We start from the raw sequence: 115,343 nt of genomic DNA on the forward strand, positions 1-115,343 counted from the left end.
GTTGATAGGCCGGATCTGGAAGGCGGGTAACCGCTGGAGGTGACCGGTACTAATAGGCCGAGGGCTTGTCCTCAGTTGCTCGCGTCCACTGTGTTGGTTCTGAAACCACGAACAACCCCGTACAGGTCACGTACGGTGCGGTTGATGTGTTTCATAGTGTTTCGGTGGTCATAGCGTGAGGGAAACGCCCGGTTACATTCCGAACCCGGAAGCTAAGCCTTACAGCGCCGATGGTACTGCAGGGGGGACCCTGTGGGAGAGTAGGACGCCGCCGAACAAATATTGCGAAAACCCCTGTACCGGATTCCGGTGCGGGGGTTTTCTGCGTTTAGGGGGAGCTGAAACGGGGTCTGCTTTTCAAGCAGACCCCGTATTACAAACGTCCCGCAGCCTTGAGAGCCAGATATGCGTCCGCCAGTGCCGGTGCGAGGTCGTCCGGTGTTGCGTCGACGATGGTGACGCCATGTCGGCGGAGTTTTTCCGCAGTGCGGTCGCGTTCGGTCTGGGCACGTGCCGCGGCTGCCGCCTCGTACACGGCCTCTGTGTTTCCACGGGCCGTGGCCATGCGCGCGATGTGTGGATCTGCCACGGATGCCACCAGAACCGTGTGGCGCTGGGTGAGTTGGGAGAGGACGGGGAGCAGGCCCTCTTCGACCGGGGCCGCGTCGAGGCTGGTGAGCAGGACGATCAGGGAGCGGCGCGGTGCTGTGCGGATTGCCGTGGCGGCGAGGGCTCGGGCGTCTGTTTCGACGAGTTCCGGTTCGATGGTCGCCATCGCGTTGACCAGTGACGGGAGTACGTCGCGTGCGGTGCGGCCCTGGACGAGGGCGCGGACCCGGCGGTCGTAGGCGAGGAGGTCCACGCGGTCGCCTGCGCGGGATGCCAGGGCTGCCAGGAGCAGGGCGGCGTCCATGGAGGCGTCGAGGCGTGGGGCGTCGCCGACGCGGCCGGCCGAGGTGCGACCGGTGTCGAGGACCAAGAGGATGTGGCGGTCGCGTTCCGGGCGCCAGGTGCGTACGGCGACCGTCGTTTGGCGGGCGGTGGCGCGCCAGTCGATGGAGCGGGTGTCGTCGCCCGGGACGTATTCGCGCAGGCTGTCGAACTCTGTTCCTTCGCCGCGGGTCAGCACGCTGGTGCGGCCGTCGAGTTCGCGGAGACGGGCGAGTTTCGACGGGAGGTGCTTGCGGCTGGTGAAGGGGGGCAGGACGCGTACGGCCCAGGGGACGGCGTGGGTGCCCTGGCGGGTGAGGAGGCCGAGGGGGCCGTAGGAACGGATGGTCACTCGGTCCGCTTGGCGGTCGCCTCGGCGGGTGGGGCGTAGGCGGGTGGTGAGGCGGCGGCGTTCGCCGGGCGGGACCGTCAGGCGGTGGCGGGAGGCGGCGAATTCCGTGCCGGGGAGCCAGCTGCTGGGGGGCCAGGCGTCGCGGATGCGGGCTCGGAGCAGGCGGCGGGACGGGTTGGTGACGGTCAGGGTGACGTCGGCTGATTCGCCCAGGCGTACGGAGGTGTCGCCCGAGCGGGTGAGGCTCAGGCGGCGTACCGGGGCGGCCAGGGCGAAGTCGCAGGCGCAGGCCACCGCCAGGGGGACGTTGACGGCCAGGATGCCTGTCCAGCTGGGTTCCCAGATGCCTACGGGGACGGAGCCCAGGGCTGCGAGGAGGGCGGCGCGGCCGGTGAGGGCCATCAGCGGGGGACCGGGACGTGGGCGAGGATCGCGTTGATGACGGAGTCCGCCGTCACGCCCTCCATCTCGGCCTCGGGGCGCAGCTGTACGCGGTGGCGGAGGGTGGGGAGTGCCAGGGCCTTCACGTCGTCGGGGATGACGTAGTCGCGGCCGGTGAGCCAGGCCCATGCGCGCGAGGTGGCGAGGAGGGCGGTGGCGCCGCGCGGAGACACGCCGAGGGTGAGGGACGGCGATTCGCGGGTGGCGCGGCAGATGTCGACTACGTAGGCGGTGATTTCGGGGGAGATCGTTGTCTTGGCGACCGCCGCGCGGGCTGCTTCGAGGTCGGCCGCGTTCGCTACGGGGCGCAGGCCGGCGGCGTGCAGGTCGCGCGGGTTGAAGCCTTCGGCGTGGCGGGTGAGGACGTCGATCTCGTCCTGGCGGGAGGGGAGCGGGATCGTCAGCTTGAGGAGGAAGCGGTCGAGTTGGGCTTCGGGGAGGGGGTACGTGCCCTCGTACTCGACGGGGTTCTGCGTCGCGGCGACCAGGAAGGGGTCGGGGAGGGGGCGCGCGGTGCCGTCGACCGTGACCTGGCGTTCCTCCATCGCTTCGAGGAGGGACGACTGGGTCTTCGGCGGGGTGCGGTTGATCTCGTCCGCGAGGAGGAGGTTGGTGAAGACCGGGCCGGGCTGGAAGCGGAACTCGGCGGAGCGGGTGTCGTAGACCAGGGAGCCGGTGACGTCGCTGGGCATCAGGTCCGGGGTGAACTGGATGCGCTTGGTGTCGAGTTCGAGCGCGGATGCGAGCGCTCGGACGAGCAACGTTTTGGCGACTCCGGGGACTCCTTCCAGTAGAACGTGTCCGCGGCAGAGGAGGGCGACGACGAGGCCGGTCACGGCGGGGTCCTGGCCGACCACGGCTTTGGCGATCTCGGCGCGCAGGGATTCGAGGGAGGCTCGGGCGGCGCCCGGATTCCCCGCAGGCCCGGCGTTGTCAGTGGTCGGGTCCATCATGGACGGCGTACCTCTCTTTCGAGGGCGTCGAGTTGGTCGGCAAGTGCTATGAGGGCCGCGTCGTCGCTGGGCGGCGGGCCGAAGAGGAGGGAGTGCAGGGTCTGTCCGTCGCCGTGGAGGTGCGCGGACAGTGCGGGGAGCAGGGCTTCGGGCGCGTGCGCCTGGGAGACGGGGACGCCTGCGAGGGGGGCGAGGCGAGTGCGGGTGGTGGAGCGCAGAGCGGTGGCCGCGCGGTCGCGGGCGTTGGCTTTGCGGTAGAGGCGGGCGCGGCCTTCGACGGTTTCGGAGGCGCGGATCGCCACGGGGAGTTTTTCGGGCACGAGGGGGCCCAGTCGGCGTGCCCGCCAGAGGGCGGCCAGGGCTGCGGCGATGAACAGTTGCAGGGTGCCCCAGAGCCAGCCCGAGGGGAGCAGGTCGAGGAAGCTCTGGCTGCCGGAGTCGGTGGCCGTGGTGTCGGACAGCGAGGGGAGGTACCAGACCAGATGGGGACGCGAGCCGAGGAGTTGCAGGGCGAGCGAGGCGTTGCCCTGCTTGTCGAGACGCTTGTTGAGGAAGATGTCGGGCGCGCCGATGACCACGGTGTCGCCGCCCGCGGATGCGTCCGGGAGCCGGAGCAGGGTCGGTCGGCCGTCGCTGGGGTAGCACTCGTCGGCGTCGGTGGCCGTGGTCGTGTACCTGTAGTCACCGGTTTCCGCGTCGCCCGCGCGCCGGGCGGCGGGCATCGAGCAGTCGGGGGAGAGCGGCGAGTCGAAGCTGGGCCCGGCGTCCACGGTGACCCTGGGGGCGAGTCGGCTCAGGGACGGCGTGCTGGGCGCGACGAGGACCGTACGGCCGCCGGAGTTCGCGAACGACGCGTGCAGGGCGGACTGTTGACGCTTGGTCAGCAGGTCCGGGACGGCGACCAGGAGGGTGGTGTCCGGGCCGACCGCGGCGCGGGCCTGGGTCAGGGTCGAGACCACGCGCGTGGACACGCCCCGGTCGCCGAGGAGTTCGGCGACAGCGCGGCTGCCGTAGGGGTCGGCGGAGCGCGGGTCGAGGTCGCCGTGCCGGGCATCGGAGCGGATCGCGGCGATCCCCACGGCGGCTGCCAGGAGGACCACGAGCGCGAGGACGATGCCACGCGCGCGGGTCCACACCTGGCGGACGGTGGGCGAGGCCGAAGTGGCGGGAAGCGTCGCCTCCGTGGTCATTCGGCGGCCCCCTGGCTGGTGTGGTGGGCCGTGCTGTGGGCGCTGCTCGTGAGGACGGGCCTGGTCCGCTCCAGGCCGCGGTCGAGTTCGGCGATGCGGCGGTACGACTGCTCGCTCGCGCCGCGCCCGCCGTACGTCACGTCGTCGAAGTGTCCGGCGGCGGCGCGCAGTTCGTCCGTGTGCGACGGGAGTGCGCGGCCGGCTTCCGCGACCGCCTCGTCGGCCGTGCGGCCGGGGCGGACATCGAGCAGGGCGCGTTCCTCCAGAGAGCGGACGATGGCACGCATGCGTTCCTGCACGGCGGGGTTCCAGTGTCCTTGGGCGGCGTGTGCCTCGGCGGCCGAGCGGTGTTCGGCGGCGCTCCGGGGCCGGTCGTCGAACAGGGCGGCGGCGGAGGCGGGTTCGCGGCGGGGGGTGCCGAGGCGCCACCACAGGGCGGCCACGACCGCGAGGACGACCAGGATGACGACGACCAGGCCGAGCGTTCCGCCGGGTGTCGCCTCCGATGCCCTGCTGAACAGTTTGTCGACCCAGCGCGAGATGGCGTCCAGGGCTCGTTGCACCAGGCTGGGGTCGTTCTCGTGGTACATCTGCTTGGACAGTTCACGCCGGGCCGCCTCCCGCGCGGGGTCGCGCGGGATCGTCACCGGCGGCTCGTCCCCCGAGAGGGCCGACGACCGTACGACTGTGCCGTGGGCGCGCAGCAGCGCCCTCGTGGCCGATTCGACGGTGTGCGGCAGCGCCGCGGGCATTGCTGTGAGAACTCCCCCCGCCAGGCTCACCGCATCAGCTCCCCGGGGTGGGGCCGGGGGCGGCGGTGCCGTGGTCCTGGACTCCGGCGGCGCGGGCCAGGTCGAGGTCGAGGGCCTCGCGGCGGATGCGCTGGTCGATGTACAGGAGCACGGTGACGCCCGCCGTGATCGGGAACGAGATCATGCGGCCGATCACCGCGCCGATGCCGCTGATGACGAGGAACGTCCAGCCGACGTCGCCGGTGCCGTTGACGAGGCCACTGAGGCCGTCACCGCTCAGCAGCCCGGCGATGAAGGCGAACGGGATCACGAGGATGGACGACAGGATGCTCGCGATGATCTGGGCGAGCAGCTGGATGCCGAAGATCCGCCACCAGGAGCCGCGCACCAGCTTCGCGGAGCGGCTCATCGACTTCACGATGCCCTGCTTCTCCAGCATCAGTGCGGGCGAGGCCAGGGAGAAGCGGATCGCCAGCCAAAGGGTGACACCGCAGCCGATGAGGCCACCGATGACGGCGAGTGCGATGCCCCCGTCCACGGATCCCGTGACGCCCACGATGATGCCGGGCACGGTGGGGACGCCGATCAGGACGATGGCCATGAGGATCAGCAGGCAGATCAGGCCGAACAGCTTGAGCACCTGGGGGCGGGCGTCACGCCAGGCTTCCGTGGCGGTGACCGGCTTGCCGAGGACGGCGCGGCTGGTGACGGCCGTGAGCAGGGCGGTGGCGATCACCGTGCCGATGAGGGCGACCAGGTAGACGACGCCGGTGCTGAGCAAGGCCTCGCTCATGCCGCGGGTCACTTCGGAGGCGCTGGCGTTCGGGTCGTCGAGGGCGTTGGCGCTGGTGAGATCGCTGAAGGCGAAGCCCTGGACGAGGACGACGATGGTCTGCATGACGACCGCGACGCTGAGCGAGATACCCAGGACCGTGCGCCAGTAGGTGCGCATGGTGGATACGGCGCCGTCGAGGATCTCGCCGACGCCGAGCGGGCGGAGCGGGATCACACCGGGCTTGGCCGCGGGCGGGGGACCACCCCAGCCGGCTCCCCAGCCGGGAGCGCCGTAGCCGCCGGGCCCGCCATATCCCCCAGGGCCTCCGGGGCCTCCGGGGCCCGCCGGGCCGCCGGGGTGGCCGCCGCCCCAGCCGGGGCCGGGTGGTGGGGGCGGTGCCTGGCCCGGGCCCGGGGCGTCGGTGGGCGCGGACCACTGGGCGGGTGGCGGCTGCTCCTTGGACCACTGCGGGCCGGTGCCCGACGGGTCCGTGCCGGGCTGGTCCGCGGGCTGTGCGGGGCCGGAGCCGTCTCCGGGCCCGGCCGGACCGGACCCGCCGGGCTCGGGCCCGTCGGGCGGGGCGGATCCGGGCGAGGCCCAGCCCGGAGTGTCGTTCATCGTCGCTCCTTCACGGTGCCCGTCCGCGGGCGCGGCGGCAGGTTGGCAGCCATCGTGCCATGGGGTGGTCGACCGGTGACCGGCCGCGGTATGGGCTGCACACCTTCAATTGTCCGTCGGATACGGGGCAGACTGACCGCATGGCTGATCAGTACGCGCAATCCGGCGAGAACGGCCGGCCGACCGAGATACCCGCGATCCGCTGGGACGAACCCCCCGAGGGGCCTGTACTGGTCCTGCTCGACCAGACGAGGCTGCCCGCCGAGGAGGTCGAGCTGGTGTGCACGGACGCCTCCGCGCTGGTGGAGGCGATCCGTTCGCTGGCGGTGCGCGGGGCGCCGCTGCTCGGCATCGCGGGGGCGTACGGTGTCGCGCTCGCCGCCGCGCGGGGCTTCGACGTGGACGAGGCCGCGCTGGCGTTGGCCGGTGCCCGGCCGACCGCGGTGAACCTCTCCGTGGGCGTGCGCAGGGCGCAGGCCGCGCACCGTGACGCGGTGGCCAAGGGCGGCGATCCGGAGCAGGCGGCCGGGGCCGCGCTGGCGGCGGCGCGGCGGTTGCACCGGGAGGACACCGAGGCCAGCGCGCGGATGGCCGCGCACGGGCTGGCCCTGCTGGACGAGCTGCTGCCCGGCGGCGGGCACCGGATTCTGACGCACTGCAACACCGGAGCGCTGGTGTCGGGCGGTGAGGGCACGGCCTTCGCGGTGGCGCTCGCGGCGCACCGGGACGGGCGGCTGCGGCGGCTGTGGGTGGACGAAACGCGTCCATTGCTGCAAGGTGCTCGCCTGACGGCTTATGAGGCGGCGCGCAACGGTATGGCGTACACCTTGCTCACGGACAACGCGGCGGGCTCCTTGTTCGCGGCCGGGGAGGTGGATGCGGTGCTGATCGGGGCGGACCGGATCGCCGCCGACGGTTCGGTGGCGAACAAGGTGGGGAGCTATCCGCTCGCCGTGCTCGCCCGGTACCACCATGTGCCGTTCATCGTGGTGGCACCGGTGACGACGGTGGATCCGGACACGCCGGACGGGGCGTCCATCGAGGTGGAGCAGCGCCCCGGGTTCGAAGTGACGGAGATCACGTCACCCCAAGTGACGGTGTCGGGAGCGGGAGGCGGGATTCCGGTGGCACCCCTGGGGACCCAGGCCTACAACCCGGCGTTCGACGTGACGCCTCCCGAGCTGGTGACGGCGATCGTCACCGAAGAAGGCGCTGTTTCGCCCGTGACTGCGGGGGCGCTGGCAGAGCTGTGTGACAGGTCACGACAGGTAACGATTTAGTTAATGGGATGATGTCGTTTATGAAGGGACGAGTCCTTGTCGTCGATGACGACACCGCACTGGCCGAGATGCTCGGCATTGTGTTGCGTGGTGAAGGTTTTGAGCCGTCTTTCGTAGCCGACGGCGACAAGGCGCTGGCCGCTTTCCGTGAGAGCAAGCCCGACCTGGTGCTCCTGGACCTGATGCTGCCCGGACGGGACGGTATCGAGGTGTGCCGCCTGATCAGGGCGGAGTCCGGGGTACCGATCGTGATGCTCACGGCGAAGAGCGACACCGTCGATGTCGTGGTGGGCCTGGAGTCCGGCGCCGACGACTACATCGTGAAGCCGTTCAAGCCGAAGGAGCTGGTCGCCCGGATCCGGGCGCGGCTGCGGAGGTCCGAGGAGCCGGCGCCCGAGCAGCTCGCCATAGGCGATCTGGTCATCGACGTGGCCGGTCACTCCGTGAAGCGGGACGGGCAGTCGATCGCGCTGACGCCGCTGGAGTTCGATCTGCTGGTCGCGCTGGCCCGTAAACCGTGGCAGGTGTTCACGCGTGAGGTGCTCCTGGAGCAGGTCTGGGGCTACCGGCACGCGGCGGACACCCGTCTGGTCAACGTGCATGTCCAGCGGCTGCGTTCCAAGGTCGAGAAGGACCCGGAGCGGCCGGAGATCGTGGTGACCGTCCGCGGCGTCGGTTACAAGGCGGGACCGAGCTGACATGTCCAGGGACAGTGCCGCTTCGGCACCCGGGGGGACCGGGGCCCGCGCGGGGCGGCCTGTCGGCCGGACGGCGGCGGGCTCCCGCTGGGCACGCCTGCTGGAGGGCGGGCTGCTGCAGGGCGGAGTCCAGGGCAGCCCGGTCCTCCGCCTGTTCATGCGCTGGGTGCGCCGGCCGCTGCTGCCGGTCATGCGGCTGTGGCGGCGCAACATCCAGCTCAAGGTCGTCGTCACGACCCTGCTGATGTCGCTGGGCGTCGTCCTGCTGCTGGGATTCGTCGTCATCGGCCAGGTGCGCAACGGCCTGCTGGACGCCAAGGTGAAGGCCTCGCAGAGCCAGGCCACGGGTGGATTCGCCGTGGCCAAGCAGAGGGCCGACGAGGCGGCCAGCGGGACCGCCGACGACGGCTCCGCGACCGACGGCAACTCCTCGCAGAACGTCATCTCATGGATGAGCGACCTGGTGTCGTCGCTGTCCAGCGGCGGCCAGGGTGCCTTCGACGTGGTGACGCTGCCGGCTGGTGCCGACAGCGGTGGCGGACGCAGTCCGCGCGGTTCCGGGTACGTCGATCCGTCCGCGAGCGTGCCCGAGGACCTGCGCGCGCGGGTCAACGGCAGTACGGCGGCGGCCCAGAGCTACACCCGGATCATCTACAGCAACGGCAAGGAGTCCCAGCCCGCGCTCGTCGTCGGCAAGCAGGTCAACGACCCGAACAACAACCCGTACCAGCTGTACTACCTCTTCCCGCTCACCCAGGAGGAGAAGTCGCTCAGCCTGGTCAAGGGGACACTGGCGACGGCCGGGCTCTTCGTCGTCGTACTCCTCGGGGCCATCGCCTGGCTCGTGGTGCGGCAGGTCGTCACGCCGGTGCGGATGGCCGCGGGGATCGCCGAGCGGCTGTCCGCCGGGCGCCTGCAGGAGCGGATGAAGGTCACCGGCGAGGACGACATCGCGCGGCTCGGCGAGGCCTTCAACAAGATGGCGCAGAACCTCCAGTTGAAGATCCAGCAGCTGGAGGACCTCTCGCGGATGCAGCGCCGGTTCGTCTCCGACGTGTCGCACGAGCTGCGCACGCCGCTGACGACCGTACGCATGGCCGCCGATGTCATCCACGACGCGCGCGTGGACTTCGATCCGATGACCGCGCGGTCGGCCGAACTCCTCGCCGACCAGCTGGACCGCTTCGAGACGCTGCTCGCCGACCTGCTGGAGATCAGCCGCTTCGACGCGGGAGCGGCGGCCCTTGAGGCCGAGCCGATAGACCTCAGGGAAGTCGTACGGCGGGTCATCAGCGGGGCCGAGCCCCTCGCCGAGCGCAAGGGCACGCAGATACGCGTCGTCGGCGACCAGCAGCCCGTGGTCGCCGAGGCCGATGCCCGGCGGGTGGAGCGGGTGCTGCGCAATCTCGTCGTCAACGCCGTGGAGCACGGTGACGGCAAGGACGTCATAGTCAAGCTCGCCACCGCGGGCGGGGCGGTCGCCATCGCGGTGCGCGACTACGGGGTGGGGCTCAAGCCCGGTGAGGCGACCCGGGTGTTCAGCCGCTTCTGGCGGGCCGACCCGGCACGCGCGCGTACCACCGGTGGTACGGGTCTGGGGCTGTCCATCGCCCTGGAGGACGCACGGCTGCACGGCGGCTGGCTGCAGGCGTGGGGTGAGCCGGGCGGCGGTTCGCAGTTCCGGCTGACGCTGCCGAGGACCGCGGACGAACCGCTACGGGGCTCGCCGATACCCCTGGAGCCCAAGGACTCACGCCGTAATCGTGGACTCAACGACGCCGGCCTGCCGAGCGGGGGCGGGGACAAGCGGGCGACGGTCCCGGTGCAGCCGATGGGTGACCAGGGGGCGCCGATACCCGCGCGGACCCCGATCGCCCCGAGGCTGACCGCCACGACCGCGACAGCGGACCCTACGGCGCTGCCCGGCAACGGCGCACGCGTGGTGCCCCGGCCGACCGGCGGCACACGGCGCCAGGAGGACCGGCCGGCCGCGGACGCGCCTCGCAGTGACACCGCGCGCGGTGTCGACCCGGCCGCAGTGCCGGAGGAATCGAACAAGCAGGGGGAGGCATCTCGTGGGCGCTGACCGCGAGGAGGGCGCCCGGCGAAAGCCGGCACGCGCGGCGGCGTACATCGCGTGCGGCGTCGTAGTGCTGGCGGGATGTGCCTCGATGCCGGACAGCGGGGACCTCCGGGGTGTCGAGTCGACGCCGCGACAGGACACCCAGGTGCGGGTTTTCGCGATGCCTCCCCGGGAGGACGCGACGCAGGGGGAGATCGTGCAGGGCTTCCTGGAAGCACTGACCAGCGACGATCCGAACTACAAGACGGCGCGCCTGTACCTGACCGCCAAGGCGGCGCGGGGCTGGCAGCCGGAGGCGTCCACCACCGTGCTCGCCGACGGGCCGAGCACCGAGGCCGTTCATCCCCCCGGCGACCGGGAGGACGGCGACACTTTCGCGTACACACTGACCGGCGACCGGGTCGCCACGGTCGACTCGCAGCAGGCGTACTCGCCCGCGGACGGCCGGTACAGCCAGCGGGTGCACCTGGCGAAGGACACGAAGAGCGGACAGTGGCGCATCGACGGACTGCCGCAGGGCGTCGTCATGGGCAGCTCCGACTTCCAGCGCAACTACATGTCGGTCAACAAGTACTACTTCGCGTCGAACACGACGGCCGGGACGACCTCGCAGCCGATCGCCGTGGCGGACCCCGTGTTCGTACGGCGGCGGGTGGACCCCATGACGCAGATGGTGCGCTCGCTCCTCGACGGGCCCACCAGCTGGCTCGGGCCCGTGGTCAGGTCGAGCTTCCCCACGGGGACGGCGCTGCGCAAGGGAGTCACCTCGCTGACCCCCGACGACCAGAACAAGCTGACGGTCCCGTTGAACCAGAAGGCCTCACGGGTGGGGCTCACCCGGTGCAACGAGATGGCGACCCAGATCCTCTACACCCTCCACACCATGACGCCCACGGTGGACGAGGTCGAGCTGCAGGCCGCCAACGGCGCACAGTTGTGCGTGTACCGCGAGAACAGCGCGGAGTCGCTCGTGGCACGCGGCCCCGTGAACCACCCCGTGTACCTGTACTTCCTCGACGACAAGCACCGGTTGGTACGGATACCCGGCGGCAGCAGGGGCACGCACACCGAGGCGGTGCCGGGTGCCCTGGGCGAGGGAACCAAGCCGCTGGGATCGGTGGCGGTGTCGCGCGACGAGGAGAGCGGGGCCGGGGTCAGTCTCGACGGGAAGTCGCTCTACGTGGGGTCGATGGTGTCGGGCGCGTCGCTCGGGGACCCCGTGCTGACCAGCCAGGGCACAACGGCGGACGACCGGTTGACGGCTCCCAGCTGGGACGTGCAGGGCGACCTCTGGGTGGCCGACCGGAATCCGAAGAATCCCCGGCTGCTCCTGCTGCAGAAGGGCGCCGGCCAGCCGATCGCGGTCGACACCCTGGGGCTGGACGGCAGGATCGAGTCGGTCCGGGTGGCGGCCGACGGGGTGCGGATCGCGCTCGTCGTCGAGAAGAACGGCAAGCGGTCCCTCCAGATCGGGCGGATCCAGCGGAGCGGCGCGACCGGGGAGCAGCCGGTGGTCTCGGTCCTCGAACTGCGTTCCGCGACCCCGGACCTGGAGGAGATCACGGCCATGTCGTGGGCCGGGGACAGCCGGCTCGTGGTGGTCGGGCGCGCGCAGGGCGGTGTGCAGCAGATGCGGTACGTCCAGGTCGACGGCTCCACTCCGGAGGGTCCGGCGCCCACTGCCCTGACCGGCGTGAAGGAGATCGCCGCGTCCGAGGACGACAAGCTGCCGCTGGTGGCCTATTCGGAGGACGGGATCGTGCGGCTGCCCACCGGGGCGCAGTGGCAGAAGGTGGTCAAGACGGGGTCGGCGCCGGTTTACCCGGGGTGAGGCGATCGTCGGCCCAACTGGGTTGAGTTGCTTGCCCGTTGACCTGGGGTGAGGGAGTGCGAAGCGGCCGTCTTCGGTCGGGCTGAGGCCCGGCAGGAGGCGGCCGTTCGCGTGTTCCGGGGCGGGGCCGCACTCGTGTGGGGGACGGCTTCCGGCGGTTGCGCGGAGTTGTCCACAGGGAGGCGTCCGCCGGTTGTCCACAGGGGTGGCCGGTCGGCGAGAGCGTTGGCACAGTGGTGGGCATGCGGGGCTGGTGGCGGGACCTCACGGATCTGGTGCTGCCGACCGAGTGCGGAGGCTGCGGGATGCCTCGCACGGTGCTCTGCCCGGAGTGCCGTGCCGCCCTGAACGGGGCCGTACCGAGCCGGGTACGACCGGTGCCCGAGCCGTCCGGGCTGCCGGCGACGTATGCGGCGGCTCCCTACGCGGACGAGGTGCGCGCGATGCTCCTCGCCCACAAGGAACGAGGCTCACTGGCCCTCGCGGGGCCCCTGGGCGCGGCTCTCGCGGGCGCTGTGCGGGCGGGGCTCCGGGAGTGCCGGGCGCGGGGCCGAGGGGCTGTGACGGGGCAGGACGGGGGGTTGGCGGGGCCGAGCGGAGGTTCGGTGGGGTTGGACGGGGACCGGGTGCCGGGACTCGGTGAGCTGAGGGAGGAGGGGGATGAAGGCAGCGAGGGCGAGTGGGACGACTGGGCTGAGCGGGCGGCCGCGGGGGCGCGGCAGGCGCCCACGGGAGCACGGCGGGCACCTGCGGGGCGACACCGGCAGGAGGTAGGCGGCGCGCCGCTCCGGAGTGGTGTCGGGGTGCCGGTGTTGCTGGTCCCCGTGCCCTCCGCGCGTGGGGTGGTGCGGGCTCGTGGGCATGATCCGGCGCGGCGGATCGCTCTCGCGGCGGCGGGGGAGTTGCGGCGGAGCGGGACGCCGGCCCGGGTGGTGGCCGTGCTGCGGCAGCGGCGGTGGGTGGCCGACCAGTCGGGGCTCAACTCCCGGCAGCGGCTGGACAATCTGGCCGGTGCCCTGGAGGTGGTCGCGGGAGGCGCCCGGTTGCTGGTCGGCGGTCCGGTCGTGCTCGTCGACGACCTGATGACGACGGGGGCCTCGCTGCGGGAGGCGGCACGCGCCGTGCGTGAGGCGATCACCCGCGATGGACCAGGAGGAGCAGTTGGAGCAACCGCGGCCGTGTACGCGGGTGTGTCCCGGGAAGGCAGAGGGGAACAGATGCGGGCAGCAAAGGAGAAGGGGAGTCACATGGCACTCAGTGCACCGGGAATCGTGGGTGTGAACGGCCCTGGTGACCTGATCTGCGCGGCTGTGATCGCGGCATCGCCTGATTCCTTCGAAATAAACCGGAACTGACTGCAAACTTGCGTCGTTGCAGGTAATGACAGGGCCAATTCACCTGAACGGAGGTACGCGGCAGTAGAGGGTGACGACATCCGTCCGGGCGAGATATGTTCGGTTGTGAGAGAAAGGCGCAGGCCGCACCTCTCCTATCCGAATGCCGTGCCGCGGGTTTTCTGGAATCACCGCGGCCATGGGGTGGAGATCTTGCCCATGGGGGAGGAGGAGGTGGAAGTCACCGAGTCCGAGGTTCCGGGGTGACCGGAGCCTGGTGCAAAAGGGAGACGCTCCGCAGCGAAGCGGAGTGATCCGGGAACGGAGTTCTGCGTGGACATCGTCGTCAAGGGCCGCAAGACCGAGGTGCCCGAGCGGTTCCGCAAGCACGTGGCCGAGAAGCTGAAGCTGGAGAAGATCCAGAAGCTCGACGGCAAGGTGATCAGCCTCGACGTCGAGGTGTCCAAGGAGCCCAACCCCCGACAGGCCGACCGTTGCGACCGAGTGGAGATCACGCTCCGCTCCCGCGGTCCGGTGATCCGGGCGGAGGCATCGGCCAACGATCCGTACGCGGCGCTCGACCTCGCGGCGGAGAAGCTGGATGCCCGGCTGCGCAAGCAGCACGACAAGCGTCACACGCGCCGCGGTGCCCGTCGGCTCACGGCCGCCGAGGTCCCCGACCACGTCCCGGGTGCGGCGACGCTCAACGGCAACGGCCACGCCGTCCCCGACGAGCAGTCGGACGGTGTGCCCACCAAGAAGATCGGCTCGCTGGAAGTGAAGGGCGAAGGCCCCCTCATCGTCCGCGAGAAGACACACGTCGCCTCTCCGATGTCCCTCGACCAGGCCCTCTACGAGATGGAACTGGTCGGACACGACTTCTACCTGTTCGTCGACTCCGAGACCAAGGAACCGAGTGTCGTCTACCGGCGGCACGCCTACGACTACGGCGTCATCCACCTCAGCACCGACCCGATGGTCACCCGGGCGCAACCGCCCGCGGCGGGCGGCACGTTGGGCGGCTGACCCACCCGGCGGCAGCTGAGCCGGTGCCCCTGGAGCGCGTGTGCGCCCCCAGGGGCACCGGTGTGCGACCACTTCGCGCCCCGCTCCGTGACCGCACTGTCGTCCGGGCATGGAATCATGGCCGCACAGGGCCCAACCCGTGGGCCGCTGCCTTGGGTTGGCGATGGCGCAGGACCACAGGCCACAGCCTTCAGGGGGAGGAACGATGGCGGACAGCTTCGGACCGATGCATGTCGAGGATGCCGATGGCGTCGTCGCCATGGGCCCGGAAGCGGGCTCGACACGCAAGGAGCCGATCAGAGTCCTTGTCGTGGACGACCACGCCCTCTTCCGCCGAGGCCTGGAGATCGTGCTGGCGGCCGAGGAGGACATCCAGGTCGTCGGCGAGGCGGGCGACGGCGCCGAGGCCGTGGACAAGGCCGCCGACCTGCTGCCGGACATCGTGCTGATGGACGTACGGATGCCGAAGCGGGGCGGGATCGAGGCGTGTACCTCCATCAAGGAGGTGGCACCCAGCGCGAAGATCATCATGCTGACGATCAGCGACGAAGAGGCCGATCTCTACGACGCGATCAAGGCGGGCGCCACGGGATATCTCCTCAAGGAGATCTCGACCGACGAGGTGGCCACCGCCATTCGCGCGGTGGCCGACGGACAGTCGCAGATCAGCCCCTCCATGGCGTCGAAACTGCTCACCGAGTTCAAGTCGATGATCCAGCGCACCGACGAGCGCCGGTTGGTGCCCGCGCCCCGGCTCACCGACCGTGAGCTGGAGGTTCTCAAACTCGTCGCCACCGGTATGAACAACCGCGATATCGCCAAGCAGTTGTTCATCTCCGAGAACACCGTGAAGAACCATGTGCGCAACATCCTGGAGAAGCTGCAGCTGCACTCCAGGATGGAGGCCGTCGTCTACGCGATGCGGGAGAAGATCCTCGAAATCCGGTGACCCTCACGCCAGCAGGCGCAGGAGCTCTCCGGCGAGGGGCGCGCGCAGTTCGGGGGCGTCGACCCGCTCCACGCGTACGTCCGTGCAGTCCACCCAGCTCGCGGCCTCGACCAGGGCCTGCGCCACGGACGGGACGGCCTTCGCGCCGTCCAGGGTGACCTGCTTGGCGACCAGGGTGCGGCCCTCTCGCGCCGGGTCCACGCGGCCGACCAACTGGCCGCCGGCGAGTACCGGCATCGCGAAGTAGCCGTGGATCCGCTTTGGTTTGGGGACGTAGGCCTCCAGGCGGTGGGTGAAGCCGAAGATCCGCTCCGTGCGCGCCCGCTCCCAGATCAGGGAGTCGAACGGGGACAGGAGCGTGGTGCGATGCCGGCCGCGCGGGGAGGTCTCCAGGGCCGTCGGGTCGGCCCAGGCCGGCTTGCCCCAGCCCTCCACCGTGACCGGGACCAGGCCCGAGTCGGCGATCACCGCGTCGACCTGCTCGCCCTTGAGGCGGTGGTAGTCGGCGATGTCCGCGCGCGTGCCGACACCCAAGGACTGGCCCGCCAGCCGGACCAGGCGGCGGAGGCACTCCGTGTCATCCAGCTCGTCGTGCAGCAGCTGATCGGGGATCGCGCGCTCGGCGAGGTCGTACACCCGCTTCCAGCCGCGGCGCTCCACGCACACCACCTCGCCGTACATGAGCGCGCGCTCCACGGCGACCTTGGCGCCGGACCAGTCCCACCACTCGCTGGTGCGCTTGGCGCCGCCCAACTCCGTGGAGGTGAGGGGGCCTTCGGCGCGGAGCTGCTTGATGACCTGCTCGTAGGCGCCGTCCGGGAGGTCGTGGTTCCAGTGCGGCCGGCCGCGGTAGGCGCGGCGGCGGAAGGCGAAGTGGGGCCACTCCTCGACGGGGAGGATGCAGGCCGCGTGGGACCAGTACTCGAAGGCGTGTGTCTGGGTCCAGTACGCGTCCTCGACCGTCTTGCGGGGGACGGCGCCGAGGCGGGCGTACGGGATGAGTTCGTGGGAGCGGGCGAGGACCGAGATGGTGTCGAGCTGGACCGCGCCGAGATGGCGGAGCACACCGCGCACGCCCGCGCGGCGGTCGGGGGCACCGAGGAAACCCTGTGCGCGCAGGGCGATGCGGCGGGCGTCGGCTGCCGACAGGTCGGTCGTGGGGCGCGGGGCACTCGTCATGTCTCCGCACGATAGAGGGTGCCACTGACAATGTGCGCTGACCTGCGGATTCGTCTCGCTACGGCTGCGCGGGCAGGTACGGGGCGGTCGAGGGCAGGCCCAGGTCCGACGGGAGCAGGGAGGCGACCCAGCAGTCCCGTCGTACGCCCTTGTTGTTGATCGCGGAGCGGAGCGTGCCCTCGATGGTGAAACCGGCGTGCTCGGCGACCGCGCGGGATCCCTTGTTGCCGACCTCCGCGCGCCATTCCACGCGGTCGATCGACAGCCGGGTGAAGGCCCAGCGGGAGACGGCGACGGTGGCCTCGGTGATGTAGCCGTTGCCCCGGTACTCCTTCGTGGCCCAGAAGCCGACCTCACCCACGCCCAGGGAACGCATCGTGATGCCGAGCATGCCCACCAACTCCCCTTCGGGGAGAAAGACACCGAAGGTGAACATCGAACAGTTCGCCCAGCCCTCGGGGACCAGCTGCTCGGTGAAACTCCGCGCGTGCTCCGGGAGGTAGGGCGAGGGGATCGTCGTCCAGCGCTGGATCTCGGGGTCCTGGGCCGCGGAATACACGACATCGGTGTCCTGCGGGCCGACGCTGCGCAGGAGGAGACGGTCGGTAGTGAGCGTGACGGGTTCCATCGGCCGATTCTGCTCGGGAGCGCACGAGGACGCCATGCTTTTGCGCTGTGTGAGCGGGTGATCACATTTCGCGCAATTCCTCGGAACGACGCGGCACCATCGGCGACTCCCGGCCGTTGTCCCCTTTGAAGCGTTTTTGAAGTAGTGGACGGTCGGCGTCCCCGGCAGGCTCCCGGCGTGGCGGGGTCCTCGCATACGATGGCCGTTGCTCAGCCATGTCATTGGAAACCGACCGTCCCAGGCCCGACCGGCAAGGAGACCAACCCCCGTGTCCGTCCTCTCGAAGATCATGCGTGCAGGCGAAGGCAAGATCCTGCGCAAACTGCACCGCATCGCGGACCAGGTCAACTCCATCGAAGAGGACTTCGTCGACCTCTCCGACGCCGAGCTGAAGGCCCTCACCGAGGAGTACAAGCAGCGCTACATCGATGGTGAGACCCTGGACGACCTGCTGCCCGAGGCGTTCGCCACCGTACGCGAGGCCGCCAAGCGCGTCCTCGGCCAGCGGCACTACGACGTGCAGATGATGGGCGGCGCCGCCCTGCACCTCGGTTACGTCGCCGAGATGAAGACCGGCGAGGGCAAGACCCTGGTCGGCACCCTGCCCGCGTATCTGAACGCCCTCTCCGGAGACGGCGTCCACATCATCACGGTCAACGACTACCTGGCCGAGCGCGACTCCGAGATGATGGGCCGCATCCACAAGTTCCTGGGCCTTGAGGTCGGCTGCATCCTCGCCAACATGACGCCGACCCAGCGTCGCGAGCAGTACGCGTGCGACATCACCTACGGCACGAACAACGAGTTCGGCTTCGACTACCTGCGCGACAACATGGCGTGGTCGCAGGACGAACTGGTGCAGCGCGGCCACAACTTCGCGATCGTCGACGAGGTCGACTCCATCCTCATCGACGAGGCGCGTACGCCGCTGATCATCTCCGGCCCGGCCGACCAGGCGACCAAGTGGTACGGCGACTTCGCCAAGCTGGTCACCCGCCTGAAGAAGGGCGAGGCGGGCAACTCGCTCAAGGGCCTGGAGGAGACGGGTGACTACGACGTCGACGAGAAGAAGCGCACGGTAGCCATCCACGAGGGCGGTGTCAGCAAGGTCGAGGACTGGCTGGGCATCGACAACCTCTACGAGTCGGTGAACACCCCGCTCGTGGGCTACCTGAACAACGCCATCAAGGCCAAGGAACTCTTCAAGAAGGACAAGGACTACGTCGTCATCGACGGCGAGGTCATGATCGTCGACGAGCACACCGGCCGTATCCTCGCCGGCCGCCGCTACAACGAGGGCATGCACCAGGCGATCGAGGCGAAGGAAGGGGTGGACATCAAGGACGAGAACCAGACACTCGCCACGATCACCCTGCAGAACTTCTTCCGCCTCTACAGCAACCTCTCGGGCATGACCGGTACGGCGATGACCGAGGCCGCCGAGTTCCACCAGATCTACAAGCTCGGCGTCGTCCCGATCCCGACCAACCGGCCCATGGTCCGCAAGGACCAGTCCGACCTGATCTACCGCACCGAGGTCGCGAAGTTCGAGGCGGTCGTCGACGACATCGCCGAGAAGCACGAGAAGGGCCAGCCGATCCTCGTCGGTACGACGTCGGTCGAGAAGTCCGAGTACCTCTCGCAGCAGCTCGCCAAGCGCGGTATCCAGCACGAGGTGCTGAACGCGAAGCAGCACGACCGTGAGGCGCCGATCATCGCCCAGGCCGGCCGCAAGGGTGCCGTGACGGTCGCCACCAACATGGCCGGCCGTGGTACGGACATCAAGCTCGGCGGCAACCCCGACGACCTCGCCGAGGCCGAACTGCGCCAGCAGGGCCTCGACCCCGAGGAGCACATCGAGGAGTGGGCCCAGGCCCTGCCCGCCGCCCTGGAGCGGGCCGAGCAGGCGGTCAAGGACGAGTTCGAGGAGGTCAAGGACCTCGGCGGCCTCTACGTCCTCGGCACCGAGCGGCACGAGTCGCGCCGTATCGACAACCAGCTGCGCGGTCGCTCCGGCCGTCAGGGCGACCCGGGCGAGTCCCGGTTCTACCTCTCCCTCGGCGACGACCTGATGAGGCTGTTCAAGGCCCAGATGGTCGAGCGCGTGATGTCCATGGCGAACGTCCCGGACGACGTGCCGATCGAGAACAAGATGGTCACGCGCGCGATCGCGTCCGCCCAGTCGCAGGTCGAGCAGCAGAACTTCGAGACCCGCAAGAACGTCCTCAAGTACGACGAGGTCCTCAACCGTCAGCGCGAGGTCATCTACGGCGAGCGGCGCCGCGTCCTGGAGGGCGAGGACCTGCAGGAGCAGGTCGTCCACTTCATGGACGACACGATCGACGCGTACATCACCGCGGAGACCGCCGAGGGCTTCCCGGAGGACTGGGACCTCGACCGGCTGTGGGGCGCGTTCAAGCAGCTCTACCCGGTGAAGGTCACCGTCGAGGAGCTGGAGGAGGCGGCCGGGGACCGGGCCGGTCTGACCGCCGAGTTCATCTCCGAGTCCATCAAGGACGACATCCACGAGCAGTACCAGGAGCGCGAGGAGCAGCTCGGCTCCGAGATCATGCGTGAGCTGGAGCGCCGGGTCGTGCTGTCGGTGCTGGACCGCAAGTGGCGCGAGCACCTCTACGAGATGGACTACCTCCAGGAGGGCATCGGCCTGCGCGCGATGGCCCAGAAGGACCCGCTGGTCGAGTACCAGCGCGAAGGCTTCGACATGTTCACCGCCATGATGGACGGCATCAAGGAGGAGTCCGCCGGCTATCTGTTCAACCTGGAGGTCCAGGTCGAGCAGCAGGTCGAGGAAGTCCCCGTGGAGGACGACAAGCCGTCGCTCGACAAGGAGGACACGGTGCCCGCGCAGGCGAGCGCCCGTCCCGAGATCCGCGCCAAGGGGCTCGACGCGCCCCAGCGGCCGGACCGGCTGCACTTCTCCGCGCCCAGCGTGGACGGAGAGGGCGGCGTCGTCGAGGGTGACTTCACCAGCGACGACGAGCCGGTGCGCTCCGAGGCCGACGGCCTCACGCGCGCGGAGCGCCGCAAGCAGGGGCGCCGGAGCAGCCGTCGCAAGAAGTGACGGTCGCTCCGCGAGCCCGGTGACGGGCGTCTCCGGGCGAGGGACCGAGCTGTCGGGACGGCTCCCCGGTGAATGACCGCGGAGGTCTCGAAGGACCTTGAAGGGCCGGGCATCGTGAAGGTGCCCGGCCCTTCGGCATGCACGCGGGCCGCGGCGAGCGTGTCCCCCGCCCCGCGGCCCGGCACCGCCGCCCGCGGCCCGTCGCCCGCCGTCCGTCGCCCGAGGACCGCCGTCGGCCGACGGAGGTCGCCCGTCAGTCGTCGTCCGGGGTGTGCGGGGCGCGCGGACCGCCCAGTTCCACCGCCGTGCAGCGCCAGCGGAGGTCGGCGCCGCGCTCCAACCGGAAGGCCATGGCCCGCAGTTGGTCGCCCGCGCCGATGCGGGCGAAGGCCTCCACGGCGCCGGGGCGGGCGACGTAGTACCCGATGTCGCGGACCACCGGGCGGGTGCCCCGGGTGGCGCGCAGGGGGCCGTGTTCGGCGAGCCGGACCAGTTCGTCGTAGGCGCGGCCGGCGGTGTGCCGGAGCATCCAGTGGACGGGCCGCTGGCCGCTCAGTACGGCGAGGAGGCGGTCGGCGAAGACGTCGGTGGGGCGCGGCTGCGGGACGCGGCCGGGCGCGGCCTGGGCGGGCACGGTACGGGGTGCGGCCCGGCCCGTAGCGGGAGCCGACGCGGCTGGGACTGTGCCGCGACCCGGCCCCGGCGTGAGAACCGCCGGGACTGAGCCCCGGCTCGGCGCGACCGTCGGTGTCGTACGTGCTCCGCCCTGACCCGAGACGGCGCCCCGGCCCGCCGCTGGCGTACGAGGGCTGCGGCCCGGGGCGGCCGGTGGGCGGCCGTCTCCGGGGGCCGTGCGGGCCGTGCCCCGGCCCGCCGTCGCGGAGAGGGAGGCCGTGCGGGCCGACGGGGTTGCGTCGTGGGCAGCCTCGCTTCCGGGCGTCGCGAGACGTGAGTCCTCGACGGTGTCGGACGTGTTCGGCAGGGCCTCGCCGGTCGTCGTGCGGGACCCGCCCCCGACCTGGCCGCGCGGTGCCGGCGTACCCGGGCGGCGTGGGTCGCGGCGGGTCGGGGGACGGGTCGGGGTGTGCTGGGCGGTCCTGGTCATGACCTTGTGCATGGGGGGTCCCGTGTGGTCGGCCCGGAATGTACCGGGAAGTAACTTGCTGGTTGGGGATCTTGTACGGGGCCGTGGACGGAGGTGGCAAGGAGGGAGAAGGGCGCGTCGGAGGGGCCGGATTGTTCACTTATCCGAGTGATTGGTGGGCCTCCGGGCCCGTCAGCGCGGGGGTGCTCCGGGTGAATTTCCGGCGTGGGGTGGACGCCTCCAGTGGTGCGGGTGGGGACTCGATGGGGGACGCGCGCACGTATCCTGGAGGCCCTCCCGGAGGCGTGGCACCGTCCTCCGCGAGGCACTCTCCGACTACGAAAGCGGCCAGCCATGCGCGTCTACGTCCCCCTGACCCTCCCCGGTCTCGCCGAGGCGTACAAGACGGGTGAGCTGGGGACGGGACCCTTCGTCGCGTACGCCGTCACACCCGCGCTGCGCGAGTGGTATCTCTCCGACGACATCGAGGAGTTGGAGTACGCCGCGCTGAACCGGGCCGCGCTGGCCTCGCTGCGGCTGCTGGCGGCCGACGTCGACGCACCGCGACGCCGGGTCGTGGTCGCCGTGGACGTGCCCGACGGCGCGGCGCACGCCGACCCCGACCGCGGACTCGAACCGGCGGCGCTCGGCGAGGTGCGGGTCACCGGAACCGTGGCGCTGGCCAGGGCGGCGGCCGTGCACGTGGATCTGGGTGACGCGGAGAACGACGTGAGCGCCGCCGCCGACGCGCTCCCGGCGGCGGATCGCGGGGACGACGACGCGCAGTTCGTAGTGGACGGGGCCGAGGACCACGAGCTGCTCTGGTACGCGACGCAGGAGATCCCGAACCTCGTCGGGCTGGCGGACTGAGCCCGTCCGATGTCCGTCCGGCGGCGGTCAGCCGGCTAAATATGGCCGTTGACCTGCGATTCTCTTGATTGTCAGTGTCGGCGGGTACGTTTTTTGGCATGGGGATGCAAGCAAACGCGCACATCGTCTGGGACTGGAACGGCACGCTGTTCCACGACAATGACGCGATCATCGGGGCGACCAACGCGGCGTTCGCCGAGCTGGGGCTCAAGGCGATCACGATGGAGGAGTACCGGACGCTGTACTGCGTGCCGGTGCCGAAGTTCTACGAGCGGCTGCTCGGGCGGCTGCCCACCGACGCCGAGTGGGAGGTCATGGACGACACCTTCCACCGGTACTACACCGAGCACCGGGTCGTCTGCGGGCTGACCGAGGGCGCGACGGACCTGCTCGCGGGATGGCGGACCGCGGGTCGCAGCCAGTCGATCCTCAGCATGTACGGCCATGACGAACTCGTCCCGCTGGTGCGGGAGTTCGGGATAGAACCGCACTTCATACGGGTCGACGGGCGCACCGGGCCCTCCGGCGGCAGCAAGGCCGAGCACATGGTGCGGCACCTCGGGGCGCTGGCCGACGTGGACCCCGCGCGTACCGTGGTGATAGGCGACGCGGCCGACGACGCCGTGGCCGCCCTGCACGTGGGGGCGCGGGCCGTGCTGTACACCGGCGGTTCGCACAGCCGGGCCAGCCTCGAAGTGGTCGGCGTGCCCGTGGTGGACTCGCTGGCGGAGGCGGTCGCGGAGGCGGAGCGGCTGGCGGCGTGACGGAGCACGCCGCCTCCAGAGTCACCCCGCCTCAAGAGTCACCCTGCCCCCAGGTCACGTCACCGGCGCCTTCGCCCGCAGCACCGTGAGGAACTCCCGCATCCAGCTGGAGTGATCCGGCCACGCGCGGGCGGAGACCAGGGTGCCGTCGACGACGGTCTCGGCGTCCTGGAAGGTCGCGCCGGCGGACTGCATGTCGAGTTCGAGGGCTGGGTAGGCCGTGACGCGCCGGCCGCGCAGGCCGTCGATCGCGGCGGTGAGCAGGGGGCCGTGGCAGATCTGGGCCACGGGCTTGTCCGTGTCGAAGAAGGACTTGAGGATCTTGCGGAGTTCGGGATCGTTGCGGAGGTACTCGGGGGCCCGGCCGCCGGGGATGACGAGGGCCGCGTACTGGCCGGGATCGACCTCGGAGAAGGCGAGATCGGCGGGCCAGGTGTAGCCGGGCTTCTCGGTGTAGGTGTCGAAGCCGGGTTCGAAGTCGTGGACGACGAACCGGAGCTGCTTGCGCTCGGGGGCCGCGATATGGACCTCGTAGCCCTCCTCGCGCAGGCGCTGGTAGGGGTAGAGGACCTCCAGCGACTCCGCTGCGTCGCCGGTGACGATGAGGATCTTCGCTGTCATGTCGGTGCGCTCCTCTGTGGCCGTGGCAGGCGTCTCCGCCGGGCGTCGTGAGCTCATGGGCATCGAGCGTCATGGGCTCATGGGCAACGTGCCGCGTGCCGGAGTGCTTGCCAAGGGCCCTCGCCGCGCGGACCTCCGTCACCGTCCCGACTGCCCGTGAATACGACGATTTCACTCTCTACGCCCCTGTGCACAACGTCAAAGTTCCCCCCTCTGTTTTGTACACATCCGGCTCGTGACGAGCCCCCGGTGAGGAGCGATAGCCTTGTGGCGTGATCAGCGCGATATTTCGCGGGGGCATCGTCGCCCCTGCTCCGCGCCCGGCGACCACGGACGACATCCGTGACCGGGCGGCGGTCGCTGGTCCCAGGGCCTGCTTCACAGGTCCGCGCGGGCGGGACGGAGCTCCAAGGGCTCCCAGGACGCCGTGCACACCCCGGGTACCGGCGCTACAGAGAGCAGCGTCACACCCTTCGGGCGTGCCGAAAATGGCTGATAACCCACCGCTCATCTCACCTTGCGGCATAGCGTCGGAGCAGACCGGACACCCCGGGCCGTGGCGTCGAGCCGCAGGGGAAGACATCGAACTTCCTTCTACGTCACGCAACGGCGCGCGACAGGAGCCAGAGGACAATGCAGACCAAGCTGGACGAAGCCAAGGCCGAGCTGCTCGAACGGGCTGCCCGGGTAGCTGAGAACAGCCCGGTCGGGGGGCACCTACCGACCGGGAAGACGGACGAGAGCACTCCTGACCGGGACACCGTGCTCGCGTTCCTCCAGCGCTACTACCTGCACACCGCCCCGGAGGACCTCGCCGACCGCGACCCGGTCGATGTCTTCGGCGCCGCCTACTCCCACTACCGGCTGGCCGAGACCCGCCCCCAGGGCACGGCCAACGTACGGGTGCACACCCCGACGGTCGAGGAGAACGGCTGGACGTGCAGCCACACCGTCGTCGAGGTCGTCACCGACGACATGCCCTTCCTCGTCGACTCCGTGACCAACGAACTGACTCGCCAGGGCCGTGGCATCCACGTCGTGATCCACCCGCAGGTCGTCGTCCGCCGCGACCTCACCGGCAAGCTCATCGAGGTGCTCACCACCCCGCCCACCGGCGAGCTGCCGCACGACGCGCACACCGAGTCCTGGATCCACGTCCAGATCGACCGCGAGACCGACCGCGCCGACCTGAAGCAGATCACCGCCGATCTGCTGCGCGTCCTGTCCGACGTCCGCGAGGCCGTCGAGGACTGGGAGAAGATGCGCGACCTGGCGCTGCGGATGGCCGATGAGCTGCCCGCCGAGCCGACCGCCTCCGACCTGCCCTCCAGCGAGGTCGGCGAGGCCCGCGAGCTGCTGCGCTGGCTGGCCGCCGACCACTTCACCTTCCTCGGCTACCGCGAGTACCAGCTCCGCGAGGACGACTCCCTCGCCGCGGTCCCCGGCACCGGCCTCGGCATCCTGCGCTCCGACCCGCAGCACGCGGGCGAGGACCACCACCCGGTGAGCCCGTCCTTCGAGCGGCTCCCGGCCGACGCCCGCGCCAAGGCCCGCGAGCACAAGCTCCTCGTCCTCACGAAGGCCAACAGCCGCTCCACGGTGCACCGGCCGTCGTACCTCGACTACGTGGGTGTGAAGAAGTTCGACGAGAACGGCGAGGTCGTCGGCGAGCGCCGCTTCCTGGGCCTGTTCTCCTCCGCCGCCTACACCGAGTCGGTTCGCCGGGTTCCCGTGATCCGGCGCACGGTCGACGAGGTGCTGGAGGGCGCCGGCTTCTCGCCCAACAGCCACGACGGGCGCGACCTGCTGCAGATCCTGGAGACGTACCCGCGCGACGAGCTGTTCCAGACCCCGGTCGACGAACTCCGCTCGATCGTCACGTCCGTGCTCTACCTCCAGGAACGCCGCCGGCTGCGCCTCTACCTCCGCCAGGACGAGTACGGCCGCTACTACTCGGCCCTCGTCTACCTCCCGCGCGACCGCTACACCACGGGCGTACGCCTCCGGATCATCGACATCCTCAAAGAAGAGCTCGACGGCACCAGTGTCGACTTCACCGCCTGGAACACCGAGTCGATCCTCTCCCGGCTGCACTTCGTGGTCCGCGTCCCGCAGGGCACCGAACTGCCCGAGCTGTCCGACGCCGACAAGGACCGCATCGAGGCCCGCCTGGTCGAGGCCGCCCGCTCCTGGGCCGACGGTTTCGGCGAGGCGCTGAACGCCGAGTGCGGCGAGGAGCGCGCCGCCGAACTGCTGCGCAGCTACGGCAACGCCTTCCCCGAGGGCTACAAGGCCGACCACAACCCGCGCGCCGCCGTAGCCGACCTGGTCCACCTCGAACGGCTCACCGAGGAGCAGGCCTTCGCGCTGAGCCTCTACGAGCCGGTGGGCGCCGCCCCGGACGAGCGCCGCTTCAAGATCTACCGCAAGGGCGAGTCGGTCTCTCTCTCCGCCGTGCTGCCGGTCCTCAGCCGCCTCGGCGTCGAGGTCGTCGACGAGCGGCCGTACGAACTGCGCTGCTCGGACCGTACGACCGCGTGGATCTACGACTTCGGGCTGCGGATGCCCAAGTCGCCGAACGGCAACGGGGACTACCTCGGCGACGACGGCCGCGAGCGGTTCCAGGAGGCGTTCGCCGCGACCTGGACCGGGCAGGCGGAGAACGACGGCTTCAACGCGCTGGTGCTGAGCGCCGGGATCGACTGGCGACAGGCGATGGTGCTGCGGGCGTACGCCAAGTACCTGCGGCAGGCCGGTTCGACCTTCAGCCAGGACTACATGGAGGACACCCTCCGCAACAACGTCCACACCACCCGGCTGCTCGTCTCCCTGTTCGAGGCGCGGATGTCGCCGGACCGGCAGCGCGCCGGGCGCGAGATCGTCGATGCCCTCCTCGAAGAGGTCGACGCGGCGCTCGACCAGGTGGCGAGCCTCGACGAGGACCGCATCCTGCGGTCCTTCCTGACCGTCATCAAGGCGACCCTGCGCACCAACTTCTTCCAGGAGGCACGCGGCGGGCACGCGCACGCGTACGTCTCGATGAAGTTCGACCCGCAGGCCATCCCGGACCTGCCCGCGCCGCGGCCGGCGTATGAGATCTGGGTGTACTCGCCGCGCGTCGAGGGCGTGCACCTGCGCTTCGGCAAGGTCGCGCGCGGCGGGCTGCGCTGGTCGGACCGGCGGGAGGACTTCCGTACCGAGATCCTCGGGCTGGTCAAGGCGCAGATGGTGAAGAACACCGTCATCGTGCCGGTCGGCGCCAAGGGCGGCTTCGTCGCCAAGCAGCTCCCGGACCCGAGCGTGGACCGGGACGCGTGGCTGGCCGAGGGCATCGCCAGCTACAAGATGTTCATCTCGGCCCTGCTCGACATCACCGACAACCTGGTGGCCGGCGAGGTCGTCCCCCCGGCGGACGTCGTCCGGCACGACGAGGACGACACCTACCTGGTGGTCGCCGCCGACAAGGGCACCGCGACCTTCTCGGACATCGCCAACGGAGTGGCCGAGAGCTACAACTTCTGGCTCGGCGACGCCTTCGCCTCCGGCGGCAGCGCGGGCTACGACCACAAGAAGATGGGCATCACCGCGCGCGGTGCCTGGGAGTCCGTCAAGCGGCACTTCCGGGAGCTGGGCGTCGACACGCAGACCGAGGACTTCACGGTCGTCGGCGTCGGCGACATGTCCGGTGACGTGTTCGGCAACGGCATGCTGCTCAGCGAGCACATCCGCCTGGTCGCCGCCTTCGACCACCGGCACATCTTCCTCGACCCGACCCCGGACGCGGCCGTCTCGTACGCCGAGCGGCGCCGTATGTTCGAGCTGCCGCGCTCCAGTTGGGCCGACTACAACACCGACCTGCTGTCGGCCGGCGGCGGGGTCTTCCCCCGTACGGCCAAGGCGATCCCGGTCAACGCCCATGTCCGCGAGGCCCTCGGCATCGAGGACAAGGTCGCCAAGATGACGCCGGCCGACCTGATGAAGGCGATCCTCAAGTCGCAGGTCGACCTGCTCTGGAACGGCGGCATCGGCACGTACGTCAAGGCCGGCACCGAGTCCCACGCGGACGTCGGCGACAAGGCCAACGACGCGATCCGGGTCGACGGCGGCGACCTGCGCGTCAAGGTCGTCGGCGAGGGCGGCAACCTGGGCCTGACCCAGCTCGGCCGGATCGAGTTCGCCCAGCAGGGCGGCAAGATCAACACCGATGCCATCGACAACAGCGCGGGCGTGGACACCTCCGACCACGAGGTGAACATCAAGATCCTGCTCAACGGCCTGGTCACCGACGGCGACATGACCGTCAAGCAGCGCAACAAGATCCTCGCCGAGATGACCGACGAGGTCGGCGCGCTCGTCCTGCGCAACAACTACGCGCAGAACACCGCGATCGCCAACGCGCTCGCCCAGTCCAAGGACATGCTCCACGCCCAGCAGCGCTTCATGCGCACGCTGGTCCGCGAGGGCCACCTCGACCGGGCCCTGGAGTTCCTGCCCACCGACCGCCAGATCCGCGAACGCCTTGCCCAGGGACAGGGGTTGACCAGTCCCGAGACGGCGGTCCTGCTGGCGTACACGAAGATCACGGTCGCCGACGAGCTGCTGCACACCACGCTCCCCGACGACCCCTACCTGCGCACCCTGCTGCACGCCTACTTCCCGACCGCGCTGCGCGAGAAGTTCGCCGAGCAGATCGACACCCACGCGCTGCACCGCGAGATCGTCACCACGGTCCTCGTCAACGACACGGTCAACACCGGCGGTACGAGCTTCCTGCACCGCCTCCGTGAGGAGACCGGGGCCTCCCTGGAGGAGATCGTCCGGGCGCAGACCGCGGCCCGCGCGATCTTCCACGCGGCCGAGGTGTGGGACGGCGTCGAGGCCCTCGACAACACCGTCGAGGCCCCCGTCCAGACCCGGATCCGGCTGCACTCGCGCCGCCTGTGCGAGCGCGGCACCCGTTGGCTGCTCAACAACCGGCCGCAGCCGCTTCAACTCGCCGAGACCGTCGAGTTCTTCGGCGAGCGCGTCGAGCAAGTCTGGTCCCAGCTGCCCAAGTTGCTGCGCGGCGCGGACCTGGAGTGGTACCAGCAGATCTACGACGAGCTGACCGGCGCCGGCGTCCCCGCCGAACTCGCCACTCGCGTGGCCGGTTTCTCCTCCGCCTTCCCGGCGCTGGACATCGTCTCGGTGGCCGACCGCACGGGCAAGGACCCGATGGACGTCGCCGAGGTCTACTACGACCTCGCCGACCGCCTCCACATCACCCAACTCATGGACCGCATCATCGAGTTGCCCCGCGCGGACCGCTGGCAGTCCATGGCCCGCGCCTCCATCCGCGAGGACCTGTACGCGGCCCACGCGGCCCTCACCGCCGACATCCTGACGGCGGGCAACGGTACTTCGACCCCCGAACAGCGCTTCACCGCCTGGGAGAAGAAGAACGCCGCGATCCTCGGCCGCGCCCGCACCACGCTGGACGAGATCCAGGGCTCGGAGATGTTCGACCTCGCCAACCTGTCGGTGGCGATGCGGACGATGCGCACCCTGCTGCGGACACATTCGTAGTCCCTACGACCGTCTCGTCGTAGTCCCTACGACCGTCCCTACGACGGCACAGGCGCCCCGGGCCGCAATGGCTCGGGGCGCCTTTTCATGGGGTGCCTTAGGGGTACTCAGGGCGAGCGCTTACTCAGCCCCGCTAAGCCTGGTGATGTGACTCTGAACCTCACCGAGGAACGCGTGACCGCCGCCCCCGTACGGCCGGTGCGCAAGGTCGTCCTGGAAGTCGTGAAATTCGGGATCGTCGGCGGCAGCGGCGTCCTCGTCAACTTCGCGGTCTTCAACGCCCTGCTGCACGGCCTGAGTTGGCCCGCGATGCTCGCGACGGTCCTGGCCAGCTGCGTCGCCATGGGCGCCAACTACCTCGGCTTCCGCTACTACACCTACCGCGACCGCGACGCCCCCGGCGCCCGCCGCATCGCCCTGTTCTTCGCCTTCAGCGGCATCGGCGTCCTCATGGAGAGCGGACTCTTCTACGTCGGCTACCACGGGCTGGGCCTTCACGGTCCGCTCGGGGCGAATGCCGTGAAGGCCCTGTCGATCGTGCTCGCGTCCGCGTTCCGGTTCCTGGTCTACCGCACCTGGGTGTTCCGGGGCGACGATCTCCCGAAGGACTGCTAAGCGGCCTTGTTCGCCGGGGCCTTGGGCTTGTCGGCGCCGCCGGTGAAGTTCTCGTAGGCCTCCAGGACCTCCTCCGTCGGGCCGTCCATCCGCAGCTCGCCGCGCTCCAGCCACAGCACGCGGTCGCAGGTGTCGCGGATCGACTTGTTGTTGTGGCTGACCAGGAAGACCGTGCCCGCGTGCTGCCGCAGCTCGCGGATCCGCTCCTCGGAACGCCGCTGGAACGACCGGTCACCGGTGGCCAGCGCCTCGTCGATCAGCAGGACGTCGTGGTCCTTGGCGGCGGCGATGGAGAACCGCAGCCGGGCGCCCATGCCGGAGGAGTACGTCCGCATGGGGAGCGTGATGAAGTCGCCCTTCTCGTTGATCCCGGAGAAGTCGACGATGCCCTGGTAGCGCTCCTTGACCTGCTCCCGGGACATGCCCATGGCCAGGCCGCCGAGGTAGACGTTGCGCTCGCCGGTCAGGTCGCCCATCAGCGCCGCGTTGACGCCGAGGAGGGAGGGCTGGCCGTGGGTGTAGATACGGCCGTTCTCGACCGGGAGGAGGCCGGCGACCGCCTTGAGCAGGGTCGACTTGCCGGAACCGTTCGTGCCGATCAGGCCGATCGCCTCGCCCTTGTAGGCGACGAACGACACCTTCTTGACCGCGTGCACCGTGCGCACGCCCGCCGCCTTCTCGGCCTTCTCGCGGCGCAGCATGCGGTTGAGGGCGGCGGTCGCGGAGCCGCGTCCGGCGCCGGTTCCGTTGACCCGGTAGATGATGTCGACGCCGTCGCAGACGACGGTCGGGATGGTGCTGTCCGCGGCCACGGGGGTCCGCTCGGTGTGGTACTCGATGGTCTGCTCAGCCACGGCCGTACGTCTCCTCAGCCTTCCAGAAGTAGATGAAGCCGCCGACACCGGCGACCAGCGCCCAGCCCGTCGCCGCCGCCCACACGTGCGGGGGGAGCTGGCTGGAGTGGAAGCTGTCGATCAGCGCGTACCGCATGAGGTCGATGTAGACCGCGGCCGGGTTGGTCTCCAGGGCGATCGTCACCGCGTGCGGCAGGTTGTCGCCCTTGGTCAGCTTGGAGATGCTCCACATGACACCGGACAGGTACATCCAGGTGCGCAGGATGAACGGCATCAGCTGGGCGATGTCCGGAGTCTTCGCGCCCATCCGCGCCATGACCATCGAGACGCCCGCGTTGAACGTGAACTGCAGGATCAGCGCCGGGATCGCCAGCAGCCAGGAGAAGCTGATCGGCACGCCGAAACAGATCAGGATGACGACCAGGGCGGCCATCGAGAACAGCAGCTGCTGGAGCTGCTGGAGCGCGAACGAGATCGGCAGCGCGGCCCGCGGGAAGTGCAGCGCCCGGACCAGGCCGAGGTTGCCGGAGATCGCGCGGGTGCCCGCCATGATCGAGCTCTGCGTGAACGTCCAGATGAACACCCCCGTCACCAGGAACGGGATGTAGTCCGGCACATGCTTCTTGGTGCCCAGCAGCACACCGAAGATGAAGTAGTACACCGCCGCGTTCAACAGCGGCGTCATCACCTGCCAGATCTGACCCAGCTTCGCCTGGCTGTACTGCGCGGTCAGCTTGGCGGTGGCGAACGCCGTGATGAAGTGGCGTCGCTCCCACAACTGCCGGACGTACTCGGGCAGGGAGGGGCGGGCGCCACTGACCGTGAGGCCGTGGCGGGCGGCGAGCGCCGCGAGGTCGTCTTCGTCGGCCGGGGCCGGCGAATGGGGCGGTGTGTGGAGGACCTGGCTCACATCCGCTGCTTTCGCTCGGGGGGAGGGGAATGCGTGCGTCCGGCTGCGGTGTCCCGTCGCCCGGCGTTTCCTTACGCTTCTCTTTACGTTCTCTTACGTCGGGACGGGACCGTATCGTCGCAACGTGAGCGTAGGCGGATTCGGCGTCGGAACGCAACCGTTTCGTCGTCACGGATGTGATCGGGCCGTTAGGTTCGCTGGGTGTGCGTCGGGACGGACCTGTTGCGTCGGTACGCGCCGGGCGGGACGGGTCCGTTTCGTCGCGACGCGCCCCACCCGCGTCGGAACGCAACCGTTTCGTCGCAACGCCCCTATGCTTGAGCTATGACGACGAACGCCGACGAGCCCACAACACGTCAGCGCCGCCGAACCCCCGCCGGGGCGGCCGTACTCCGCGAGGATGTGACCGAAGCCATCCGCGCGGCGGTCTTCGAGGAGTTGGCGGCGGTCGGGTATGCCCGGATGTCGATCGAGGGGATCGCGCGTCGCGCGGGGGTGGGCAAGACGGCGGTGTACCGCCGCTGGCGTTCGAAGCTGCACCTGGTGCTCGACGTCGTGTCGGCGATCGCGGTGATGGGGCTGCCGACGCCGGACACCGGTTCCCTGGAAAGCGACCTCCGGATGCTGTACGAGGTCACGTCACGCGCCCTGCGTCACCCCGTCGCCTCGCAGATCATCCCGGACCTCCAGGCCGAGGCGGCCCGGAACCCGGAGATCGCCGAGGCGATGCAGAAGGCGTTGCGCGAGGGCCAGGAGGGTGTGGCCAGCAAGATCCTCGCGGCCGCGGAGCACCGTGGTGAGATCCGCCCCGGCATGGACGAGGACCTGGCGCTGGACCTGATCTCCGGCCCCCTGTACTGGCGGGCCGTGGTGATCCGCAGCCCGAAGCTGCCGAAGGGATACCTGGGGGCGCTGGCCCGGGCCACCACGGAGGGACTCAAGGCGCTGTAGGGCGCCGCCGCACCCCCGGCGCACCGCCCCGGCGAGTCAGTCTCCCCGCCGGTCCAACCGCCGTGCCAGTCCCCGGAGTTCACGCGCCCGCAGCACCCGCCCGCCGAACCCCGGCAACGGTACGTGCAGGGCCTCGCTCCAGCGCTCGGGGATCGCCGCGCTCCCGTACACCGCTCCGGCGAGCCCGCCCGTCACGGCGGCGACGGTGTCCGTGTCGCCGCCGAGGTCGATCGCGGCCCGCACGGCGTCCTCGTACGAGGGAGTCGTCCGCAGGGCCCAGACGGCGGAGCCGAGGCAGGGCCAGACGGCGCCGTTGAACTCCGTCGCCCGGTCGGGGTGCCAGCCGGGGGAGAGGACGACGGCGTACCGCTCCCGGTGGCCGGGGTGGACGTGTCCGAGGGTCTCCTCGACGGCGCCGAGCGGGTCGTCGCCGTCCAGCGCGACGCGCACCAACTCGTGGAAGACGGCCGTCCCTTCCCAGGCCGCGCGGTCTCCGTGGGTGAGCGCGGAGATGCGGCGGGCGGCGTCCATCGTGGCGTCACGGCCCTCGCGCGCGAAGTACACCGACGAGGGCGCGGCGCGCATCAACGCGCCGTTCCCGGCGCCCCGTTGGCTGGTCTGGAAGTGCAGGGCGGCGGCCAGGTCCCAGGGGTCGCCGCCGCTCAGCACGGCCTCGGTCTGCAGGCCGATGTCCTTCGGGTCGGCGGCCGCCCATCGCCGGAACCGCCCGAACATGTCCGGTAGTCGGAGCCCGTCGCACTCCAGCAGCGACTCCGCCACGAGTACGGCCATCTGCGTGTCGTCGGTGGCCTCGCCCGGGTCCCAGCCGCCGCCCCCGCACATCTCACCGCCGTCGCCGGGCGCCGGAAACCGGGCGGAGAAGGCGCCTTCGGGGCCGAACTCGAAGGGCGCGCCCAGCGCGTCGCCGACGGCGGAGCCGAGGACGGCGCCCACGGCGCGTTCCGTCCGGGAGCGACCGTCCATCAGGCCCGCGCGGCCCCCGGATGCAGCCGCACCCACCCCTCCCACGCCGACGCGATCATGTCCTGGACGTCGTGCTTGGCCTTCCACCCCAGTTCGCTGGTGATGCGGTCGGCGGAGGCGACTACGCGGGCCGGGTCGCCGGGGCGGCGGGGGTGGATGGTCGGGGGACGGTCGTAGCCGGTGATCGCGTTGATGCGGTCGATCATCTCGCGGACCGAAACGCCTTCCCCGCGGCCGATGTTGAGGGTGAGGGCGCGGCCGGGGGAGGCCTGGAGGGCGCGGGCCGCGGCGACGTGGGCCTCGGCCAGGTCGACGACGTGGATGTAGTCGCGGACGGTGGTGCCGTCCGGGGTGGCGTAGTCGTCGCCGAAGATGCGCGGGGGCAGGTCCTCGGTCAGCTTCTCGAAGACCATGGGGACGAGGTTGAAGACGCCGATGTCGGCGAGTTCGGGGGCGGCGGCCCCGGCCACGTTGAAGTAGCGCAGGGAGGCCGTGGACAGGCCGGTGGCGCGGCCGGTGGCGCGGACCAGCCACTCACCCGCCAGCTTCGTCTCGCCGTACGGGGACATGGGCACGCACGGCGTCTCCTCGGTGACCAGCTCCACGTCCGGCATGCCGTAGACGGCCGCCGAGGACGAGAACACGAAGGACGGGACGCCGGCCGTGGTCACCGCCTCCAGGAGGACGCGCAGGCCCTCGACGTTCTCCCGGTAGTAGCGCAGGGGCTGGTCGACCGACTCGCCGATCTGCTTCTTCGCCGCCAGGTGGACGACTCCGGTGACGTCCTGGTCGGCGAGGGTGCGGGCCACGAGTTCCGCGTCCAGCGTCGAACCCAGCACCACGGGCACACCGTCGGGCACGCGCGCGGCGATGCCGGTGGACAGGTCGTCGTAGACGACCACCTGTTCGCCCGCCTCGGTCATCGCCCTCACGACGTGCGCCCCGATGTAGCCGGCTCCGCCGGTGATCAGCCAGGTCATGTGCGGCAGTCCCCTCCGTCACTGGATGTCGCTCGATCCGTGGTGGCGCGTTCCTCGCGCTCCCCGGGCCTCAGTCAATCAGGCGCCGGAGTGTGCCGCGGTCAACCGTTGGGACTCCCCGTGCGGACCGGAGGGCCGCACGCGCGCGTGCGGTGTCGCCGGGACCGGCCGCGACGACCGCCACAGACGGACGAAGGAGAGGACGGCCGCGGCGCCCAGCAGACCGTTGCGCGCGACCATCAGGGCGCAGCCCGTCCATGTGCTGCGGATGACGTCGCCGTACAGGCCGGGGAACTCGACGGCGCTGATCACGGTCGCCGCCACGATCAGCGCGGCCACCGGGCGCTGCACGGTGTGCCGGGAGGTCAGGCAGACGGCGGCCAGGCCGAGCAGCCAGATCATGTACTGGGGGCTGATCACCCGGCTGGTCACGGTGAACAGCAGGACGGCGCTCAGCGCGGCGTCGTAGGGGGTCGCGTCGGTCCAGCGGCGGGCCCGGATCCGCCACAGCAGCAGGAACCCGAAGGCGACCGCGGTGAGTGCGAGGGAGATGTCGGCGACGGCGGAGACGTGCGGTCCCGTGAACTCCATCGCGCCGTACTGGTAGCGCGCCCGGCCCGGCCAGCCGAGGTGGGTCGCCAGGCCGAGGGCCGTGCCGCCCAGTGACTCGATCTGTACGCCTCTGCCGCCCTGTTGGCGCAAGAAGGCAAGAGGATTGTTGAACAAGGCTACGAGCATCATGAGCGACAGGACCCCCGCCCCCACCGCCCACGACCACACCGACCGCGTCGCCCGCCCCCTCGGCGCCCCCAGCAGCACCAGCGCCGGCCACACCTTCACCAGCGCGCCCAGCGCCGCGAACGCGCCGCACGCACGCGTGGAGCGCGACAACGTCAACAGGGAGATGACGGCGAACGCCGTGACCTGCACGTCGTAGCGGACGAGGGGCATGTCCAGAAGGAGGGGGAGACAGCCGATCCAGTAGGCGGCACCGCGCAGGCTGCGGCCGGGGCGGGTGCCCGCGCGGGCCAGGACCACGGTGATCAGCGCGTCGGTGGCGAGGGTGAGGACGACGAACGCCTGGAAGTACGTCAGATCCGGCAGCAGCGCCGGGGCCAGCAGGACCGGTCCCGCCCCCGGCGGGTACTGCCACAGGTGGTCGTGGGCCGGGAACGCGCCCTGCGACAGGACCCCGTACCAATGGTGGTAGAGGCGCCACACCTCCCGGGCGACCGCGCCCCGGCCGAGCAGGGGCAGGCCGTTGTACGCGAGGAGGAGCAGCATTCCCGCGCGCGTGGCGAGCCAGGCGAGCGTGAGGGCGAGGAGGCGGTGTCTGCGGACGGCGTTCATCATGGCGGATCGTAAGCCGGGTGAATGCCGCATGAATGCTAATACACCGTCAATCGTTGGTAAGAGCCCGCTTACAGTACAAAATCAGCCAGGTGGACAGCCAAGGTGAGCGTGAGTACGGGCCCGGGCGACGGACGCGTGCGGAGGTCGTGGCCGTCGTCGTGCCGGTGGCCGTCATGCTCGCGCTGGGGCTGTGGGGGCTCGACCGCGGCGGCATGTGGGGCGACGAGGGCGTCACGTTCCTGGTGGGGCGGCGCACGGTGCCGCAGATCTGGCACCTGCTGCACGGCGTCGACGCGGTGCACGGCCTGTACTACCTGCTCCTGCACGCCGTCCTGGCCGTCCACCCCGGCGAGGTGGCCCTGCGCCTGCCGTCGGTGTGCGGCGCGGCGGCGACGGCCGGCCTGGTCGCGGCCCTCGGCGTCCGCCTGGCCCGCCCCCGCGTCGGCCTCTGGGCCGGCCTGCTCTACGCGATCACCCCCCTCGTCGGCCACTACGCACAGGAGGGCCGGTCGTACGCCCTCGTCGCGGCCGGGGTCACCGGGGCGACGCTGCTCCTCGTGCGGGCGCTGGAAGGGCGCCCGTGGTGGCCGTACGGCGCTGTCCTCGCCGTGACCTTTCTGCTGCACGAGTTCGCCGTACTGGTGCTCTGCGCGCACGCGTTGACGCTGCTGGCGGCGCGGGTGCCGAGGGCGGTGTGGGCCGGCTGGGGGCGTGCGGCGGGCGTGGCGGTGGGGATCCTGCTGCCGTTGGTGTGGGTGTCCCAGCGGCAGTCGGGGCAGGTGGCGTGGCTCCGGGTGCCGGACCGGGACACGACCGAGCGGCTGGCCCGCGGTTTCCTGTCCGTCACCCCGACCGGAGCCGTCTTCTGGACCTCGGTCCTGCTGATCCTGCTGGGACTCGGCGCGGGACGGCTCGCGTCGGTCGCGCTGCCGTTGCTGGTGGTGCCGCCGGTGATCCTGCTGACGGTCTCGCAGTTCCGGCCGCTGTTCCACGAGCGGTATGTGCTGTACGCGCTGGCGGGGGCGCCGTTGCTGGTGGCGGCGGGGGCGGACTGGCTGGTGGGGATGGTGGGGCGGCTGTGGCCGGCGGCCCTCCTGCATCCGGAAGCCGCCCATGAGGCGGGCCGAGAGGCTGTGGTCGAACGTCACCCCCAGTTGGTCGGCGCCTTGCCCGCGCGCGGCCACCACCCCGGAGTCACCGCGAGCGGTCACCACCCCGGAGCCGCGACTCGCCCACCGCTGACCGGAGTCGACCGCACGACCGGAGCCGCGAGCCCCCAGCCGAGTCCCTCACGGCGCCACCCGAAACGGCCTGCCCACACCCGCCTCGTCACCCTCGCCGGCGCGCTGGCCCTGGCCGTCCCCTTCCTCCACGGCCTCCCCGCCTACCGCAACGACCGCCTGGCGGCCCACCGCCCCGAGAACCTCGCCGTGGTCTCCGCCCTCGCAGGTCGTGAACTGCGCCCCGGTGACCCCGTGTTGTTCCTGCCGTCGTTCTGGCGGGTGACGGCGTCGGCGTATCCGGGCTCGTTCGCCGGGGCGCGGGACCTGGCGCTGGCGGAGTCGGGGGCGAGGTCGGGGACGCTGAGCGGGCGTGAGGTGGCACCGGCGGAACTGGAGGCCAGGCTCGCCGGTGCGGACCGCGTGTGGATCGTCGCGCAGTCGAATCTGCTGCCGTCCCGCTGGGTGCCCGGCGACCCGGTCGACCGGGTCAAACTCGACGTCGTGGACGGGGAGTTCGCGAGCCGGAGGCAGTACGTGAGCGGACGCGTGAAGCTGGCCCTCTACATCCGCCGAACGCCCCCGCAGGACATGGTCATGCCGGCTCCGCGACACCTGGTCATGCCTGCTCCAGCGCCGCCGAGTCCAGCGCGCCGGTGAGTTCGTCGAGCCGTGCCCGCAGCGCGCGGATCTCGTCGACGTCGAAGCCGGTCGCGCCGAGGATGCGGCGCGGTACGTCGAGGGCGCGTTCGCGCAGGGCGACGCCCTCGTCCGTGAGCCGTACCTCCACCGAGCGCTCGTCGCGGGCGCTGCGCTCCCGCCGTACCAGACCCGCCGTCTCCAGCCGCTTGAGCAGCGGGGACAGCGTGCCGGAGTCGAGTCGCAGGTGTTCGCCGAGCTTCTTGACGGGCAGCTCGCCGTGCTCCCACAGCACCAGCATCACCAGGTACTGCGGGTAGGTGAGCCCGAGATCCTTGAGCAGCACGCGGTAGACGCCGCCGAAGGCGCGGGACGCGGCGTTCAGGGAGAAGCAGATCTGCTGGTCCAGGCGGAGCCAGTCGCTGGTGGGGGTGTCGGCGGGAGTGGTGGTCATGGTTCCAGGATAGCGCGAGTGGGCCATTTAGTTGTGTGCAATTAAATTGTGTGCTCTACTTATGGCCGTGAGGCGGTCCGGACACCCGGGCCGAACGCCTCGTAAAGACTTCCGAGAGGGATGGTTTTCCATGGACGCGATCTACACCGCCGTAGCCACCGCCACCCACGGCCGTGACGGCCGCGCGGTCAGCAACGACGGCAAGATCGACCTTCAGCTCGGCATTCCGGTAGAGATGGGCGGCAACGGCCAGGGCACCAACCCTGAGCAGCTGTTCGCCGCCGGTTACGCCGCCTGTTTCGGCAGCGCCCTCGGCCTCGTCGGCCGGCAGGCGAAGGTCGACGTCACCGACGCGGCCGTGACCGCCGAGGTCGGCATAGGCAAGCAGGGCGAGGGCTTCGGCCTCAAGGTGACGCTGCGCGTCGAGCTCCCCGACACCGTGGACGAGGCGACCGGCCGCAAGCTCGTCGAGACCGCCCACCAGGTCTGCCCCTACTCGAACGCGACCCGCGGCAACATCGAGGTCGACCTCGTCATCGAGTAGTCACCACTTCGCTTCTACGACCCCGGCGACGAGCGCTGATCACCTCGTCGCCGGGGTCGCCCGCGTCACCGGACCGGCTGAGCCCGCTCCCCGAGCCCGGGCGCCTGCGCCGGCACCGCGACGACCGCCTTCCCCCGCACCGCACTCTCCAGCAGCAACGGCACGCCCACCACCGGCAACAGCCACACCAGCACGATCAGCCGCCCGCCCCAGACACTGATGTCCGGGTGCGCGGCCTGCGTGAGAATCCCGGTGAACGCGGCCCCGATGACGAACACCCCGAACACCGGCCGCCGCAGCGCACCCCACACACCGGCGCCCAGCGCCGCCGCGAGCACCGGCTGCCACAGCTGCTGTCGCGTCCACTCCAGCCAGAAGTTCGCCTCCAGATGCAGGAATTCGGGATACAGCCGGGCACGGTCGGGGCGCGCGTAGTGATCGGTCAGCAGGTCCTGAAGGCTGTCGGTCTGCGACGGATAGTGCAGGAGCCCCGCCAACAGCAGAGTTCCTACGGCCGCCACCGCGCCGAGCCCCGCGACCACCGCCCACTCCCGCTTCCGCTGTCGTACGGCGACCAGCGCGCCCGCACCGGCCAGGCACAGCCCGAGGAACAGGGCCTGCGAGTGCTTGACCGTGAACAGGAGCAGCAGGGAACCGCCGACGAGGGCGAGGGCGGCGCGCGTACGGCGGCCCGTCGACACCAGCGCGCAGCCCCACACCGCCGCCAGCGTCAGGGCCATCATCAGGCCCTCGGTCATCGGGCGCATCGCGGTCGTCCCGCACGGCAGGACGTAGTAGAGGGCCTGCCCGGTCAGCGCGAGCGGCACCGACACGGACAGCGTGCGCAGGATCAGGAACACGAGGATCCCGCCCGCGACCGTGAGGACGACACTCGACGTCCACAGCCCCCACACCGGCCCGAGCAGTGTGACGAACGGGACCAGGAACACCGGGTATCCGGGCCGCACTTCGAAGATCCGCATGAACCGCTCGGGCATGAACGGCGTGATGAACCCACCGCTGTTCCCGGCCCGCACCTGCGCGTCCACCACTCGCCACTGGGCGGCCCGGCACTTCTTCGCGACCCGCGCGGCCGGGTCCTTGCCGTGGAAGTTCAGCGCGTTGACGCTCTGATCGCGCCGCGCCACCGCCCCCCTGCTCGCGCAGTAGTAGTCGATGGTGACGGTCGCCGCCGCGCGCTTGCTCTCACCGCTCAGACTCAGCGCGTACGACAGGTAGTTCTTGGTGTCGGGGGTGTCCCGGCCGGTGACATTGGCGAGTTGGAGCACCGCGAACACGGCGGCCAGCACCAGCACCCACGTGCGGGGCCTCATGAGGACGCCAACTGGTCGTGGCCGGCGGCGGGGGACGGGACTCGCGCGGCGGGTCCGGCCGACGGCTGTCGGCCGTCCTCACCCAACAGTAGCGTCCGTACGACCCTCTCGGCGGCGTTCCCGTCGTCGAACTCGCAGTAGCGCGCCCGGAATTCGGCCCGCAATCGCGTCGAGTCCTCGTCCCGCCAGGCGCCCGAGGCGAAGAGCCACGCCAACTCCCGGTAGGAACCGGACACATGGCCTGGTGGTGCGGCGGTGACGTCGAAGTAGGTGCCCCGGCTCGCCGCGTACGCCTCCCGGTCGTCGGCGTGGAGGACGATCGGCCGGTCGAGGTTGGCGTAGTCGAACATCAGGGCCGAGTAGTCGGTGACCAGCGCGTCGGAGGCCAACATGACGTCCTCCACGGCGGGTTCGTCGGTCGCGTCGACCAGCACACCCCGCCGGTGCAGATCCGCGAGCCCCATGCCCCGCGCGGGACCGGTCGCGAGAGACGGATGCAGGCGTACGACGAGGGTGTGCGCCGGGCCGAGATCCTCCGCGAACCGGGCGAGGTCGAGCCGGTCGACGTGCCCGCTCCGCACGTACTCGCGGCGGGTCGGCGCGTACAGCACGACGGTGTGGTCGGCGGGGATGCCGAGCCGTTCCCGAACTGCCCTCCCCGCCCCGGGCGTTGCTCCCACGAGCACGTCGTTGCGCGGGCTCCCCGTCCGCGCCGACGCGAAGTGGCACGGGTACGCCCGCTCCCACACCAGCTCCGAGTGCCGGTTGGCGACGAGGCTGTGGTCCCAGCGGTCGGCGCGGCGGAGCATCTGCGGTACGTCGACGCCGCAGCGGGCGCCGGGCTTGTCCAGCAGGTCGGCCGCCATGTACTTGAGCGGGGTGCCCTGGTGGGTGTGGATGTGGATGCTGCCGGGGCGCTTGGTGAGGGTGCCGGGCCAGTTGACGTTGTTCACGAAGTACTTGGCCCGCGCGGTGACTTGGTGAAAGCGCGGGGTGTTGAGGAGGACGTGCTCGACATCCGGGGGCAGCAACGCGGCTTGCTCCGCGTCCTGTACGACCCACACGCCCCGGAGGTGTGGCGCGATCTCCCGCGCCTTGTAGTAGACGGCGGCCGGGTCGCCGAGGACCCCGCGGTGCGAAAAGGCCGAGTACACCACGAGGTTGGGGTCGAGGGAGCGGCGGGCGTGCAGCGCGCCCCAGCCGCTCTTGACCCGCCCCGCCGCCGACTTGCGTGCCTGCAGCGCCCGCCGTTCGAGCTGCCGTGCGGCCCGCCCCGCCTGCCGCCTGACCAGGTACCTCGCGTAACTCCCTTCCAGGGCACGGACTTCGGCGTCCACCGGTGCCCCCGCCGCCGGCTTGTGCTTGGCGAACAGTTCGGCGGTACGGCGGAAGAACTCGGCCTTGTCGGACGGGGGCAGGCGGTCCGGCTTGCCGAGGATGTCGAGACAGTGCTCGCCCATCTTGCGGTGCAGGTAGGGGCGCCAGCTCGCCAGCTCCGGGCGGGAGTCGACGAACGCGAAGACCCGCTCGTACTGGTCGTGGATGTCGAAGTGCTTGCGGCTGGTGGTGGACAGGATGTTGCCCTGCCGCCGCTGCCGGTAGTTGAGGCAGATCCGGTCGAGGGTGGCGATCCGCTCGGCGCTGAGGAGCACCGGGAACGTCCAGGGCGTGTCCTCGTAGTAGCCCGGCGGGAACTCGAAGGCGTGCTTGTGCACGAACTCGCGGCGGTACACCTTGTTCCACACGACCATCAACAGGTCGAGGATCTCCGGGTGTTCGGCGACGGCGAAGGTGTCGTCGACCTCCGTCAGAACGTGCGCGAGGACGTTGCGGCGAGTGCCGCCCCACCAGTAGGTGCGCGCGTAGTCGAAGACCAGGACGTCCGGGTCGCCGCTCGCGTCGAGCCGGTCGGCCATCGCGCGCAGGGCGCCCGGGGTGAGGGTGTCGTCGCTGTCGAGGAAGAAGAGGAAGTCGCCGGAGGCCAGGGGCATTCCGGCGTTGCGGGCACGCCCGAGACCGACGTTCTCCGGCAGGTGCAGCACCTGTACGCGCGGGTCGCGGGCCGCGTACTCGTCGAGGATCGCGCCGCAGCCGTCCGGCGAGCAGTCGTTCACGGCGATCACCTCGATGTCCCGGTAGGACTGCTCCAGGACCGAGTCGAGGCACTCGCGCAGAAAGCCCTGCACCTTGAAGACGGGGACGATGACGCTGAAGCGGGGCACTTCGGGTTCAGCTCCTTACGAGGGTGGCGGCGGGGGCCGGGACGCGCTCCGCGAGCGGGATCACGGGCGGGACCGCCTCCGGCGGCTCACCGAGGAACACCCGGCGTACGACCCGCTCGGCGGCCAGCCCGTCGTCGAACTCGCAGAAACGGGACCGGAATTCGGCTCGCAGGGACGTGGACTCCGCCCCCGCGTACGAGCCGTCGCGGAACACCTGGGCCAGTTCCTCGGGCGTACGGGTCACCGGGCCCGGCGGGGCCTCCATGAGGTCGAAGTAGACGCCCCGCGTCTCCCGGTAGACGTCCCAGTCGTCGGCGTACACGACGATCGGCCGGTCGAGGTTGGCGTAGTCGAACATGATCGACGAGTAGTCCGTGACCAGCGCGTCGGCGGCCAGGCACACGTCCTCGGAGGAGCGGTGCCCGGTCACGTCGATGATCCGGCCGGTGTTCTTCGCCCGGCCCTGGTCGTAGAAGTAGTGGGCGCGCAGCAGCACGACCACGTCCTCACCGGCCGCCGCGCAGAAGGCCTCCAGGTCGAGGCCGGTGTCGAAGCCGGTCTGGTAGTCGCGGTGGGTCGGCGCGTACAGGACGGCCGTCTTGCCCTCCGGGACACCCAACTCCCGCCGCACGCGCGCCACTTCGTCGGCCGTCGCCGTGTAGTACACGTCGTTGCGCGGATAGCCGTACTCCAGCGCCTCGTACGAGCCGGGGAAGGCGCGCTCCCACATCTGGGTGGAGTGCCGGTTGGAGGAGATGTTGTAGTCCCAACGGTCCACCCGGCCCAGCAACTTGGCGAAGCTGCCGGTCGCGGCGGCCACCACCGGGTACGTCGACTGGTCGACGCCCATCTTCTTCAGCGGGGTCCCGTGCTGCGTCTGGACGTGCACGCTGCCGCACCGCTTGACGACGCCCTCGGCGAAGTTGGCGTTGTTCACCAGGTACTTGGCGCGCGCCAGCACCTCCCAGTACTTCCGGCTGCCGATCACGGCGTGCTCGACGCCCTTCGGTACGGCGTCCACAGCGTCCGGCTCGACCAGGAACACCGAGCGGATGTGCGGGGCGAGTTCGGCGGCCTTGGCGTGGATCGCGGCCGGGCTGCACGCGTAGCCACGGCCCCAATAGGCGCAGTAGACGGCCAGGTTGGGGTCGAGGGGACGGCGCAGGTCGCGGGCGTAGCGCAGGCGGGTGCGGAGCATCCGGGGGCGCGGGACCCGCTCGGCCGCCTCCGACGCCGAGCGGTTGACGCCGCGCAGCGCCCGGAACGCCGAGTACGCCCCCGACGCCAGCAACCGGTGCTGCACCCCCACACTCCCGCCCGGCGCGCGGAAACCGGCGGGCCGGTGTGTGCGGTACAGCCGCCCCGCCCGCCGGAAGAAGGCGCGGTGTCCGGAGGGGAGGCGTTCGGGGCGGGAGGCCGTCTTCAGCACCACCGCGAAGAGCTGTTCGAACAGGGCGCCGGACAGAGCGCTGTCGGCCGCACGCGTCAGCACCATGTCGACCTGGTCGAGGAGTTGGTGGTGGTGCGCGCCCGGCAGGTTGAGCCGGCTGCCCTGCCGTCGCAGCAGATGCCGTACGACGACCGAGCGCAGCACCGCCACCCGCTCGGCGGCGAGGGTGACCAGGCCGCCCCAGCCGAGGTCCGTGAACGGGCCCTCGGGGAAGGTGAGTCGGTTGTCGGTGAGGAAGGCGCGGCGGTAGGCCGCGCTCCAGGCCGGGAGCTGAATGCCCGTCAACTGCGGTGCCTGGGCGGGGGAGAAGGCGCCGGCCGGGGTCTTCGCCAGCAGCGGGGCGGCCGGGTTGGTGGGCTCGCCCTCCCACCACGGGGTGCGCTCGTGCTCGAAGTACAGGACGTCGACGTCACCGGTCTCGGTGAGGCGGGCGTCCAGTGCGGCCAGCGATCCCGGGGCGAGGGTGTCGTCGCCGTCCAGGAACAAGACGTAGGCGCCGGTCGCCGCCCGCAGGCCGGTGTTGCGTGCCCCGCTCAGGCCCGCCGAGGGCGGTGAGTGCACCGGGGCGACCCGGGAGTCCCGTCCGGCGTGGGCGTCGGCGACGTCGGCGGCCGGGGAGCCGGGGGCGTCGCAGACCGGGATCAGCTCGAAGTCGCCGTAGGACTGCGCGAGGACCGAGTCCAGGGCCTGGGAGAGCCGGCCGGCGACCCCGTGGGACGGGACGATGATGCTGAAGCGGGGCATTCTGTTCTTTCTCCAGTGGTCCGGAGGGGAGGTTCCGGGTCAGTGCGCGCGGCGGCCGGGGCGCCCGGTCGGACGCCACGTCGACGGCCTGGTCGGTGTCGGCCGTGAAGGGCTTGAGGGCATGTGAACTCCCCGGTGTGGGAACGGCGTTCAGAGGCGGTCGGTGACGGGCCGGGACGACGTGGGCTGCGGCACGGTCGTGAGGGGGGAGTGTGTGCGGCTCGCGGCGACCGAGGGGACCGGGTGGCGGTCGGTGAGCGGGAGGACCGGCGGGAGGTCTCTCTCGCCCAACACCACGTGGCGTACGACCCGTTCGGCGGCGCGGCCGTCGTCGTAGGGGCAGAAGCGCTCGCGGAACGCGGCGCGCAGTTGCGCCGAGCGGGAGCCGCGCCAGTGGTCGGTCGCGAAGATGTCGATCAGTTCGTCCTCGCTGCGCGCGACCGCGCCCGGCGGGAAGGCCCGCAGGTCGAAGTAGGTGCCGCGGGCCGCCTCGTAGGCCTCCCAGTCGTCGGCGTGGATGACGATCGGGCGGTCGAGGTTGGCGTAGTCGAACATCAGGGACGAGTAGTCGGTGACCAGCGCGTCCGAGGCCAGGCAGAGCGATTCGACACTGGGGTGGTCGGTGACGTCGATGATCCGGCCGGACGCGGCCGTCGCGAGCGGGCCCTCGTGCCAGTAGTGGGCGCGGGCCAGTACGACGAAGCGCGGGCCGAGGCGGCGCAGCACGCGGTCGAGGTCGAGGTGGGCGCGCTGAACGCGGCGGTAGTCGCGGTGAGTTGGGGCATAGAGCAGGGCGATCGCGTCCTGCGGGATGCCGAGCGACTCGCGCAGGCGGTGCACGTCGGCCGAAGTCGCCTGCTGGAACACGTCGTTGCGGGGATAGCCGTAGGCGAGCGTGGTGTAGCTGCCGGGGTAGACCCGCTCCCAGGTCAGGGTGGTGTGGCGGTTGGGGGACAGGACGTGGTCCCACTTGTCGACGCCCTTGAGGAGTTCGCCGAAGTCCATGTCCCGTGCGGCTGCCGGGCGTTCCTGGAGGTCGAGGCCCATGTGCTTGAGGGGGGTGCCGTGTTGGGTCTGGATGAGCACCTGGCCGGGGCGCTTGACCAGCCGGCGGTCGAAGTTGACGTTGTTCACCAGGTACTTGGAGCGGGCCAGCGCCGTCCAGTAGGAGACCGTGTTCGGACGCAGCCTGCGGGTGGCGGCCGGGATCGTGTGGTGGTGCTCGGGGCGGGCGATCCACGCGGTGCGGATGTGCGGGGCGTGGGTGCGGAACGCGGTCTCCAGCGCGCCCGGGTTGCAGCTGTGGCCGCGCCCCCAGTAGGCGGCGAACACCGCGCGATCCCGTAGCGGGAGCCGGAGTTGGACCTTGTAGTGCAGCTGGAGGACGGCCGCCCGCAGATTTCGCAGGAGCTTGGCGGTGAGCTTCACCGCCCGGCGACGCCAGCTCATCGCCTTCTGCACGGCCCGGAAGGTGCGGTGGACGCCGAAGTGTACGAACGTGTGCCGCATCCGGGTGCGCAGCGGGACCGAGGTGCCGGGGATGCGGTAACGGCGGTAGTGGGCACGGGCCTTGCGCAGGAACTCGGCGCGGGTGCCGCGCGGGAGGCGGTCCGGCTTGGTGAAGACCGTTGCGAGGTGGTCGACCATGCGGCGGAACAACAGCGGCCGCCACTGGGCGAGTTCGGGGCGCGCGTCGACGAACGCGAAGACCCGGTCGTACTGGTCGAAGACGTCGAAGTGCTTACGGCTGGTGGTGCCGAGGATGTTGCCCTGGCGGCGCTGCCGGTAGTGGACGCAGACCCGGTCGAGGGTCGCGATCGTCTCCGCCGCCATCAGTACCGGGTAGGTCCACGGGGTGTCCTCGTAGTAGCCGGGCGGGAAGGCGAAGCCCTGGCGCTCGACGAACTCCCGCCGGTACGCCTTGTTCCAGGCGACCATGATGACCCGCAGCAGCCCGGGGCGGTCCTCCAGGCGGAAGGGTGCCGGGCCCTGTTCGGTCAACTGGGCGGCGACCTTGTTGCGTTGGGCCTCACCGTTCCAGAAGGTGCGGGCGTAGTCGAAGACGAGGACGTCGGGCTCGCCGGTCTCCTTGAGGCGGTCGGCGATCGAGCGCAGTGCGTCGGGCGTGAGCGTGTCGTCGCTGTCGAGGAAGACGAGATAGTCGCCGGTCGCCTGTTCCAGACCGGCGTTGCGGGCGCGGCCGAGGCCTTGGTTCTCGGGGAGGTGGACGGCGCGTACGCGGGCGTCGCGGGCCGCGAACTCGTCGATGATCGCGCCGCAGGCGTCCGGCGAGCAGTCGTCGACCGCGATCAGCTCCAGATCGGGATACGACTGGGAGAGCACCGATTCCAGGCATTCGTGCAGGTACGCCTGGACCTTGTACGCGGGGACAATGACACTGAACCTGGGCAAGGGACATCCATGGGTCGGTCGGCGCGGGCGTTCTGCCCGGGAACGGCCGATGGAGTGACTTGGTTACGCCGCGTACGGCATACGGGGGATGCACGGTGAACGCGAAGGGGCGGGCCGGTAACGGCCCACCCCTTGAACTATGTGCGGTTTATTACTATTTGACCGCGCCCGCCATGACGCCGGACACGAACTGCCGCTGGAACGCGAAGAACACGGCCAGCGGGATCACCATGGAGATGAACGCGCCGGGTGCCAGCACGTCGATGTTGTTGCCGAACTGGCGTACCTGGGTCTGGAGTGCGACCGTGATCGGCTGAGTGCTGGACTTGGTGAACACCAGCGCGACCAGCATGTCGTTCCACACCCACAGGAACTGGAAGATGCCCAGGCTCGCGATGGCCGGGCCGCCGAGCGGCATCACCACGCGTGCGAACAGGCGCAGTTCACCCGCGCCGTCCAGCCGGGCCGCCTCCAGCAACTCCCGCGGGATCTCCGCGAAGAAGTTCCGCAGCAGGAACACCGCGAACGGCAGCCCGTACCCCACATGGAACAGGATCACCCCGAAGATGGTCCCGAACAGGCCGATCTTTCCGAAGAGTTCGGCGATCGGGATCAGCGCGACCTGCACCGGCACGACCAACAGGCTGACCACGCCCAGGAACCACCAGTCGCGGCCCGGGAACTCCATCCACGCGAACGCGTAGCCCGCGAGCGCGCCGATCACCACCACGAGGACCGTCGCCGGGACGGTGATCAGGACGGTGTTCCACAGCGAGCTGGTGATGTCGCTGTTCTCCAGCAGCGTCTTGTAGCTGTGGAAGGTGAGTTGGGAGGGCTGGCTGAAGACCTTCCACCAGCCGCTCGCGTTCATGTCCTCCGGGCTGCGCAGCGAGGACAGCAGCAGCCCGATCGTCGGCACCAGCCAGAACAGGCCGACGAGGATCAGGAACACCCGGACCAGCCCGCCGCTCGCCGCCGCCGCGAGCCGCCCACCGAGCGACTCCCGCGCCTTGACGACCTCAACAGGCCCTGTCTTCCCCAGAGTTCCGGCATCCGTCGTCATCGCCGCACCTCCCGCTTGAGCCGGCGCACATTGAAGAGCATCACCGGAATCACCAGCAGGAGCAGGAACACCGAGATGGCGCTGGCGATCCCCGGCCGGCCCTCCGAGAAGCCCTTCCGGTACAGCTCCAGGGCGAGCACGTTCGCGTCGTCCTGCGAGGAGCCCGGGGCGATGATGAAGACCAGGTCGAAGATCTTCAGCACATTGATCATCAGCGTGACGGCGACGACCGCGAGTACCGGTGCGAGAAGCGGCACCGTGACCCGCCGGAACACCTGCCACTCATTGGCGCCGTCGACGCGAGCCGCCTCCAGCAACTCCCTTGGCACACCGGCGAGTCCGGCCGCGATCAGCACCATCGCGAACCCGGCCCACATCCACACGTACGACCCGATGATGGCCGGCGTCACCAACGACGGGCCCAGCCACTCCACTCCGTTGTACGGCGCCTTGAAGTTGCTTGCCGGGAGCCGGAGTTGGGCCCCGTCCGCGCTCGCCGGGAGCGTGAAGGTGCCGTCGCCCGCGGCCTTGGTCGAGGCGACCACCTTGCCGTCCTTCACGGCCTCGATGCGCATCCCGCCGTAGCCCAGCTCCGACGGGTCGACCCCGCCGAGCTTGCCGACGCCTTTGCCGCGGGTGAAGTCCTGCCAGGTCGTGCCGGTGATCTTCCCCGGCTCCGGCTTGGCCGCCACGGCCTTCTTCGCGCTGTCGGGCATCTGGTCGGGGGCGACGCCGACCAGCGGGAGCGTGACGGTCTGGCCGGTGTGGACCGTCGTACTGGTGATGAAGCCGCCCTTGTCCGCCTTGAGGGGGGACTCGCGGCCCGGGTGGGCGTTGGGGAACGCCGACGACGAGACGAACGTGTCGTGGATGCCGACCCAGACCGCGTTGGCGACGCCCTTGTGCGGGTCCTGGTCGTAGACGAGCCGGAAGATGATGCCGGCGGCGAGCATGGAGATCGCCATCGGCATGAAGACGACCAGCTTGAACGCCGTTCCCCAGCGCACCCGTTCGGTCAGCACCGCGAAGATCAGGCCGAGGGCGGTGGCGACCGTCGGCGCGAAGATCACCCAGATGATGTTGTTCTTCAGGGCGGTGCGGATGCCGTCGTCGGTGAACAGGGCCTTGTAGTTGTCGAATCCGGCGAAGCCGTCGCCGGCCTGGTTGCCGAAGCTGCGGACCAGCGAGTACCCGATCGGGTAGACCACGAGCGCGCCCAGCAGCACCAGGGCGGGCAGCAGGAACAGCACTGCCACGGTCCTGCGGGTGCCGGTCACGCTCTTGCGGTTGCGGGGAGGGACGGAGGCCCCGGGGGCCTCCGCCGCTGCCGATGCCATCTCGGGCTCAGCTCCCGCTCGCGTACGCCGCCGCCGCGTCCTTCTCCAACTGCGCCTGCGTGCCCGCGATATCGGTCGGGTTCTTCAGGAAGTCCTGGAGGTCCTTCCACTCGCCCTTGCCCGGGGTCCCGCCGAAGGACTGCGGGGCCTGGTCGGACATGTCGAAGCGGAAGTCGTCACCGGCCGCGATCAGCGACTTGGCGATCGTCCGCTGCACCGCGTTCGGGTACGCCGAGTCCGGCACGTTCTTGTTGGGGGAGAGATAGCCGCCGAGCTTCGCCTGGATCGTCGCCGCGTCCGGTGAGGCGAGGAACGTGGCCAGTGCCTGGGCCGCCTTGGAGTCCTTCAGGATGACCGCCGCGTCGCCGCCGGAGACCACCGGCGCGGTCGAGCCCACCGTCGGGAACGGGAACACCTTGGCGTCCGTGCCCACCTTCGCCTTGGTCTCACCGATGTTGACCTGCACGAAGTCGCCCTCGTAGACCATCGCGGACTTCGGCTGGTCGCCGCCGGTGAAGGTCTGCGTCACGGACGCGGGGAACTCGGTCTGCAGCGCGCCGCTCTGGCCGCCCGCGATGTACGCCTTCTTGCCCCAGATCTGCGCCAGCGTGGTCAGCGCCTCCTTCACGGAGGGGTCCGTCCACTTGATCTTGTGCTGGGCGAGTTCGTCGTACTTCTCGGGCCCGGCCTGCGACAGATAGACGTTCTCGAACCAGTCGGTGAGCGGCCAGCCGTCCGCGCCCGCGATCGAGAAGGGGGTGACCCCGGAGTCGTAGACCGTCTGCGCGGTGGTCAGCAGGTCCTGCCAGGTCTTGGGCTCCTTGGCGCCCGCGTTCTCGAAGACCTTGGCGTTGTACCAGATCAGCGACTTGTTGGCGGCCTTGTAGTAGACGCCGTACTGCTTGCCGCCGACCTTGCCGATGTCCTGCCAGCCCTGCGAGTAGTTCTTCTGCAACTCCGCGAGCGCCTCGGCTCCGAGGGGCTTGGCCCACTTCTTGTCGACGGCCTGTTTGATCGCGCCGGGCTGCGGGAGCATCGCGATGTCCGGCGGCTGGCCGCCCGCGATCTTCGAGCCGAGGAAGTTGATGATCGGGTCCTGCGCGGGCACGAAGGTGACCTTGGCGCCCGTGCGCTTCTCGAACTCCGCGAGGACCGTCTTGAAGTTCTTCTGCTCGGCACCCGTCCACACGGCGGCCACTTCGAGGCTCTGGCCGTTGAGTTTGGGGAGGGTCACCGTGCCGGTGCTCTCCGAAGGGGTGCTCGACTTGCCGCTGTCGCTCTTGTTGTCGCTGCCGCCGCAGGCGGTGAGCGAGAGTGCCAGTGCCCCCGCGGCGACAACTGCCGCTGTGCGTACGGTGGTGCGTGTCCGGATTGTGCTGCTCGTAGTGCGCATCACTTGCCCCGTTCTTCGTTCCTCGTCGAACGCTCGAACGCTTCCGTGCGCACTGGTCTACGCCCGGTGCTTGAACGCGGCAAGATGGCGTCCGCTGTCAAGTACGGGATCGTGATTGGGTCGTGACGTGGGGTTGTGTGGGCGACCTGTGAACGATCAGAGGAGTGACGGGACCTCCGCCGCCGACACCGAACGCGTCGCCCGCTCCAGCGCGCTGGCCAGCAGGGCCAAGTCCGTCGGCCCGTTGCCCAGTTCGCGGACCGGGCGGCGGGCCGGGGGGTCGCCCATGCGCTGCCACTCCAGCGGGACGACCGTGGGGCGGAGCGTCGCCGTGCGCGGGATACGGCCCGTCACCCGACCGCCCTGGAACGGGGTGCTCCGGCCGTCCGGGAGGGTCAACCGGCCCCGGCCGGGCGCCGGTTCCTCCGGGCCCTGGGTCGTCGCGTCGAGGGTGACGCGGAGCGTGGCGTGCCGGGCGGGTTCCGTCTCGGCCGTACGGGCGTCCCGCGCGGCGGCCGCCACCAGGTGCACGCCGAGCCGCTCGCCCTCGCGGGCCACCGCCTCCAGCGCGCGTATGACCGAACCGGCGGCGGGCCGGCCGGGCGAGCCCAACGGGGGCTTCACCAGGGCGTCCAGGTCGTCGACGACCACGACGAGACGGGGCAACGGCGGTGCCGCCTCCGTCTGTTGACGGGCCGCCGCCGGGCGCAGCCGGATCGTCGAACTCGACGGACTCTCCAGATCCCCGGCACCGGACGAGCCCCGCTGGGCGACGATCCGGCCCGACACCTCGTGCCGCGAGTGCCACTCGGCGAACCCGATCATGCCCAGCAACTCGGCCCGCCGCTTCAGCTCCGCGCTCAGCGACTGCGCGAACTCCCGCATCCGCACAGGGTCGTTGGCCGTGAGATGGGTGGTGACGTGCGGTACGTCCGTGCAGACCCGCAGGCCCTCGCCGTGACCGCTGCTCGCGCCGACACTGTCCCGGCCGTCGATCAGCACGATGCCCAGCCGGTCGGGCCGCTCGGCCGCCGCGAGCGAGGCGACGACCGCCCGCAGCGACTCCGTACGCCCACTGCCCGGCGGGCCCTCGATCAGCAGATGCGGGCCCTCGGCGGCGAGGTCCGCGCTGACCGGCCCGCGCGGTCCGGCCCCGAGCACCGCCCAGGCCCGCCCGCCGAGCGCGTCCTTGTCGTCACCGGCGTCCGCCCAACGCGCCAGCAGCGACGCCGGGGTGGCCCGGGCAAGACCCAACTCGTCCAGCAGCCGCGCCGATTGGGGCAACGGCGCCGACACGCGCGCGTGCCGCTCACCCGTCGGGCCGTCCGCCCTGAGCGGTGCCAGCGCCCGCGCGAACCGCTCGGCCCACGCGAGCGAGACCGCGTCCACGGCGGCCACGGTGCCTTCGCCCACGGGCCCGGGACGTGGCGCCTCCTGGCCGGTCCGGGACGCCGCCGTACCGTCGTGCGGGACCCGCAACAGCCGTAGCGCCGTGGCGACATCGCCGCTGAGCAGGGCGACCGCCCCGCACTCCCGGAACGTCGGCGCCGCCGTGCACGCCGCCTCGTACGTCTCCGTCACCGGCGACGCGGGCGAGGCCGACTCCGTCTCGGCGAGACACACCACGTGGATACCGGCCCGGGGCCCCTCGTGCGCCAGCCGCGCCACCGCCTCGCGCACATCGGCCCCGCCGGGGTCACCGTCCACCACGAGCACGGTGTACGGCCCCGTGAAACCGTCCGCCCGGCCGTCACCGTCGTCCGCGCGGGCCCAGGAGGGGCGGTGGGCGGCGCCGCGCACCGGGTCGGAGGCGTCGGCCTGTTCGGTGTCGGAGGGGCGCTGCCGGGCGCCGCCCGACGGGTCGGGCGTGCCGGACCGGTGGTGGTGGGCGTCGTCGGTGGTGCTGTACACGGTGGACGCGCCGCGCGGAGGGTGTGCGGCGGCGGCACCCGAGCGGCCGTCTGCGGAGGGAGCAGCCGAGGGGATCCCCGACTGCCCCTCCGTCGAGCCGCGTTGCGCGCCGATGCCCGGAGTGCGGCGGCCGGAGGCGACGCCCGGCCGGCCCGTGCCACCGCGTGTGTCCAGGGCGTGGTCCTCCAGGCGGCGCAGCAGTTCGTCGGTGCGGGCCGTGGCCTGTTCGCGGTCGTAGGCCAGCAGCAGGCGGCAGTCCTGGCCGTGCCCGGGGCGCAGATGCGGCAGCCAGCCGAGCCAGGACCACTCGGCGGTGCGCTCGGCCGCCGAACGCGCCCGGTCCGTGCTGATCAGCACGATCTCCAGGGCGTCGGGCGAGTGCAGCGCGGCGAGCTGGGCCACCACCGCGCGGGCCAGCCCCGCCAGCCGCGCGCGCGGACCGGCCAGGCCCAGCGCGCCGACCTCACGCAGCCCGGAGGTCACCGGCACCGCGGGCAGCAGCGCCGAGCCGTCCGGTGTCGTCCGGTCCGCCGTGCCGAGCCGCACCGTGAGCGCCTCGGGGTGACCGGGGGCACGCTCCCACAGGCGGGGGCCCGGGCCCAGGGCCGTCAGCAGCAGGGCCGCCGGATCGGGCCAGATGTCCGGTTGCTGGAGGGCGACGGGCGGGGGCGACACGCTCTCGCCGGCGCCCTCCTCGTCGTAGGAGGCGTCGTACGGCGACTCGGCGCCCTCGGCCGTCGACTCGTCGCGTCCGCCCGTCAGGCGGCGCGCCCACTTGCCGATGCCGCCGCGCCTGCGCACACCCGGCGGCACATCGGTGCCCCGGAGAGGGGTGCCCTTGCGTCCGCCGTGCTCGCCGGAGCCGTCGTCCAGGGGGACGCGGGAGGTCGTCGTCCGCGCGGAGAACGATTCCGCGGCGTCCTCCTCGCCGAGCGCCCCGAAGCGGCCGGCGTGGGTCTCCCCGCCGTCGTGGGCCGCGCGGTGCTCGATGCTCGGGGCGGCGCCCTGGCCGGGCACCACGGGCGGCTGCGCGCGGGGGCCGGCGGGGGTGCCGGGGGACACGCGCACGTGCCCCTCGCCGTCGGGAGTGGTCGCGGCGCGTGCTCCCGGGCCGCCGGACGGGGTCAGCCGCAGGGCCGACTCGCCGATGCGCAGCAGCGCGCCCGGGGCGAAGCGCACCGGGCGGGTGCCCACACGCGTGCCTGCCAGCGTGGTGCCGTTCGTCGAGCCCAGGTCGGCGACCGAGACCCGGCCGCCCGGGTCGACCGTCACCGCGCAGTGCAGCCGGGAGACGTCCGGGTCGTCCAGCGGGACGTCGGCGTCGGCGGAGCGGCCGATGTGGATCTGGCCGCCGTGCAGGAGATGCACCCCGCCCGCGTCCGGGCCCGCGACCACATGGAGCTGGGTCGGGGCGTCGTCCAGCTCGGGGTGTGCCTCGGGCTCGGCCGGGGCGCCCAGGGACAGCACCGCGCCGTCCGTCAGCGGCGGCTCGCCGAGCGTGCAGCGCTGGGTGTCCAGGCGCTCCACGCCCGCGTAGAGCACGATCGGGGCGCCGGACTCACGGCTCCGCTCGGGCGGGGACGCGGCCGGGTCGGCGGAGACCGCCGAGGCCAGCGCCGACGCCACCGCGGCCAGGGCGGTACCCGCCGGCGCGGTGACCAGCACGTCGCAACTCGCGGAGCGGCCCCGCGGCTGCGCGGGCGGCCCCAGCGGGTCTACGACGGTCAGCCGGATCTGCATCGCCGTCAGCGGTCCCTTCTGCCCCGGGCGCGGAATATTCCCCCACCCCGCGCGAGCACATCGGCCAGTTCTGCACGCATCCTCGCACCTGCCACTGACAACTCGCCCGGGGCCCGGCAGCAAGTGATCTTGATTGGTCAGCTCTGTCCCCAAAAGTGCCTGACCAGTGCCGCACCGGTGATCGAGTGAGACCGGTCATGTCCGGCTTCGGTGACCATTGGGGCAACCGGGAGACCGGGGTGAGCGTCTTTCCTTCGAACATGTACGGCGATGCTTACGTAGGTAGCCCCAAGAGGGGCGGCACTACAGTGGACCGGAACACAGGCAAGCAGCAGGGAGCGCAGACGTGCGGCCGGTAGGCAGCAAGTACCTCCTGGAGGAGCCGCTCGGACGCGGCGCCACGGGCACCGTCTGGCGGGCCCGCCAGCGTGAGACCGCGGGCGCCGAGGCGGCCGTCCAGGGTCAGCCCGGTGAGACCGTCGCGATCAAGGTCCTCAAGGAAGAACTCGCGAGCGATCCCGACATCGTGATGCGGTTCCTGCGCGAGCGGTCGGTGCTGCTGCGCCTGACCCACCCGAACATCGTCCGGGTCCGCGACCTGGTCGTCGAGGGTGACCTCCTGGCGCTCGTCATGGACATCATCGAGGGCCCCGACCTCCACCGCTATCTGCGCGAGAACGGCCCCTTCAGCCCCGTCGGCGCCGCCCTGCTCACCGCGCAGATCGCCGACGCGCTCGCCGCCAGCCACGCCGACGGCGTCGTCCACCGCGACCTGAAGCCGGCCAACGTCCTGCTCAAGCAGGGCGGCGGCCAGATGCACCCGATGCTCACCGACTTCGGCATCGCCCGCCTCGCCGACTCCCCGGGCCTGACCCGCACCCACGAGTTCGTCGGCACGCCCGCGTACATCGCGCCGGAGTCCGCCGAGGGCCGCCCGCAGACCTCCGCCGTGGACATCTACGGCGCCGGCATCCTGATGTACGAGCTGGTCACCGGCCACCCGCCGTTCTCCGGCGGCTCCGCCCTCGAAGTCCTGCACCAGCACCTCAGCGCCGAACCGCGCCGCCCCTCGACCGTCCCCGACCCGCTGTGGACGGTCATCGAGCGCTGCCTGCGCAAGAACCCGGACGAACGGCCCAGCGCCGAGAACCTCGCCCGCGGCCTGCGCGTCGTCGCCGAGGGCATCGGCGTGCACGCCAACTCCGCGCAGATCGCCGCCGCCGAGAACGTCGGCAGGCTGCTCGCCCCCGACCCCGCGCCCGCCGCCGTACCAGACGTCCCCGGCGCCGCCGACCCGACGCAGGTCCTCTCGCACGGCGCGGGCGGCTTCGACCCGAACGCGGCGACCAGCGTCCTCCCGCACACCGGCGGCCCGCTGGGCGCCGCCGACCCGACCACCGTCATGCCGAACCGAGGCGCGGCCGACCCCACCACGGTCATGCCGCAGAACCCGTACGGCCAGCAGGGCGGGCAGGGCCAGCAGAACCCGTCCGGCCCCGGCCCCGAGCAGCCGCACCCCTGGCAGAACCAGCTGCGCGCCGCCCGTGACCGCAACGAACAGACCCAGTTCCAGCCCTACCTCGACCCGGGCGAGGACCCGCTGCGCCGCCGCCCCCAGCGCCAGGTCTCCCGCCCCCAGCAGCAGCCGCAGCAGCCCCGCCAGGCCGCCCAGCAGCGCCCGCAGCAGCGGCCCTCCCAGCGCCAGCAGCCCCAGCAGCCCCAGCAACCGCAGCAGGGCTACGGCTATCCGCAGCAGCAACAGCCGCAGCAGTACGCCCCGCCGAGGCAGCCCCAGCAGCCGCAGCAGCGGCCCCAGGAGCCGGCGCGCGAGCCCCGGCAGCCGCGGCAGCGCAGCGCCAACCCGATGAAGATCCCCGGACTGGGCTGCCTGAAGGGCTGCCTCTTCACGATCGTCCTGCTGTTCGTCGCGGGCTGGCTCGTCTGGGAGCTGACCCCGCTGAAGGACTGGATCGGCACGGGCCAGAGCTACTGGAGCGAGATCACCGGCGTCGTCGACAAGGTGAGCGGCTGGGCCAAGGATCTGGGTTCCGGCGGGAACAACTGACCCTCCATCGGCGGCGCAAAGCCCCAAGTCCGGCGCTGTGTTGGTGATTTGTCGACACCCAGTGGGTGATTTCCGCCTCTGCGGTGAAGGTTGGCTCATCCGACGCGTAGTTTTAACGACAACACGCGTCTGGATGGAGCAGTCTTGGCACGGAAGATCGGCAGCCGGTACACCGCCAACCAGATCCTGGGGCGGGGCAGCGCCGGCACGGTGTGGCTCGGCGAGGGTCCCGAGGGGCCCGTCGCCGTCAAGCTGCTGCGCGAGGACCTCGCGTCCGACCAGGAGCTTGTCGGCCGCTTTGTGCAGGAGCGCACCGCCCTGCTCGGCCTGGAGCACCCGAACATCGTGTCCGTACGGGACCTGGTCGTCGACGGCAACGACCTCGCCCTCGTCATGGACCTGGTCCGCGGCACCGACCTGCGCACCCGCCTCGACCGGGAACGCCGGCTCGCCCCCGAGGCTGCGGTCGCGATCGTCGCCGACATCGCGGACGGACTCGCGGCGGCCCACGCGGCCGGTGTCGTGCACCGGGACGTCAAGCCGGAGAACGTGCTCCTCGACATGCAGGGCCCGCTCGGACCCGGCGGCGCGCACCCCGCGCTGCTGACGGACTTCGGAGTCGCCAAACTCATCGACTCCCCGCGCCGCACCCGTGCCACGAAGATCATCGGCACGCCCGACTACCTCGCCCCCGAGATCGTCGAGGGCCTGCCCCCGCGCGCGGCCGTCGACATCTACGCCCTGGCGACCGTCCTGTACGAACTCCTCGCCGGATTCACGCCGTTCGGCGGCGGCCACCCCGGCGCGGTGCTACGGCGCCATGTCACCGAGACCGTCGTACCGCTGCCCGGGATCCCCGAGGAGCTGTGGGCGCTGCTCGTCCAGTGCCTGGCGAAGGCGCCGGCGTCCCGGCTGCGGGCCTCCGAACTCGGGGCCCGGCTGCGTGAGCAACTGCCGCTGCTGGCCGGGATGCCTCCACTGGACGTCGACGAGCCCGACACCGAGCAGGAGGACGCGGAGGCGGAGGAGGCGCCGGTGGCCACGCCCGCGCGCGGTGAGCGGGTGCGGCGGGGGGCCGTGCCGCTGGTGCCGGGCGCCAAGCCGGCCGACTCCAACCGGGACACGCACACCTCGATGCGGGTGCCCGCGCCGGACGAACTGGCGGGTGGGGCGCGCGGCACGGCCCGTGCCCCGCGGGCGGCGGGGGCTCCGCGGCCCGGCTCGGCGCGGCACCGGGCGGCGACGCGGCGTCGGCGGCTGACGCTGGGGGCGGCGGCGGTGGTGCTGGTCGCGGCGGTGGGGGTCGGTACGTGGGCGGCGACGTCGGGGGACGACTCCGGGGCGACGTCCCCGGACACGAAGAACTCGGCACCGGCTTCGCCTTGAGGGTTTTTCGCCCCCGCCGCCCCTACCCGTCCCGTCCCTGGGGGCTGCCGCCCCCAGCCCCCCGCTTCGGCCTGAACGGCCTCGTCCTCAAACGCCGGACGGGCTGAGTGGCGCGGACCGGGATTCGGGAGACCGAGTCGGACGGGCTTGAAGTGGGTCACTTCTTGAGGGACCGAGTCGGGTGGTGGGTGGGCATAGGTCGGGGGTCTGGGGGCGGAGCCCCCAGGTACGTCCGCATCAGTCGCCGGAGGCTCGGCGCACCCCGCTTGGCGGAGCCGTTACGCTGGAGGCGTGGCAGTCGTCGATGTTTCCGAAGAGCTCAAGTCCCTCTCCTCGACCATGGAGTCGATCGAGGCCGTCCTGGACCTGGACAAGCTGAGGGCAGATGTCGTCGTCCTTGAGGAGCAGGCCGCAGCGCCCTCCCTGTGGGACGACCCGGAGGCGGCGCAGAAGGTCACCAGCAAGCTGAGTCACCTCCAGGCCGAGATCCGCAAGACCGAGGCCCTGCGCGGCCGGATCGACGACCTCTCGGTCCTCTTCGAGATGGCCGAGGAGGAGGACGACCCGGACACCCTCGCCGAGGCGGAGAACGAGCTGACCGCCGTCAAGAAGGCGCTGGACGAGATGGAGGTCCGTACCCTCCTCTCCGGCGAGTACGACTCCCGCGAGGCCGTCGTCACCATCCGCGCGGAGGCCGGCGGCGTCGACGCCTCCGACTTCACCGAGAAGCTCCAGCGCATGTACCTGCGCTGGGCCGAGCGCCACGGCTACAAGACGGAGCTCTACGAGACGTCGTACGCCGAAGAGGCCGGCATCAAGTCGACGACCTTCGCCGTGCACGTCCCGTACGCCTACGGCACGCTGTCCGTCGAGCAGGGTACGCACCGACTGGTGCGGATCTCGCCGTTCGACAACCAGGGCCGCCGTCAGACTTCGTTCGCCGGTGTCGAGATCCTTCCGGTCGTCGAGCAGACCGATCACATCGAGATCGACGAGTCCGAGTTGCGGGTGGATGTCTATCGGTCCTCCGGTCCCGGCGGTCAGGGCGTCAACACCACCGACTCCGCGGTCCGCCTCACCCACCTCCCCACCGGCATCGTCGTCTCCTGTCAGAACGAGCGCTCGCAGATCCAGAACAAGGCCAGCGCGATGAACGTGCTCCAGGCCAAGCTGCTGGAGCGCCGCCGCCAGGAGGAGCAGGCCCGGATGGACGCCCTCAAGGGCGACGGGGGCAACTCCTGGGGCAACCAGATGCGTTCGTACGTCCTGCACCCGTACCAGATGGTCAAGGACCTGCGCACGGAGTACGAGGTCGGTAATCCCGAGGCTGTGTTCAACGGCGAGATCGACGGCTTCCTTGAGGCCGGAATTCGCTGGCGCAAGCAGCAGGAGAAGTAACCCCGTACGTTCCTTTGTCGACAAGGCAACTGCCGTCCACCGGGCGGCAGTTGCCTTTCGTGTATCCGGATGTCTGGGTTTTACATCACACTCACAGGTTCCATCCTCCGGCAAAGAGCGCTTAGTTGGACATTGCGCTCGCAACGGCCTTGACGTTGCTGTGAAAAATGGGAAGGGTGAAGCGTGGCATGCGTGTCTCCGGGGCGCATGTGAACCGGGGGAGTCGAGCTTTCGTCAGCCGCTACCCCTGTCGATCACGGCCCCGGACACCGGCGCACCACTGACGACGAGCTACATGGGGGTAGCAACCTAATGACGAAGAAGACGCGGATCCGTGTCGCGCGCATAGCGGCGGGCGCGATCATCGCCGCCGGCGCCTCGCTGACCGCCGCGGGTGCCGCATCGGCGCTCGACCTCACCGCGAGTGTGGACGACAGCGGGATCGCGGTGAACCTCAAGACCGGTCCCGACGACCCGACCGAGACGCCGCCCTCGGGCGAGCCGACCGAAACCTCCGTGCCGACCGCTCCGGACTCGCCGACGAGCGTCCCGAGCTCGACGCCGCCGACCTCCGAGCCCAGCTCGACTCCTCCCACCGACGAGCCGACCGAGCCCACGGACAACCCCACCGAGCCGACGGACGAGCCGACGACCGACAGCCCGACGGACGGCAGCACCAGCGGCTCCGGCTCCACCGGTGGCAACAACACCGACCCCGACGGCGGCTCCTCCGCCCAGGAGGCCGGCACCTCCGCCCTCACCGACACCGGTTCCGACACCACGGCCCAGGGCAGCGGTGGCGAGCTGGCCGAGACCGGTGCCGGCCAGACCGCGTTCCTGCTGATCGGCGCCGCGACGATGATCGCCGGCGGCATCGCCTTCCGTGTGCTCCCGCGCCTCGCGAGCAGCAACCGCGGCGGCACGATCGCCTGACGGTAGCCGTCCCCGTACGGACCGTACGCACGTCGTACGACGAAGGGCCCGGAGCTTGTCGCTCCGGGCCCTTCTGCGTGTCCTTGTCCAGGCCGCCTACGCGGTCTGGTGCGCCACCAGCGCCAGCGCCGCGATCAGCACCGCGAGCAGGGCGATCAATGCCATGGGGTTGAGATTGCCCCACGGGTTCTCCTGCTGCAGCCGCTCGCGGTTCGCGCGGCAGACGGGACAGCGGCCCTCGTTCACGGGCGCCGCGCAGTTCGCGCACACCAACCGGTCGTACGTCATGCGCTCGCCCTCCTTGCACCGGCTTTCACAGCCACAACGCCCAGGGAAACCAGAACGTTCCCCCTCCACTGTGCCAGGTTCCGCGGGATTCGGCGCGGCTCGCCTTATCCTGCCCCGACCTTGTGCGTTCCAGCCCTTCAGATCCGCGACAAAACGTGCAAGCCTCGCACAACCCTGGAGGGCGACTGCGCGGGCACACCCAGGTCGCGTATGGTCACGCTCACCTACCCCCGGCTACCCGTGGTGCTCCCGTGATCCGATTCGACAGTGTCTCCAAGGTCTACCCCAAGCAGACCCGCCCCGCTCTCAGGGACGTCTCCCTGGAAGTGGAGAAGGGCGAGTTCGTGTTCCTCGTGGGGTCCTCCGGCTCCGGAAAGTCCACCTTCCTGAGGCTGGTCCTCCGCGAGGAGCGGTGCAGCCAGGGCCAGGTGCACGTGCTGGGCAAGGACCTCGCCCGCATCTCCAACTGGAAGGTGCCGCAGATGCGCCGCCAGCTGGGGACCGTCTTCCAGGACTTCCGCCTGCTGCCCAACAAGACGGTCGCCGAGAACGTGGCCTTCGCGCAGGAGGTCATCGGCAAGTCCAAGGGCGAGATCCGCAAGTCCGTGCCCCAGGTGCTCGACCTCGTCGGGCTGGGCGGCAAGGAGGACCGGCGGCCCGGTGAACTCTCCGGTGGTGAGCAGCAGCGCGTGGCCATCGCGAGAGCCTTCGTGAACCGGCCCAAGCTCCTCATCGCGGACGAGCCCACCGGCAACCTCGACCCGCAGACCTCCGTCGGCATCATGAAGCTGCTCGACCGGATCAACCGGACGGGCACCACCGTGGTGATGGCGACGCACGACCAGAACATCGTGGACCAGATGCGCAAGCGCGTCATCGAGCTGGAGGGCGGCCGCCTCGTCCGTGACCAGGCACGTGGCGTCTACGGCTACCAGCACTGACCGCCGTTCGACCGCCGTCTGATGTCCGTCCACGGAAAGGCCTGAAGCAGCCGCCATGCGCGCCCAGTTCGTACTGTCCGAGATCGGTGTCGGTCTCCGCCGCAACCTGACGATGACCTTCGCGGTCGTCGTCTCCGTAGCCCTGTCCCTGGCCCTCTTCGGCGGCTCGCTGCTGATGAGCGACCAGGTCACCACCATGAAGGGCTACTGGTACGACAAGGTCAACGTCTCGATCTTCCTCTGCAACAAGAGCGACGCCGAGTCCGACCCCAACTGCGCCAAGGGCGCGGTGACCGACGACCAGAAGGCGCAGATCAAGTCCGACCTCGACAAGATGTCGGTCGTCCAGAAGGTCACGTACGAGTCGCAGGACGAGGCGTACAAGCACTACAAGCAGCAGTTCGGCGACTCCCCGCTGGCCAGTTCGCTCACCCCGGACCAGATGCAGGAGTCGTACCGCATCAAGCTGAAGGACCCGCAGAAGTACCAGGTCATCGCGACCGCCTTCGACGGCCGTGACGGCGTCCAGTCCGTGCAGGACCAGAAGGGCATCCTGGACAACCTCTTCGGCCTTCTGAACGGCATGAACTGGGCCGCCCGCGCGGTCATGGCCCTCATGCTCGTCGTCGCCCTGATGCTGATCGTCAACACGGTGCGCGTCTCGGCGTTCAGCCGTCGCCGTGAGACAGGCATCATGCGGCTGGTCGGCGCGTCCGGGTTCTACATCCAGGCCCCGTTCATCATGGAGGCCGCCGTCGCCGGTCTCATCGGCGGCACGGTCGCCTGCGGATTCCTGGTGATCGGCCGGTACTTCATCATCGACCACGGCCTGGACCTGTCCCACAAACTCAATCTGATCAACTTCATCGGCTGGGACGCCGTCCTCACCAAGCTCCCGCTCATCCTCGCGACGAGCCTTCTGATGCCTGCGCTGGCAGCGTTCTTCGCGCTGCGCAAGTACCTGAAGGTGTGACGCATGCCAAGAGGGCCGTACGGGCAACCGCCCGTGCGGCCCTTCCCGTTGTCCTAGACTCACCGCCATGTCAGGCCGCGACCTGTTCTGTCAGCCCCGCCGCATCCGCCGCGGGGCCGCCCTGACATTGGTGTTCGCGAGTGTGCTCGTCGCCGGTGCGGCGACCGGTTCGTTCGAGGAACCCGGCAGCCCGGACCGTAGATCGGCGTCCGGTACGGCCCGTTCGGCGCCCCTCGGCCGTACGGAGGAGGTCGCTAAGGCCGCCGCCGACGCCAAGGCCGACGGCAAGTCGCCCATGGAGGCCGCCGAACGCGCCGTCAGCCGCAGCGGGGACCGCTGGGGCGCCGTGTACTCCCAAGGGGAGTACGAGGAGTTCGAGGAGGCCCTCGACGGCCAGTACACCGGCGTCGGGCTCTGGGCCCGCCGGGAGCGCGACGGCCGGATCGAGGTGACCCGGGTGCAGCCCGGGTCGCCCGCCGCCACCGCGGGCGTCCGCAAGGGGGACCGGCTGCGCACCGTCGACGGCGAGAACGTCGACGGACAACCCGTCACCGAGGTCGTGTCCTTACTGCGCGGCGACGCCCAGGACGCCGCCGCCGGCACCACCGTCACCCTCGGCCTGGAACGCGGCACGCACGCGTGGAGCGAGACCGTACGGCGCGCCCGCCTCTCCACCGACTCCGTGACCGTCACCAGACCCGCCGGCGAGGTCACCGTCATCAAGATCTCCGCCTTCACCAAGGGCGTCGGCGACATCGTCCGCACCGCCGTCCGCCAGGCCCCCGTCGACTCCGGGTTCATCCTCGACCTGCGCGGCAACTCCGGCGGCCTGGTCGCCGAGGCCGTCACCACCGCCTCCGCCTTCCTCGACGGCGGCCTCGTCGCGACGTACGACGTCGACGGCGAGCAGCAGGTCCTGCACGCGGCCACCGGCGGCGACACCACCAGACCCCTGGTCGCGCTCGTCGACGGCGGCACGATGAGCGCGGCCGAGATGCTCACCGGCGCCCTCCAGGACCGCGGCCGCGCGGTCGTCGTGGGCTCCAGGACCTTCGGCAAGGGCTCGGTCCAGATGCCGAGCCAACTGCCCGACGGCGTCGTCGCCGAACTCACCGTCGGCCACTACCGCACCCCCTCCGGCCACACCGTCGACGGCCGGGGCATCACCCCCGACCTCGATGTCACCGCGCAGGGACAGACGGCCGTAGAACGCGCGGAGACTGTACTGAGCGGCCTCGGGGACGCTTCGTAATCGCCTTTCCCTCATGGCCCCTGGTAGTGCGAAAATGGGCAGCACTATGAGCAAGGGAATGTACGTACCCAAGGAGTCCCAGCCCAAGCAGGGCGGCGGGGCCGCGAAGGCCAAGGACGGCAAGCGCAAGATCGTCGCGCAGAACAAGAAGGCCCGGCACGACTACGCGATCGTCGACACCTACGAGGCCGGGCTCGTCCTGACCGGCACCGAGGTCAAGTCGCTGCGCCAGGGGCGCGCCTCGCTGACGGACGGCTTCGTCCAGATCGACGGGGGTGAGGCGTGGCTGCACAACGCCCACATCCCCGAGTACAGCCAGGGCACCTGGACGAACCACACGGTCCGCCGCAAGCGCAAGCTGCTGCTGCACCGCGAGGAGATCGACAAGCTGGCGTCGAAGTCGGAGGAGACGGGTCACACGATCGTGCCCCTCGCCCTGTACTTCAAGGACGGCCGGGCGAAGGCCGAGATCGCGCTCGCGCGAGGTAAGAAGGAGTACGACAAGCGGCAGACCCTGCGCGAGAAGCAGGACCGCCGGGAGTCGGACCGCGCGATCGCGGCGGCGAAGCGGAAGCAGCGGGGCCAGTAGCCACGGGGAATACGGTGGCATCGGCGTGCGTTGGTCACGTACGATGGCTACTGCACCCCACAGCGGGTGTGTGACCCTCTTCGGAGGGGCTTGAAAAAACAACATGGGGATGATCGGTTTCGACAGCGGCTGTCGAAGCAGGTGAAGCGTGTCGAGGAAGCGGCAATGATCTCGTTAACCATATGTCGCAACCAATAATCGCCAATTCCAAGAGCGATTCCCAGTCCTTCGCCCTCGCTGCCTAATAACAGCGACTGAAGGACCCTAAAAGGGTGTCAGACCGGGGATGTTCCCGACCCGGACCCTGGCATAATCTAGGGAACTAAACCATCGGGCCCGGTCACGGGGTCCGGTGGGAAATCAAACAGTGGCTGGGCCCGTCGGCGACTTGTTCGCGTGATTGCCGGGGCCGAGAAAAGCACAGCGAACTGCACACGGAGAAGCCCTGATTCTGCACCGGTGGACGCGGGTTCGATTCCCGCCATCTCCACTCATCCCATGTGGGTAAAGCCCCCGCTGCTTCGGCAGCGGGGGCTTTTTCCTGTCACCTCACCGAACAGTGAAGGTTGATATGCGCAGCCCGTTGCTCAGGACCAGATACACGTCCGTACGGCCCTTCGCCGCGCCCGAGAGATCCGCGGTCACCGTCTCGTAGTCGTACGACGATGAAGTCGCCGCCGTGTGCACCGTCCCCGCGAGCTTTCCCGTCGGGGAGCCGAGCCGCACCTCGATCGTGCCGGTTGCCGTGCCCGCCACCCGAGCCGTGAACGTCCTTGCCCCCGCGCCCAGTTGGGTGTCCGCGAACTTCAGCCAGGCGCCGTCCGCCGCCGCGCCCACCGCCGTGCCGCTCGCCTTGGACTCGTCGACGAGGTGGACGGCGGAGTAGTCGTCGAAGTTCTCGGCGCGGGTCGTTCGGGACAGGTTCCGGGGCGGGATGGTCTCCCCGTGGACCTGCCAGGTCGTACGGCTGCGGATGTCCGCCGAGGACGCTCCGGCCATGACGTCGTACGTGCCGGATTCCACGACCCATTTCGAGCGGGTGACGTCCCAGTGGGCCAGGTCCTGCTGCGTGAGCTTCAGGCGGACCGTCTTCGTCTCGCCGGGTTTGAGGGACACCCGCTGGAAGGCCTTGAGCTGTTTCAGGGGTTCCTTGTCGCGGGACGTGCGCTGGTGCGTGTAGAGCTGGACGACCTCGTCGCCCGCGCGGGTGCCGGTGTTGGTGACCGGGACCTCGTAGCCGCCGGCGACGGGTTTCAGGGTGCCGTAGCGGAAGGTCGTGTACGAGAGGCCGTAGCCGAAGGGGTAGAGGGGGGTGCCCTGGAAGTACTGGTAGGTGCGGTCGGACTTGATGATGTCGTAGTCGAGGATCGACGGGAGGTCGGCGTCCGAGCGGTACCAGGTCTGGGTGAGGCGGCCGGACGGGTTGACGTCGCCGTAGAGGACGTCGGCGAGGGCGTTGCCCGTCTCCTGGCCGGCGTGGGAGGTCCAGAGGAGGGCCGGGACTTCCTTCTGCACAGCACCCAGCGTGGTGGGATAGCTGTTCTCGACGATCACGATCGTCTTCGGGTTGGCCTGGTGGACCGCCTTGACCAGGGCTTCTTGGGAGGGGGCCAGGGACAGGTCCGTGCGGTCGTGGGCCTCGCGGCCGTTGATCGACGGCATCGAGCCGATGACGACGACCGCCGTGTCCTTGCCCTTCACCGCGGTCACGGCGTCGTCGATGCCGTTGCGGACCACGTCCTTCGTGTAGTGCGCCGCCTGGTCCTTGGGTACCAGGCCCAGGGTGCCGTTGGCGTCGGTCGGGCCGAGGTAGACCGGGTTCGACCACCAGGACTCGGCGGTCTCGTAGCCCGCGTACTTCAGCAAGTACGTGCCGTCGTCCTGCTGTTCCAGCTTGAACTGCTGCTGGACGTACCAACCGTTGGGCTGCGTCTGGTCGTTGACGAAGTTCGACCAGTTGTAGCCGACGTATTTGCCGTTGGCGGCCGAGCGCAGGGTGACGATGCCCGAGCCCCAGTCGAACGCGTCGAACTGGGCTGCGGTCGTCGGGGTGTTGGCGGTCTCCTGCAAGGGTGTGCCCGTGTCGCCGGTGCCGGCCGTGACGTACTTGCCGGTGATCGTGTCGCGGAGGGCGATGCGGTCGACGCCCTCGCTGGTGGCCACGGGTGCTTTCAGTTTCGCGGCGATGCCCTGCGCGGGGGTGACGGCGTAGGGGAGTGTGCCCGAGTACCAGTCGGTGTAGAGCGTGTCGGCGAGGGGGCCGACCACTGCCACATTTTTCTGTGTCGTTTTCAGCGGAAGTGACACACTTTTCTTGAGCAGTACCGTCCCCTCGGCCGCCGCCTTGCGCGCCAGCTGCCGATGCGCCGGGCTGTCGATGACCGACGCGTCGATCGAGCCGTACTTGCCACCGCCCGGGTCGAATTCACCGAGCCGGACGCGGACGGAGAGGATGTCCGACGCTGCCTTGTCGATGTCCGACACCTTCAACAGGCCTTGTTGCAGCGCCGAGTTGATCGCGGAAGTCGTCGGACCGGGGTCGGCGCTGTTGTCCGTGAAACTGTCGACGCCCGCCTTGAGCGCCGCCGCGTCGCCCTCCGCGATCGTGGGGTAGTACTGCTGGGGCGTGACGATGTTGCCGGGAGCGAAGGCGTCGGTGACGTTCAGCAGGTCCTGGCCGGTCCACTTCCGTACGACAGCGTCCAGGTCCGGATTGACCGTGGCGGGGCGGCCGTTGACGAGGTTGTACGACGTCATCACGCCCGTGGCCGCGTCCGCCGCGATCGCCGGTTTGAAGGCGGCCTCGTCGTACTCCTTCTCCACCCGTGGGCGCAGGTCGGAGGAGGTGGTCGCGCGGTCGACCTCGTTGTTGTAGGCGAGGTAGTGCTTGAGGGTGGGGGCCGTCTTGAGGTGGTCCGGGTCGCCGCCGGTCAGGCCCTCGCCGTAGGCCGTGGACAGGGCGCCGGTCAGTTCGGGGTCCTCGCTGTAGCCCTCCTCGTTGCGGCCCCAGCGCGGGTCGCGCAACAGGTTCACCACCGGGGCCCAGAGGTTCAACCCCCAGCCGTCCGGGCGCTGTTGCTGGAAGCCGCGAGCCTCGTCGCCGACCGCCGAGCCGACCTGTTCCATCAGTGCCGGGTCCCAGGTGGAGGCGAGCCCGATGGCCTGCGGGAAGACGGTGGCCTTGCCGAGCCAGGCGACGCCGTGCAGGGCTTCGGTGCCGGTGCGGAAGGACTGGATGCCGAGGCGCGGGATCGCGGGCTCGTACTGGTGGAGGAGGGAGATCTTCTCGTCGAGGGTCAGCCGGCCGAGGAGGTCGTCAACACGCTTGCCGACGGGGAGAGTCGGGTCGCGGAAGGGGTACGGGGTGTCGGCCGTCGCCGGGACCGTCGCTCCCAGGCCGACGATCAGGGCGAACGCCACGGCGAGCGTGGTTCTGTGGCCTGTTCTGTGGCCTGTTCTTTGACTTCTTTTCTTGCCTTTCATGTCGCGGCTCCTTCAAGTAGGGCCTTGCACACGGGCGTTGTGAACGTCAGGGCGCGTGGCGCGGTGCCGTGCTCGCGCGTTCCGTCAGCCGGGGTGCGAGCAGCGTCGCGTCGGGCACGGTCTTGCCGCCCAGCTTCTTCATCAGCAACTCGACCGCGCGGGAGCCGAGTTCGGCGGCGGGCAGCGCGACCGAGGTGACCGGGACCCGTACGGACTCGGCGAGTTCGTCGGGGCAGATCGCGGTGATCGAGAGATCGCCGGGGACGCGCAGGCCCAGCTGCTCGAAGGCGTCGACGAGGGGTTCGAGGAGCGGTTCGTTGTGGACGACGACTCCGGTCAACGCGGGTTGTTCACGCAGCAGTTGTTCGGCCACGGCGGCTGCCGCGGCGGGCGCCGGCTCGCAGGGGTGGACGCAGGAGATGAGCCCGTTGCGGTGCGCGGCGGCCGTGAAGCCCTGAACGACCCGCTGGGCGAAGGCGGTTCGGCGGACGTACACCTCGGGCGGTGACCCGACGAGGGCGACGACCCGGTGCCCGAGCCCCGCGAGCCGTTCCACGCACAGCTCGCCGGCCGCCTTGAAGTCGAGGTCGATGCAGGTCAGTCCGTCGGCCTCGGCCGGGAAGCCGATCAGGACGGACGGCCGGTCCAGGGAACGGAGCAACGCCAGCCGGGGGTCGTTCAGTTGGACGTCCATCACGATCATCGCGTCCACGAGCGCCGAGTCCGCGACCCGCCGCAGCCCCTCCTCGCCCTCCTCCTGGGTGAGCAGCAGGACGTCGTGGTCGTGGCGCCGGGCCGTGGTCGCCACCGACATCGCGAACTGCATGACCACGGGCACGTGGATGCCGGTGCGTAAGGGGATGACGAGGGCCAGCACGTTCGACCGGCTGCTGGCCAGGGCGCGGGCACCGGCGTGCGGCCGGTAGCCCAGCTCGCGGATGGACTCCTCGACGCGCTGCCGGGTCTCCTCGGAGATCGGACGCTTGCCGCTCAGCGCGTACGACACGGTGCTGGGGGAGACCCCGGCGTGCCGGGCCACATCGGTGATCTTCACCATCAGCCCAGCTCCAGGGTGAGGAACCCGCTGCCCGACTTCGACCGCCCCCCGGCGGCCAGCGCCCACGCCACCGACGGGTCACTGCACGACGCCCGGAGCGTGTCCGCTTCCCGTACGACGGTGAAGGTCACATCGCCGACCGGCACCGTCACCTGCGCGCCCCGCTCCAGGCCGTACGCCCGCAGGGTGACCCCGTCGGCGAAGTCGTAGTCGGGCCGGTCGGACACCGCGCCGACCGGGATCACCGCGCCCGGCCGGACGAGGAGCGGCACGCTGTCGAAGCCGTGCTTCTCGCGCACCCAGCGCGGTCCGGTGACCGTACGGCCGGTGAGGTAGTGGGTCCAGGTGCCCTCGGGGACGTAGTACGAGACGTCTCCGTCGTCGCTGAAGACGGGCGCGACCAGCAGATCGCTGCCGAGCATGTACTGCCGTTCCAGATGCGCGCACCCTGGGTCGTCCGGGAACTCCAGCACCATCGCCCGCATCATCGGCACGCCCTCGGCGGAGGCGGTGCGCGCGGTCTCGTAGAGGTACGGCATGAGGCTCAGCTTCAGGCGGGTGAACTGCCGTAGTACGTCGACGGATTCCTCGTCGAAGAGCCACGGGACGCGGTACGAGGAGCTGCCGTGCAGACGGCTGTGGGAGGACAACAGGCCGAAGGCCAGCCAGCGTTTGAAGAGGGCGGGGGTCGGGGTGCCCTCGAAGCCGCCGATGTCGTGGCTCCAGTAGCCGAAGCCGGACAGGCCGAGCGAGAGGCCGCCGCGCAGTGACTCGGCCATCGACTCGTACGTCGCCTCGCAGTCGCCGCCCCAGTGAACGGGGTACTTCTGGCTGCCGGTTGTGGCCGAGCGGGCGAAGACGACCGCCTCGCCCTCGCCCCGGTGCTTGCGCAGGACGTCGAAGACCGTGCGGTTGTAGAGGTAGGTGTAGTAGTTGTGCATCCGCTCGGGGTCCGCGCCGTCCGCGTAGGCGACATCGACCGGGACCCGCTCGCCGAAGTCCGTCTTGAAGCAGTCGACGCCCTGCGCGAGCAGCGCCTCCAGCTTGCCCGCGTACCAGTCGCGGGCCGCCGGACTGGTGAAGTCGACCAAGGCCATGCCCGGTTGCCACAGGTCCCACTGCCAGACGCTGCCGTCCGGCCGGCGCAGCAGATGCCCGAGCGCCTTGCCCTCGGCGAAGAGCGGTGAGCGCTGCGCGATGTACGGGTTGATCCAGACGCAGATGTGCAGCCCGCGGTCCTTCAGCCGGGCGAGCATGCCCTCCGGGTCGGGGAAGACCCGGGGATCCCACTGGAAGTCGCACCAGTTGAACTCGCGCATCCAGAAACAGTCGAAGTGGAAGACGGAGAGCGGGAGTTCACGCTCCCGCATGCCCTCGATGAAGGACGTCACCGTCTCCTCGTCGTACGAGGTGGTGAACGACGTTGACAGCCACAGCCCGAACGACCACGCGGGCGGGAGAGCCGGGCGGCCGGTGAGGGCGGAGTACTTGCGGAGGATGTCCTTGGGGGTGGGGCCGTAGATGACGTAGTACGTCAACTGCTGGCTCTCCACACTGAATTGGACCCGCGACACGGCCTCCGAGCCGACCTCGAAGGAGACCCGGCCGGGGTGGTCGACGAAGACGCCGTAGCCCGCGTCGGTCAGATAGAACGGGACGTTCTTGTAGGCCTGTTCGGTGGCGGTGCCGCCGTCGGCGTTCCACATGTCGACGACCTGGCCGTTCTTGACGAGCGGGCCGAAGCGTTCGCCGAGTCCGTAGACGGATGTGCCGACTCCCAGGCCGAGTTGCTCGCGGAGGTAGTGGGCGCCGGTCGCGTCCCGCATGATGCCCATGCCCTTGGGGCCGCTGCCGGTGAGGACCCGGCCGTGGGCGAGGAAGTCGACGTGCCAGGGCCCGGTGCGCGCCACCTGGACCGACAGCGCACCGGAGGTGAGGGTCGCGCGCTCGTCGTCGTAGGACGTATGGACCGCGAAGTCCTCGGTCCGCACGTCGAATTGGGGGCCGCGCGGCTGCTCGCCCTCGAAGTGGGTGAAGGTGACGCCGATGACGTCGGGCATCGGGGCGTGGGCGCTGATCGTCACGACCGGTCCCTTCAGCAGGTCGCCGCGGTGGCGGATGGGGACGGTCGGCGCGTGGATCTCCAACGCGCCGTCCGGGGCGGTGACATCGAGGACTTCGACCGGGTGGGCGGCGGTGACGCCCTCGCGCAGCAGCCAGTAGCCGTCGGTGAACTTCACGTGGGGGGTCCCCTTACTACTTGACGGCACCCACGGCGATACCGCGCGTGAGGGTCCGCTGGAAGACGAGGAAGAAGACGATGGCGGGCAACACACCCAGCAGAGCAGCCGCGTTGGTCATCGTGGCGTCCATCAGACGCTGGCCCTGGAGGACACCGAGGGCCACCGACACGGTCTGGTTGTCGTTGGAGATCAGCATGACCAGGGGGAGCAGGAACTCGTTCCAGGTCCAGATGAAGAAGAAGACCAGCAGGACACCGATCGTGGGGCGGCTGACCGGGACCACGATCCGCCACAGCACCTGCCACTTGTTGGCGCCGTCGATCCGGGCCGCCTCGATGATCTCGCGGGGGAACTGGCCGAGCACGGACGAGAGGAGATACGTGCCGAACGCCGCCTGGATCACCGTGAAGACGATGACGACGCTCAACCTGGTGTCGTACAGGCCGACTTGCTTGCTCAGGTAGTAGATCGGGTAGACCAGCGCCTCCTGCGGCAGCATGTTGGCGAGCACGAAGAAGGCCAGGACCCACGTGCGGCCCCGGATACGGCCGATGCCGATCGCGTACGCGTTGAGGACCGAGAGCACGGCGGCGAGGACGGCCACCGAGCCGCTGATCAGAACGGAGTTGAAGAGTTTCTGGCCGTAGTCGACGCGCTGCCAGAAGTCCTTGAGACCGTCGAGGTAGAGGCCCTTGGGGAGGCTGAGGGGGCCGTGTTCGGAGTACTCGGCCGGTGACTTCACGGCGTTGATCAGGACGATCAGGAACGGGACGACCATGAAGAGGGCCGCGATACAGAGGGCGATGAGCACCGGGTAGCGGCGCAGGGCGGTCGTCATGCGCGGTCACCTTCCTCCGCGCGGGTCTGGAGTTTCAGGAAGGCGAGGGAGAGCACCAGGATGATCACGGTCAACACCGTGGAGATCGCGGCGCCGTAGCCGACCTGGGTCTTCTCGAAGAACGTGGTGAAGGAGAAGTAGGAGGGTACGTCGGTCGCGCCGCCCGGGCCGCCCTTCGTGAGGACGTACACCGCGCCGAACACCTTGAGCGCGGCGATCGTGCACCAGGTGAGGACGACGTAGATCTCGGGGCGGATCTGCGGCAGCGTGATGTGCCAGAAACGGCGCCACCAGCCGGCGCCGTCCAGCTCGGCGGCCTCGTAGAGCTGGGGGTCGACGCGTTGCAGCCCGGCCATGAACACCACGAGCGGGAAGCCGAGTTGGACCCAGACCATGACGCCCATGACGCTGTAGAGCGCGATGTCCGGGTCGCCCAGCCAGTCCTGCTGCCAGGAGCCCAACCCCACTGCTTTCAGCAGGGTGTTGAGGGTGCCGTTGTCGGGGGCGAGGATCCAGCTCCAGACGATGCCGGCGACGGCGATCGGGAGCACCTGCGGGAGATAGAAGCAGGCGCGGAGGATTGCGGCGATACGGCTGCCGAAGTGTTTGCCGATGTAGTCGAACAGGGCGGCGGCCAGGACGAGTCCGACGATCGTCGGTACGGCGGCCATCGCCACGACCATGAACAGGCTGTGCCGGAAGGACGCCCAGAACTCCGAATCGTCCAGCAGGTCACGGTAGTTGGCGAGGCCGGTCCACTTGGGGTCGCCGATGCCCTGCCAACTCGTGAAACTCACGGCCGTGTTCATCAGGAACGGGACGACGATCACTGCGAGTGCGGCGAGGGCGCCGGGGAGCAGGAACAGGGCGTACGAGTTTCGGGGGCGAGGGCTGCGCGGGCCGGTGGTGTGGTGCGTGTTGCCGGCCCGCGCGCCCTTCTCGACGGTGACCGTCATGTCGACGGAACGCCCTTGTCGTACGCCTTCTGCAGGTTGCTGAGATAGGCGTCCGGTTTCTCGCTGCTGGTGATCAGCTTCTGGGTCTCGGAGACGAGGACGTCGTAGAAGCCGGGGACCGGCCAGTCCGGGTAGAAGGCGAGGCCGTCGCGGGCCGTGAGGGTGTTGAAGTTGGCGATCAGTTCCTTGGACTTGGGGTCGGTGATCGCGGAGGTGTCGGCCGCGACCGGGATGCCGCCCTTGTTGCCCATCAGGTTCTGGATCTTCTTCGACAGGGTGATGTCGATGAAGTCGTAGGCGAGTTGCTTGTTCTTGGCGCCCTTGGGGACGACCCAGATGTTGCCGCCGGAGCCGAGGGTGAGGTTCGAGCCGGGCCACAGGGTCGTGCCCCAGTCGAACTTGGCCTCCGTCTGGAAGCGGCCGTACCACCAGCTGCCGGAGAACAGGATCGGCGCCTTGCCCTGGATCCAGGAGACACCGGCGTCCTCGGCCTTGGTCGAACTGGAGGTCTTGGCGATGTAGCCCTTCTTCACCCAGTCGGCGAAGGTGGTCGCCGCGTAGGTCCAGGCGGGGTCGTGGAAGTCCGTCTTGCCCTTGTACAGCTCGTACTTGTCGACCCAGGCGCGGTCGGCCTTCGAGAGCGCGAGCTGGTAGAGGTACTGCTGGGCCGGGTACTCGGCGCCCGCGTTGGCGAGCGGGGTGACGCCCTTCGCCACGAACTGGTCCATGACGGCGGTGAGTTCGTCGAACGTCTTCGGCTCGGCGATCTTGTACTTCTTGAAGAGGTCCTTGTTGTAGTAGACCATCGTGTACTCGCCGTAGTCGGTGACGCCGTACCACTTGCCGGAGCCCATCACTCCGTTGGTGTCGTACAGGTCGGTCGTGCCGACGCTCGCGGGGATCTTCTTGTCCCAGCCGCGTTTTGTCGCCTCGGCGGTGAGGTCGGTGAGCAGCCCCTGCTTGGACAGCAGGCCGGCGGTCGCGTTGCCCTTGTTGTACTCCATGACATCCGGCGCGTCCGAGGAGTTGAGGACCATCGGGGCCGTCTTCTGGATCTGCTCGAAGCCCTTCTCCTCGAACTTCACCTTCACGCCCGGATGCTGGGCCTCGAACTCCTTGATGGCCTCGTTCCAGGCCACGCCCATCGCACTGTCGGGGCCCTCGTAGTGCCAGAGCTTCAGGGTCTTGCCGTCTGAGCTACCGCTGTCCGAGTTGCCGCAGGACGTGAGGAGCAGGGCTCCTGCCACGATCACCGCAGCCGTCATCGTTCGCCTTCGGGTCGTCAACATCCAGGGCCTCCGGGGGAGTCGGATGGGTGTCGAAGCGCTTCGATGGAGGAACGTATGTAGGCGGTGGTGATGCGTCAATGGGGTAGGCAGAGATTGGCGCAAGCGGTTCGATTGGTTGTGGGTTGGGTGCGGGCCGGTGGGGGCTGGGCGCGCAGTTCCCCGCGCCCCTCAAGACCTTGCCCTGCCCTGGATTCCAAGGAGCAGGGCGCTTGTTGCTGACGCAACCGGCAGCCAGAATGCCGTCGTTGGTGAGGTGTGGTCCGTTGTCCAACCCGCTGCGGCCGAACCGCACGCGATTCCCATCAACAAGCCCGTCACCGCCAGGCTCATGCCCTCGTTCAACCGGCCTTCCGGTGTGCGGTGTTGGAGGAGAGTCATCGCGGTGACCATCGTCGGGGCCGTTGCCATGCCTGCCAGCAGCAAGGCTGCCGCCAACGCGGGGAGCGAGTCCAGTGTGCTTGCTGCCAGCAGCGGCAGGGTCATCAGGGCGCTCATCGCCAACAGGCACCACCGCAGCCGGAGTTCCGGCGCCCCCGCCGGTCTCAGCCTCCCGTACAGCAGGCCCGCCGCGCACGAGCCGGCTGCCTGAAGGGCCAACACCGCACCGCCCACCGCACGGTGACCCGTCGCGTTCGCGTACGCGAGCGTGGCGACCTCCATCGAACCGAACACCGCGCCCGTCGCCACGAATCCGGCGAGGAGGGGAGGGATGCCGGGCACGCGCAAGGGCGGACCGCCCCGTGAGGTCGGGCTCGGTGGTGGCTCCGTCGAACGCTGTGCCGTGAAGATCAGCATCCCGGACATCAGCAGCACCGCCCCGGCCAGCGTCCCCGCCTCCGGGAAGAACGTGCCGCACAGGAACGCCGCCAGCGCCGGGCCCAGCATGAAGCACAGCTCGTCGGCCGCCTGCTCGAAGGAGTTCGCGGTGTGCAGGGCCTCGGTGTCGCCGTCGAGAAGGTGGGCCCAGCGGGCGCGGGACATGCCGCCCGTGTTGGGGGTCGTCGCGGTGGCCGCGTACGCGGCGAACAGGGTCCAGTCGGGGGCGCCGTAGCGCAAGCAGAGGAGGAGGGCGACAGAGCCGAGGACCGCAACCGCCGTTGCCGGTACGGCCGTTCGGGACTGGCCGTGGCGGTCGGTCAGGCGCGCGATCCATGGGCCGACGAGGGCTGTCGCCGCGAGGCCGGTAGCGGTGACGGCGCCGGCGAGGGCGTACGAGCCCCGTGAACCGGCGATCATCACGACCGCGCTCACGCTGAACATGCCCGCGGGGAGGCGGGCGATCAGGTTCCCGGCGGTGAAGGCGCGGGTGCCGGGGAGGGAGAAGAGGCGGCGGTACATGTCTCCCACCGTCACCTCCGGACGATCAAGGGGTCCAACACCTGTTCCGCGCCGATTCACGCACCTGCGTTGTAAGTTCGCCGGATGCCCTGGACACCGGCCCACGTGGACCCCCGACTCCTCCGCGCCTTTCTCGCTGTCGCCGAGGAACTGCACTTCACCCGTGCCGCCACCCGGCTCTACGTCGCCCAGCAGGCGCTGAGTCGTGATGTGCGGCGGCTGGAGCGGGAGTTGGGGGCCGAGTTGTTCGTGCGGACCACCCGGCAGGTGACGTTGACGGCGGACGGTGCGCGGCTCGTTCCGTTTGCCCGGCAAGTGCTCGCCGCGCAGGATGAGTTGCTCGCCGCGTTCCGGCAGGCCCGGCCCCTGCTGGTGGACCTGAACTCGCCGGGTCTCGGGACCGGGCGCCGGGTGCTGCACCGGGCGCGTGAACTCGCCCCGGAACAGGAGCTGATGGCCCGCTATGAGAGCGGACTGACGGGAGCTGCGGGGGAGTTGTTGGCGGGGCGGCTCGACGTGTCGTTCGGGAGGTTCGCCGGGCTCGATCCGGTGTTGCGGGCCGGGCTCGGTCATCAACTCGTGCGGTACGAGCCGATGGCGGTCCTACTGCCCGAGGATCACCGGCTGGCGTCGCTCGCGGAGGTGCCGTTGGACGCGCTAAGGGGAGAGACCGTGTACGCGGGGGCCGGGAATCCGCGTACCCCGGAGTGGACGGATCTCGCGCGGCGGTTGTTCGACGGGCGTGACATCGAGGTTGCGGCGCCCGCACCGATGGCCGTAGGGGAAGAGGAATTCGAACGGGTGATGGGCCGGACGGGGAACCCGATTCTTGTCGTGGTGGACTTTCCGGCCATGCGTCGGACCGTGTTGCGGCCCCTGGTGAAGCCGGTGCCCTTGTCCCCCGTGTCGCTCGTGTGGCGAAAGGGGCTGGTGCACCCGGGATTCGACGCGCTTCGACGGGCCGCGGTGGAGATCGGTGGTGCCGAGGGGTGGTTGAGTCGGCCCGGTGATGGGTGGGTTCCGGCCATGGACGTGGACATGCTAAAGACGTAGAAATTACGCATCCTGGCACATGCGGAGTCCAGTTACGCTACGTTCAGGCCTGAGCACGGTGTGATACAGGGGGCGCGGGAGCCGGTGGGGGATCGGCTCGACGGCGTGTGCTCGGGGTCGTTTATGCCCTCGGAACAGTCCTTGGGGGGATGTACGTGCGCGTGGAAAAGTGGCGAGAAGAAGCCCAACCGGAATGGCCCCAGGCTGCATCCGCGACCAGAGACGTACCGGTCGTAGGCGGAGAGGCACAGGCGTTTCCGGAGACCGGAGTGGCCCGAGCGGGCGGTGGGTCGGAGATCCTTGAGGGCGGTCGGCACGGCCGCCGCAGCGGTCATGGCAGTCATGCCGCCGGGAGTGTACGGACCGAGCCGTCCCAGTCGTCCGGACCGCCGGGGTCGTCCTGGCCCGTCGTGCCCAAGGGGGTACGCAAGGGGCCGGCAGGGCCGCTCACAGGTTCGCCCGTCGGCCCGCCCATTGGTTCGCCCGTCGGCCCGTCCACCGGTTCGTCCGTCGGGCCTTCCGGTGCCCTGGCCGACCCCTGGGGCGCGCCCGCGGCGAACGACCCCGACGAGGTGACCGTCCAACTCGACGGCCCCGCCGAGGAGTTGGGAAGCGATCCAGGTGCGAAGGGCGCCGGTCAGGACGGATCCGACGGGCCCGTCTTCGTCGACGAGTCCGGCCGCCGCAGCCGTAGGTACCGCCGGATCGGCATGGCCGTCGGCATCGCCTGCGCGGTCTACGCCGTCGTCATCGTCGCCACACTGCTGTCCGGCAGCTCCGACGCGCCGTGGCTCCCGATGCCGGGGCAGAAGGACGACCCGCCCGCGAGCAAGGTCGACACCTCGCCGCTGCCCGCCGAGTCGGGCCGCCCGTCCGGCGGCGGCGGCAGCGTGGCGCCGGGGAACATTCCGACGGTGAGTGACGGTACGACACCGTCGCCGGGCGCCGGCGCCGGCGCGAACGGCGCGTCCAAGGCGCCCGTCAGCAAGGCGACCACCTCCGCGTCCGCCAAGCCGTCCGCGAGCAAGAGCGCGTCGGCGCCGGCCGGCGGGACCGTGAGCAATCCCGTCGTACAGCCCTCGCATCCGCAGGAGACTCCGTCGTCCGGCCCGAGCACACCGACGGGCAGTACGAGCGCCCCGGCCTCGCCGACGCCGAGCCCGACCGCGACCGCGGGCACCGGCACGGTCGCCGACGGCCCGAGCAGCCCGTCGCCCGTGGCACAGGGGCCGGCCGCGCCCGCCGAACCGGCACCCGCACCGGAACCGTCCAAGACCCCGGAGCACATCGTCTGATGGCATCGCACAACCGCCGCCCCGCCGCCACGAACACGGCCCCGGGCGGCCGTCACGGAGGCATGCCCAAAGCCGCCCGCGGCTCCCGGCGCCGCCGCCTGTCCATGCGGTTCCTGCTGCCGATGCTGCTTCTCGTCGCGATGCTGGCGATGCTGATGCTGCGCGGCTATGTGCACAGCGAGATCCTCGCCGACCACCGCATCCGCCCCGAGGCGGCGACGAACAAGGTGCCGGAGAAGATCCTCGACGGCGGCCCGGTCATCGACACCCGCAGCGGCCGTACGACGAGTCTGGACGTGCCGGACCGCGACATCGTCCTGACCTTCGACGACGGCCCCGACCCGACCTGGACCCCCAAGGTCCTGGACGTGCTGAAGAAGCATCACGCGCACGGCGTCTTCTTCGTCACCGGCACCATGACCTCGCGCTACCCGGACCTGGTCAAACGCATCGTGGACGAGGGCAACGAGGTCGGCGTGCACACCTTCAGCCACCCCGACCTTTCCTTCCAGTCCAAGAAGCGCATCGACTGGGAGCTGTCGCAGACCCAGCTCGCGATCACCGGCGCGGCCGGCATCCGGACGTCGCTGTTCCGGCCGCCGTACTCGTCCTCCGCCGACGCGATGGACAACCTGTCCTGGCCGGTGACCGAGTACATCGGCACCCGCGGCTATATCACCGCCGTCAACAACACGGACAGCGAGGACTGGCAGAAGCCCGGCGTCGCGAAGATCATCAGCAACGCCACCCCGCGCGCCGGCAAGGGCGCGATCGTCCTCATGCACGACTCGGGCGGCGATCGCCACCAGACCGTGCAGGCGCTCGACAAGTTCCTGCCGGAGATGCAGGCCAAGGGCTACAAGTTCGACAACCTCACCGAGGCGCTCGGAGCGCCCAGCGCGCTCACCCCGGTGACCGGCCTGAACCTGTGGAAGGGCAAGGCGTGGATCTTCCTGGTCCAGGCCTCGGACAGCATCACCGACATCCTGGTGGTCGGCCTGGCGATCACCGGGTCCCTGGTCATCGCCCGCTTCGCGCTGATGCTCCTGCTCTCCGTGCTCCACGCCCGCCGGGTGCGCCGTAAGAACTTCGCCTGGGGCCCGCAGGTCACCGAACCGGTCACGGTCCTCGTGCCGGCGTACAACGAGGCCAAGTGCATTGAGAACACGGTCCGTTCACTGATGGCGAGCGAGCATCCCGTCGAGGTGATCGTCGTCGACGACGGCTCGGCGGACGGCACGGCGAGAATCGTCGAGGCGATGGACATCCCGAACGTCCGGGTCGTACGCCAGGTCAACGCGGGCAAACCAGCCGCCCTCAACCGCGGCCTGGCGAACGCCAGTCACGACCTCATCGTCATGATGGACGGCGACACGGTCTTCGAACCGGCCACCGTACGGGAGTTGGTGCAGCCCTTCGGCGACCCGCGCGTCGGCGCGGTGGCGGGCAACGCCAAGGTCGGCAACCGGGACTCCCTCATCGGCGCCTGGCAGCACATCGAGTACGTGATGGGCTTCAACCTCGACCGCCGGATGTACGACGTCCTGCGCTGCATGCCGACGATCCCGGGCGCCGTGGGGGCCTTCAGGAGAAGCGCGCTGGAGCGGGTCGGCGGCATGAGCGACGACACGCTCGCCGAGGACACCGACATCACGATGGCGATGCACAGGGACGGTTGGCGGGTGGTGTACGCAGAGAAGGCCCGCGCCTGGACCGAGGCACCCGAGACGGTCCAACAGCTCTGGTCCCAGCGCTACCGGTGGTCGTACGGCACGATGCAGGCGATCTGGAAGCACAGGCGCGCCGTCCTGGACCGCGGCCCGTCCGGCCGCTTCGGCAGGGTCGGCCTGCCCCTGGTCGCCCTCTTCATGGTCGTCGCCCCCATCCTGGCCCCGCTGATCGACGTGTTCCTGCTCTACGGCCTGGTGTTCGGCCCGACGGAGAAGACGTTCCTGGCCTGGCTCGGCGTCCTCGCCATCCAGGCGGTCTGCGCGGCGTACGCCTTCCGCCTGGACCGCGAACGCATGACCCACCTGGTCTCGCTGCCCCTGCAACAGATCCTCTACCGCCAACTCATGTACGTCGTACTGCTCCAGTCCTGGATCACCGCACTCACCGGAGGCCGCCTGCGCTGGCAGAAGCTGCGGCGCACGGGGGTCGTGGAGGCGCCCGGCGGTCCGGTACCGACCCAGCGCAGCGGCGGCCGCAGTGGCAGTGACGATCGGAGGACTGTGGCATGACGCACGGATACACGACGGGGACGGGCACGACCCCGGACCCCGAGTCGACACCGGCTTACGGGATTCCCCAACAGCGGCAGCAGGAACGGGAGTTGGCGCCGGGGTCGGCGAAGACCGCCAAGCCGGGCGGCGGCGGCCGGGACCGCTACCTCGACCTCCTCCGCTCGATCGCGCTGGTCCGGGTCGTCGTCTACCACCTCTTCGGCTGGGCCTGGCTGTCGGTCCTGTTCCCTTCCATGGGCGTGATGTTCGCGCTGGCGGGTTCCCTGATGGCCCGCTCGCTGAACCGCCCCGCGCTGGGCGTGATCAAGGGCCGGCTACGACGACTGCTGCCCCCGCTCTGGGCGTTCAGCGCGGTGGTGCTGGTGCTGATGTTCGCGATGGGCTGGAATCCGCTCAAGGACCCTGATCTGGGCGGCACTTGGTGGGGTGCGGCGAAGGTGTTCGACTACCTCGTGCCGTTCGGCGCACCGCCGTACCCCGAGCATCTGGGCTCCGAATCGGGCCTGTTGGAGAGCACGTGGGCGGACCAGGCGGCGGGCCCGCTCTGGTATCTGCGGGCGTATCTGTGGTTCGTGATCGCGTCACCGCTGCTGCTGTGGGCGTTCCGCAGGGTCCCGTGGGCCACGCTGCTGGCGCCCTTGCTGCTGACGGCGGTCGTAGGCACAGGCCTTGTGACGATCCCGGGTGAGACGGGCAACGCGGTCTCCGACTTCGCGGTGTACGGCGGCTGTTGGGTCCTGGGCTTCGCGCACCACGAGGGGAAGCTGAAGGAGGTTCCCCGCTATCTCGCGGTGTCGGCCGCGACCGTCATCATGGGCTTCGGCCTGTGGTGGGCGTCAGGTCATCTGGGCCCGGACGGCTGGGACTTGAACGACATCCCGCTGGCGCAGGCGACCTGGTCCTTCGGGATCGTGGTGATCCTGCTCCAATACGCCCCGTCCTGGCAGGAGTTGCCGGGCCGCCTGGCCCGCTTCGACAAGCTCGTGACCCTCTCCAACAACCGCGCGGTCACGATCTACCTGTGGCACAACCTCCTCATCATGGCCACGGTCCCGATCATCGACCAGCTGTACAACCTGCCGTTCATGGAGAGCGACGCGGCGACTTCGTTGCTCGACAGGGCGGACACGTTCCTGATGTTCGTGCTGATCTGGCCGCTCATCGCGGTGGCGATCCTGGCGTTCGGGTGGATCGAGGACATTGCCGCGAAGCGGGGGCCGAGGTTGTGGCCCAACGGGGTCAGTGGTGGGAAGAAGAATCGGCGGCGGGGGGCTTGAGGGCGTCGATCAGGTGTCGTAGGCCGGTGGGTGTGGTGGTGAGGATGGTGTGGGGGGTGTCGCTTTCGCGGAGGCGGACGGTGCCTGTGGGGTCGGCGGACACGTAGACGCGGTTGGAGGCGTCCGGGCTGTAAGTGGACTTCTGCCAGGGGTGGTTGGGCACGGGCGAGCTCCTCATTGGGGAGACTTGAGGGTGCGGATGAGGTGCCGTAGGCGTTCAGCTGTAGTGGTCAGGATGACGTCGGGGGCATCGCTTTCGCGGAGGTGGATCGTGTCGGGGGTCGTGGCGGCGATGTTGACGCAGTTGGACGCGTCGCCGCTGTAAGTGGACTTCTGCCATTGGTGCGTGGTCATACCGTGTGCCCCTCAAAGTTCGTGCGTGATGCGGTGGATCAGGTCGCGGGACGCCTCAGGAGCGAGGGCGTTCGCCCCCATGTGATCCACGACCGACCGGTACTTGTTCAACTGGGCCTCGCCGTCCAGGAATTGGCAGCCGTGGTGAGTGTCCAACTGCACGGTGTCGAGTTGAGGTACTGCTCCCGCCACGTAATCGATGCCCTGGCCGGTGCCGTGGAAGCTCTCCGTGTCGAAGGGGACGACCCGGACAGTGACATGAGCCAGTTCGCTCATGCCGATGAGGTGCTTGAGTTGCGCGGCGGCGACGGCCCGGCCGCCGTACCCCATTCTGAGCGCTGCCTCGTGAATGGTCGCCGTGTAGGGCGTCGGATCGTCCCGATGGAGGATGCCCTGCCGCTTGATGCGATGGGTGAGGCGGTGCTCGATCTCGTACTGCTGCAGCGGCGGGAAAACGCCGCGGAAGAGCGCGCGGGCGTGGTCGGTGGTCTGGAGCAGAGCCGGGATGTGGATCACCAAGGCCACGCGCAACTCAGCCGCGTAGTGCTCCAGTTCAGCCAGGTCGATCAAGCTGGCGGGTAGGTGTTCCCGGTACTCGTCCCACCACCCGCGCATGCGCCCGCCGGTCATCTCTGCCAGCGCCTCGACCAACGCAGGATCCGCGCAGCTGTAGGCACGGGCGAACGTGCGCACCCGGTCGGCACTGACGGCGTACCGGCCCGCCTCGATGCTGCTGATCTGTGCCTGCTTGACGCCGAGTTGCCCCGCGGCCGCGCTGGACGTCAGTCCCGCGTGCTCCCGCAGTTTGCGCAGCTCTGTACCCAGGCGCTGCTGGCGCAAGGTCGGGATGGTGCTCGGCGGCACGAGATCCTCTCTCGTTTTGGCGTCCCGTGGGTCACCCACAGGAGGGAATTGTGAACTCTATTGGCCAACTGATGTTAAATCTTACATCGACGCCGCTATGGTGATTCCCGTACCGCCCAACTGCCCCCGCCCATAAGCCGGAAGCGCACCGCACCCACGGCACTGCCACCGCCCGGCGCGGCCGTTGAGCGAATCCGAGTCCATCACCCCCTCCCGGAGTCAGCCATGGTCACCGTATCCCCGCCCGCCACCTGGGTGTACGCCCTTCGACTACCGCACGACCCCCGAGCCGCACGCGTCGCACGTATGACCGTACGGGCCGCCCTCGACGGGCACGGGATGTCCGAAGTCCTGGACGTGGTCGAGCTGTTGACGTCCGAACTCGTCACCAATGCCTACCGGCACACGCACGGCCCCGCCTCGCTCCGTCTCACCGCCCTCGGAGGCGGGCGGCTACGGGTCGGTGTTTGGGACTCGAACCCCCACATCCCCGCCCCCTTCGACATGCGGGCCGGCGAACAACTCCCGCCCGCCGCAACCGATGCCGACAGCGGACGCGGTCTTCACCTCATCCAGGCGTACGCCACTTCCTGGGGCGGCTGGCCGATCGGTGACGGCGGGCTGTTGGACCGTGGAGCCGGAAAGCTGCTGTGGTTCGAGATCGGTGGGGCACGCTCCGGGTGAGCCACTGTCACAGGCATCCGTCATGCTCTGCGTATGGATGAGAACGGCTTCTGGCAGCTCATCGGCGACTGCACCCCGTCCGGCCCCGACCCCGATGCCGAACAGCTGGCCACCGCGTTGACGGACTGTCTGGCCGCAGGGCCGGCGGCGACGGTCATCGGGTTTGCCGAACAGCTTTCGTGGGTGCTGTACCGGCTGGATCGCAAGGAGTACGGGCACGGGCTGTCGGGCGACAGCTTCCTCTACACCCGCGCCGCCGTCGTGGCCGTCGGCCGTGAAGCCTACGAAGCCACACTTCGCGATCCCCGCCTTTTCGCTCCGTATGTCGAAGACCTCGTCTGGGCGGAGAGCCTGCTCTACGTGCCGGACAAGGCGTACGGCCGTATCACGGGCGAGGAGTGGGATCGCTGCACCCGCTACTCCTACGAGTCCTACTCGAACACCGAGGGATGGGCCGCCGCCTAGCGTTCCCACCTCACCGCGCCCACCTCCCGCTCGTGAGAGCAACGTTCCCTTCCGGTCACTCACAGCCACAGCGTGGAAATCCGCCGTCCCTACCTTCGGGATGCAGCCCTTGGAAGACAAACCGCTCGTTACCCCGTAGTGGACCGTGGAGGCGTCATGACAGCCACTGGCAAGTGGATCGAGCACTGGGATCCGGAGGACGAGACCTTCTGGCGGGAGACCGGAGAGAAGGTCGCCCGTCGCAATCTCCTGTTCTCCGTGCTCTCCGAGCACATCGGCTTCTCGATCTGGACCCTGTGGTCCGTGCTGGTGCTCTTCATGGGCCCGGAGTACGGGCTGACCCCGGCCGACAAGTTCCTGCTGACCTCGATGGTCACGCTCGTCGGCGCGGTCGTCCGGGTGCCGTACACCTTCGCGGTCGCCATATTCGGCGGGCGGAACTGGACGATCGTCTCCGCGAGCCTCCTCCTCATCCCCACCATCGCCGCGTTCGTGGTGATGAAGCCGGGGACCTCCTTCGACACCTTCCTCTGGATCGGCCTGCTGGCCGGCATCGGCGGCGGCAACTTCGCCTCCTCCATGACCAACATCAACGCCTTCTTCCCGTTGAAGAAGAAGGGGTGGGCTCTCGGGCTCAACGCCGGGGGCGGCAACATCGGCGTCCCGGTCATCCAGCTCATCGCCCTCGCGATCATCGGGGCCAGTGGCGGGCCGCGCGTGCTGCTCGGGATCTACATCCCGCTGATCCTGATCGCCGCCGCCCTCGCCGCCCTCTTCATGGACAACCTCACCTCCGTGAAGAACGACACCGGCGCCGCCAAGGAAGCCGCGCGGGACTGGCACACCTGGATCATGGCGTTCCTGTACATCGGCACGTTCGGGTCGTTCATCGGATACGCCTTCGCCTTCGGGCAGGTCCTTCAGGTCCAGTTCGGCCGTACGCCGCTGCAGGCCGCGTACCTCACCTTCATCGGTCCGCTGCTCGGCTCGCTGATCCGCCCCGTCGGCGGCTGGCTCGCCGACCGTTACGGCGGCGCGAAGATCACCCTGTGGAACTTCGTCGCCATGGCCGCCGCCACCGCGATCCTGGTCGTCGCCAGCATGCAGAAGTCGCTGCCGCTGTTCGTCACCGTCTTCATCGTCCTGTTCGTGCTCAGCGGGCTCGGCAACGGGTCGACGTACAAGATGATCCCCGGCATCTTCCAGACCAAGGCCCTCGCGAAGGGGCTGGAGGGGGAGGAGGCGGCCGCCTACGGGCGTCGGCTCTCCGGCGCCTCCATGGGGCTCATCGGGGCCGTCGGCGCACTCGGCGGCGTCGGCATCAACCTCGCCTTCCGGCAGTCCTTCCTCTCCTACGGCTCCGGCACCGGCGCGTTCGTCGCCTTCCTCGCCTTCTACGGCCTCTGCTTCGCGGTCACCTGGGCCGTATACCTTCGCCGCCCGACCGCACAGGCGCAGGCCAAAGCTTCCGCATCGGAGGCGAAGCCGCAGCTCAGCTATGCCGAGGTGTGACGTAACACCGCTGACATGAAGTCGAACCGAGCCTGTCACGCACCGTTGACAGGCTCGTTCGGCATGTAGGCACCGCAGCGCCATCCCCTGCACGACCGCAGGTACGACTACATGCACGACTACGTTCGGGACGAGAGCCATGTACGAACCACCGCAGCGACCGGAGAGCGCGCCCCACGGCCCCCTCTCCGGGTTCACCGTGGGCGTCACCGCCGCACGCCGCGCCGACGAGCTGGGGGTTCTGCTCCAGCGGCGCGGCGCGGTGGTCGTGCACGCGCCCGCGCTGCGCATCGTGCCCCTCGCCGACGACAGTGAACTGCTCGCCGCCACCAAGGAGTTGATCGACCAGGCGCCCGATGTCGTGGTGGCCACCACCGCGATCGGATTCCGGGGGTGGGTCGAGGCCGCCGACGGGTGGGGGCTCGGCGAGGCCCTCCTCGACCGGCTGCGCGGGGTGGAACTGCTCGCCCGTGGACCCAAGGTCAAAGGGGCGGTACGGGCCGCCGGTCTCACCGAGGAGTGGTCACCGTCCTCCGAGTCCATGGCCGAGGTGCTCGACCGGCTCCTGGAGGAAGGCGTCGACGGCCGCCGGGTCGCCGTACAGCTGCACGGTGAGCCGCTGCCCGGGTTCGTGGAGTCGTTGCGGGCCGGGGGAGCGGACGTCGTGCTGGTTCCCGTGTACCGGTGGATGCCGCCCGAGGACATCGCCCCGGTGGACCGGCTGCTGGACGCGGCGGTCTCGCGCGGCCTGGACGCGCTGACCTTCACCAGCGCGCCGGCCGCCGCGTCGCTCCTCTCCCGCGCCGAGACCCGCGGCCTGCTGCCCGAACTCCTCGCCGCCCTGCACCACGACGTCCTCCCGGCCTGCGTCGGCCCCGTCACCGCGCTCCCGCTCCAGAACCACGGCATCACCACGGTCCAGCCCGAACGCTTCCGCCTCGGCCCGCTCGTCCAGCTCCTCTGCCAGGAACTCCCGGCCCGCGCCCGCACCCTGCCCGTCGCGGGCCACCGGGTGGAGATCCGCGGCCACGCGGTCCTGGTCGACGGCGAGCTACGGCCGGTTCCGCCGGCCGGTATGTCCCTCCTCCGTGCCCTGTCCCGCCGACCCGGCTGGGTCGTCGCCCGCGCGGAACTCCTCCGGGCCCTCCCCGGCGCCGGGCGCGACGAGCACGCCGTGGAAACGGCGATGGCCCGTCTCCGTACGGCACTCGGCGCACCGAAGCTGATCCAGACGGTGGTGAAACGGGGGTACCGGCTGGCGCTGGATCCGGCGGCGGATGCGAAGTACTCCGACGGTTGAGCGGGTGTTGGTGCGGGGTGTTTCTGCGGGCGTCCCTGGGGGCTCCGCCCCCAGACCCCCATCGGCCCTGAAGGGGCCTCGTCCTCAAACGCCGGACGGGCTGGATTTTGCCGGCCCGCGCTGGTAGCCCCCGTACAACACCAACCCCCGCCCCAAACACCCCACCGCCACCGTCGACAGCACCGCCCGCACCACGTTCCACCCCACCCACGCGTCCTCGAACCGCTCCCGCGCCACCCCCACATCCGCCGTACGCGCGAGGTCGTCGTTCAGCGGGATGTTGAAGGCGACCGTGACGAGGAAAGCAAGCGCGTACGCCGCCAGGCCCGCCCACACCCACCCCCGGTACGGCCGCCCGCGTGCCTGCCACGCCGACACCGCGGACAGCACCACTGCGCCCAGGAAACTCAGGAAGAACACCGGGTTCTGGATCACGTCGTTGATGTTCCGCATCACCTCGACGAACACCCGGTCGTCGCTGCGTGCCAGCCCTGGCATCACCGCGCAGGCGAAGACGTAGAAGGCCCCGGCGATCAGCCCCGTCGCGACCGTGGCCGCACCCAGTACCCAACCCGTCGCAGTCCCGGCATTCCTGGAAGTCCTGTTCTCTGTCATGCCTCCAGTCAACGGACCCGCCCCCGCCCCCGACATCGCCGAGACGCGCACGCGCATACGCGGTCGTCCACGCGCGCTCCCCATGCGCGCTCGGTACGAGGGGTTCCGGCCGCGCGGGCGGGCAGGCACTGTAGAGGCAACGGTTTCCCGACCGGGGTAATCCCTAGGCGGTGACAGGCACATGGCACTGGGTACGACCATGGCCCCGTACGAGCTGCGCTTCGACGCCGGGCGGATCTGCCTGGATCTGCTCGCGACCACGCATCCCGAGGAACGGCTCGACGCGCCGGAGCAGTTGCGCGCGTGGATCGTCCGTTCCGGGCTCGTGCCGGCGGCCACCGAGCTGGCGCACGTCGACGCGGCCTGGCTCGTCGGCTTCCGTGAACTGCGGGGACGGATCGGACAGTTGGTGCGCAGCAGGCCGTCGGCGGAGGGCGGGTCCTACGACCTCGCGCTCGCCCACCTCAACGACCGCGCCCGCGCCGCGCCCCCGGCACCCCGTGCCGTACAGGCCGAAGACGGGGTGCTGGTGCGGGAGTTGGCCGGTCCGCCGGGGTGTGAGGCGTTGCTCGCGGTGATCGCCAGGGATGCTGTCGAGCTGCTCACCGATCCGGTCGCGCGGGCCTCGTTGCGGGAGTGCGAAGGGGACAACTGCCCCATCGTGTACCTGGACACGTCACGGGGGCGCAGGAGGCGCTGGTGCTCCAGTGAGGTCTGCGGGAATCGGGAAAGAGTGGCCCGGCATCGTCGGCGCGCGGCACTCGCCCGCGCCTGAGAATCCCATATGCGGCTTCTGTGAGGTGACGCACCGTCAATTGGCGAAGTGACTTTGACAACAGTGCGTTTCACTCAGCCGCCGCACGGGCAGCCCGCGTGATCTTGCTGATGTGGTGGAAATGTAAAGATCGTACGGCTGGAATGTGCACTCATGTCCCGGTCGTCACGTCACTTCGAAGAAAACTGTCGCCTCACGTTGAACACCCGCCCGCCCTCTCGCGTACCTCTCCATGAGCGACCGACCGGGGCAACCCCCGGACACCGGAGGTGGGCGTGCGCAAGGATTCCGTCGTGGCCAATGAACAAGCGCCGAGGGCCCGACATCGCATGTCCCAGTCCTCGGAACCTGATGAGGAGCTGATGCGTGCCCTGTACCGAGAGCACGCCGGACCCTTGCTCGCCTATGTGCTGCGGCTCGTCGCCGGTGACCGGCAACGTGCCGAGGACGTGGTGCAGGAGACGCTCATCCGGGCCTGGAAGAACGCCGGCCAGCTCAACCGGGCGACCGGATCGGTACGACCCTGGCTGGTGACGGTCGCACGGCGCATCGTCATCGACGGTCACCGCAGCCGGCAGGCCCGGCCGCAGGAGGTGGACCCGTCGCCGCTGGAGGTCATCCCCGCGGAGGACGAGATCGACAAGGCGTTGTGGCTGATGACACTGTCGGACGCGCTGGACGACCTGACCCCGGCCCACCGGGAGGTGCTCGTCGAGACGTACTTCAAGGGGCGTACCGTCAATGAGGCGGCCGAGACGCTTGGCATCCCCAGTGGCACGGTGCGCTCAAGGGTGTTCTACGCCCTTCGATCGATGAAGCTTGCTCTGGAGGAGCGGGGGGTGACGGCATGAGCATTTACGGGGGATACGGAACGGGTAGTCCTGGTTCCATGCAGGGATCTCAGGGCTCGAACGAACACGAGACCGTCGGCGCCTACGCCCTCGGGATTCTCGACGACGCCGAAGCAACCGCTTTCGAGGCACACCTCGCCACGTGCGAGTGGTGCGCCCAGCAGCTCGACGAGCTGGCCGGGATGGAACCGATGCTCGCGGCGCTCGCGGACCTGCCGGGCTCCGGCACCCCCGCGATCGGCGAGTCCCTGTCGGCCAAGCCGAGCCCGCGGCTGGTGGAGCGGCTGGTCGACGACGTAGGTGAACGCCGGGCCATGAAGCGCCGGCGCAGCTTCTACATGATCGCCGCGGCGGCCGCCCTGATCATCGCGGGACCGCTGGCCGTCATCGCGGCCAACGGCGGCGACAGCTCCGGTCAGAAGGGCACCGTGGCCGCGGCGACCGCCAAGGACACCTTCGAAACTCTGTCCGACAAGGTCTCCGCCACGGACAAGACCACCAAGGTCTCCGCGACCGTGGCGATGACCAAGAAGGACTGGGGCACCCTCGGGGTCGTCGAGCTGAGCAACGTCAAGGGCCCGCTGAAGTGCTCCCTGATCGCGGTCGGCAAGAACGGCGAACGCGAGACCATGAGCTCCTGGTCGGTCCCGGCCTGGGGTTACGGCATCGCGAACGCCACGAAGGCCGAGGCCAAGGCGCCGCTCTACGCCCAGGGCGGAGCGGCCCTCACGCCGAACGAGATCGACCACTTCGAGGTCATGACCTTCGACGGCAAGAAGCTCGTGGAAGTGGACGCCTAGCAGCTGGTCCACTGTGTTCGACGGGGTCCGGAACGCGCCTGGCGCGCACCGGGCCCCGCGTCTTTGTCAGGTTCCGCCGGGCGGGCCCCTCGCCTCGGCGGCCTCCCTTCGCGTACGGTTGACGGCTGCCCAGCACGTCAGAAGGGGGCCCGGTGGCCGCACAGGCTCAACAGGAGACCGCGCTCGATGCGGTGTCCGACAAATCCGCCCAGGATTCGCTACGGGACCGGGAGATCAGCGGCGAACAGGCACACCTGGACCGGGTGTACCGGCGCCTTGAGGAGAAGATCCGCGAGGCCGAGTTCCTCATGAACGACGCCGCCAAACGCGGCCAGGTCGGCACACCCGGCGCGCTCGCCGAACGCGACGCGCAGGTGTTCCGCGCCGGTATCCACCTCAACCGGCTCAACAACGAGTTCGAGGACTTCCTCTTCGGCAGGATCGACCTGCTGCTCGGCAAGGACGGCCAGAAGGGGCCCGACGGCGCCTACACCGCCGTCGAACCCGCCGACGGCTCCGTGCGCGACGACAACACGGCCGACATCGCCGAGACCCTGCACATCGGCCGCATCGGAGTCCTCGACACCGAGTACGCCCCCCTGGTCATCGACTGGCGGGCGCCCGCCGCCGCCCCGTTCTACCGCTCGACCCCGGTCGAGCCCGGACGGGTCGTACGGCGCCGCGTAATCCGCTCCAAGGGCCGCCGGGTCCTCGGTGTCGAGGACGACCTGATGCGCCCCGAGCTGACCGCCTTCCTCGACGGCGACAAGCTGGCCGTCATCGGCGACGGCGCCCTGATGGCCGCGCTCGGCCAGGCCCGCAGCCACACCATGCGCGACATCGTGGCGTCCATCCAGGCCGAACAGGACCTGGTGATCCGCGCCCCCGCCGCCTCGGTGACCTACGTCGAGGGCGGCCCGGGGACGGGAAAGACGGCCGTCGCCCTGCACCGCGCCGCCTACCTCCTCTACCAGGACCGGCGCCGCTACGCGGGCGGCATCCTCATCGTCTCGCCCACCCCGCTGCTGGTCGCGTACACCGAGGGCGTCCTGCCGTCCCTCGGCGAGGAGGGCCAGGTCGCCATCCGGGCCATCGGCTCCCTCGTCGACGGCGCCGAGGCCACCCTGTACGACTCCCCGGCCGTGGCCCGCACCAAGGGCTCGTACCGCATGCTCCGCGTCCTGCGGAAGGCCGCGCGCGGCGCCCTCGAAGCGAACGAGTCACCGGCCCGCCTGCGGGTCGTCGCCTTCGGCCGACGGCTCGAACTGGAGGCCGCCGACCTGGAGCGCGTCCGGCAGAACGCCCTCAGCGGTACGGCCCCGGTCAACATGCTGCGCCCGCGCGCCCGCAAGCTCCTCCTGGACGCCCTGTGGGAGCGCTCCGGCTCCGCGAGCCGGCACACCGACCCCGAACTCGCCGCCGAACTGCGCTCGTCCTTCGACGAGGACGTCGCGAGCGAGGACGAGTTCATCGCGTTCCTCGACGCCTGGTGGCCCGAACTCACCCCGCGCGCCGTCCTGGAGGCCATGTCCGACGAGCGCAAGCTCGGCCGCTGGGCCCGCCGCATCCTCAACCCCGGCGAGGTCCGCAGAACCGCCCGCGCCCTGAAGCGGGACGGACTCTCCGTCCACGACGTGGCGATCCTCGACGAACTCCAGGCGATCCTCGGCACCCCGGCCCGCCCCCGCAAGCGGCGCGACCTGGACCCGCTGGACCAGCTCACCGGCCTCGAAGAGCTGATGCCCGTACGCGAGGAGACACAGCGCGAACGGGCCGAACGGCTCGCCCAGGAGCGCGTCGAGTACGCGCACGTCATCGTGGACGAGGCCCAGGACCTCACCCCGATGCAGTGGCGCATGGTCGGCCGCCGCGGCAGGCACGCCACCTGGACGGTCGTCGGCGACCCGGCCCAGTCCTCCTGGTCCGACCCCGACGAGGCCGCCGAGGCCCGCGACGAGGCCCTCGGCTCCCGCCCCCGCCGCCGCTTCACCCTCACCGTCAACTACCGCAACCCGGCCGAGATCGCCGAACTGGCGGCCAAGGTCCTGGCCCTCGCGATGCCCGGCTCCGAGTCCCCGTCCGCGGTCCGCTCGACCGGAGTGAAGCCCCGCTTCGCCGTCGTACGGAATTCACTGGCCGAGTCCGTCCGCGCGGAGGCCGCCCGGCTGCTCGACCAGGTCGACGGCACGGTCGGCGTGGTCGTCGCCATGAACCGCCGTGAGGAGGCCCGCCGTTGGCTCGCCGGCCTCGGCGACCGGGTCGTCGCCCTCGGCAGCCTGGAGGCCAAGGGGTTGGAGTACGACGCGACGGTCGTCGTATCGCCGGCGGAGATCGCCGACGAGTCGCCCGCCGGCCTCCGCGTCCTCTACGTCGCCCTCACCCGCGCGACCCAGCAGCTCACGGTCGTCTCCGCCGAACGGGACGAGCCCGACGCGAACGGGGTGCCGGATCTCCTGCGGGACTGATTCTGTGAACCTGCGGGATGGGAATGGCCTTACGGGATCCGTTTGTTAGCCTGGGTGTGACACCGGCCCGATCCAAGCCCCCGGGCCCAACCTTCGTCGCTCAGAGCGACCACTTGCCGCGAGGCGAGCATGGCGGGTCGGTGTCATTGCTTGTCAGAGAGGCCTCCGTCACGGAAAAGGTGACGGGGGCCTCTTTTTCTCGCGAACAAAACGTTCGCAATCAGGGGCGGCTAACGCCTACCAGGCAGTAGGTGCGACCATCGGAGCGCGTACTCAGCTCAACGGTGAAAGCAGAGGAAGTCGGCCATGGCTACGGCGCCCAGCGTCTCCTACTCGATCACGGTCCGTCTGGAGGTGCCCGCCAGCGGAACGGCGGTCTCCCAGATCACCACGGCCGTGGAGTCCCACGGAGGCTCGGTGACCGGCCTCGACGTGACCGCCTCCGGCCACGAGAAGCTCCGCATCGACGTCACCATCGCGGCGTCCTCCACCGCCCACGCCGACGAGATCGTCCAGCAGCTGCGCGGCATCGAGGGCGTCACCCTCGGCAAGGTCTCCGACCGTACGTTCCTCATGCACCTCGGCGGCAAGATCGAGATGCAGTCCAAGCACCCGATCCGCAACCGCGACGACCTCTCCATGATCTACACCCCGGGCGTCGCCCGCGTGTGCATGGCGATCGCGGAGAACCCCGAGGACGCGCGCCGCCTCACCATCAAGCGCAACTCCGTCGCGGTCGTCACCGACGGCTCGGCCGTCCTCGGCCTCGGCAACATCGGCCCCAAGGCCGCGCTGCCCGTCATGGAGGGCAAGGCCGCCCTGTTCAAGCGGTTCGCCGGCATCGACGCGTGGCCGCTGTGCCTCGACACCCAGGACACCGACGAGATCGTCGCGATCGTCAAGGCCATCGCCCCGGGCTTCGCCGGCATCAACCTGGAGGACATCTCCGCGCCGCGCTGCTTCGAGATCGAGGCCCGGCTGCGCGAAGCCCTCGACATCCCCGTCTTCCACGACGACCAGCACGGCACCGCGATCGTCGTCCTCGCCGCGCTGACCAACGCCCTGCGGGTGGCCGGCAAGGGCATCGGTGACATCCGGGTCGTCATGTCCGGCGCGGGCGCGGCCGGTACGGCCATCCTCAAGCTGCTGCTCGCCGCCGGCGTCAAGAACGCGGTCGTCGCCGACATCCACGGTGTCGTGCACGCCGACCGCGAGGACCTGGTCGACGCCAAGCCCGACTCGCCGCTGCGCTGGATCGCCGACAACACCAACCCCGAAGGCCTCACCGGCACCCTGAAGGAGGCCGTGCGCGGCGCCGACGTCTTCGTGGGCGTCTCCGCCCCGAACGTCCTCGACGGCGACGACGTGGCCGCGATGGCCGACGGCGCCATCGTGTTCGCGCTCGCGAACCCGGACCCCGAGGTCGACCCGACGATCGCCCGTCAGACGGCGGCCGTTGTGGCCACGGGCCGCTCGGACTTCCCGAACCAGATCAACAACGTGCTGGTCTTCCCGGGTGTCTTCCGCGGTCTGCTGGACGCGCAGTCCCGCACCGTCAACACGGAGATGATGCTCGCCGCCGCGACCGCACTCGCGAACGTCGTGTCCGAGGACGAGCTGAACGCGAACTACATCATCCCCAGCGTCTTCAACGACAAGGTCGCCGGAGCGGTGGCCGGCGCGGTGCGCGAGGCCGCGAAGGCGGCGGGAGCGACGGCACCCTCCGCGTCGTAGGACAGCGACCGGCGCGTGTGTGCGGGGGCTGTGAGGATCGCCACGGCCGCCCGTACATCGGCGCGTCGCGGAACCCGGGGCCTTCGGCGGCCGTTTATCGTGGCGGCCAGGCTTCGGGCCCCTCCAGGCCCGGCCCTCGCTGCCGGGAGCCGACGGAGCGTCACCACACTGATGCAGTGGCGCTCTTCGTGTGACTCCCACGGGTGTTCTCGCGACTCCTACGGGTGCCGGATTGGCTTTCCCGCCGCAGGTAGGGGCAGGATGCGTCTTCGGGCGCGAGGGTCTGGACGACGGACCCGGGTCCGGGGACTCACCGGGGTCCCTGGCAGCATCGGCTTCACCGTGCCCGATATGCGGCTCCGCCGCGTGGCACGCCTCAAACGGCAAGAAGAACACGGGAGTAACAACATGAACCGCAGTGAGCTGGTGGCCGCGCTGGCCGACCGTGCCGAGGTGACCCGCAAGGACGCCGACGCCGTTCTGGCCGCGTTCGCCGAGACCGTCGGCGAGATCGTCTCCAAGGGCGACGAGAAGGTCACCATCCCCGGCTTCCTGACCTTCGAGCGCACCCACCGTGCCGCTCGCACCGCGCGCAACCCGCAGACCGGCGACCCCATCAACATCCCCGCCGGTTACAGCGTCAAGGTGTCCGCGGGCTCGAAGCTCAAGGAAGCCGCCAAGGGCAAGTAGGCCTTCGCGTACGCGACGGGATTGCGTACGAGGCTCAAGTAACGCGAATGGGGCGGCCACCCGGTCAGGGTGGCCGCCCCATCGTCGTACGTACGACCGCTGTTATCCGAGCGCCTTGCCCGGCAGTTCCACCTTCGCGCCCAGCTCGACCAACTTCTCCATGAAGTTCTCGTAGCCGCGGTTGATGAGGTCGATGCCGTGGACGCGGGACGTGCCCTGGGCCGCCAGGGCCGCGATGAGGTACGAGAAGCCGCCGCGGAGGTCGGGGATGACCAGGTCGGCGCCCTGGAGGCGGGTCGGGCCCGAGACGACCGCCGAGTGGAGGAAGTTGCGCTGGCCGAAGCGGCAGTGCGAACCGCCGAGGCACTCACGGTAGAGCTGGATGTGCGCGCCCATCTGGTTGAGCGCGGAGGTGAAGCCGAGGCGGGACTCGTAGACCGTCTCGTGGACGATGGAGAGGCCGGTCGCCTGCGTCAGCGCGACGACCAGCGGCTGCTGCCAGTCCGTCTGGAAGCCCGGGTGCACGTCCGTTTCGAGCGCGATGGACTTCAACTGCCCGCCGGGGTGCCAGAAGCGGATGCCCTCGTCGTCGATCGCGAAGGCACCGCCCACCTTCCGGTAGGTGTTGAGGAACGTCATCATCGAGCGCTGCTGCGCGCCCCGGACGTAGATGTTGCCTTCGGTCGCCAGCGCCGCGGACGCCCAGGAGGCGGCCTCCAGGCGGTCCGGGAGGGCCGCGTGGGTGTAGCCGCCGAGCGAGTCCACACCGGTGATGCGGATCGTGCGGTCGGTGTCCATGGCGATGATCGCGCCCATCTTCTGCAGTACGCAGATGAGGTCCTCGATCTCCGGTTCCACGGCCGCGTTGGCGAGTTCGGTGACGCCCTCCGCCAGCACCGCGGTCAGCAGCACCTGCTCGGTGGCGCCCACGGACGGGTACGGCAGCTGGATCTTCGTGCCGCGCAGCCGCTGCGGGGCCTCCAGGTACTGGCCGTCCGCCCGCTTCTCGATCTTCGCGCCGAACTGCCGCAGCACCTCGAAGTGGAAGTCGATCGGCCGGCCGCCGATGTCACAGCCGCCGAGCCCCGGGATGAACGCGTGCCCGAGCCGGTGCAGCAGCGGACCGCAGAACAGGATCGGGATGCGCGAAGAGCCCGCGTGGGCATCGATGTCGGCGACGTTGGCGCTCTCGACGTGCGACGGATCGAGCACCAGCTCGCCCGGCTCCTCACCCGGACGGACCGTCACCCCGTGCAGTTGCAGCAGTCCGCGTACGACCCGAACGTCTCGGATGTCCGGTACGTTGCGCAGTCGACTTGGCTCACTGCCCAGCAGGGCGGCGACCATGGCCTTGGGTACGAGGTTCTTCGCACCGCGGACACGGATCTCGCCCTCCAGCGGGGTTCCGCCGTGGACAAGCAGTACGTCGTCTGAGCCGTTGACGGTCATGAATCTCGCGTTCCGTGGAGTTGGGCAGGGGCCGAAGACGTAAGCGTAGTGGCCGCCCACCCCCCTTCAGAAAGCCCAAGGACCACCCAGCTACGTCATAGCTGTGTCACAACACGAACCGCTCTCAATCGGGCACATGGGGTCACCGGGCAGGGGTGTGCGCGGAGGACGCTTCGGTGCGCCCTGAGCTGCATTCACTCAGGTACCCGCATTGCCTCCCCCATCACGGGGAAGATGCGGGATCATGTCTGGCATGACCGAGGTGTCCTCGCTCACAGGGCGGTTGCTCGTGGCAACACCCGCCCTGGCGGACCCGAACTTCGACCGCGCGGTGGTGCTCCTTCTCGACCACGACGAGGAGGGCTCCCTCGGTGTCGTCCTCAACCGGCCGACTCCTGTGGACGTCGGCGACATCCTGGAGGGCTGGGCGGATCTCGCCGGCGAACCGGGAGTCGTCTTCCAGGGCGGCCCGGTCCAGCTGGACTCGGCCCTGGGCGTCGCCGTCATCCCGGGTGGCGCGTCGTCCGCCGAGCGCGCCCCGCTCGGCTGGCGGCGGGTGCACGGCGCGATCGGCCTCGTCGACCTGGAGGCCCCGCCGGAACTGCTCGCCTCGGCGCTCGGCTCACTGAGAATCTTCGCCGGGTACGCCGGCTGGGGTCCCGGTCAGCTGGAGGACGAACTCGTGGACGGCGCCTGGTACGTCGTCGAGTCGGAGCCCGGTGACGTCTCCTCGCCGTCCCCGGAGCGGCTCTGGCGCGAGGTGCTGCGCCGCCAGCGCAGCGAGCTGGCGATGGTGGCGACGTATCCGGACGACCCTTCCCTGAACTGATCGACCCTTGGCGGAACTGATGCCCGAGAGCTTCAGTACCCTTGGCACTATGAGCACTCTTGAGCCCGAGCGCGGGACTGGTACGGGGACCCTCGTAGAGCCGACGCCCCAGGTGTCGCACGGCGACGGGGACCATGAGCGCTTCGCCCATTACGTCCAGAAGGACAAGATCATGGCGAGCGCCCTGGACGGCACTCCTGTGGTGGCGTTGTGCGGGAAGGTCTGGGTGCCGGGCCGCGACCCGAAGAAGTACCCGGTGTGTCCCATGTGCAAGGAGATCTACGAGTCCATGGGCTCGGGCGGGGACGGCGACAAGGGCAAGGGCGGCGACAAGTAGCCGTTCGGCCGGTCTGACTTTCTGAGGCCCCCAGGGCACGCTTCGGCGTGCTCTGGGGGCCTTTCGCGTGTCACGAAGTGGTTGAGACCTCTTGTGGCTTCGTTCATCTACTCCTTAATCTCCGTGGTGTTGTGCAGAGCGAAACGCCCATTGCATATGTTGCAACGCACGCCCGGATTCCCGGAGGAACGCTCCATGAAGCTCGCCCCCAGATTCGCCGTACTCCTGGCCGCCGCCGTCGTGGCCGGCTGCGCGCCCCAGACCTCCGACAACTCGTCCTCGGAAAAGGACGATCAGAGCGGCACCCTGCGGGTGTGGCTCTTCCAGGAGGTCGGCAACGACCCGAAGGCGAAGGTCGTCGACTCCGTGGTCACCGCCTTCGAGAAGGCCCACAAGGGCACCAAGGTCGACGTCGAGTACATCCCGATCGACACCCGCGCCCAGCGCGTCAAGGCCGCCTTCAACGACCCGAAGTCCGCGCCCGACGTCATGGAGTACGGCAACACCGACACGGCCGGTTACGTCCACGACGGCGGACTCCTCGACGTCACCAAGGAGTTCGGCGCCTGGAGCGAGGCCAAGGACACCGACCCCACCGCGAAGCAGTCCGTCACGGTCGACGGCAAGCAGTACGGCTCCCCGTTCTACGTCGGCGTCCGCGCCCTCTACTACCGCACCGACGTCTTCAAGGACCTCGGCCTCCAACCCCCCAAGACCATGGCCGAGTTGGCCTCCACCGCCCGGAAGATCCACAAGGCGAAGTCCGACCTCTACGGCCTGGTCGTCGGCGGCGCCTACACCTACGGTGCGATGCCCTTCGTGTGGGCCAACGGCGGCGAACTCGCCACGGCCGAGGGCGGTTCGTACACCTCCGGGATCGACAGCGCCGCCGCCCAGAAGGGCATCAAGGCCTACACCTCGCTCTTCACCAGCGACAACTGTCCCGCCGCCAAGTGCGCGGTCATGGGCGGCAACGACACGATCACCGCGTTCGCGGCCGGCAAGGCGGGCATGGCGATCGGCGGCGACTTCAGCCACAGCGCGGTCGAGGCGGGCAAGGTGAAGGGCAAGTACGCGGTCGTCCCGCTGCCGGGTGTCGCGTCCGGCTCGGTCGCCCCCGCGTTCGCCGGCGGCAACAACGTCGGTGTCCTGAAGAGCACTTCGCACCGCACGCTCGCGGTGGACCTCATGGAACAGCTCACCTCGAAGGCGACGCAGGCCTCGATGTTCGACGCGATGGGCTTCCTGCCGACGTTCACGGACGTCCGCGACGCCGCTGCCGCGAAGGTGCCGTTCGAGAAGCCCTTCGTGCAGACCCTGGCCGCCGGCACCAAGTTCGTTCCCGCGTCGCCGGGTTGGTCCGAGATCGACTCCTCGCTGGTGCTGCCGACGATGCTCCAGGAGGTCATCAGCGGCAAGAAGAGCGTGGCGGCGGCTTCGAAGGACGCGGCGAAGAAGATGAACTCCGCGTTTCGCTCTGCGGGTTGAGCCGTGGCGCCTAATAGCTCGTTGACTGCGGATCGTTCGCGGGTGCGGGTTCGTCGTGGCCGGTCGCGCAGTTCCCCGCGCCCCTTGGGGGGTTGGACTACCCCTTGGATTTATCTTGCCCCGGCTCTTGTCGTCCTTGGCGGGTTGCTCGTCTACCCCATCTACCAACTCGGGCTGATCTCGTTCTTCCAGTACACGCAGGCCCAGGTGAGCGGTGGCGAGCCGACCACCTTCAAGGGGTTCGGGAACTACGCGGAGTTGTTCTCCGACAGCCAGTTCTGGCAGGTGCTGCTGTCGACCGTGCTGTTCGCCGGGGCGTGCGTCGTGTCGACCCTCGCGGTCGGGTGTGCGCTCGCGGTGTTGCTCACGCGCGTGCGTGCCCTGCCCCGACTCGTGCTGATGCTGGCCGCGTTGGGTGCGTGGGCGACCCCGGCGGTGACCGGGTCGACGGTCTGGCTGCTGCTCTTCGACCCGGACTTCGGGCCGGTGAACCGGATCCTGGGCCTCGGTGACCACTCCTGGACGTACGGACGCCTCAGCGCGTTCTTCCTCGTCCTGCTCGAAGTGGTGTGGTGCTCCTTCCCGTTCGTGATGGTGACGGTCTACGCCGGCATCCGCGCCGTACCCTCCGAGGTCCTGGAGGCCGCCGCTCTGGACGGCGCCTCGCAGTGGCGCATCTGGCGGTCGATCCTCACGCCGATGCTCCGGCCGATCCTGACCGTCGTCACCATCCAGTCGGTCATCTGGGACTTCAAGGTCTTCACCCAGATCTACGTCATGACCAACGGCGGCGGCATCGCGGGCCAGAACCTCGTCCTCAACGTGTACGCCTACCAACAGGCGTTCGCGTCCTCGAAATACAGCCTCGGCTCGGCGATCGGCGTCGTCATGCTGCTGATGCTGCTCGCCGTCACGCTGATCTATCTGCGCCTGCTCCGCAGGCAGGGGGAGGAGTTGTGAGTACGCTCCGCGGTTTTGTACGACGGCCCTGGCGGCTCGCGGCCGAGGCCTCGGCGCTGCTGATCGCGGTCGTGGTCGCGTTCCCCCTCTATTGGATGGTGCTCAGCGCCTTCAAACCGGCCGGGGAAATCGAGTCGAGCGAGCCCCGGCCATGGACGCTCGCGCCCTCCCTGGACTCCTTCCGACGGGTCTTCGGGCAGCAGGAATTCGGCCGTTACTTCGTCAACAGCCTTGCCGTGGCGGGCACCGTGGTGATCGTCTCGGCACTGATCGCCTTTCTCGCCGCGACCGCCGTGACCCGATTCCGGTTCCGCTTCCGGACCACCCTCCTGATCATGTTCCTGGTGGCCCAGATGGTGCCCGTGGAAGCGCTGACGATCCCCCTGTTCTTCACCATGCGGGGGCTCGGCCTGCTGAACACCCTGGGGTCCCTGATCCTGCCCCAGATCGCGTTCTCGCTGCCGTTCGCGATCTGGATGCTGCGGGGGTTCGTGAAAGCCGTACCGGACGCGCTGGAGGAGGCCGCGTACATCGACGGAGCGAGCCGGACAAGATTCCTGTGGCAGATCCTTTTCCCGCTCGTCTTCCCGGGGCTGGTCGCCACGAGCGTGTTTTCCTTCATCTCGGCCTGGAACGACTTCCTCTTCGCCAAGTCGTTCATCATCAGCGACACTTCCCAGTCGACCCTGCCGATGGCCCTCCTTGTCTTCTACAAGCCGGACGACCCGGACTGGGGCGGGGTCATGGCGGCCTCCACTGTGATGACGATTCCGGTGCTGGTGTTCTTCGTACTCGTACAGCGACGTCTGGTCTCGGGGCTGGGCGGAGCGGTTAAGGACTGACGTGACTGAACTGATTCCTCAGCCCCGCGGTGTTGTCGCCGGTTCCGGCGAGGTGCGGTTGACGGCGCGTTCCCGGTTCTACGCCGGCACCGGCACGGAGGGCGTCGGCAACTGGCTGCGCGCCACCCTCCAGCAGGCCACCGGTCTGCCGCTGCGCGAGGGGCAGGAACTCGACGACGCCTGCGACGACGGCATCGGGCTCCAGCTCGACCGCGCGCTCGGCCCCGAGGAGTACCGCCTCGTCAGCGACTCGAACGGGGTCTTCATCGAGGGCGGCAGCCCGGCCGGTGTCTTTTGGGGCGCTCAGACACTGCGTCAACTGCTCGGCCCCGACGCGTATCGCAGAGCCCCGCTCGACCGGGACCGGACCTGGGCCGTGCCGTACGTCACGATCCAGGACTCCCCCCGCTTCCGCTGGCGCGGCCTGATGCTCGACGTCGCCCGGCACTTCATGCCCAAGGAAGGCGTCCTGCGCTACCTGGACTTGATGGCGGCGCACAAACTCAACGTCTTCCACTTCCACTTGACGGACGACCAGGGCTGGCGCGTACAGATCAAGCGGTACCCGAAGCTGACCGAGATCGGCTCCTGGCGGGCCCGCACGAAATTCGGCCACCGTGCCTCACCCCTGTGGGACGACAAGCCCCACGGCGGCTACTACACCCAGGACGACATCCGCGAGATCGTCGCCTACGCCGCCGAGCGGCATATCACCGTGGTCCCGGAAATCGACGTACCGGGACACTCGCAGGCCGCGATCGCCGCGTATCCGGAACTCGGCAACACGGACGTCATCGACACCAACTCCCTCTCGGTCTGGGACACCTGGGGCATCAACCCGAACGTACTCGCCCCCACTGACAACACCCTGCGCTTCTACGAGGGGGTGTTCGAGGAACTCCTCGACCTGTTCCCCTCGGAGTTCATTCACGTCGGCGGCGACGAATGCCCCAAGGACCAGTGGAAGCAGTCACCGGCCGCGCAGGCCCGCATCGAGGAACTCGGGCTCGCGGACGAGGACGAGTTGCAGTCGTGGTTCATCCGACACTTCGACAAGTGGCTCTCCGCGCGCGGGAGAAGGCTCGTCGGCTGGGACGAGATCCTGGAGGGCGGTCTCGCGGACGGGGCCGTCGTGTCGTCCTGGCGCGGCTACGAGGGCGGGATCACCGCCGCCCGCGCGGGCCACGACGTCGTCATGTGCCCTGAACAACACGTGTACTTGGACTGGCGCCAGGACGGCGGCGAGGACGAGCCGGTGCCGATCGCCCATGTGCGCACCCTGGAGGACGTCTACCGCTTCGAGCCCGTTCCCGCGCAGCTCACCGAGGCCGAGGCCCGCCATGTGCTGGGCGCGCAGGCCAACGTGTGGACCGAGGTGATGGAGGATCACGCGCGCGTGGACTACCAGACGTTCCCCAGGCTGGCCGCGTTCGCCGAGGTCGCCTGGAGCACCCTTCCGGCGCCCGGGGAACGGGACTTCGCCGACTTCGAGCGCCGGATGACCGCCCACTATCCGCGACTCGACGCCCTGGGTGTCGCCTACCGCCCGCCCACCGGACCCCTGCCGTGGCAGCGCCGCCCCGGAGTGCTCGGACGACCCAAGGACGGCCCGCCCCCGAACGCCTAGAACACAGAAGGGAAAAAGCCCCCAGGTGTCACCGTTGAGTGGCAATCCGCGCGTACCGGTGATGCCGTACCAAAACGGACCATCTCGCTGATGAGACGGGCGAATGCCTCCTAGCGGACCCCCGCGTTCGGGTCTTGCGAAGATGTGCCAGAGTTGCCACGTCCGCCCTGTCAGCACGTACCGTACGGCAGCAACAGGTGGGACCAGGTGGGGCAGCGGGAAGGGGCAGCCGGTTTGACCACGCACGCACCGCAGGCGGGGCAGTCCGTCACGCTGCCCACAACGCTGGACGAGGCCGTGGCGGCGCTCACGGCCCTGCCCACGGCCGTTCCCGTGGCCGGCGGCACCGACCTCATGGCGGCCGTCAACTCGGGCCAGCTGAGGCCCAGCGCGCTGGTCGGTCTCGGGCGGATCAGCGAGATCCGCGGCTGGCAGTACCAGGACGGCCACGCGCTGCTCGGCGCGGGCCTCACCCACGCCCGCATGGGCCGCCCCGACTTCGCCGCCCTCATCCCGGCGCTCGCGGCCTCCGCGCGTGCCGCGGGCCCGCCGCAGATCCGCAACGCGGGCACCCTGGGCGGCAACATCGCCTCGGCCGCGCCCACCGGGGACGCGCTGCCCGTACTGGCCGCCCTGGAGGCGACGCTGATCATCGCGGGCCCGGGCGGAGCCCGCCGGGAGATCCCGGTGTCGCACCTCCTGGCCGGCGTCGAGATGCTGCGCGGCGGCGAACTCATCGGCTTCGTGCGCGTGCCCCTGCTGCACGCCCCGCAGGTCTTCCTGAAGGCGACCGGCCGGACCGGACCCGGACGCTCGGTCGCGTCCGTCGCGGTCGTCCTCGACCCCGCCAGGCGCGGCGTCAGGTGCGCCGTCGGGGCCATAGCGCCGATGCCGCTCAGACCCCTGGACGCCGAGCAGTGGGTCGCCCGGCTGATCGACTGGGACAACGGCCGCGCGATCGTCCCCGAGGCGCTGACCGCCTTCGGGGAGTACGTCGCCGCGGCCTGCATCCCCGACCCGGCCCCGGCCGAGGACGGCTCCGTGGAACAGCTTCCGCCCGCGGTACTGCACCTGCGGCGCACCGTCGCCGCACTTGCCCGACGAGCACTCGGGAGGGCGCTGTCGTGACCGACGACCAGCACGGAGAGGGCACCCCCCAGGGCGGCGGACGCTGGGACCCGCTGCCCCAGGGCGACTACGACGACGGTGCCACGGCCTTCGTGAAACTCCCCGAAGGGGGCATCGACGCCCTCCTCGCCGCCCCGGGCCACGGCTATGTGCCGCCGCCGATAGCGGCCGGCCCCGCCCAGGGCGGCGACCCGTCGGGCACCGGCTCCTGGGCCGTGCCCGCCGAGGGCGTCCAGTGGCCCGACCCGAACGCCGTACCGCAGCAGGGGACGGCCGGGGGCGAGCAGTTCGCGTACCACCCCGGGGCCACCGGCCAGTGGACCTTCCAGGACACCAACGCCCCGGCCCCGGGCACCGCGCCCGGCCACGACGTGACCGGGGAGTGGTCGATTCCCGTCGCCGGGGGCGATCTCCCGGACGAATCGGGCGAGTTCACCACCTCCGCCCTGGTCGAGCAGTGGGGCGGCACCCCGCCCGCCACCCTGCCCGGCGGCGCGCCCGCGCCCTGGGCGACGGACGGCGCGGGCCAGAACTGGGCACAACAGGCATCCGGTACGGGCGTCACCGAGCGGCCCGACGCGCACCCGGCAGAGCACACCGACGGCCGCGGCGCGGCCTACCCGGCGCCGGGCACCGACGGGCGGGGCACGGCCTACCCCGCGAGCGGCACCGACGGCCGGGGCACGGCCTACCCCGCGAGCGGCACCGACGGCCGGGGCACCGCGTACCCGGCGACGGACACGGACGGGCGCGGTGTGGCCCACCCGGCCGACCGGTCCGGGGAACACCCCGCAGCCGAGGCGACCCACCGGCCGTACGAGGAACCCCAGGGCGCCGACCCGTACGCCCACGCCCGCACCGAGGCCGCCACCGACCCCTACGGGGACGCGCGCGGCGACCGCCACGACGACACCGCCGCCGAACTGGACGCGCCCGACGCGCAGTCGGCGGACGCGGACGGCCCGGCGGGCGGCGATGCCGAAGGGGCCGAGGGGGCCGCTGAGAGGCCCGCTGAGCCGTCCGCGGCGACCGACGCGCCCGACGGTGCCGAAGCCGCCCCGGAGGCCGCTGAGGCGCCCGTGACGGCCCCGGACGCCGACGCGCCGGACGAGGACGCCGAGCCCGCCCCGAAGATCCCCGGCGAGGAACACCCGCTCGCCTCCTACGTGTTGCGCGTCAACGGCGCCGACCGGCCCGTCACCGACGCCTGGATCGGCGAGTCGCTGCTCTACGTGCTCCGCGAACGCCTCGGCCTCGCGGGCGCCAAGGACGGCTGCTCCCAGGGCGAGTGCGGCGCCTGCAACGTCCAGGTCGACGGACGGCTCGTCGCCTCCTGCCTGGTGCCCGCCGTCACCGCCGCCGGCTCCGAGGTCCGTACGGTCGAGGGCCTCGCCGTCGAGGGGCAGCCCTCGGACGTGCAGCGGGCGCTCGCCAAGTGCGGGGCCGTGCAGTGCGGTTTCTGCGTGCCCGGCATGGCGATGACCGTGCACGACCTCCTGGAGGGCAACCCCGCGCCCACCGAACTGGAGGCGCGCCAGGCCCTGTGCGGCAACCTGTGCCGCTGCTCCGGCTACCGGGGTGTCCTGGACGCCGTACAGGAAGTCGTCGCCGAACGGGAGGCGCACGCCGCTGCCGCCGAACCTGAGTCGGACGGCGACGAGGCGCGTATTCCCCACCAGGCGGGTCCCGGGGGCGGTGGGGTCCACCAGTCGGCGTTCGAGTCCCCGCGCACACAGGACCAGGCGTACGGCCAGGACGGAGGTCAGGCGTGAGCAACGAAGCCGCCACCGCGACCACGGAGGCCGCGCCCGCCCCGGAGCATCCGGGCCACGGCCTGGGCGCCTCGCTCCCGGCCGCCGACGCCCGCGCCAAGACCGAGGGCACCTTCCCGTACGCGGCCGACCTGTGGGCCGAGGGCCTCCTGTGGGCCGCCGTCCTGCGCTCACCGCACCCGCACGCGCGCATCGTGTCCGTCGACACGTCCCACGCGCGCGACATGCCGGGTGTACGGGCCGTCATCACCCACGAGGACGTGCCCGGCAGGGACCGCTACGGCCGGGGCACCGCCGACCGCCCGGTGTTCGCCTCCGAAGTGGTGCGCCACCACGGGGAGCCCATCGCCGCCGTCGCCGCCGACCACCCGGACACCGCGCGGATGGCCGCCGCCGCCATCATGGTCGAGTACGAAGTACTCGACCCGGTCACCGACCCCGAGCAGGCCTTCGAGGCCGCACCGCTGCACCCCGACGGCAACCTGATCCGCCACATCCCGCTGCGCCACGGCGACCCCGACGCGGCCGGCGACATCGTCGTCGAGGGCCTGTACCGCATCGGCCGCCAGGACCCCGCCCCCATCGGCGCCGAGGCCGGCCTCGCCGTGCCCCGCCCCGACGGCGGCGTCGAGCTGTACATCGCCTCCACGGACCCGCACGCCGACCGCGACACGGCCGCCGCCTGCTACGGCCTGGAGCCCGACCGCGTGAAGGTCGTCGTCACCGGCGTCCCCGGGGCCACCGCCGACCGCGAGGACCAGGGCTTCCAACTCCCGCTCGGACTGCTCGCGTTGAAGACCGGCTGCCCGGTCAAACTCACCGCCACGCGCGAGGAGTCCTTCCTCGGCCACACCCACCGCCACCCCACGCTGCTGCGCTACCGCCACCACGCCGACGAGGACGGCCGCCTGGTCAAGGTCGAGGCCCAGGTGCTGCTCGACGCGGGCGCCTACGCCGACACCTCCTCGGAGGCCCTGGCAGCCGCCGTCTCCTTCGCCTGCGGCCCCTACGTCGTCCCGAACGCCTTCATCGAGGGCTGGGCCGTCCGCACCAACAACCCGCCCTCCGGGCACGTGCGCGGCGAGGGCGCCATGCAGGTCTGCGCCGCCTACGAGGCGCAGATGGACAAGCTCGCCAAGAAGCTCGCCATGGACCCGGCGGAGCTGCGTCTGCGCAACGCCATGGCCACCGGTGACGTCCTCCCGACCGGCCAGACGGTGACCTGCCCGGCACCCGTCGCCGAACTCCTCCAGGCCGTACGGGACTTCCCGCTGCCGCAGCTTCCCAAGGACACCCCCGAGGACGAGTGGCTGCTGCCCGGCGGCCCCGAGGGCGCGGGCGAACCGGGCGCGGTGCGCCGGGGCGTCGGCTACGGCCTGGGCATGGTGCACATGCTCGGCGCGGAGGGCGCGGACGAGGTCTCCACGGCCACCGTGAAGGTCCACGACGGCATCGCGACGGTCCTGTGCGCGGCGGTAGAGACCGGCCAGGGCTTCACCACGCTCGCCCGCCAGATCGTCCAGGAGACCCTGGGCATCGACGAGGTGCACGTAGCCCCCGTAGACACCGATCAGCCTCCGGCCGGCCCCGGCTGCCGAGGCCGCCACACCTGGGTCTCGGGCGGCGCGGTCGAACGGGCCGCGAAAATGGTCCGCACCCAACTGCTCCAGCCCCTGGCGCACAAGTTCGGCATGTCCACCGAACTCCTCCAGATCACCGACGGCAAGATCACCTCCTACGACGGCGTCCTCTCGACGACCGTCACGGAGGCCCTGGACGGCAAGGAACTGTGGGCCACCGCCCAGTGCCGCCCGCACCCGACCGAGCCCCTGGACGAGGCGGGCCAGGGCGACGCCTTCGTGGGCCTCGCGTTCTGCGCGATCCGCGCGGTGGTCGACGTCGACATCGAACTGGGCTCGGTGAGGGTCGTCGAACTGGCCCTGGCCCAGGACGTCGGCCGCATCCTGAACCCGACCCAACTCGTCGCCCGCATCGAGGGCGGGGTGACTCAGGGCGTGGGCATCGCGTTGACGGAAAACCTGCGCACCGCGCGCGGGTTGATCCGTCACCCCGACCTCACCGGCTACGCCCTGCCCACCGCCCTGGACACCCCCGACATCAAGATCGTGAAACTCGTCGAGGAACGTGACGTGGTCGCTCCCTTCGGGGCGAAGGCGGTCAGCGCGGTACCGGTGGTCACCTCCCCGGCGGCCATCGCCTCCGCCGTACGCGCCGCGACCGGCCGCCCCGTGAACCGCCTGCCGATCCGCCCCCAGGCGGCGGTCGTGACGAACGGGCAGTACGGGCAGTAGGCGGGTGCCTGAAGGGGTGTTCGAGGGTGTCGTCCTCATCACCGGCGTGATGGCCGCTGGCAAGTCGACGGTCGCGCAGGCGCTGGCCGAGAGGTTGCCGAGGGCGGCGCACGTCCGCGGTGATGTGTTCCGGCGGATGATCGTGTCGGGCCGCGAGGAGTACGTTCCCGGCGCGGGCGGCGAGGGGGAGTCCCAACTCCGCCTGCGCTACCGGCTGGCGGCGGCGACGGCGGACGCGTACGCGGAGGCCGGGTTCACGGCGGTCGTCCAGGACGTGGTGCTGGGCGCGGAGTTGACGGCGTACGTCGGCCTGATCCGCACCCGCCCGCTGCACGTGATCGTCCTCGCACCGGCCCCGGCGACCGTGAGGGCACGGGAGGCCGGCCGGGCGAAGACCGGATACGGCGCGTGGACGGTCGAGGAGTTGGACGGCGCGCTGCGGACGCACACCCCGCGCATCGGCCTCTGGCTGGACAACTCCGGGCTGACGGTGGGGGAGACGGTGGACGCGATCATCGCGGGACGGGAACGTTCACGGGTGGTCTGAGCGTCTGATGGGGTGAGGACGTTTCGGACGTTCCGCGTCCGTCCACGCCCTGCGCGGCGTCTCCACTCCGGGCTCACCGCGTTTTCGCTGGTCAGGGCCATTGTCAGTGGTGCCGCGTAGTGTTCTGGGCAGTGGGGACGACAGCGGAGCACCGGTGCCGCACGGGGAAGATTCACGCACGGGGGAACCATGCACGGGGGAACGATGAGCAGGACCGACGCCGGTTCTACGGCGACCACGATCACGTTGACCGAGGACGACCTCGATCCGTACGTCACGCACGCGTCCACGCGCCGCTGGCTGACGGGCCCCGGACTGCCGGGTGACAGCGGCCTGTTGACGTTCGAGGAGCTGCGCAGGGAGGGCCTGCGGACGGTCGCGGACTCGCTGGGCGACCCCGACCCGCTGGCGGCGGAGCTGCGGGACCAGCTGGTGATAGGCGCGCTCTGGGGACCCGACGGTGGCGAGGCGGAGTCGATCCTGCTGGACGGCGAGACGGGCGAGATCGCCACGACGCACTTCTTCCACGACCGCCCGGACCTGATGGAGACCGGCCCACTGGCCCCGTCGGTCGAAACGCTGGCCCGCTTCACCACGACCACCGACGAACTGACCTCCCTGCGCGGCCAGTTCGCGTCCTACGAGGGCCGCCACGGCGCGCAGACGGCGGCGGAGGCGTCACGCCACCTGCTCTCGATCTTCGAGTCGGAGACGGACGGCGAGGTGCCCCCGTTCTGGAAGGCGGCGGCCCTGATCCGCCCACTGGCCCTGGTCGCGGGCCCCGGCACGGCATCGGGGCTGACCCTCGACATCCCGGCCCGCCTGCTGGACCAGGAGTTCGGTCAGGGCACGGTGGCCCGCTTCGAGGAGGTCGACTTCCCCGCCACACTCACCCACGAACCGACCCGCCGCTTCCTGCGCGAGACGGGCCTGCCCGAGGACGCGCTCCTCTTCCAACTGGACACGGACGTCCCGCTCCCGACCCTGTCCGAGTTCTACGAGGACGAGCCCGCCGACGAACTCCCGGCCCGCGCCGACGAGTTGATCCGCCTCGGCCATCTCGTCGAGGACAACAGCCTGGTGGTGGACGGCGCCACGGGCGAGATCCTGACCTGGAGCGAGCCGGAGGCGACGCTGGCCCCTCTCAACACGGACGTCTCGACCCTCGCCTTCACCCTCTGGCTGCTCCACCGCGAGAGAGCGATCGACGCGAACCTCTCGGGCGAGCTGACGGCAGAGGCGTACGACCAGTTGGCCACGACGATGCTCCAGACCCTGTCGACGGTGGACCCGACGGGCCGGGGGACCGGGGCGCCAGGCCGACGCCACCCGCACTACTGGACGGAGGCGTTCCAGGACGAGGCGGGCGGGGTGCTCTGACGCAGACACGGACGTGGACGCGGTCGGCGGCGAAACTCGTTCGCGCGGAAGCGAGGTGAGCCGCTACCTTCCCTCCGCCTGACCGCAACGCGGCGAGGGGGAACGGGACATGGACACCGAGCACACACGGACCGACCGACTGGGCGTACTGCTGGAGCAGTTCGACAAGGCCCGGGAGATGGCCCAGGTACGACTGACTGGGCTGGGCGACGAGGAGTACCTCTGGGAGCCGGCACCCGACTGCTGGTCCCTCCGCCGCCGGAGCGAGGCGGTGACACCGAGGGCGTTCGGCCCGGGGGAGTGGGTGCTCGACCTGGGCGCGCCGGACATCCCGGCAAGCGAGTACGCCGAGGTTACCCGCCAGGCCGCCGACGGCATGACCATCGCCAAGATCGCCGACGACTGGAGCGTGAGCGTCGAACGGGTCGAACAGGTCCTCGCCCACAAAGGCGAGCCGGAACCGGACTCGACACCCATCACGACGATCGCGTGGCGCCTGGGCCACCTGCACTTCCAGTTCGCGGGCGCGTGGGAGTGGACGTTCGGTGAACGACGCCGGGACCCCAAGCAGATGATCGACTTCAGCCCCTCCGCGTCCCTGTCCCTGGACGGTTTCTGGCCGGTGATCGACCGCTGGCGAACAGCCGTGGCCACGGTCACGGAGGATCAGTTGGACGTGGTCGGCTTCTCCCAATACCCGTACGGCTCCGACCCCGACGACCCGTACATCTCCGTCGTGGCGGGAGCCAACCTGGAATTCATCCACCACATGGCGGAGATCGCACTGCTGCGGGACCTGTGGCGGGCGAGGCCGTGAGGTGAGTCAGCTACCGGGCTGAGCGCTCCAAGCGCGCTGGAGAGCCACCTGCACACCCTCCCCGAGAACCAAAGCGACTTACCTAGGGCCGTTCTGATGGGGAGCCCCACCAGGGAGAGAGTTCGTCTGACCTGAGAGTTGCCAGGTCAGAGACTGTATAAGAGGCCGTGGCGGGAATCGAACCCGCGTAACTCGCTTTGCAGGCGAGTCCCTGAACCACTCGGGCACACGGCCGTGGTTGGTGAGTTGACCGTATGAGGGGAGGGTGGGGGCGGACAAGAGGGCCGGTCGTGTCGCAACGGGACTGCCATACCGCGTTCATGAATGGGGGAGCGAGGTGGCAGCGGTCGTACGACCAAGGTCTCAGCGGTGGACCGTCTTTCGACAGGGGTCAAGTCGGTGGATGAGCCTTACGCTGGCCCGCATGACCGTCCTCGAACCGCGTGACGCCGATGTCACGGATGCTGCCTCCGACCTGGTCGACGAGTGTCGGGGCGGGGTGCTGGGGCGGTCGTATCGGGCGCTCAGTGTGGGGATCGTGTCCGTCGTGCTGCTGATCGCCTTCGAGGCGACCGCCGTGGGGACGGCCCTGCCCGTCGCGGCTCGGGAGCTGGACGGGGTGGGGCTGTACGCGTTCGCGTTCTCCGGGTACTTCACGACCAGTCTGTTCGGGATGGTGTCCGCCGGGCAGTGGTCGGACCGGCGGGGGCCGCTCGGGCCGTTGACCGCCGGGATCGGGGCGTTCGCGGCCGGGTTGCTGGTCGCGGGGACCGCCCAGGTCATGTGGGTGTTCATTCTGGGGCGGGCCGTGCAGGGGCTGGGCGGTGGGCTGGTCATTGTGGCTCTGTACGTCGTCATCGGGCGGGCGTATCCGGAGCGGTTGCGGCCCGCCATCGTGGCCGCGTTCGCCGCGAGTTGGGTGGTGCCGTCCGTCGTCGGGCCGCTCGCCGCCGGCGCGGTGACCGAACAGCTGGGCTGGCGTTGGGTGTTCATCGGGATTCCGGTGCTCGTCGTCTTTCCGCTCGCGCTCGCCCTGCCCCAGATACGGCGGCGGGCTGCCGGGCCCGTGTCCGAGGGCGGTCAGCGGCCGCCCGGTTCGCCCCGCTCCTTCGACCGGCGTCGTATCCGGCTCGCTCTCGGGATCTCCCTCGGTGCCGGGCTCTTTCAGTACGCCGCCCAGGATCTGCGGTGGTTCTCGCTGGTCCCCGCTGCCGCGGGCGTCGCGCTGCTCGTGCCGGCCGTGCTCGGGCTGTTGCCGCGCGGTACGTACCGGGCGGCGCGGGGGCTGCCGTCGGTCGTGTTGTTGCGTGGGTTGGGTGCCGGGGCGTTCATCTCGGCCGAGTCCTTCGTGCCGTTGATGCTGGTGACCCAGCGGGGGCTGTCGCCGACGCTGGCCGGGTTCTCGCTCGCGGCGGGCGGCGGGACGTGGGCGCTCGGGTCGTGGGTGCAGGCGCGGGCGCGGGTCGAGCCGTACCGGGAGCGGCTGATGACGTTCGGGATGGTGCTGGTGGCCGGTGCCATCGCCGCGGCTCCGAGCGTCCTGATCCATACGGTTCCCGTGTGGATCGTGGCCGTCGCGTGGGGGTTCGGGTGTTTCGGGATGGGGCTGGTGATGTCCTCCACCAGCGTGCTGCTGCTCCAGCTCTCCGCGCCGGAGGAGGCGGGCACCAACTCGGCCGCGCTGCAGATCTCCGACGGGCTGTCCAATGTCGTGCTGCTGTCCGTCGGCGGGGCCGCGTTCGGTGCGCTCGGCGGGGGCACGGTCGGGCATGTGGTCGGTTCGGCGGGCACGGGGGCCTCCCATCCGGCTGCCTTCGCCGCCGTGTTTCTGCCGATGGCTGGGGTGGCGTTGGTGGGGGCCTGGGTGACCACGCGGGTGCGGGCCGCATCACGGGTGGTACCACTTTGACCCCACTCGGTGGTACTGTTTTGGTATGGCTATGAACCTGCGTCTTCGTGACGACCAGACGGAAGCCCTGAAGGTGCGCGCCGAGGAGGAGGGGGTCAGCATGCACGCCATACTGCTGCGGGCCGTGGACGACTACCTGGCCAGGACGGCTCACGAGGCGTTGGTCCGTAGGGCCGCCAAGGAGCAGACCGCCAAGTGGGCCGAGCTGCTGGAGCGGCTCAAGTGACGTTCGTCTACCTCTCGGCCGAGGACGTTCTGGCCATCGCCGAGCAGGCCGTTGACGATCAGACGGTTGTCGTGCGTGACGTGGGCCTGTTGGAGTCGGCCGTGCACCGCCCCTCGGCCTCGATGTTCGGGCAGGAGGCCTATACCGACCTGTTCGACAAGGCGGCGGCGTTGCTGCAGTCGCTGGCCATCAACCACCCGTTCCTCGACGGGAACAAACGCACGGCATGGGTGTCCTGTGTCGTCTTCCTCGCCATGAACGAGGTCCAGTTGCGGCCGGACATCGACGCTGCTGAGCGCCTGGTCATCGCTGTGGCAACGGGCACTATGGACGAGGTCAAGGCGATCGGGGAAGCGCTGCGGGCCCTGGCTGAACAACCGATGTGACCTCAGTCCCATCCCCACCCGCCCCGGCGTCGTCCGCACGTTGACAGCGCCGGCCCGCCGGTAAGGTGGCCCGGTTGTCATACGTAGCCGAGCCGCCCTACCAACCAAACGGAGACCGTGACTACCACCGCCGCCTCCTCCGCCAACACCCACCACCTCTCCCCGGCCTTCCCCGGCCGCGCCCCCTGGGGCACCGCCAGCAAGCTGCGCGCCTGGCAGCAGGGGGCGATGGAGAGGTATGTCCAGGAGCAGCCACGGGACTTTCTCGCGGTCGCGACCCCGGGTGCCGGTAAGACGACCTTCGCGCTCACCCTCGCCTCCTGGCTGCTGCACCACCATGTCGTGCAGCAGGTGACCGTGGTCGCGCCGACCGAGCATCTGAAGAAGCAGTGGGCGGAAGCCGCCGCGCGGATAGGGATCAAGCTCGACCCGGAGTACAGCGCCGGGCCGCTCGGCAAGGACTACGACGGGGTCGCCGTCACCTATGCCGGTGTCGGCGTACGGCCGATGCTGCACCGCAATCGCGTCGAGCAGCGCAAGACCCTCGTCATCCTCGACGAGATCCACCACGCCGGTGACTCCAAGTCGTGGGGCGAGGCGTGCCTGGAGGCGTTCGAGCCGGCCACGCGGCGGCTCGCGCTGACCGGTACGCCGTTCCGGTCGGACACCAATCCCATTCCCTTCGTGACGTACGAGGAAGGGAACGACGGGATCCGGCGGTCCTCCGCCGACTACACCTACGGCTACGGCAACGCGCTCGCCGACCACGTCGTCCGGCCGGTCATCTTCCTCTCCTACAGCGGCAACATGCGGTGGCGGACCAAGGCCGGCGACGAGATCGCCGCCCGGCTCGGCGAACCCATGACCAAGGACGCGATCAGCCAGGCCTGGCGTACGGCGCTGGATCCGCGCGGCGAGTGGATGCCGAGCGTGCTGCGCGCCGCCGACCAGCGGCTGACCGAGGTCAGGAAGGGCATCCCGGACGCCGGCGCCCTCGTCATCGCCTCCGACCAGGACTCCGCGCGCGCCTACGCCAAGCTGATCCGCGAGATCACCGGCTCCAAGGCGACCGTCGTACTGTCGGACGACACCGGTGCCTCCAAGCGCATCGACGACTTCGCGGCGAGCAACGACCGGTGGATGGTCGCCGTACGCATGGTGTCGGAAGGTGTCGACGTGCCTCGGCTCGCCGTCGGGGTCTACGCCACCACCATCTCCACGCCCCTCTTCTTCGCCCAGGCCGTCGGACGTTTCGTGCGGTCCCGGCGGCGCGGCGAGACCGCCTCCGTCTTCCTCCCGACCGTCCCCGACCTCCTCACCTTCGCCAACGAGATGGAGGTCGAGCGCGACCACGCCCTCGACAAGCCCAAGAAGGAGGGCGAGGAGGACCCGTACGCCGAGTCCGAGAAGGAGATGGACGAGGCGAACAAGGAGCAGGACGAGGACACCGGCGAGCAGGAGCAGTTCGCCTTCGAGGCGCTGGAGTCCGAGGCCGTCTTCGACCGGGTGCTCTACGACGGCGCCGAGTTCGGCATGCAGGCGCACCCCGGGAGCGAGGAGGAGCAGGACTACCTCGGTATCCCGGGGCTCCTCGAACCCGACCAGGTGCAGATGCTGCTCCAGAAGCGGCAGGCCCGGCAGATCGCGCACAGCCGCAGGAAGCCGGACTCCGAGGCCGACCTCCTCGAACTGCCCGCCGAGCGACGGCCCGTCGTCTCCCACAAGGAGATGATGGAGCTGCGGAAACAGCTCAACACCATGGTCTCCGCGTATGTCCACCAGACCGGCAAACCGCACGGCGTCATCCACACCGAGCTGCGCCGCACCTGCGGCGGCCCGCCGAGCGCCGAGGCCACGGCGGGGCAGCTGCGGCAGCGCATCGCGAAGGTCCAGGAGTGGGCCACGCGTATGCGCTGACCCGCCCCTCCCACCCCGCACATCTGTACGGAAGCTGTGCGCGGGCGATCCGCAGGTCAGGACATATCGCCATGAACCGAACCGGTCCGTACCAGGTGGTGCCCGGATTCTGGACGGAGGCTTCCGCTCAGCGAACCCCCTTCGCTAGTGTCCCGCTACGCACACGCCCCGTGGCAGCGCCGCCGCGGAGCGCAGCCGTGAAGCGACTGGGGCCCGGACACGCCGGGCCGCCTCGCCGATCGGCGGCCTCTGAAGCGCGTCACTGACGGGACTCGGTGACGCATCCGCCGCGAGGGGGCCGCCGACCTCACCACTTAAGGAGTGGGCGTCGTGACCGCGGAGACCTCTCAGACGCTCGACCGGGGACTGCGCGTCCTCAAATTGCTGGCCGACACCGACCACGGGCTGACCGTCACCGAACTGTCCAACAAACTGGGCGTCAACCGGACCGTCGTGTACCGGTTGCTGGCCACCCTGGAACAGCACGCTCTCGTACGACGTGATCTGGGCGGCCGGGCCCGGGTCGGGCTCGGGGTGCTGCGGCTCGGCCGCCAGGTGCACCCCCTCGTACGGGAGGCGGCGCTGCCCGCGCTGCGGTCGCTGGCCGAGGACATCGGGGCGACCGCTCATCTCACCCTGGTCGACGGGGCCGACGCCCTCGCCGTCGCGGTGGTCGAGCCGACCTGGACCGACTACCACGTGGCCTACCGGGCCGGCTTCCGCCATCCCCTGGACAAGGGAGCCGCGGGTCGCGCGATCCTCGCCGCCCGGCACCAGGGGGCCGACGAGCCCGGATACACGCTGACGCACGGGGAGTTGGAGGCGGGCGCGAGCGGTGCCGCGGCTCCGCTGCTCGGGGTCACGGGGGTCGAGGGCAGCGTCGGCGTGGTGATGCTGGCCGACGCCGTGCCCGAGCGGGTGGGGCCGCGGGTCGTGGACGCGGCGCGTGAGGTGGCCGAAGCTCTGCGCTGAGCGTTCATGACGATCGGGTGACCGGCGCACGGCCGAAAGTGACCGTCGCGTTAGATTGATCCCGTGCTCCTCTCTCGCCTCACGCGCCCCTGGGCCGTAGCCGTCTGTGCCCTGCCCGTCGTGGCGCTGCTCGCCACGGCGGGTTTCGCGCCGCTGCCGTTCTCGCTGGCGCAGCCCGGTCTCACCGCGAACGTGCTCGGCGAGAACAAGGGCACCCCGGTGATCACCATCTCCGATGCGCCGGTGCGTACGACGAGCGGCCAGTTGCGCATGACGACGATCGAGGCGACCGGGCCCGATCAGAATGTCTCGCTCAGCGATGTG

Annotated in this window: 91 protein-coding genes, 1 tRNA gene, 1 rRNA gene and 1 other RNA gene (1 of these 94 running past the window's edge); 57 read left to right on the forward strand and 37 right to left on the reverse strand. The window is 70.2% G+C overall.

What is annotated here, in order from left to right; genetic code table 11:
• Positions 1-160 precede the first annotated feature (160 nt).
• Positions 161-277: ribosomal RNA gene (gene rrf / locus ACIBJH_RS17990) — 5S ribosomal RNA — on the forward strand.
• A 96-nt stretch (positions 278-373) separates the two neighbouring features.
• Here rrf and ACIBJH_RS17995 read toward each other — a convergent pair.
• Genes ACIBJH_RS17995 through ACIBJH_RS18015 form a run of 5 tightly spaced genes read right to left on the reverse strand, consistent with a single transcriptional unit; the run spans position 374 to position 6,011 of the window.
• Entirely contained in the window at positions 374-1,684 is a 1,311-nt protein-coding gene (locus tag ACIBJH_RS17995; protein ID WP_399117825.1) for a DUF58 domain-containing protein, read from the reverse strand.
• Entirely contained in the window at positions 1,684-2,676 is a 993-nt protein-coding gene (locus ACIBJH_RS18000; RefSeq protein WP_399117826.1) for an AAA family ATPase, read from the reverse strand. Before ACIBJH_RS18000 ends, ACIBJH_RS17995 begins: the two co-directional genes overlap by 1 nt.
• Positions 2,673-3,866 carry a DUF4350 domain-containing protein gene (locus ACIBJH_RS18005; protein ID WP_399117827.1) on the reverse strand — a complete coding sequence of 398 codons (1,194 nt, stop codon included), beginning with the start codon at positions 3,864-3,866 and terminating at the stop codon, positions 2,673-2,675. Before ACIBJH_RS18005 ends, ACIBJH_RS18000 begins: the two co-directional genes overlap by 4 nt.
• Entirely contained in the window at positions 3,863-4,618 is a 756-nt protein-coding gene (locus ACIBJH_RS18010) for a DUF4129 domain-containing protein (protein WP_399117828.1), read from the reverse strand. The genes ACIBJH_RS18005 and ACIBJH_RS18010 overlap by 4 nt, the downstream gene beginning before the upstream one ends.
• 34 nt (positions 4,619-4,652) lie before the next feature.
• On the reverse strand, positions 4,653-6,011 hold the full coding sequence (locus ACIBJH_RS18015; protein ID WP_399117829.1) for a hypothetical protein: 1,359 nt from the start codon (positions 6,009-6,011) through the stop codon (positions 4,653-4,655).
• A 140-nt stretch (positions 6,012-6,151) separates the two neighbouring features.
• Here ACIBJH_RS18015 and mtnA point away from each other — a divergent pair, with 140 nt between their 5' ends.
• The 7 genes from mtnA to ACIBJH_RS18050 all read left to right on the forward strand — a co-directional run bounded on the left by mtnA (position 6,152) and on the right by ACIBJH_RS18050 (position 15,212).
• The gene (mtnA, locus tag ACIBJH_RS18020) at positions 6,152-7,291 is read left to right on the forward strand and encodes an S-methyl-5-thioribose-1-phosphate isomerase (protein WP_399117830.1); all 1,140 of its coding nucleotides are present in this window, start codon (positions 6,152-6,154) and stop codon (positions 7,289-7,291) included.
• An 8-nt stretch (positions 7,292-7,299) separates the two neighbouring features.
• Positions 7,300-7,989 (forward strand): two-component system response regulator MtrA, encoded by a 690-nt coding sequence (gene mtrA, locus ACIBJH_RS18025; protein WP_187284748.1) that lies wholly within the window; start codon positions 7,300-7,302, stop codon positions 7,987-7,989.
• A gap of 1 nt (position 7,990) precedes the next feature.
• Complete coding sequence (mtrB, locus tag ACIBJH_RS18030; protein ID WP_399117831.1) at positions 7,991-10,075, forward strand: MtrAB system histidine kinase MtrB; 2,085 nt, start codon at positions 7,991-7,993, stop codon at positions 10,073-10,075.
• Positions 10,065-11,903 (forward strand): LpqB family beta-propeller domain-containing protein, encoded by a 1,839-nt coding sequence (locus tag ACIBJH_RS18035; protein WP_399117832.1) that lies wholly within the window; start codon positions 10,065-10,067, stop codon positions 11,901-11,903. The genes mtrB and ACIBJH_RS18035 overlap by 11 nt, the downstream gene beginning before the upstream one ends.
• Before the next feature lie 242 nt (positions 11,904-12,145).
• A complete protein-coding gene (locus ACIBJH_RS18040) occupies positions 12,146-13,258 on the forward strand; it encodes a ComF family protein (protein ID WP_399117833.1) in 1,113 nt (370 codons plus the stop codon).
• A gap of 312 nt (positions 13,259-13,570) precedes the next feature.
• On the forward strand, positions 13,571-14,263 hold the full coding sequence (gene hpf, locus ACIBJH_RS18045) for a ribosome hibernation-promoting factor, HPF/YfiA family (protein WP_399117834.1): 693 nt from the start codon (positions 13,571-13,573) through the stop codon (positions 14,261-14,263).
• Positions 14,264-14,468: 205 nt separating this feature from the next.
• Positions 14,469-15,212, forward strand: a complete 744-nt coding sequence (locus ACIBJH_RS18050) for a response regulator transcription factor (RefSeq protein WP_026178126.1) — start codon at positions 14,469-14,471, stop codon at positions 15,210-15,212.
• Positions 15,213-15,215: 3 nt separating this feature from the next.
• On the opposite strand, the gene ACIBJH_RS18055 is transcribed toward ACIBJH_RS18050, so the two are convergent.
• Both ACIBJH_RS18055 and ACIBJH_RS18060 read right to left on the reverse strand, forming a co-directional pair.
• On the reverse strand, positions 15,216-16,391 hold the full coding sequence (locus tag ACIBJH_RS18055; RefSeq protein ID WP_399117835.1) for a winged helix-turn-helix domain-containing protein: 1,176 nt from the start codon (positions 16,389-16,391) through the stop codon (positions 15,216-15,218).
• Positions 16,392-16,449: 58 nt separating this feature from the next.
• Positions 16,450-17,019 (reverse strand): GNAT family N-acetyltransferase, encoded by a 570-nt coding sequence (locus ACIBJH_RS18060; RefSeq protein ID WP_200713182.1) that lies wholly within the window; start codon positions 17,017-17,019, stop codon positions 16,450-16,452.
• A 268-nt stretch (positions 17,020-17,287) separates the two neighbouring features.
• Between ACIBJH_RS18060 and secA the strand changes: the two genes are divergently transcribed.
• Positions 17,288-20,101, forward strand: a complete 2,814-nt coding sequence (gene secA / locus ACIBJH_RS18065) for a preprotein translocase subunit SecA (RefSeq protein ID WP_399117836.1) — start codon at positions 17,288-17,290, stop codon at positions 20,099-20,101.
• 253 nt (positions 20,102-20,354) lie between these two features.
• Here the strand turns inward: secA and ACIBJH_RS18070 are convergent, their stop codons facing one another.
• Positions 20,355-21,206, reverse strand: a complete 852-nt coding sequence (locus ACIBJH_RS18070; protein ID WP_399117837.1) for an Rv3235 family protein — start codon at positions 21,204-21,206, stop codon at positions 20,355-20,357.
• Positions 21,207-21,539: 333 nt separating this feature from the next.
• Here ACIBJH_RS18070 and ACIBJH_RS18075 point away from each other — a divergent pair, with 333 nt between their 5' ends.
• Positions 21,540-22,055: a DUF6912 family protein gene (locus ACIBJH_RS18075; protein WP_399117838.1), complete on the forward strand. Its 516-nt coding sequence runs from the start codon at positions 21,540-21,542 to the stop codon at positions 22,053-22,055.
• A 98-nt stretch (positions 22,056-22,153) separates the two neighbouring features.
• Positions 22,154-22,819 (forward strand): HAD family hydrolase, encoded by a 666-nt coding sequence (locus tag ACIBJH_RS18080; RefSeq protein ID WP_399117839.1) that lies wholly within the window; start codon positions 22,154-22,156, stop codon positions 22,817-22,819.
• 54 nt (positions 22,820-22,873) lie between these two features.
• Here the strand turns inward: ACIBJH_RS18080 and ACIBJH_RS18085 are convergent, their stop codons facing one another.
• The gene (locus ACIBJH_RS18085) at positions 22,874-23,440 is read right to left on the reverse strand and encodes a DJ-1/PfpI family protein (protein ID WP_399117840.1); all 567 of its coding nucleotides are present in this window, start codon (positions 23,438-23,440) and stop codon (positions 22,874-22,876) included.
• A 633-nt stretch (positions 23,441-24,073) separates the two neighbouring features.
• Here ACIBJH_RS18085 and ACIBJH_RS18090 point away from each other — a divergent pair.
• Both ACIBJH_RS18090 and ACIBJH_RS18095 read left to right on the forward strand, forming a co-directional pair.
• Complete coding sequence (locus ACIBJH_RS18090; RefSeq protein ID WP_399117841.1) at positions 24,074-29,005, forward strand: NAD-glutamate dehydrogenase; 4,932 nt, start codon at positions 24,074-24,076, stop codon at positions 29,003-29,005.
• A gap of 147 nt (positions 29,006-29,152) precedes the next feature.
• Positions 29,153-29,620: a GtrA family protein gene (locus tag ACIBJH_RS18095; RefSeq protein WP_399117842.1), complete on the forward strand. Its 468-nt coding sequence runs from the start codon at positions 29,153-29,155 to the stop codon at positions 29,618-29,620.
• Here ACIBJH_RS18095 and ACIBJH_RS18100 read toward each other — a convergent pair.
• The gene (locus ACIBJH_RS18100) at positions 29,617-30,474 is read right to left on the reverse strand and encodes an ABC transporter ATP-binding protein (RefSeq protein ID WP_399117843.1); all 858 of its coding nucleotides are present in this window, start codon (positions 30,472-30,474) and stop codon (positions 29,617-29,619) included. The two genes, ACIBJH_RS18095 and ACIBJH_RS18100, sit on opposite strands and share 4 nt — an antisense overlap.
• Positions 30,467-31,384 carry an ABC transporter permease gene (locus ACIBJH_RS18105; protein WP_362983385.1) on the reverse strand — a complete coding sequence of 306 codons (918 nt, stop codon included), beginning with the start codon at positions 31,382-31,384 and terminating at the stop codon, positions 30,467-30,469. Before ACIBJH_RS18105 ends, ACIBJH_RS18100 begins: the two co-directional genes overlap by 8 nt.
• A gap of 324 nt (positions 31,385-31,708) precedes the next feature.
• Here ACIBJH_RS18105 and ACIBJH_RS18110 point away from each other — a divergent pair, with 324 nt between their 5' ends.
• Complete coding sequence (locus tag ACIBJH_RS18110; RefSeq protein WP_399117844.1) at positions 31,709-32,335, forward strand: TetR/AcrR family transcriptional regulator; 627 nt, start codon at positions 31,709-31,711, stop codon at positions 32,333-32,335.
• 36 nt (positions 32,336-32,371) lie between these two features.
• Here the strand turns inward: ACIBJH_RS18110 and ACIBJH_RS18115 are convergent, their stop codons facing one another.
• The 3 genes from ACIBJH_RS18115 to ACIBJH_RS18125 all read right to left on the reverse strand — a co-directional run bounded on the left by ACIBJH_RS18115 (position 32,372) and on the right by ACIBJH_RS18125 (position 35,649).
• On the reverse strand, positions 32,372-33,319 hold the full coding sequence (locus ACIBJH_RS18115) for an ADP-ribosylglycohydrolase family protein (protein ID WP_399117845.1): 948 nt from the start codon (positions 33,317-33,319) through the stop codon (positions 32,372-32,374).
• Entirely contained in the window at positions 33,319-34,299 is a 981-nt protein-coding gene (galE, locus tag ACIBJH_RS18120) for a UDP-glucose 4-epimerase GalE (RefSeq protein ID WP_399117846.1), read from the reverse strand. The genes ACIBJH_RS18115 and galE overlap by 1 nt, the downstream gene beginning before the upstream one ends.
• 78 nt (positions 34,300-34,377) lie before the next feature.
• Positions 34,378-35,649 (reverse strand): glycosyltransferase 87 family protein, encoded by a 1,272-nt coding sequence (locus ACIBJH_RS18125; protein WP_399118193.1) that lies wholly within the window; start codon positions 35,647-35,649, stop codon positions 34,378-34,380.
• Between the two features lie 176 nt (positions 35,650-35,825).
• Between ACIBJH_RS18125 and ACIBJH_RS18130 the strand changes: the two genes are divergently transcribed.
• Positions 35,826-37,532, forward strand: coding sequence for a hypothetical protein (locus ACIBJH_RS18130; RefSeq protein ID WP_399118194.1), 1,707 nt, complete (start codon positions 35,826-35,828; stop codon positions 37,530-37,532).
• On the opposite strand, the gene ACIBJH_RS18135 is transcribed toward ACIBJH_RS18130, so the two are convergent.
• Positions 37,492-37,965 carry a MarR family transcriptional regulator gene (locus tag ACIBJH_RS18135; protein ID WP_359607431.1) on the reverse strand — a complete coding sequence of 158 codons (474 nt, stop codon included), beginning with the start codon at positions 37,963-37,965 and terminating at the stop codon, positions 37,492-37,494. The genes ACIBJH_RS18130 and ACIBJH_RS18135 overlap by 41 nt on opposite strands.
• A 130-nt stretch (positions 37,966-38,095) precedes the next feature.
• Between ACIBJH_RS18135 and ACIBJH_RS18140 the strand changes: the two genes are divergently transcribed.
• Positions 38,096-38,509, forward strand: coding sequence for an organic hydroperoxide resistance protein (locus ACIBJH_RS18140; protein ID WP_019056748.1), 414 nt, complete (start codon positions 38,096-38,098; stop codon positions 38,507-38,509).
• A 65-nt stretch (positions 38,510-38,574) separates the two neighbouring features.
• Here the strand turns inward: ACIBJH_RS18140 and ACIBJH_RS18145 are convergent, their stop codons facing one another.
• The 8 genes from ACIBJH_RS18145 to ACIBJH_RS18180 form a co-directional block, all read right to left on the reverse strand.
• Complete coding sequence (locus tag ACIBJH_RS18145; protein ID WP_399117847.1) at positions 38,575-39,843, reverse strand: hypothetical protein; 1,269 nt, start codon at positions 39,841-39,843, stop codon at positions 38,575-38,577.
• Positions 39,840-42,065, reverse strand: a complete 2,226-nt coding sequence (locus ACIBJH_RS18150; protein ID WP_399117848.1) for a CDP-glycerol glycerophosphotransferase family protein — start codon at positions 42,063-42,065, stop codon at positions 39,840-39,842. The genes ACIBJH_RS18145 and ACIBJH_RS18150 overlap by 4 nt, the downstream gene beginning before the upstream one ends.
• A gap of 7 nt (positions 42,066-42,072) precedes the next feature.
• A complete protein-coding gene (locus ACIBJH_RS18155) occupies positions 42,073-44,259 on the reverse strand; it encodes a CDP-glycerol glycerophosphotransferase family protein (protein WP_399117849.1) in 2,187 nt (728 codons plus the stop codon).
• Positions 44,260-44,409: 150 nt separating this feature from the next.
• On the reverse strand, positions 44,410-46,671 hold the full coding sequence (locus ACIBJH_RS18160; RefSeq protein ID WP_399117850.1) for a CDP-glycerol glycerophosphotransferase family protein: 2,262 nt from the start codon (positions 46,669-46,671) through the stop codon (positions 44,410-44,412).
• 154 nt (positions 46,672-46,825) lie between these two features.
• Entirely contained in the window at positions 46,826-47,734 is a 909-nt protein-coding gene (locus ACIBJH_RS18165) for a carbohydrate ABC transporter permease (RefSeq protein WP_200714345.1), read from the reverse strand.
• Positions 47,731-49,071: a carbohydrate ABC transporter permease gene (locus ACIBJH_RS18170; RefSeq protein ID WP_399117851.1), complete on the reverse strand. Its 1,341-nt coding sequence runs from the start codon at positions 49,069-49,071 to the stop codon at positions 47,731-47,733. Before ACIBJH_RS18170 ends, ACIBJH_RS18165 begins: the two co-directional genes overlap by 4 nt.
• A gap of 7 nt (positions 49,072-49,078) precedes the next feature.
• Positions 49,079-50,464 (reverse strand): ABC transporter substrate-binding protein, encoded by a 1,386-nt coding sequence (locus tag ACIBJH_RS18175; RefSeq protein ID WP_399117852.1) that lies wholly within the window; start codon positions 50,462-50,464, stop codon positions 49,079-49,081.
• A 156-nt stretch (positions 50,465-50,620) separates the two neighbouring features.
• Entirely contained in the window at positions 50,621-54,115 is a 3,495-nt protein-coding gene (locus ACIBJH_RS18180; RefSeq protein WP_399117853.1) for an FtsK/SpoIIIE domain-containing protein, read from the reverse strand.
• A 346-nt stretch (positions 54,116-54,461) separates the two neighbouring features.
• Here ACIBJH_RS18180 and ACIBJH_RS18185 point away from each other — a divergent pair, with 346 nt between their 5' ends.
• From ACIBJH_RS18185 to ACIBJH_RS18200, 4 genes are all read left to right on the forward strand, one after another.
• A complete protein-coding gene (locus ACIBJH_RS18185; protein WP_399117854.1) occupies positions 54,462-56,180 on the forward strand; it encodes a serine/threonine-protein kinase in 1,719 nt (572 codons plus the stop codon).
• A 144-nt stretch (positions 56,181-56,324) separates the two neighbouring features.
• The gene (locus ACIBJH_RS18190; RefSeq protein ID WP_399117855.1) at positions 56,325-57,566 is read left to right on the forward strand and encodes a serine/threonine-protein kinase; all 1,242 of its coding nucleotides are present in this window, start codon (positions 56,325-56,327) and stop codon (positions 57,564-57,566) included.
• Between the two features lie 291 nt (positions 57,567-57,857).
• Complete coding sequence (prfB, locus tag ACIBJH_RS18195) at positions 57,858-58,964, forward strand: peptide chain release factor 2 (RefSeq protein WP_399117856.1); 1,107 nt, start codon at positions 57,858-57,860, stop codon at positions 58,962-58,964.
• 312 nt (positions 58,965-59,276) lie between these two features.
• Entirely contained in the window at positions 59,277-59,897 is a 621-nt protein-coding gene (locus tag ACIBJH_RS18200) for a hypothetical protein (RefSeq protein WP_399117857.1), read from the forward strand.
• 96 nt (positions 59,898-59,993) lie between these two features.
• Here the strand turns inward: ACIBJH_RS18200 and ACIBJH_RS18205 are convergent, their stop codons facing one another.
• Entirely contained in the window at positions 59,994-60,185 is a 192-nt protein-coding gene (locus ACIBJH_RS18205) for a hypothetical protein (RefSeq protein WP_043679302.1), read from the reverse strand.
• Between the two features lie 251 nt (positions 60,186-60,436).
• Between ACIBJH_RS18205 and ftsE the strand changes: the two genes are divergently transcribed.
• The 5 genes from ftsE (at position 60,437) to ssrA (ending at position 64,433) form a co-directional block, all read left to right on the forward strand.
• On the forward strand, positions 60,437-61,126 hold the full coding sequence (ftsE, locus tag ACIBJH_RS18210; RefSeq protein WP_019065989.1) for a cell division ATP-binding protein FtsE: 690 nt from the start codon (positions 60,437-60,439) through the stop codon (positions 61,124-61,126).
• A gap of 55 nt (positions 61,127-61,181) precedes the next feature.
• Complete coding sequence (gene ftsX, locus ACIBJH_RS18215; RefSeq protein ID WP_019065988.1) at positions 61,182-62,099, forward strand: permease-like cell division protein FtsX; 918 nt, start codon at positions 61,182-61,184, stop codon at positions 62,097-62,099.
• Between the two features lie 67 nt (positions 62,100-62,166).
• Complete coding sequence (locus ACIBJH_RS18220) at positions 62,167-63,351, forward strand: S41 family peptidase (protein WP_399117858.1); 1,185 nt, start codon at positions 62,167-62,169, stop codon at positions 63,349-63,351.
• 46 nt (positions 63,352-63,397) lie between these two features.
• Positions 63,398-63,940 (forward strand): SsrA-binding protein SmpB, encoded by a 543-nt coding sequence (gene smpB, locus ACIBJH_RS18225; RefSeq protein WP_362983402.1) that lies wholly within the window; start codon positions 63,398-63,400, stop codon positions 63,938-63,940.
• Positions 63,941-64,045: 105 nt separating this feature from the next.
• Positions 64,046-64,433, forward strand: a transfer-messenger RNA (tmRNA) gene (ssrA, locus tag ACIBJH_RS18230).
• A gap of 56 nt (positions 64,434-64,489) precedes the next feature.
• On the opposite strand, the gene ACIBJH_RS18235 is transcribed toward ssrA, so the two are convergent.
• From ACIBJH_RS18235 to ACIBJH_RS18265, 7 genes are all read right to left on the reverse strand, one after another.
• Entirely contained in the window at positions 64,490-67,360 is a 2,871-nt protein-coding gene (locus ACIBJH_RS18235; RefSeq protein ID WP_399117859.1) for a glycoside hydrolase family 3 C-terminal domain-containing protein, read from the reverse strand.
• Between the two features lie 109 nt (positions 67,361-67,469).
• The gene (locus ACIBJH_RS18240) at positions 67,470-68,480 is read right to left on the reverse strand and encodes a LacI family DNA-binding transcriptional regulator (RefSeq protein WP_399117860.1); all 1,011 of its coding nucleotides are present in this window, start codon (positions 68,478-68,480) and stop codon (positions 67,470-67,472) included.
• A complete protein-coding gene (gene yicI, locus ACIBJH_RS18245; RefSeq protein WP_399117861.1) occupies positions 68,480-70,720 on the reverse strand; it encodes an alpha-xylosidase in 2,241 nt (746 codons plus the stop codon). Before yicI ends, ACIBJH_RS18240 begins: the two co-directional genes overlap by 1 nt.
• A 16-nt stretch (positions 70,721-70,736) precedes the next feature.
• Positions 70,737-71,561, reverse strand: coding sequence for a carbohydrate ABC transporter permease (locus ACIBJH_RS18250; protein WP_019065982.1), 825 nt, complete (start codon positions 71,559-71,561; stop codon positions 70,737-70,739).
• Positions 71,558-72,517: a carbohydrate ABC transporter permease gene (locus ACIBJH_RS18255; RefSeq protein WP_399117862.1), complete on the reverse strand. Its 960-nt coding sequence runs from the start codon at positions 72,515-72,517 to the stop codon at positions 71,558-71,560. The genes ACIBJH_RS18250 and ACIBJH_RS18255 overlap by 4 nt, the downstream gene beginning before the upstream one ends.
• Complete coding sequence (locus ACIBJH_RS18260) at positions 72,514-73,782, reverse strand: ABC transporter substrate-binding protein (RefSeq protein ID WP_399117863.1); 1,269 nt, start codon at positions 73,780-73,782, stop codon at positions 72,514-72,516. Before ACIBJH_RS18260 ends, ACIBJH_RS18255 begins: the two co-directional genes overlap by 4 nt.
• A 192-nt stretch (positions 73,783-73,974) precedes the next feature.
• On the reverse strand, positions 73,975-75,144 hold the full coding sequence (locus tag ACIBJH_RS18265; RefSeq protein WP_399118195.1) for an MFS transporter: 1,170 nt from the start codon (positions 75,142-75,144) through the stop codon (positions 73,975-73,977).
• Positions 75,145-75,228: 84 nt separating this feature from the next.
• Here ACIBJH_RS18265 and ACIBJH_RS18270 point away from each other — a divergent pair, with 84 nt between their 5' ends.
• The 4 genes from ACIBJH_RS18270 to ACIBJH_RS18285 all read left to right on the forward strand — a co-directional run bounded on the left by ACIBJH_RS18270 (position 75,229) and on the right by ACIBJH_RS18285 (position 81,012).
• Complete coding sequence (locus ACIBJH_RS18270) at positions 75,229-76,197, forward strand: LysR family transcriptional regulator (protein WP_399117864.1); 969 nt, start codon at positions 75,229-75,231, stop codon at positions 76,195-76,197.
• Between the two features lie 269 nt (positions 76,198-76,466).
• Complete coding sequence (locus ACIBJH_RS18275; protein WP_399117865.1) at positions 76,467-77,492, forward strand: hypothetical protein; 1,026 nt, start codon at positions 76,467-76,469, stop codon at positions 77,490-77,492.
• Positions 77,493-77,554: 62 nt separating this feature from the next.
• Positions 77,555-79,732 carry a bifunctional polysaccharide deacetylase/glycosyltransferase family 2 protein gene (locus ACIBJH_RS18280; RefSeq protein WP_399117866.1) on the forward strand — a complete coding sequence of 726 codons (2,178 nt, stop codon included), beginning with the start codon at positions 77,555-77,557 and terminating at the stop codon, positions 79,730-79,732.
• Positions 79,729-81,012, forward strand: coding sequence for an acyltransferase (locus ACIBJH_RS18285; RefSeq protein WP_399117867.1), 1,284 nt, complete (start codon positions 79,729-79,731; stop codon positions 81,010-81,012). Before ACIBJH_RS18280 ends, ACIBJH_RS18285 begins: the two co-directional genes overlap by 4 nt.
• On the opposite strand, the gene ACIBJH_RS18290 is transcribed toward ACIBJH_RS18285, so the two are convergent.
• Genes ACIBJH_RS18290 through ACIBJH_RS18300 form a run of 3 tightly spaced genes read right to left on the reverse strand, consistent with a single transcriptional unit; the run spans position 80,975 to position 82,230 of the window.
• The gene (locus tag ACIBJH_RS18290) at positions 80,975-81,175 is read right to left on the reverse strand and encodes a DUF397 domain-containing protein (RefSeq protein WP_399117868.1); all 201 of its coding nucleotides are present in this window, start codon (positions 81,173-81,175) and stop codon (positions 80,975-80,977) included. The genes ACIBJH_RS18285 and ACIBJH_RS18290 overlap by 38 nt on opposite strands.
• Before the next feature lie 11 nt (positions 81,176-81,186).
• The gene (locus ACIBJH_RS18295) at positions 81,187-81,366 is read right to left on the reverse strand and encodes a DUF397 domain-containing protein (protein ID WP_399117869.1); all 180 of its coding nucleotides are present in this window, start codon (positions 81,364-81,366) and stop codon (positions 81,187-81,189) included.
• A 12-nt stretch (positions 81,367-81,378) separates the two neighbouring features.
• On the reverse strand, positions 81,379-82,230 hold the full coding sequence (locus ACIBJH_RS18300) for a helix-turn-helix domain-containing protein (RefSeq protein ID WP_399117870.1): 852 nt from the start codon (positions 82,228-82,230) through the stop codon (positions 81,379-81,381).
• Positions 82,231-82,455: 225 nt separating this feature from the next.
• Here ACIBJH_RS18300 and ACIBJH_RS18305 point away from each other — a divergent pair, with 225 nt between their 5' ends.
• From ACIBJH_RS18305 to ACIBJH_RS18320, 4 genes are all read left to right on the forward strand, one after another.
• Complete coding sequence (locus ACIBJH_RS18305; protein WP_399117871.1) at positions 82,456-82,914, forward strand: ATP-binding protein; 459 nt, start codon at positions 82,456-82,458, stop codon at positions 82,912-82,914.
• 33 nt (positions 82,915-82,947) lie between these two features.
• Positions 82,948-83,379: a DUF4240 domain-containing protein gene (locus tag ACIBJH_RS18310; protein WP_399117872.1), complete on the forward strand. Its 432-nt coding sequence runs from the start codon at positions 82,948-82,950 to the stop codon at positions 83,377-83,379.
• A 156-nt stretch (positions 83,380-83,535) separates the two neighbouring features.
• Entirely contained in the window at positions 83,536-84,891 is a 1,356-nt protein-coding gene (locus ACIBJH_RS18315; protein WP_399117873.1) for a nitrate/nitrite transporter, read from the forward strand.
• A gap of 139 nt (positions 84,892-85,030) precedes the next feature.
• Positions 85,031-86,191 carry a uroporphyrinogen-III synthase gene (locus ACIBJH_RS18320; RefSeq protein WP_399117874.1) on the forward strand — a complete coding sequence of 387 codons (1,161 nt, stop codon included), beginning with the start codon at positions 85,031-85,033 and terminating at the stop codon, positions 86,189-86,191.
• Positions 86,192-86,275: 84 nt separating this feature from the next.
• Here ACIBJH_RS18320 and ACIBJH_RS18325 read toward each other — a convergent pair whose 3' ends face one another.
• The gene (locus ACIBJH_RS18325) at positions 86,276-86,806 is read right to left on the reverse strand and encodes a DUF1772 domain-containing protein (RefSeq protein ID WP_399117875.1); all 531 of its coding nucleotides are present in this window, start codon (positions 86,804-86,806) and stop codon (positions 86,276-86,278) included.
• 181 nt (positions 86,807-86,987) lie between these two features.
• Here ACIBJH_RS18325 and ACIBJH_RS18330 point away from each other — a divergent pair, with 181 nt between their 5' ends.
• The 6 genes from ACIBJH_RS18330 to ACIBJH_RS18355 all read left to right on the forward strand — a co-directional run bounded on the left by ACIBJH_RS18330 (position 86,988) and on the right by ACIBJH_RS18355 (position 94,121).
• A complete protein-coding gene (locus tag ACIBJH_RS18330; RefSeq protein WP_399117876.1) occupies positions 86,988-87,581 on the forward strand; it encodes a CGNR zinc finger domain-containing protein in 594 nt (197 codons plus the stop codon).
• Positions 87,582-87,910: 329 nt separating this feature from the next.
• Positions 87,911-88,432 (forward strand): sigma-70 family RNA polymerase sigma factor, encoded by a 522-nt coding sequence (locus ACIBJH_RS18335; protein ID WP_019056398.1) that lies wholly within the window; start codon positions 87,911-87,913, stop codon positions 88,430-88,432.
• A 38-nt stretch (positions 88,433-88,470) separates the two neighbouring features.
• Entirely contained in the window at positions 88,471-89,232 is a 762-nt protein-coding gene (locus tag ACIBJH_RS18340; RefSeq protein ID WP_093627213.1) for an anti-sigma factor, read from the forward strand.
• A 152-nt stretch (positions 89,233-89,384) separates the two neighbouring features.
• A complete protein-coding gene (locus tag ACIBJH_RS18345) occupies positions 89,385-91,697 on the forward strand; it encodes a HelD family protein (protein ID WP_399117877.1) in 2,313 nt (770 codons plus the stop codon).
• A 306-nt stretch (positions 91,698-92,003) separates the two neighbouring features.
• On the forward strand, positions 92,004-93,431 hold the full coding sequence (locus ACIBJH_RS18350; protein WP_399117878.1) for an NAD-dependent malic enzyme: 1,428 nt from the start codon (positions 92,004-92,006) through the stop codon (positions 93,429-93,431).
• A 408-nt stretch (positions 93,432-93,839) separates the two neighbouring features.
• The gene (locus ACIBJH_RS18355; RefSeq protein WP_019056394.1) at positions 93,840-94,121 is read left to right on the forward strand and encodes an HU family DNA-binding protein; all 282 of its coding nucleotides are present in this window, start codon (positions 93,840-93,842) and stop codon (positions 94,119-94,121) included.
• A gap of 102 nt (positions 94,122-94,223) precedes the next feature.
• Here the strand turns inward: ACIBJH_RS18355 and murA are convergent, their stop codons facing one another.
• Positions 94,224-95,570, reverse strand: a complete 1,347-nt coding sequence (gene murA, locus ACIBJH_RS18360; protein ID WP_043679363.1) for a UDP-N-acetylglucosamine 1-carboxyvinyltransferase — start codon at positions 95,568-95,570, stop codon at positions 94,224-94,226.
• 253 nt (positions 95,571-95,823) lie between these two features.
• On the opposite strand from murA, the gene ACIBJH_RS18365 reads away from it, so the two are divergent.
• From ACIBJH_RS18365 to ACIBJH_RS18420, 12 genes are all read left to right on the forward strand, one after another.
• Positions 95,824-96,399, forward strand: coding sequence for a YqgE/AlgH family protein (locus ACIBJH_RS18365; protein ID WP_399117879.1), 576 nt, complete (start codon positions 95,824-95,826; stop codon positions 96,397-96,399).
• Between the two features lie 49 nt (positions 96,400-96,448).
• Positions 96,449-96,736: a DUF3039 domain-containing protein gene (locus ACIBJH_RS18370; protein WP_026178118.1), complete on the forward strand. Its 288-nt coding sequence runs from the start codon at positions 96,449-96,451 to the stop codon at positions 96,734-96,736.
• A 195-nt stretch (positions 96,737-96,931) separates the two neighbouring features.
• A complete protein-coding gene (locus ACIBJH_RS18375) occupies positions 96,932-98,224 on the forward strand; it encodes an extracellular solute-binding protein (protein WP_399117880.1) in 1,293 nt (430 codons plus the stop codon).
• Between the two features lie 84 nt (positions 98,225-98,308).
• Positions 98,309-99,184, forward strand: a complete 876-nt coding sequence (locus tag ACIBJH_RS18380) for a carbohydrate ABC transporter permease (RefSeq protein WP_399117881.1) — start codon at positions 98,309-98,311, stop codon at positions 99,182-99,184.
• Positions 99,181-100,026 (forward strand): carbohydrate ABC transporter permease, encoded by an 846-nt coding sequence (locus tag ACIBJH_RS18385; RefSeq protein WP_200714547.1) that lies wholly within the window; start codon positions 99,181-99,183, stop codon positions 100,024-100,026. The genes ACIBJH_RS18380 and ACIBJH_RS18385 overlap by 4 nt, the downstream gene beginning before the upstream one ends.
• Before the next feature lies 1 nt (position 100,027).
• Positions 100,028-101,653: a beta-N-acetylhexosaminidase gene (locus ACIBJH_RS18390; protein WP_399117882.1), complete on the forward strand. Its 1,626-nt coding sequence runs from the start codon at positions 100,028-100,030 to the stop codon at positions 101,651-101,653.
• A gap of 234 nt (positions 101,654-101,887) precedes the next feature.
• Positions 101,888-102,781 carry a xanthine dehydrogenase family protein subunit M gene (locus ACIBJH_RS18395; protein WP_200714545.1) on the forward strand — a complete coding sequence of 298 codons (894 nt, stop codon included), beginning with the start codon at positions 101,888-101,890 and terminating at the stop codon, positions 102,779-102,781.
• Positions 102,778-104,553 carry a 2Fe-2S iron-sulfur cluster-binding protein gene (locus tag ACIBJH_RS18400; protein ID WP_399117883.1) on the forward strand — a complete coding sequence of 592 codons (1,776 nt, stop codon included), beginning with the start codon at positions 102,778-102,780 and terminating at the stop codon, positions 104,551-104,553. Before ACIBJH_RS18395 ends, ACIBJH_RS18400 begins: the two co-directional genes overlap by 4 nt.
• A complete protein-coding gene (locus ACIBJH_RS18405) occupies positions 104,550-106,865 on the forward strand; it encodes a xanthine dehydrogenase family protein molybdopterin-binding subunit (protein WP_399117884.1) in 2,316 nt (771 codons plus the stop codon). The genes ACIBJH_RS18400 and ACIBJH_RS18405 overlap by 4 nt, the downstream gene beginning before the upstream one ends.
• 16 nt (positions 106,866-106,881) lie before the next feature.
• Complete coding sequence (locus ACIBJH_RS18410; RefSeq protein WP_399118196.1) at positions 106,882-107,412, forward strand: AAA family ATPase; 531 nt, start codon at positions 106,882-106,884, stop codon at positions 107,410-107,412.
• A gap of 204 nt (positions 107,413-107,616) precedes the next feature.
• On the forward strand, positions 107,617-108,792 hold the full coding sequence (locus ACIBJH_RS18415; protein ID WP_399117885.1) for an SUKH-4 family immunity protein: 1,176 nt from the start codon (positions 107,617-107,619) through the stop codon (positions 108,790-108,792).
• Positions 108,793-108,901: 109 nt separating this feature from the next.
• A complete protein-coding gene (locus ACIBJH_RS18420; RefSeq protein ID WP_399117886.1) occupies positions 108,902-109,609 on the forward strand; it encodes a DinB family protein in 708 nt (235 codons plus the stop codon).
• 162 nt (positions 109,610-109,771) lie between these two features.
• On the opposite strand, the gene ACIBJH_RS18425 is transcribed toward ACIBJH_RS18420, so the two are convergent.
• Positions 109,772-109,843: transfer RNA gene (locus ACIBJH_RS18425), tRNA-Cys, on the reverse strand.
• A 190-nt stretch (positions 109,844-110,033) separates the two neighbouring features.
• Here ACIBJH_RS18425 and ACIBJH_RS18430 point away from each other — a divergent pair.
• The 6 genes from ACIBJH_RS18430 to ACIBJH_RS18455 form a co-directional block, all read left to right on the forward strand.
• A complete protein-coding gene (locus tag ACIBJH_RS18430) occupies positions 110,034-111,518 on the forward strand; it encodes an MFS transporter (RefSeq protein WP_399117887.1) in 1,485 nt (494 codons plus the stop codon).
• A gap of 25 nt (positions 111,519-111,543) precedes the next feature.
• Entirely contained in the window at positions 111,544-111,744 is a 201-nt protein-coding gene (locus ACIBJH_RS18435; RefSeq protein WP_399117888.1) for a ribbon-helix-helix protein, CopG family, read from the forward strand.
• Positions 111,741-112,130 carry a type II toxin-antitoxin system death-on-curing family toxin gene (locus tag ACIBJH_RS18440; protein WP_399117889.1) on the forward strand — a complete coding sequence of 130 codons (390 nt, stop codon included), beginning with the start codon at positions 111,741-111,743 and terminating at the stop codon, positions 112,128-112,130. Before ACIBJH_RS18435 ends, ACIBJH_RS18440 begins: the two co-directional genes overlap by 4 nt.
• Positions 112,131-112,247: 117 nt before the next feature.
• Positions 112,248-114,047: a DEAD/DEAH box helicase gene (locus ACIBJH_RS18445; protein WP_399117890.1), complete on the forward strand. Its 1,800-nt coding sequence runs from the start codon at positions 112,248-112,250 to the stop codon at positions 114,045-114,047.
• 330 nt (positions 114,048-114,377) lie between these two features.
• The gene (locus ACIBJH_RS18450; protein ID WP_355913202.1) at positions 114,378-115,019 is read left to right on the forward strand and encodes a helix-turn-helix domain-containing protein; all 642 of its coding nucleotides are present in this window, start codon (positions 114,378-114,380) and stop codon (positions 115,017-115,019) included.
• Between the two features lie 63 nt (positions 115,020-115,082).
• Positions 115,083-115,343, forward strand: partial view of a S16 family serine protease gene (locus ACIBJH_RS18455; protein ID WP_399117891.1) — the beginning only. 534 nt of this gene lie beyond the right edge of the window; the window shows 261 of its 795 coding nt (coding positions 1-261); the start codon lies at positions 115,083-115,085; the stop codon falls past the right edge of the window.

Source organism: Streptomyces sp. NPDC050548, assembly GCF_044457385.1.
Taxonomy (GTDB): Bacteria; Actinomycetota; Actinomycetes; order Streptomycetales; family Streptomycetaceae; genus Streptomyces.

Coding starts and splice junctions, on each gene's coding strand:
- ACIBJH_RS18125 (WP_399118193.1), bottom strand. CDS start 35,649: ATGAACGCCGTCCGCAGACACCGCCTCCTCGCCCTCACGCTCGCCTGG.
- ACIBJH_RS18280 (WP_399117866.1), top strand. CDS start 77,555: ATGCCCAAAGCCGCCCGCGGCTCCCGGCGCCGCCGCCTGTCCATGCGG.
- ACIBJH_RS18090 (WP_399117841.1), top strand. CDS start 24,074: ATGCAGACCAAGCTGGACGAAGCCAAGGCCGAGCTGCTCGAACGGGCT.
- ACIBJH_RS18015 (WP_399117829.1), bottom strand. CDS start 6,011: ATGAACGACACTCCGGGCTGGGCCTCGCCCGGATCCGCCCCGCCCGAC.
- ACIBJH_RS18060 (WP_200713182.1), bottom strand. CDS start 17,019: ATGGAACCCGTCACGCTCACTACCGACCGTCTCCTCCTGCGCAGCGTC.
- ACIBJH_RS18165 (WP_200714345.1), bottom strand. CDS start 47,734: ATGACGACGGATGCCGGAACTCTGGGGAAGACAGGGCCTGTTGAGGTC.
- ACIBJH_RS18085 (WP_399117840.1), bottom strand. CDS start 23,440: ATGACAGCGAAGATCCTCATCGTCACCGGCGACGCAGCGGAGTCGCTG.
- smpB (WP_362983402.1), top strand. CDS start 63,398: ATGAGCAAGGGAATGTACGTACCCAAGGAGTCCCAGCCCAAGCAGGGC.
- ACIBJH_RS18325 (WP_399117875.1), bottom strand. CDS start 86,806: ATGACAGAGAACAGGACTTCCAGGAATGCCGGGACTGCGACGGGTTGG.
- ACIBJH_RS18000 (WP_399117826.1), bottom strand. CDS start 2,676: ATGATGGACCCGACCACTGACAACGCCGGGCCTGCGGGGAATCCGGGC.
- ACIBJH_RS18115 (WP_399117845.1), bottom strand. CDS start 33,319: ATGGACGGTCGCTCCCGGACGGAACGCGCCGTGGGCGCCGTCCTCGGC.
- ACIBJH_RS18330 (WP_399117876.1), top strand. CDS start 86,988: ATGGCACTGGGTACGACCATGGCCCCGTACGAGCTGCGCTTCGACGCC.
- galE (WP_399117846.1), bottom strand. CDS start 34,299: ATGACCTGGCTGATCACCGGCGGAGCCGGCTACATCGGGGCGCACGTC.
- ACIBJH_RS18320 (WP_399117874.1), top strand. CDS start 85,031: ATGTACGAACCACCGCAGCGACCGGAGAGCGCGCCCCACGGCCCCCTC.
- ACIBJH_RS18145 (WP_399117847.1), bottom strand. CDS start 39,843: ATGAGGCCCCGCACGTGGGTGCTGGTGCTGGCCGCCGTGTTCGCGGTG.
- ACIBJH_RS18295 (WP_399117869.1), bottom strand. CDS start 81,366: ATGACCACGCACCAATGGCAGAAGTCCACTTACAGCGGCGACGCGTCC.
- ACIBJH_RS18310 (WP_399117872.1), top strand. CDS start 82,948: ATGGATGAGAACGGCTTCTGGCAGCTCATCGGCGACTGCACCCCGTCC.
- ACIBJH_RS18260 (WP_399117863.1), bottom strand. CDS start 73,782: ATGACGGCTGCGGTGATCGTGGCAGGAGCCCTGCTCCTCACGTCCTGC.
- ACIBJH_RS18130 (WP_399118194.1), top strand. CDS start 35,826: ATGCTCGCGCTGGGGCTGTGGGGGCTCGACCGCGGCGGCATGTGGGGC.
- ACIBJH_RS18285 (WP_399117867.1), top strand. CDS start 79,729: ATGACGCACGGATACACGACGGGGACGGGCACGACCCCGGACCCCGAG.
- ACIBJH_RS18265 (WP_399118195.1), bottom strand. CDS start 75,144: ATGTACCGCCGCCTCTTCTCCCTCCCCGGCACCCGCGCCTTCACCGCC.
- ACIBJH_RS18055 (WP_399117835.1), bottom strand. CDS start 16,391: ATGACGAGTGCCCCGCGCCCCACGACCGACCTGTCGGCAGCCGACGCC.
- ACIBJH_RS18305 (WP_399117871.1), top strand. CDS start 82,456: ATGGTCACCGTATCCCCGCCCGCCACCTGGGTGTACGCCCTTCGACTA.
- ACIBJH_RS18270 (WP_399117864.1), top strand. CDS start 75,229: ATGCCCTGGACACCGGCCCACGTGGACCCCCGACTCCTCCGCGCCTTT.
- ACIBJH_RS18110 (WP_399117844.1), top strand. CDS start 31,709: ATGACGACGAACGCCGACGAGCCCACAACACGTCAGCGCCGCCGAACC.
- ACIBJH_RS18070 (WP_399117837.1), bottom strand. CDS start 21,206: ATGACCAGGACCGCCCAGCACACCCCGACCCGTCCCCCGACCCGCCGC.
- mtrA (WP_187284748.1), top strand. CDS start 7,300: ATGATGTCGTTTATGAAGGGACGAGTCCTTGTCGTCGATGACGACACC.
- ACIBJH_RS18180 (WP_399117853.1), bottom strand. CDS start 54,115: ATGCAGATCCGGCTGACCGTCGTAGACCCGCTGGGGCCGCCCGCGCAG.
- ACIBJH_RS18375 (WP_399117880.1), top strand. CDS start 96,932: ATGAAGCTCGCCCCCAGATTCGCCGTACTCCTGGCCGCCGCCGTCGTG.
- ACIBJH_RS18365 (WP_399117879.1), top strand. CDS start 95,824: ATGACCGAGGTGTCCTCGCTCACAGGGCGGTTGCTCGTGGCAACACCC.
- ACIBJH_RS18250 (WP_019065982.1), bottom strand. CDS start 71,561: ATGACGACCGCCCTGCGCCGCTACCCGGTGCTCATCGCCCTCTGTATC.
- mtrB (WP_399117831.1), top strand. CDS start 7,991: ATGTCCAGGGACAGTGCCGCTTCGGCACCCGGGGGGACCGGGGCCCGC.
- ACIBJH_RS18040 (WP_399117833.1), top strand. CDS start 12,146: ATGCGGGGCTGGTGGCGGGACCTCACGGATCTGGTGCTGCCGACCGAG.
- ACIBJH_RS18420 (WP_399117886.1), top strand. CDS start 108,902: ATGGACACCGAGCACACACGGACCGACCGACTGGGCGTACTGCTGGAG.
- ACIBJH_RS18140 (WP_019056748.1), top strand. CDS start 38,096: ATGGACGCGATCTACACCGCCGTAGCCACCGCCACCCACGGCCGTGAC.
- ACIBJH_RS17995 (WP_399117825.1), bottom strand. CDS start 1,684: ATGGCCCTCACCGGCCGCGCCGCCCTCCTCGCAGCCCTGGGCTCCGTC.
- ACIBJH_RS18315 (WP_399117873.1), top strand. CDS start 83,536: ATGACAGCCACTGGCAAGTGGATCGAGCACTGGGATCCGGAGGACGAG.
- mtnA (WP_399117830.1), top strand. CDS start 6,152: ATGGCTGATCAGTACGCGCAATCCGGCGAGAACGGCCGGCCGACCGAG.
- ACIBJH_RS18355 (WP_019056394.1), top strand. CDS start 93,840: ATGAACCGCAGTGAGCTGGTGGCCGCGCTGGCCGACCGTGCCGAGGTG.
- ACIBJH_RS18135 (WP_359607431.1), bottom strand. CDS start 37,965: ATGACCACCACTCCCGCCGACACCCCCACCAGCGACTGGCTCCGCCTG.
- ACIBJH_RS18155 (WP_399117849.1), bottom strand. CDS start 44,259: ATGCCCCGCTTCAGCATCATCGTCCCGTCCCACGGGGTCGCCGGCCGG.
- ACIBJH_RS18415 (WP_399117885.1), top strand. CDS start 107,617: ATGAGCAGGACCGACGCCGGTTCTACGGCGACCACGATCACGTTGACC.
- ACIBJH_RS18075 (WP_399117838.1), top strand. CDS start 21,540: ATGCGCGTCTACGTCCCCCTGACCCTCCCCGGTCTCGCCGAGGCGTAC.
- ACIBJH_RS18435 (WP_399117888.1), top strand. CDS start 111,544: ATGGCTATGAACCTGCGTCTTCGTGACGACCAGACGGAAGCCCTGAAG.
- ACIBJH_RS18010 (WP_399117828.1), bottom strand. CDS start 4,618: ATGCCCGCGGCGCTGCCGCACACCGTCGAATCGGCCACGAGGGCGCTG.
- ACIBJH_RS18205 (WP_043679302.1), bottom strand. CDS start 60,185: ATGACGTACGACCGGTTGGTGTGCGCGAACTGCGCGGCGCCCGTGAAC.
- ACIBJH_RS18175 (WP_399117852.1), bottom strand. CDS start 50,464: ATGCGCACTACGAGCAGCACAATCCGGACACGCACCACCGTACGCACA.
- ACIBJH_RS18370 (WP_026178118.1), top strand. CDS start 96,449: ATGAGCACTCTTGAGCCCGAGCGCGGGACTGGTACGGGGACCCTCGTA.
- ACIBJH_RS18220 (WP_399117858.1), top strand. CDS start 62,167: ATGTCAGGCCGCGACCTGTTCTGTCAGCCCCGCCGCATCCGCCGCGGG.
- ACIBJH_RS18350 (WP_399117878.1), top strand. CDS start 92,004: ATGGCTACGGCGCCCAGCGTCTCCTACTCGATCACGGTCCGTCTGGAG.
- ACIBJH_RS18170 (WP_399117851.1), bottom strand. CDS start 49,071: ATGGCATCGGCAGCGGCGGAGGCCCCCGGGGCCTCCGTCCCTCCCCGC.
- ACIBJH_RS18255 (WP_399117862.1), bottom strand. CDS start 72,517: ATGACGGTCACCGTCGAGAAGGGCGCGCGGGCCGGCAACACGCACCAC.
- ACIBJH_RS18335 (WP_019056398.1), top strand. CDS start 87,911: ATGTCCCAGTCCTCGGAACCTGATGAGGAGCTGATGCGTGCCCTGTAC.
- ACIBJH_RS18080 (WP_399117839.1), top strand. CDS start 22,154: ATGGGGATGCAAGCAAACGCGCACATCGTCTGGGACTGGAACGGCACG.
- ACIBJH_RS18005 (WP_399117827.1), bottom strand. CDS start 3,866: ATGACCACGGAGGCGACGCTTCCCGCCACTTCGGCCTCGCCCACCGTC.
- ACIBJH_RS18430 (WP_399117887.1), top strand. CDS start 110,034: ATGACCGTCCTCGAACCGCGTGACGCCGATGTCACGGATGCTGCCTCC.
- ACIBJH_RS18340 (WP_093627213.1), top strand. CDS start 88,471: ATGCAGGGATCTCAGGGCTCGAACGAACACGAGACCGTCGGCGCCTAC.
- ftsX (WP_019065988.1), top strand. CDS start 61,182: ATGCGCGCCCAGTTCGTACTGTCCGAGATCGGTGTCGGTCTCCGCCGC.
- ACIBJH_RS18050 (WP_026178126.1), top strand. CDS start 14,469: ATGGCGGACAGCTTCGGACCGATGCATGTCGAGGATGCCGATGGCGTC.
- ACIBJH_RS18200 (WP_399117857.1), top strand. CDS start 59,277: ATGACGAAGAAGACGCGGATCCGTGTCGCGCGCATAGCGGCGGGCGCG.
- murA (WP_043679363.1), bottom strand. CDS start 95,570: ATGACCGTCAACGGCTCAGACGACGTACTGCTTGTCCACGGCGGAACC.
- ACIBJH_RS18240 (WP_399117860.1), bottom strand. CDS start 68,480: ATGGTGAAGATCACCGATGTGGCCCGGCACGCCGGGGTCTCCCCCAGC.